The organism is Natrinema salsiterrestre, from assembly GCF_029502005.1.
GTDB classification, from domain to species: Archaea; Halobacteriota; Halobacteria; order Halobacteriales; family Natrialbaceae; genus Natrinema; species Natrinema salsiterrestre.
This window is the reverse complement of the sequence record NZ_JAMQOT010000004.1, coordinates 280,922-392,690: the sequence shown is the minus strand read 5'-3', so window position 1 is coordinate 392,690 and position 111,769 is coordinate 280,922. Positions and strand designations below refer to the sequence as shown.

Below are 111,769 nucleotides of genomic sequence, written 5' to 3'. Positions count from 1 at the left end.
TCCCAGTCGTGAACGGAGTACTCGAATCCGCCGTCGTCTTGCCCCGTTGTCGTCGCACGGGCTTCTTGACGGGTTTTCGTCCCGCCGCCCTCGGTCGTCTCGTCGGTGTCGAACGGCCAGTTCCCCGCCGCCCGTTGCTTCGCCCGTTTCTGACGCCGTTTGGATCGCTGCCGAGCGTGGTGGCTCCGCGTCCGACCGGTGTGGTCGGTCTCGGTCCGTGTCGACTCCTTACCTTCGTTTATCCACCACTCGGCCACCTCCTGCCACTTGGTGTTCTCCTCGGACGTGCTCGCCTCCGTCCCGCTTGTCGTGTTCTGTTCGGACGCGCTCGTGCCCGCGCCAGTGGCCGTCGTGTCCGTACCGGTGGTCGTCTCGTCCGTCCCAGTCGACTCCGTGTCCCCCGCCGATCGCCCCGTGTCCGTTCGGGCACCTGCGTTCGACTCCGACTGGTCGGCGGAATCGGAGCTTTTGCCCGAATCGGCACCGTCCTCACCGGACTCGTCATCGTCCTCGCTCGAGCCGGAACCGGCCGACGGTCCCTGAGCGAGGCCGACGTACGCATCGTGACCGAGTCGGTCGTAGCGCGCGCGTTCCGTCCCGTCGGTGAGCACTGACCTCGCGGTCGTGACCCGCTTGAACTGCTCGGCCGCGTCGGGAGCGTCGGAGTGGTCGGGGTGGGTATCGAGGACTCGTTCGCGATAGGCGGACTCGATCTCGTCGTGAGTCGCGTCCGGATCGACCTCGAGTACCTCGTAATACGTCTCCCCCATCACATTGGTGATTGAACGGACGAGTAAAAAACTGCTCGGGAGAACGGACAGTCGTCGACACCGACAATTGGTATGGGTTCCGGAAGGAGACGGCTGGCAGCCACCAAATAAACTCCAAAGCGCTATACAGAATCTTCCCCGGCGACGCGACTCCGATCGGCGACGCGAACCTATTTCACCTATCGACGACGAAATCCGAGCAAATGGTTTCGGAACTCTTCGATGCGGACCGGTGGGAGCCGGTCGACGCCCTCGATCGCGAGTTTCAGGACATCACCTATCACCGCGCGGTCGACTCCGGCACCGTTCGGATCGCGTTCGACCGGCCCGACGTTCGCAACGCCTTCCGGCCGGGAACCGTCGACGAGCTGTACGACGCGCTCGATCACGCCAAGCGACAGACCGACGTGGGCTGTATCCTGCTGACCGGAAACGGACCCTCGTCGAAGGACGGCGGCTGGGCGTTCTGTTCCGGCGGCGACCAGACGATCCGCGGCGAGGACGGCTACCAGTACGAGGGTGACGAGGAACGGGCGTCCGAACAGGGGCGGTTGCACATTCTCGAGGTCCAGCGCCTGATCCGCCATATCCCGAAGGTGGTCGTCGCCGTCGTGCCGGGCTGGGCCGTCGGCGGCGGCCACTCGCTGCACGTCGTCTGCGATCTCACGCTCGCGAGCGAGGAGCACGCGAAGTTCCTCCAGACCGATCCCGACGTGGCCAGCTACGACGCCGGCTTCGGCTCGGCGTATCTCGCCAAACAGATCGGCCAGAAGAAGGCCCGGGAGGTGTTCTTCCTCGGAAAGACCTACGACGCCGCGGAGGCCGCGGAGATGGGGATGGTCAACGAGGCGGTTCCCCACGCGGAACTCGAGGAAACGGCCCTCGAATGGGGTCGGCGCATCAACTCGAAGAGCCCGACGGCGATGCGGATGCTCAAGTACGCGTTCAACATGACCGACGACGGGATGGTCGGCCAGCAGGTCTTCGCCGGCGAGGCCACGCGGCTGGGCTACATGACCGACGAAGCGGCGGAAGGCCGGGACGCGTTCGTCGAGGGTCGCGATCCCGACTTCGACGACTTCCCGTGGCACTACTGACGAACGACTGACCGAGGGAAATCGAGGCGACAGGAGATATGGACCGACGAACCTTCCTCCGGCGGACGACTGCGGTTCCGGTCGGGCTCGCCGTCGCGGGCTGTGGAGCGCCCGGCGGCGAGTCCGGCGAGGCGACCGGCGATGCCGAGAGCGGGAGCGGAGCGGACACCGGCGACGAGACCGCCGGGGGAACCCCGCCGATTCCGCGGATCGAGGACCCACCGGCGGCGGTCTATCTCCCGGGACATCGGAAATCGATGCGGATCCTCGAGCCGATCGAGGCCGGTGACTACGCGCTGGCTCCGTTGCTCACGTACCCGCATCCGTTCTGGGTCGTCACCGGATCCTATCGACGAATCGTCGAACCCTCGGCCGGGCGCGGCGTTCATCTCATGCTCGTCTGCTGGGATCCGGAGACCGGAGTCGTCCTTCCCGGCGATGCCGAACCGAGAGCGACGGTCTCGCGGAACGGCGACGAGATCACGTCGCGGTCGCTGTGGCCCATGCTCTCACAGGAGATGGGCGTCCATTTCGGCGACAACGTCGCCCTGCCTGACGACGGCACGTACACCGTCAGAGTCGACCTGCCGCCGCTTCCGACGCGTCGAACCGGCTCCCTCGCGGGACGGTTCACCGAGGGCGGGACCGCGACGTTCGAACTCACCTACGATCGGGCGTTCCGCGAGGAAATCGTCGACGGCCTCGAGTTGCTGGAGCAGGAGCGCTGGGGAGAACGGGGCGCGCTCGAGCCGATGACTCGCCGTGACGACGGGGGTATGAACGGACGGAGTGCCGACGTTCCGTACTCCGCACTCCCACCGGCGGACGACTATCCGGGAACTCATCTCGTCGATCCGGACGCGGATACGGACGCGAACGCCGACGCTGGGCTTCCGAGAAGCGGTGACGCGGCGTTCGTCGTCACGCTCCTCGAGGCCGGCTCGCGCCTGGTCGACGGCGAGGATCGATACCTGCTCGTCTCCCCGCGGACGCCGTACAATCGAGTCCCGCTGGTGAATATGTCGCTGCGGGCCATCGTCGAACGCGACGGTTCGACGATCGCCGACCGGCGACTCGAGGGAACGCTCGACGCCGCGTTCGGCCTGTCGTACGGTCGATCGATCACGGACGTTCGGCCGGGCGATTCGGTGCGGATCGCGGTCGAATCACCACCGCAAGCCGCGCGCCACCAGGGGTACGAGACGGCGTTTTTCGAGATGGAGCCCCTCGAGCTGGCGATCCCGCCGGCGTAGTTGGATCCCCGGAACCGCGACCCGCAATGCCAACGTTGACACTCTCTCGAGTGGCACAGTCGAACAATGAGTTCGGCCGAGGTCGAAATCTCACGGACGAAGGCGTGGCTGATGGCCGCCCGCCCCCAGACCTTGCCCGCGGCTGCGGCCCCCATCATCGTGGGGACGGGACTCGCGGTCCGCGAGGGGGTGTTCGCGCCGATACCGGCACTGTTCGCCTTCGTCGGTGCGGCACTGATACAGATCGGGACGAATTTCGCGAACGACTACTACGACGCGATCAAGGGCGCCGATACCGAGGATCGAGAGGGATTCACCCGCGTCACCCAGTCGGGACTCATCTCGCCCGAACAGGTCAAATTCGCCACGTTCGTGACGTTCGGACTGGCGATCGTCACCGGCACCTATCTCGTTTACATCGGGGGGCTCCCGATCCTGATCGTCGGGCTCGTGAGCGTCTTCTGCGGGTGGGCGTACACGGGCGGCCCCTATCCGCTGGGGTACCACGGACTGGGCGACCTCTTCGTATTCGTCTTCTTCGGCCTCGTCGCCGTTACGGGGACGTACTACGTGCAAGCCGCAGCCGTTCTCGCGGAACCGCTGGCGACGACCATCCCCGCCGGAACGCTCACCCGAGACGCCGTCGCGGCGAGTCTGCCCGTCGCCGGCATCTCGACCGCCATCCTCGTGGTGAACAACATCCGCGACAGGGAGACCGACGCCGAGACCGGCAAGCGAACCCTCGCGGTTCGGCTCGGCTACCGGTGGAGCCGCCTCGAGTACGTGGCCCTGCTCGCGCTCGCCTACGTCGTGCCGCTCTGGTTCCGGGTCGCAGCAGATTTCGGTCCCGGCGTATTGCTCCCGCTCGTCACGCTGCCCTACGCCGCGATGATCGCGCGAACGGTCTGTACGCGAACGGACGGCGAGGCGCTCAACCCGGCGCTCGAGGGGACGGGCAAGCTGCTCGCGATATACGCGGTCTGTTTCGCCGGAGGGCTGGTGATCCTATGAACGCGACCGGCTCCCTTTCCCTCGAGTACCGGTCGTTCTCGCTCGAGCTCACCGAGGCGCTCGAGACGGCCGACGGGACGATCGACTCGCGCGACGGGTTTCTGGTTCGACTGGTCGACGGGGACGGCGACGGGACGGCCGACGCTCGCTCTCGATCGGCCGTCGGCTACGGCGAAGCGACGCCCCTCCCCGGCTGGACCGAGTCCCACGCCGACTGCGAACGGGCGCTCGAGCGGGCACAGGACGCGATCCGGACGGACGGCCCGAGCGGGGCGCTCGAGGCCGTCGACCGCCAGGTCGCGGCCCGGCACGCGCTCTCGCTGGCGCTGGCCGACCTGCAGGCGTCTCGCGAGCCGACGCCGCTGTACCGCTACCTCGGCCAGGGACCGATGGTCGGTCGGGTCCCCGTCAACGCGACCATCGGCGACGGGTCGCCGTCCGAAACCGCCACCGAGGCGCAGCGAGCCGTCGACCGCGGGTTCGATTGCTGCAAGCTGAAAGTCGGTCTCCGAAGCGTCGAGGAGGACATCGAACGCGTCCGCCGCGTGCGCGAGACCGTCGGATCGACCGTCGAACTGCGGGCCGACGCCAACGAGGCGTGGACCTACGAGGAAGCGGAATCGGCGCTCAAGGCGTTTTCGGACCTCGGGCTCTCGATCCTCGAGCAGCCGCTGCCAGCGGGGGCGCTTGAAGGGCACGCCGACCTCCGAGCCAGGAGCGGCGGCGTCTCGATCGCGCTCGACGAAGGGTTGCTCGAGCACGGCGTCGACGCGATCTGCGACGCCGAGGCCGCGGACGTCGCCGTCCTGAAACCGATGGCGCTCGGCGGGATCGACGTCGCCCGCAAGGTCGCGGCCTGGGTGACGGAAGTCGACATCACGCCGCTGGTGACGACCACCATCGACGGGGTCGTCGCGCGGACGGGTGCGGTCCACCTCGCGGCGGCGATCCCCGACGTTCCGGCCTGCGGGCTGGCGACCGGCGAACTGCTCGCGACCGATCTGGGTCGCGATCCCGTCCTGCTCGAGAAGGGGTCGGCGGTCGTGCCACAGGCCAAGGGACTCGGCGTTTCGGACGTGTGGGATCCATGATCGGCGAGCCGGTCGACTGGCCGACTCGAGACCTCGTCGCACACCGGGCGGCGGCGACGCCACAGCGGACGGCGCTGGTCGACACCGAGACGGGACTCGAGTGGAGCTTCCGCGAGTTCGACCGGCGAGTCGACCGCGTCGCGTCGGCCCTCGAGGCCGTGACGCTCGACGGATCCGACGGCGAGGGTGCCGATAGCCAGCGGATCGCGCTTCTCATGCCGACCAGACCCGCCTTCGCGACGGTCTTCTTCGCCGCGATGCGAACCGGCGCGACCGTGGTCCCGCTGAACGTCCGCGAGACGACCGGCGAACTCGCCGCGAAGGTCGAGCGAACTGAACCGACCACGCTCGTCTGCGACGGGAGTACCGAGGACGCCGCTCGAGAGATCGCGGTCAAAATAGAATCGATCGACTCGGCTGAACCCGAACCGATCGATCTCCGGTCGGTAGACGAACCCGGCTGTGACCGAGTGCGATCGCTGCTCCCGTCGGACTCGATCGCAGCGAGCGACGCCGATCGGGAGTGGTCTCGAGCGGTCGAGCCGGTCCCCCTCGAGCGGGGCGACACGCAACTGATCATGTTCACCTCGGGCACGTCCGGCGAGCCGAAGGCCGTCCGATTGACGGTCGGCAATCTCGTCGCGAGTGCCACTGCCTCGGCGTTCCGGCTCGGTGTGACGCCGACCGATCGGTGGCTGTGTTGCCTTCCGATGTACCACATGGGCGGACTGGCACCCGTGATCCGATCGGTGCTGTACGGCACGACCGTGGTGATTCAGCGCGAGTTCGGTGCCGAGTCGACCGCCCGGGTGCTCGCGGACGACGACGTGACCGGCGTCTCCCTCGTCCCGACGATGTGCAAGCGACTGCTGGATGCCGGCTGGGAGCCGACCGACGCGTTGCGATTCGTCCTCCTCGGCGGCGCACCGGCCTCGAGCGAGTTGCTCGAGCGGTGTCGAGACGCGGGGGTCCCGGTCCACCCGACCTACGGCATGACCGAGACCGCGTCCCAGATCGCGACGGCGACGCCGGCGGAGACCGGGACGCACGAGGGAACCGTCGGCCAGCCGTTGCTCTTCACCGACGTGTCCGTCGTCGACGAGACCGGTGCGACGGTCGAGCCCGGCCAGCAGGGGGAGCTCGTAGTGTCGGGGCCGACGGTGACGCCGGGCTATCTCGACGACGAGAAGACTGCGGCGGCGGTCGACGAGCGCGGCTTACACACCGGAGACGTCGGCTACGAGGACGACGACGGACGCCTGTGGGTTCTCAACCGTCGGAGCGACCGCATCGTGACCGGCGGCGAGAACGTCGATCCCGGCGAAGTCGTCGCGGCCCTCAGAACCCACCCCCGCGTCGAGGACGCGGCGGTCGTCGGGCTCGCGGACGAGGAGTGGGGCGAGCGGGTGGGTGCGCTCGTCGTTCCCGAGCAGCCGCCGGATTCTGACGGCGACGATCCGCTCGAGCCCCGGTCGGTCCGCGCCCACTGTAACGAACATCTCGCCGGATTCAAGCGACCGAAGACGATCGGGATCGCCGACGCGCTTCCCCGGACGACGTCGGGGACCGTCGACCGCGAGCGGGTTCGCGATCGACTGCTCGAGGCGGGGACGGACGTGACCGATTCGGCGTGACTCCCACCGATCGCCGGTGGTACCGATCGGACTGCCGCTGGAACCGAAGTTAAGACGCTGGCGTTCCTATTCCGTGCCGTGTGTACGCTCACGCTCGCCTGGCAGGTCTTCGACGAGGCACCGGTCGCAGTCGCCGCGAACCGTGACGAAGCGCTGGAACGGGAATCGATTCCGCCCGCCGTCTCCGACGAGGAGCCGCTGGTCGTCGCACCCCGAGACGCCGAGGCCGGGGGGACGTGGATCGGCTACAACGAGCACGGCGTCTTCGCGGGAATCACGAACAAATGGACCGACGCCGACCTCGCCGGCGACCGCTCGCGGGGACTGCTCGTCGCCGACGTGCTCGAGGCGCGATCCGCCCGGGAAGCGAAATCGATCGTCGAGGACGCGACCGACGAGGACGAGTACAGCGGCTTCTACCTCGTCGTCGCGGACGCGGCGGACGCGTTCTGTTTCCAGTGGGACGGGGCGCTCTCCCTGACGACGTTCGATCCCGGCGTTCACGTCGTCGTCAACGTCGCGGTCGACGGCGACGTCGACGTCCCCTCAGCTCGGTCCGACGTCGGGGAGGCACAGGCAGCGAACGCCCGAGCAGTGCGGGACGCGCTCGCAGCAGACCCGGACGAGACCGTAACGGACTGGCTCGAGCGAGCGGGCGACGTGCTCGGCGATCACGAGTACGGCGTCTGCATCCACCGGGACGGGTTCGGGACGAAATCGTCCTCGCTGATCGCACTCGGCCCCGAGACGGAGCAGTACGCCTTCGCTTCGGGCCCGCCCTGTCGGACGAGCTACGACGACGTCACCATCGCCGGCGACGCACTCGAGACGGGTCTCGAGGAGAGTACGCATGCCGAGTGAGGACCGCGATCGCGGCCGTCAAGCGGGGGTCGAGAACGAAGCGACCACCGGAGGCGGTGCCGATAATCGGTACTCGACGGGGAAGGGCACATTTAAGCGGCTCGCTCCATCTCGTATGGATATGGACGCACTCCTGCCTGTAGCCGCGCGCACGGCGAGGTGGTCACCGTGAGCGTTTCGGCGGCCGAATCCGAGCTCTCCGAGGACGAGCGGGCCGGCCTCGAGCTCGTTCGCGAGTCCGGGGGGATTCACCAGAGCGATTTCTGGAAGGAACTGGACGTCTCCTCGCGCAAGGGCAGCCGGATCGTCGAATCGCTCGTCGAGAAGGAACTCGTCGACCGCGAAGAGACCGTCTACGACGGGCACAACACCTACTACATCTCGCCGACCGCTCGAGACCTCGATTTCACCCTGTTGATGGCCGGCGACATGCTCTCGCCGTTCATCGGCGAGGAAGAGGTCGATCCCAACAGCGACGCCTTCTCGCAGTGGATCATGAACCTCGCGTACGAGGAGTAGCTGGGAGGGACGACCGGTTCCAAGGGCGCTTTTCGTCGAGAGGACGCCGCTGCGAGTTACTCGTAGGGATCGAATCGCTCGATGAGAACGAACGGATCCCGTTCGCGGTTGTAGTACGACACGTCGCCGTCGAGGGCCTCGATGAGCCGTCGGTGGACCTCCCGTGCGGCTCGTCCCTCGTTGGGTTCGAGGTGGTGTTGCCCGCGCATATCCGTCCAGAACCCGCCGTCGAGCCAGAGGAGGGTTTCGGTGTTCGACTGGTAGACGACCTCGCCCTGCCGGGTCAGCCCGTCGATCGTGAACTGGCGTCCCGAGAGCTGTGCGCGGGCGAGAACGGCGATGAGCTGTCGACGCGACACGGGAGCGTGCAACGCCACGTCGTCGATGGTGTCGCCGAAGTACGCCTCGACGAGGTCACACGCTCTCGAGAACTCGTCGAACTCGACCTCCTGGTTCTGTGCGATCTTCATGACATTCTACCCCGACCACTGGTTGATTGTGACTACTGTTAGCGAAATTAGTATAAAAACCTATGCCCCAACGAGTCGCGTTGCCGCCATCGGTATCGACCCCGTCTCCCGTCGGTCCGTCAGGCGAGCGCGCTCGCGGCGCGGATCAACCGTTCCTCGCCGAAGGCGGGGCCGACGAGCTGGAGGCCGACGGGGAGCCCGTCGGTCTCGCCCGCCGGGACCGAGATCGCCGGCAGATCCGCGAGGTTGACCGGCACCGTGTTCGCGTCGGCGAGGTACAACTTGAGCGGGTCGTCAAGACTCTCACCGAGTTCGAACGGCGGGACGGGCATGGTCGGCGACGCGAGCACGTCGGCCTCCGACAGCGCCTCGTCGAAGTCCTGCTTGACCCACGCTCGAGCGTCCTGAGCCTTCTTGTAGTACTTGTCGTGGTAGCCCGCCGAGAGCGCGTAGGTCCCGAGCAGGATCCGGCGCTTGACCTCGTCGCCGAAGCCCTCCTCGCGGGCTTTCGCGAAGGTCTCGTTCCAGTTGCCGTCGTAGCCCCCCGAGTGACCGTACCGGACCCCGTCGAACCGCGCGAGGTTCGAGGAAGCCTCCGACATCGCGATCACGTAATAGGCCTCGACCGCGTGCTCGACGGAGGGGAGGGAGACCTCGTGGTACTCGGCACCGCGGTCTTCGAGCTCGCCGATGGCGTCCCAGAACGTCTCGACGACGCCCTCGTCGGCCCCCTCGAGGAGCTCCGTGGGAACGCCGATCGAGAGTCCGTCGACGTCGCCCGTCGCGGCGGCGGCGTAGCTCGAGTCGTCGCCCTCACTACGAGTCTCGCGGGTGCTGCCCGCTCGACTATCCGAGGCGCGTGGCGCCTCGCGAGTCGTCGCATCCCGTTCGTCACTCCCGGCGATCACGTCGAGCAGCGCCGCGGCGTCCTCGACGGTCTCGCCGAAGGGGCCGATCTGCTCCAAGCTGTTGCCGTAGGCGACGAGGCCGTAGCGCGAGACCAGACCGTACGTGGGCTTGATGCCGACGACGCCGCAGAACGCGGCGGGACAGCGGACGGAGCCGCCGGTGTCGGATCCCAGCGCGAGATCGGCTTCGCCGGCGGCGACGGCGGCCGCGGACCCACCTGAGGACCCGCCCGGGACGTGACCCGGTGCGGCGGGGTTGTCCGTCTCGCCGAAGTACGACGTTTCGGTGGTCGTCCCCATCCCGAACTCGTCCATGTTGGCCTTGCCGACGATCGTCGCGCCGGCGTTTTTCAGCCGAGAGACGACCGTCGCGTCGTAGGGCGGGACGTAGTCCTCGAGCATCTTCGACCCGCAGGTCGTTCGAACGCCCTCGGTCGAGATGTTGTCCTTGACCGCGACGGTCCGCCCGGCGAGGGGGCCGTCGTCGGCTCCCTCAATCTGCTCTTCGGTGATGAAAATGTTGTCCGACATGGTTACGAGACGTTCGGTCCTTTGAAGTAGCCGTCCTCGGTCTCCGGCGCGTTCCGAAGGGCCTCCTCGCTCTCGAGGGAGGCGCGTTCCTCGTCCGGCCGCATTACGTTCGCGAGCTCGGCGTCGCGATCGACTTCCGGCACCTCGTCTAGGGTCTCGAAGTACTCGAGGATGGCCGCGAACTGCTCGGTGAACCGGTCGACCTCGTCGTCGTCGAGGTCGACGCGGGCCAGATCCGCGACGTGGCGGACCTCATCGGGACTGACGGCGTCGTCGCTCATACGTGTTCGCACCGGCCTCCGGAGAGTAAGGGTTTCGATACCGGTGGCGCATCGACGGGTCGGTCTTCCGCCCCGATCGGTCGTCCTCGTCTTCCGTTCGGTACTCCCAGTCGGGACCCCAGCGTTTAAGTGACAGCAATCCGTTACGATAGGATGAGCGACCGTTTTCCAGCGACAGGTTCCCGATCCGGCGACCATGACTGATACTCCCATACGAACGCAGACTGACGAGCGAGACCAGACCGAGCCCGAGGCGGAACGCGTAGCGTCGGCCGAAGCCACGCAGGAGCGAGAAGCGTGTCCCGAGTGCGGTGGTCGACTCGTCGCCGACGACGAACACGCCGAAACGGTCTGTACTGACTGCGGGCTGGTCGTCGACGAAGACGAGATCGATCGCGGCCCCGAGTGGCGCGCGTTCGACGCCGCCGAGAAGGACGAGAAGTCCCGCGTCGGCGCACCGACGACGAACATGATGCACGACCAGGGGCTGTCGACGAACATCGGCTGGCAGGACAAGGACGCCTACGGGAAGTCCCTGAGTTCCCGCCAGCGCGAGAAGATGCAGCGCCTGCGAACGTGGAACGAACGGTTCCGGACTCGCAACTCCAAAGAGCGCAACCTCAAGCAGGCGCTGGGCGAAATCGATCGGATGGCCTCCGCCCTCGGCCTCCCCGACACGGTCCGCGAAACCGCCAGCGTCGTGTACCGACGCGCGCTCGAGGAGGACTTGCTCCCGGGCCGCTCCATCGAAGGCGTCGCGACCGCCGCGTTGTACGCCGCCGCCCGTCAGGCCGGGACACCGCGGAGCCTGGACGAAATTTCGGCCGTCTCACGCGTCGGCAAGGACGAAGTCGCCCGCACGTACCGCTACGTCGTCCGCGAACTCGGCCTCGAGATCCAGCCGGCCGATCCGGAGAGCTACGTGCCCCGCTTCGCCAGCGAACTCGAGCTCTCCGACGAGACCGAACTGCGCGCTCGCGGGCTGCTATCGACGGCCAAAGAGAAGGGTATTCACAGCGGCAAGTCTCCCGTCGGCCTCGCCGCGGCCGCAGTGTACGCCGCGGCGCTCCTGACCAACGAACAGGTCACGCAAAACGCCGTCGGCGAGGTCGCCAACATCTCCGAGGTGACGATCCGGAACCGGTATCACGAACTGCTCGAGGCCGAGGACGGGGCGACGGTCTGACTCGCTCGTCGAACCGCCCGCCGGATCGCCCGTTCAATAGCCGATTACCGACTCGTAATTCAGTACTACCGGAACCGCCGTTCGCACGCGGTCGATTTAATCGATCTATACTCAAGGACGATTCCCTCGAGTCGTCTCGTATGCACTGCGATAACTGTGACGCCGATGAGGTCGCATACACGTTAACGACCTACGTCGAACCGGCGGGACAGGATCACGTCCGGCTTCACTTCTGTTCGACCGACTGTCTCCGCGTCTGGACGTGACGGCGCGCAGCGGTCGGTGGTGAATCAGTCGATCGACGAGCCGCGAACCGGTTCGCTCTGTAGTCGATGCCGTCAGCGAACGGGCCGTTCGGCTCTTGTCGAGCGGGTTCGTGTAGAACAAGTCGTACGCTACTTACCGCGGGGGATTTCGAACGAGAAAGCGAGTCCTCGGTCGGCCGATCCCGCTCACGGGTCCTCGTCGTAGAGGTCTTCGGTGGGTTCGCCCTCGACGTCGACGACGCCGAGTGCGCCCCGGCGGGCGGCGCGCGTCAGCGCGTGGTCGACGATCTTGACCGGGCCGGGGACGGGGAACTCCATCTCGCCGGCGGTGGTCGTCCCGGGGGCGACGGGTGCGGTCTCGATGTTCAGGTCGGGTTCGCTCAGGAGGTCGCCGTCGCGGTAGTAGCGGCTCCAGACGTTCCCGATGGGGTGGAGCGAGCTCAGCAGGTTCGGCCCGCCGTTGGCGAAGTACACCCGGGCGGTTTCGCCGGTCTCGGCTTCCATCGGCCCGACGCCGTCCTCGGTGAAGCCGTAGGCCTGGCCGTTGAACACGACGTACGTGGGCGACTCGTCGAGCATGGCGTCGAAGTCGAAGCTGTGGTGGCCCTTCTCGCCGACGTCGCCGTCGGTGTAGATCTCGTGCTGGCCGAGGTAGTACTCGTGGTCGACCTCGGGGAGGCCCTCTTCGGGCTCGACGAGGATCGAGCCGAACATGCCGCTGCTGATGTGCTGGTCCATGTTCGGAATCGCACAGTGGTAGATGAACACCCCCGCGTAATCAGCGGTGAAGCTGATCTCAGTGGGGTCGTCGCCGGGCGCGATCGTCGTCGCGTCGGCCCCGCCGCCGGGGCCGTAGACCGCGTGGAAGTCCATGTTGTGCGCGGCCGCGTTCAGGTCCTCGGGCACCTCGAACGTGAGGTTCACCCGGTCGCCCCGCCGCACGCGGATCATCGGCCCCGGCACCTGCCCCTCGAAGGTCATGTACTCGAACGTGACCCCCGGCTCGATCTCGGCCGTCTGCCGAACCGTCTCGATCGTGATGTCGTGTTCGCGGGGCTCGTTCCAGTCGACCGGCGCTGGAATATCGGTCGGGTCCCGCGCGATCCGGTCGACGTCGACCGCCTTCGCTTCCGGCAGTCCCTCCTCACCCGCCGGCTCCTCGGTTTCCGCGCTGTTCCCCTGCGTGTCGCCACCGAGACAGCCGGCCACCGCCACCGCGCCGGTCGCCCCGATCGCCTGCACCACCTGCCGCCGGTTGAATTGGGTTTCAGTCATGGTCCTATCTATAGATAACGGTGGACGTATGATCAAATATAGCGATGGTTCTCGGGAGATAGTAATCGGATCGGCCGATCCCGCTATATCGTGGGCAGTTAAGTACCCGCTCGCAGCTCATCGTGATCGAAGCGGGTTCTGATCACCGTCGCCAGCTCGTTGCCGACCGTAGCTCAGTTTCCTGCACGAGGTCGTTCACAATCGGTATGTCGTCTCGCGGTCCAATCCGAAATATGAGACCGGACCCGCGAGCGACGGACGCTGGTTCCGACCCCGGGGCGCCCCTTCCGTCGGTCGAGCTGGACTCATCCCGACGAACCGTCAACGATGTCGAGTTACACGTCGTCGCTGCCGGCGACGAAACCGACCCGCTGGTCGTCTTGCTCCACGGCTTCCCCGAGTTCTGGTACGCCTGGCGGGCCCAGATTCGGCCACTCGTCGAGGCCGGGTACCGCGTACTGGTCCCCGACCTGCGCGGCTACAACCTGAGCGAGAAACTCGAGGGGGTGAAATCGTACCGGGTCCGGGAATCCGCTCGGGACGTCGTCGACCTGCTCGCGACGGAGAACCGTGACGTCGCACACGTCGTCGGACACGACTGGGGTGGCATGGTCGCCTGGGACCTCGGGCTCCGACACCCGGAGGTGGTCGATCGCCTCGCCGTCGTCAACGCCCCGCACCCGACCGCCTATCTCCAGCAGGCCGCCGCGAATCCCGAGCAACTGTCCCGGAGCCTGTACGCCGTCTTCTTTCAGCTTCCGTGGCTACCCGAGCGCGTCTTGCAGTACGACGAGTACCGCATCCTCGAGCGAGGCCTCCGCGGAACGGCTGCACCGGGGACGTTTCCCGACGACGAGTTGGCTCGCTATCGTCGCGCCTGGAGTCGGGACGGGGCGCTCACCGGAATGCTCAACTGGTACCGGGCGGCAGTTCGGTATCCGCCGATCCCGCGATCCGAGCGGGTCGATGTCCCGACGCTCATCGTCTGGGGAGGAGACGACACCGCACTCGTCCCCGCGCTGGCCGTCGACAGCGCGGACCGGTGTGAGGAGAGTCGACTCGAGCTACTGCCGGAGACGAGCCACTGGGTGCCACGCGAAGCACCGACTCGGTTGACGTCGTCGCTCCTCGAGCACATCGACCGGGAGTGACGGCGTCGTATCCGAATCCTGAATCGAGGTGCGGGCCGCCGCTTGCGACCCGAAGTGATCGAGGACGTCACTGGCGATCGACCCGTCAGTGAATCCGGATTGACTCCGTCGACCGAGCATAGCACCCCGAACGGGTTCGGGGGTAGGGCTACCCGCCGCGTGGACGACTATCGATCGTGGAATGAGTTCCTGCTCGCTCTGTGGGCTCCCGATCCCCGACCGACCGGTGACGGCGGCGGACGTCGAGGGAACCTTCTGTTGTCGCGGCTGTCTCGAGGTGAGCGCGAGCCTCGCGGACGTCGACGACGTAGACCGGGAAGCGGTCGTCGACCGTGCGACGGAGCGGGGCGACCGCGAGGTGCCCGACGGGAGCGAGGAAACGTTTCTCGCGGTCGAGGGGATGCACTGTTCGACCTGCGAGGGATTCCTGTCACAGCTCGGCGAACGGGAGTCCGGAATCCGGACGGTCGAGGCGAGTTACGCGACCGACACTGCTCGCGTCGTCTACGACCCGAATCGGCTAGACGAGGCGGATCTCCCCGAGGTACTCTCCGGATACGGCTACGAGGCCCGGTTTCGCGACGGCGACGGGGGGACCGCCCGCGCCGACGAGGAACTGGTCCAGCGCCTGCTGGCCGGCGGGTTCCTGGCGATGCTCGTCATGCCCTGGTACCTGTTCTACCTCTACCCGAGCTACGTCGGGATCGAGACGGGAATTCTGACCGTCGACGCGACCTCACCCGTCGGCGTCTACTTGCCGATGGCGATGATCGGGGCGTTGACGAGCGGCGTGTTGTTCTACACCGGCTATCCGGTCCTGCGGGGGGCGTACGTCAGTCTGCGAGTCAGACGGCCGAACATGGACCTGCTGATCGCGATCGCGGCCGTCTCGGCGTACGCGTACAGCACCGTTGCGCTGGCGATGGGGAGTACGCACCTCTACTACGACGTGACCGTCGCCGTGATTCTGATCGTCTCGCTCGGAACATACTACGAGCGCCGGGTCAAGCGCCGGGCGACCGACCTGCTCGCCGACGTCACCGCCGCACGGGTTCGCGAGGCGACCCGCCGAACGTCGGCGGGGACCGAAACGGTTCCGGTCGATCGGCTGGCCGCGGGCGACGAAGTTCTCGTCCGACCCGGCGAACGCGTTCCGATCGACGGCGCGGTCCTCGAGGGGACGGCGGCCGTCGACGAATCCGTCCTCACCGGCGAGTCGCTGCCGGTCACGAAGCGACCGGGTGATCGGGTCGTCGGCGGGTCGATCGTGACCGACAGCGCGCTCGTCCTCGCGGTCGGCGAGGACGCCGAGAGCACGCTCGACCACATCGCGACGCTCATGTGGGAGATTCAGAGCGCGACGCCGGGCGTCCAGCGACTGGCGGACAGACTCGCGACGATCTTCGTTCCGTTCGTGCTGACGCTGGCGCTCGTCGTGACGGGCTGGCGTCTCGCCACGGGAACGGCCGTGGGAGACGCGGTACTCACGGGGCTGACGGTGCTCGTGGTCTCCTGTCCCTGTGCGATGGGGCTGGCGACGCCGCTGGCGGTCGCCTCGGGCCTTCGCGACGCCCTGGAGCGCGGGATCGTCATCGCGAACGCGACGGTGTTCGAGTCGGCGCCGACCGTCGAGACGATCGTTTTCGACAAGACGGGCACGCTGACGGCGGGCGAGATGACGGTCCTCGAGGTCCACGGGGACGAGGAGGCGCTCGATCTCGCCGCGGCCGTCGAGCGACGTTCGGAGCACCCCGTCGCCGATGCCATCGTCGCCCGCGCTGCGGCCGAGAGAGGGGACGAAGCAGCGACGAGTACTGATAGGCGCGTCGCGTCCGACGGCGGCCGCCTCGAGTCGGAGACGGACGACGGTCCGAACGCTGACATCGAGGTGCGCGACTTCGAACGCCATCCCGGCGAGGGCGTCAGCGCGACGGTCGAGCGCGAGGGGGCAGCGCCGTCCGCCGTCGGGTCGGATCACGGCGACGAGGCGCGAAGCGGTGATCGGGTCGTCGTCGGCACGCCGGGGCTCGTCGAGCGGCTGATCGGTCCGGTGCCGGCCGCGCTCGAGGCGGCCATCGACGACGCTCGAGACCGGGGTCGACTCCCCGCGGTCGTCGGTTACGACGGCCGGGCGAGGGCCGTCGTCGTCGTCGGCGATCGAACGCGGACCGAGTGGCGCGACGTCCTCGAGTCGTTCGCCGACCGCGAGGTCGTCGTGCTGACGGGCGACGACGCGGCCGGGACCGAGACGTTTCGCGACCATCCGGCGGTCGATCGCGTCTTCGCGGGCGTCCCGCCGGACGGCAAAGTCGAGACCGTCCGGCGACTCTCCGGCGAGGGCGTGACCGCGATGGTCGGCGACGGGACGAACGACGCGCCCGCGCTGGCCGCGGCGGACGTCGGGATCGCGCTCGGTGACGGGACCGCCCGCGCGACCGACGCCGCCGACGCGGTCGTCACCTCGAGCGATCTCCGCGCCGTCCGTTCGGTGTTCGATCTCGCGGACGGCACCCGGCGGCGCATCCGCGAGAACGTCTGCTGGGCGCTGCTGTACAACGCCGTCGCGATCCCGCTCGCCGCGGCGGGGTTGATCAATCCGCTCTTCGCAGCCGTTGCGATGGCAGTCAGTAGCGCCATCGTCGTCGTCAACTCCTCGCGGGCGGTACTCGACGACGACCGGTGAACCCGCGTGGGTGGCGATTCGTCTCATCGCCGCGGCCGGTGGGTTCGAATATCGCCTCGTGAGGGCGCAGTGGAGTCAATTCCGCGTCTGAGGTGTGCTTCATCCCATGTACTTATTGGTGGATAATGCTAACAACATGCATGGATCGGAGACGGTTCCTCGCGTCGTCTGCGGCCCTCACCTCGGTCGTACTCGCCGGCTGTGGCGGCCCGGAGGACGATCCCGACGATGGGGGCGGCGGTGGCGGATACGCGCTCGACGAGTCGGCGCAGTCGGAGCCTCGAGACGGCACGTGAATGCTGAGCCGACTGTGCCTCCCGCGGTTCCCTCGAAACCCGATGAGTGCTCGGAGAGGTCGCCGGAACCCGTTCGGTTCTCTCGATGCCCTGCGACTCGAATCTCGCTGTGCGGACTTCGTACCCGGCGACTTCGACCGTTCACTTGGATGTCCTGCGACTATGGGGCCGACAGCCACACAGTACCGTCGCTCGAGGGACGAACGATCGAAGGAAAGGTCGACCGAACGCGCCCGATACTCGAGCGGTGAGCACGCACCGGCTACCGGGATCGAGCTTACGCCTCCGGCACTGACGCCACGGACCGACGGTACCGTCGCAGGGTGTCGTCGTCCTCGTCGCGGAGTTCGACGACGAACTCCTTCTGGCCGACCACCTCCTCGAGTTCGTCCTCGCGGAACGTGAACTCGAACGGCGGCTCCTCGACGCGCGTGACCTGGCTGTTCCCGCTGAGTACGACGACGCTGTCGATCCCTTCGGACTCGGAGAGCTCACAGGAGACGACGCCGTCCGACCGGGTACAGGAGAGGTCTGGATTGACGTCCGGGCCCGAATCGCTCTCGAGTGACGACTGGAAATCGAGCAGCATGGGTGAGATGGGAGCCGTCCCGAGGATCAGAACGATGGCCAGAAAGACGGAGAGGTTGAGCTTCGAGCCGTTCCGGGCGATCGCCCGCACCACCGGGTGCTCGGCAGTCCGTCGGAGCCGGATCACGAGCGGGACGATCAGAGCGTGGGTCAACGGCCCCCAGAGGATGAGGACGAACCCGTAGGCCCTCGTGTACTCGAGGATCGTCCAGTCGATTCCGTAGGAGAGGACGAGACTCGAGGCGGACCAGCAGAAGAACCCGAAGAAGAGCAGTCCGGCGCTCTTGAACAGCCGCCAGATCGGCGTGTTCGCGTAGTAGACGCTCAGCAAGTCCCGCCATGCCCGCCTGATGACGCGCTTCACGGACTCGAGGGGCGATGCGGTCGTGTCGGCGTCGGAGTGTGATGGCATGGGTAGTGATCAGCGAAACGGAGGGTCGATCAGGCGCCGATCGACCAGAGCTGGGTCAGTAGATACCAGTTCAGCAGATAGGTGATCGCGAACGCGGCGAGGAAGACCAGACAGAGGACGAACGTGCCCCGCATTTCGTAGGCGTGGACGGGATCGTCGGGGTCCTGAGCCATCCCGAGGCCGCCGTCAGCGACGAGATCCGCGTTGTCCCCGTTTTCGACCCGGTCGCCGAAGACGAGCGAGCCGACCGCCACGAGGACGAAGAGGACCCCGCCCGCGATCGCGAGGAGGGCGAAGATCCCGAAGATCGCGAACAGCGGTGCCGCGGCCGAGAGGCTGAACTCGGTGCCGGGGATGTTCTCGACGACCTCGGCGGTTCGGCGCGGGACGCCGTAGAGAATGCCGACGTACATCATCATCAGGACGGCAATGCCCATCGCAGCCGAGTAGAAGAACGGCTGGATCGACGCGAGCCGTTCGGAGATGTACTGGCGCATGAACATCGTTCGGATCACGAAGAAGATCAGGCCCATGAACGCGACCGTCGTGCCGAGGACGACCGTGGCGTGGAAGTGGCCGACCGTGGCGAACGTGTTGTGCCAGGTCATATTGAGCTGGAGTTGTCCCATCATGACGCCCGTGATTCCGCCGAGGAATCCGAAGAGGATGATCGAGAAGATCGTCGACGAGAACACCGGGTTCGACCAGGGGGCGGACGTCAGCCAGCCGAAGAGGCCACCACCTTTCCCGCGCTTGCGACGCCCGGCCTCGATCCCCGCCGGGATGGCGAAGGCGTGGATCAGACTCGCGAACGTCGCCCCGTAGAACGCGTAGGACGTGTTCCAGAGCCGCCAGCCGGTCGACACCGCGGGATCGGACAGCAGGTGGTGTGCCGCCCCGAGGTTGATGAAGAACAGGTAGAGAATGAAGGCCGTCCGCGAGACTTTCTCGCTGACGACCTCCGCGCCGGCGACGACGTGGGTCAGGAAGTACCAGACCGCGATCATCGCCACGAGGTTGATCTGCTGAGTCCCGTGACCGATGATCCAGTACATCTGGCGGTACCAGGCCGCGTCCCACCACTCGATCAGCTCGAGTCGCCAGAACAGGGTGGGGACGAAGGCGAACAGGCCGCCGACCAGCGCCTCGACGGCGATGATCGACGTGACGAACGCGGCGAAGCTGACGAGCGGGAGCGTCTTCTTCGGATTCTCGCGCTTCTCGTACCACATCGTCGCGAAGAAGGGCAGCGCCGCGACGACGGTGCCCAAGATGAAGACGATCGCACCGGCGTAGAACAGCGGTGAGACGGGCATCGGCACGTAGGCGGTCAACAGCGGTGCCTCGTTAGGCGGTTCGGTGGTCCAGATGGCGTAGTTGACCAGCACGGCGCCCCCCACCATGACGGCCCATCCCGCCTTCGCGACCGTCGTGATCGGGAGCCGTCTGCCGAGCACCATCGGGCCGCCGACGTAGAGGATGGCGATCTCCATGAACACCATCCAGAAGATCAGCAGGTTCCACGCGTGCATGCTGAGGTGCGTGTAGAAGTCGGCGGGCTCGAGCAACCCGACCACTTCCCAGCGGGTCATCGCGACGGTAAAGGCGAAGATACCGCCGAACAGCAGGGCGACGACCGCCGTGAGGCCGAACAGTTTGACGTAGTTGTCGACGGAGCGGTGGACCTCGAGTCCAGTCACGGAACAGGTCCGGAAGCCGTCGTCGCGATACTCGTTGTCGAACAGGCCGAGGACGTCGAGCGCGTGTGCCATCGTTATCCCTCCTCCACGACGATCGTGCCGTGCATGCTCCTGTGGCCCTGCCCGCAGAACTCGTTACAGATGATGTGGTAGGTTCCGGGTTCGTCGAAGGTCATCGGGACGACCCACTCGTAGCCCGGCAGCACCTGCAGGTTGATCTGTTTGCTGAGGGCGTCCTCCGGTCGGAGGGAGAAGCCGTGCTGAACGTCGAAGGAGTTCAGGTGAATGTCGTACTCCGTCCCCGTCTCGAGCACGACCGGCGCGCCGTCCCACTGGAAGCGCATCGCCTGCAGGTACACGTCTCGGTCCGGCGGGACGAGCCCGTCGTCGGTCTCGGTCGCCCGGTCCTTGTAGTCGGTCAGCTTCTCGCGGTAGTCCTCGGCGTCGATCCGGAACGTCTCGCCGATGGGATTCTGGTCGCCCACGCGCGTCCAGGCGCTCATCCAGCCGAAGAGAATGAGCGACCAGCCGACCCCGAGGCCGAGCCAGATGGACTCGCGTCTGTTGACCGGCTGATCCCACCAGTTTCCGTCCGGGGGTTTGATCGGTGACGTCATGGAATCACCCCAGTGGAACCGAGAACACGTCTACCCAGCCCCACGCGACGTACGACAGGGCGAAGAACGCCAGCGCTGCCGCCGCGAGTACCCAGATGCGGTCGTACAATCGTTGCATCACCGGCGCCGATTCGCTCGAGGGTGGTTCGGCCATCGTTTCGTTCGGCCGGAACTCGTTTTGATATCTGCATATCCGTTGTCCCGCACATATTCCCCCGAGAACGTGGATCGCGTCGGCTCGAGTGGAACGTCGTGGTTCGCCGGCCGGGTCAGGCGGCGACGAGAAGCGTCTCGAGGACGATCGCGAGGAGGATCGCTCCGAGGTAGTAGTTCGAGACGTAGAACGAGCGGAGCGCGACCTCGTCGGTCGGCGTGCGGTACTGGCGGATCACCGACCGCAGGAAGACGCTACCCAGCGCGATGGATGTGACCGCGTAGACCCATCCCAGCCCGGCGATCCACCCGAGAACGCTCGCGGCCAGCAACGTCGCGCCCAGGTAGAACGCGACGTGTCGACGCGCCGCCGGGACGCCTTCGACGACGGGGTACATCGGAAAACCGCCGCGCGCGTAATCCTCCCGGAACGCGATCGCGAGGCTGTAGAAGTGCGCGGGCGTCCACAGGAAGATCACCGCTGCGAGGGCGAGCGCGGGCGCGCCGACGGTTCCGGTGACGGCGGCCCACCCGATAACTGCGGGGAGTGCCCCGGCGCCGCCGCCGAGAACCGTGTTCCAGGCGGTGTTGGGTTTCAACAGGACCGTGTAGAGGACGGCGTAGTAGACGATCGCCGCGAAGGTGAGCGCCGCCGCCAGCGCGTTCACCCACGTCACGAGCACGATCGTCGACGTCGCCGCGAGAGCGAGCCCGAATACGAGGGCGTTCCGAGCCGGGACGAGATCGTGGACCAGCGGCCGGTCGTTCGTTCGGTTCATCCGCCGATCGCGGTCGCGCTCGTAAACGTGATTGAACGTTCCGCTCGCGCCGATGGCGAGGACGCCGCCGGCGAGGGTCGCGATCGCGGTCGTCGGCTCGAGCGGCGCGCCGGTGAGCGTCGCCAGCCCCATCCCCGCGAGTGCGACGAGACAGAGCAGCCACATCAACCGCGGTTTGGTGAGCGTCAGGTACGCACCGGCCGTCCGCCGGAGACGGGAGACGGACCCGGTCGCTCGCTCGCTCGAGGTCGCCGTCTCCCCGATATCGTCGTCGCTGGCCGCCGAAACCCGTTCCGACTGTTCTCCCGAGCTCGAGGCCGGTCCGTTCACACTCGGAGCCGTCTCCTCGCGTGGGTGATCATCGAGCGTTCGAACGAGCGCGAGGAGCAGGCAGGCGAAGATGAGCATCGCGAGTGCGAGGTGAACCGTCCTCGCGATGGCAGGGCTCCCGACGACGATCGCGGCGCCGAGCGCGATCTGGACGGGAAAGAGGACGACGACACAGCCGACGAGCCGGGCCGCGCGGCGACCGACCGCGGCTTTCCTGACGGCGAGCCCCGACGCGGCGACGAGGACGCCGGTGACGAGGGCCGCGAGACGGTGGCCCCAGAAGAGCAGGACCTCGCCGGAGAGCGTGAGGTGTGCCGGATCGGACGAACACCCGAGGAACGTCGAACACGTCGGTGCGCTATCGGTCGTCGAGACCGCGGTCCCGAGTGCGACGAGGACGTATGCCGCGACGGTCGTCGTTGCAAGGAGGTCCGCGAACCGTCGTCGGTCTGTGATATCTATCATCTGTCGGAGATCGCTCCATTCGCGGCTACCCTGCGAACTGGCGGTTCGGGGCGACGAGCCGCTGATCGGATCGGCAGACTGGAATCGGCGCTAGTCACGCCAGATGACGGTCACGACGTCGTCGTCGCGTTCGATCGTCTCGTAGCGATAGCCCCGGTCGTCCAGCTTCGGGAACAGAAACTGGGGAACGCGATCGTTGCGCTGGACCAGCACCGTCTCGTCGGGCAGGTCGACGAGCAACTCGAGGGTCTGCTGGAGGGGGTTCGGCGGCCCGAGCGATCGCACGTCGAGGGTCTCCCGCGGCCGATCGCGCGGTGCATCGGTTCGGTCGACGACGGTGGTGAGTGATGACATACGTGCTGATTCGGCTCCGCGGTAGCTATCTCTCGCCCCGTACGTGTTCGGTCGAAGTCCGCCCGTGCGAGACGCGACAGGGCGTACTCATCCCTGACGCTACGCGTCTACTTTCGGGAACGTCGCGACGAACTCGTCGGGCGCGACCTGTTCGACTTCGTACCCGTCAGCGTCGAAGCTCTCCACCTCGGCCTCGAACTCGTAGAACAGCGGCTTGGGTTCGTGGTCGTTGACGATCGTCAGCGACTCGCCCGGCTCGAGGGCGTCGAACTCGTCGTGGATCTTCGGATGGCGGTTCACCGGCGGAATGTCCCTGACGTCGAGTCGTGTCATGCGATTCGTAGTCGGAGCGAGCCCCGCATCGGCTTTTGTGCGAACATGTTCGCAGATAGGATCCGGTCGTTACGCGTGTTCGATGAGCACGTGCCAGACACCGCCGTCGCGTTCCTCGCTCTCGTGGACGAACCCTCGGTCGTCGAGCACTTCGTAGAGGGGTTCCGGCTCGAACGGGGCGATCAATCGCAGTCGGTGATCCGGCTCGAGGTCCGCCAGTGCGGCCACGATGTCGTCGAACGGGGGACCGTCGATCTCTCTGACGTCCAGCGTTCGTTCGGTGGATTCGGTTGCCATCGAATCCGTCTTCGATTCACGATCGATTGGACGTTCGGGCGAACGTGTTCGCGACTCTCCGTCTTCCCATCGGTTGGGAAATTGCCGAACATATTCGTAACCACCCGTATATAGTTCCGACCGGAACACGTTCGTATGGCCCAAGCAACCCTGTCCCTCACGATGCCGGAAGAGGTCTGGATCCAACAGATATCGACGGACTACCCGGAGGCGACCTTTCGGGTCCTCGCGGCCGTCCCCGGGTCCGAGTCCGGCTTCGCCCTCGTTCGGATCGCCGGTCCGGTCGTCCCCGAAGTGGTGGACGCGATGAACGACCACCCCCAGCTCACCGAAATCACGCTCGCCCAGTGGAGCGACAACGAAGCGACGGTCCACTTCGAGACGACGGCACCGCTCCTGCTGTTCTCCTCCCGAGAGTCGGGGATGCCGATCGAACTCCCCGTCGAGATTCAGGACGGCGAGGCGTCGATCGAGGTCACGGGCTCCCGAGAGCGACTCGCCGAACTCGCCGAACAACTCGAGCACTTCGGCCTGCAGTACCGGATCGAACACGTCCGCGAGCGGCTCCACGAGAGCCAACTCCTCTCGGAGCGCCAGCTCGAGGTGGTCGCCGCGGCCGTCGACGAGGGGTACTACGATACCCCGCGACGGTCCTCGCTGACCGAACTGGCCGACCACCTGGATATCGCCAAGTCGACCTGTAGCGAGACGCTTCACCGCGCCGAGGAAGCGATCATCAAGCGATTCGTCGAGGATCTCCCGAGCCTCGACGGCGAAGAGGCCCTCGAGGAGGAGCTCGCGCACACTTAAATCAGGGCCGTCGAAACGGGACCGGCGACCGGACGGCATCGACCCGCAGCATCCTATTTGTACGTACGAACATATTCGTCTCGATTCTCACGAAGTGGAAATCGACTCAGTACTTCATCCGAGTACGGTTGTGAGACGGGGAATGAGGACACACAAATGAACGATTTCAAGTGCATGCCGTCCAGTACCTCCGGCATGACACCAGCGTCATATACAGAGGTGTTCTGATCTAATGAGCACGGACGATGAATCATTCCACCCGCTCGGGGACGAGTGGGAGGACGAACTCGAGACGATGCTCGACGATACCGAGTACGACAGCGATCTCGGTATGGAAATGGCCCAGGACGCGATGCGGGTCACGAAGGGCGAGCTCTCCGAAGCCGAATTCCACGAACGCCATCACGAGGCCGTGATGGAGGAGTTCGGCGAGGACGAGCGCCCGACGAAGGAGGCCTACGAGGCGGCACAGGAGGAGGCGAGCGGAACCGTCTCCAACATGCTCGGAGCCTTCGACGGCGACGGGGACGAGACCCGTCGCGAGACGATGAAGAAGATGGGCGTCGGCGCGGCGGCCGTCGGGCTCGGTGCCTTCGGGACCGCCAGCGACGGACCCGAAGAGAGCCTCGCAGCAGGAGACGGCCCCCGGCAGGAGACCACCGAAGAAAGCCCCACGGATACGCAGTGGGGGATGACGATCGACCTCGAGCGCTGTGACGGCTGTCTGACCTGCATGACGGCCTGTACCCAGGAGAACAGCCTCGACGACGGGGTCAACTGGATGTACGTCATGGCCTGGGAGGACGAAAACAACGACTCCCCCGAGGGCGGAAACGGGCTGAGCGAATCCGGCGCGTACACCGACTTCAACATGGGGAGCGAGTTCAACATGCTGGTGCGACCGTGTCAGCACTGTACGGACGCCCCCTGCGAAAAGGTCTGTCCGACGACGGCCCGTCACACCCGCGACAAGGACGGCCTCGTCCTGACCGACTACGACGTCTGTATCGGCTGTCGGTACTGTCAGGTCGCCTGTCCCTACGGCGTCAACTACTTCCAGTGGGACGAGCCCAGCACGGACTACAGCGACCTCGACGAGAGCCACACGATGGGCGACTACGAGTACGGCGAGCGCTGGGTCGACAGCCGCGCCCCTCGCGGCGTGATGAGCAAGTGTACGATGTGTCCGTCCCGGCAGGACGGGACGCAGGGCGAAGAGAAGGTCGGGACGTCGGCGTGTGAGGACGCTTGTCCCCCGGGTGCGATCCAGTTCGGAAACGTCAATGACGAGAAGAGCGATCCCTACCAGCACCGCGAACACCCGACCAAGAGCCGCGCAGTCGTTCATCTGACGAACAGCATCGAGAGCTCCAAGTCCGCACCGTCGCCGGACGACATCGACAGCGCCCTCAGCGAGGGCGACGACGTCGAGACCGCGATCGAGAAGATCGACGGCCTCAGCGATAACTCGTCGTTCACCGAGGACCAGCTGGCGATCATGAAGGCCATCGACATCCTCAGCGAGGGGCTCGAGCCCGGCGACGAGGAGAACAACAGCATTCTCAGGAACGAACAGAATATCCTCGCCTCCGTCGAGGCGATTCAGCAGTACGTCGACCTCGAGAGCGACGAGGCCCTCGAGGCGCTGCAACTCGGCGACGGGAGCGAACAGGAGGCGAAGTTCCGACTCCACCAGTACACGGGCAAACCGAGCTCGTTCCAGCTGCTCGAGGACATCGGAACGAACCCGAACGTCACCTACCTCGGCCAGGAGCCCGGACCGGAGGCCCAGCAGGTCGACGGACCGACCTCCCCCGAGGACGTGGGTCTCGTCGACGAGCGACAGGAGGTCCTCGATAACGAGACCGTCGGCGGCGTCGACGGGGTGTCGCTATGAGCACGAAGGAGCCGACCGAGGCGGACATCCTCCGCCCGATCAACACGCTCACGACGAAGTACTTCGCCCTGTACGGGGCAGCGGCACTGGGACTCGTCGCGTTCCTCATCGCCTGGGCCTACCAGCTTCAGCAAGGGCTGATCGTGACGGGCCTCGGCGACTGGGGGAGCGGCGGCGGCTCGACGTGGGGACTGTACATCGGCGCGTTCATCTGGTGGGTCGGCGTCGCACACGGCGGCATCATCCTCTCGGCCGCCGTCCGCCTGCTCGGCATGGACCGGTACATGCCGGTCGCCCGGCTCGCGGAGATGACCACGATCGGTGGCCTCTCCGCCGCCGGTTTCTACATCCTGGTCCACATGGGTCGTCCGGACCGGATGGTCACGAGCGTCATCGGCCACTACCACATCACGGTCAACAACTCGCCGCTGGTGTGGGACGTCACCGTCATCACGGCCTACTTCGTGCTGTCGGCGACCTATCTCGGCCTGACGCTGCGCTACGACGTCAACCGGCTGCGCGACGATCTGCCGGACATGTTCGAGCCGGTCTACAAGATCATGACGATCGGCTACACGGAGAAGGAAGATCAGGTCATCCAGCGGATGGTCTGGTGGCTCGCCGCTGCGGTCATCATCATGGCCCCGCTCTTGCTCCACGGTGGCGTCATCCCGTGGCTGTTCGCGCTCCTGCCGGCGATGCCCGGCTGGACCGGCGCGATTCAGGGGCCGATGTTCCTGAGCATCGCGCTGATGTCGGCGATCAGCGGCATCATGATCATCTCCTACGCGTTCCGTCGCGCCTACGACTGGGACCACATCATCACCGACGACATCTTCCGCGGGCTGTTGCTGTGGCTCGGGTTCTTCACCCTGCTGTTCCTCTGGTTCCAGCTCCAGACGATCATCAACGGCGTCTTCCTCGGCCCGACCAACAAGGCGATCGCGATCGAGGCGAAGATCGGCCACCCGGTCTACCAGGTTGCGATGACGATGATCTTCGGCACGCTCGTGTACATCTTCCTACAGGGGATCCGTCCGGCCCTGTTCAACAAGAAGCGAGCGCTCATCGCCAGCGGCATCATCCTCACCGGGACCCTGACCGAGAAGATCCTGTTCGTCGTCGAAGGCTTCCTGCACCCGACGTTCGACATCTACGCCAACACGCCCGGGACGTACTTCCCGAGCGCGATCGAGTGGCTCTCGCTCGTCGGGACGGTCGGCCTGGTTGCACTTTTATTCCTCAACCTCTCGAAGCTCGTCCCGGTGGTCGAACTCCACGCGATCGAACACCTGCGCGGCGACCACGAGCACAGTGAGGAAGCGACCGAACCGGAGGTGGAAGCATGAGTACATCACTGACAACCGTTCCGCTGGAACTGCTCTATCACGGGTACGACGGTACCGGCGGCTTCACCGGCTTCCCCAACGAGGGGACCTGGATCATCTTCGCGGTCATCCTGGTTCCGGTCTACATCATGCTCGCGGCGTGGTTCCTCGGTGAACCCCGCGACACGAAGTCCGGACTGCTCGGCGTGGGCTACCTCGTCGGTCTGACGACGTCGATGTGGGTCGGGATGTTCATCCTGACCGTCCTGATCGGCATCGTCTTCTACGGCGGCCCACCGGAGCCGTTCAGCGCCGTCGGCCCGCCGTAACCGAATCCGTATCGTTTCCGACCACCGCTTCATTTTTCGCGACGACGACCGCTGTGTTCCAGTCTGCGGTCTCTCCTCTGCTCGCGTATCGAACCATCACACGTATGCCGTTCCGCCCCCTTCATTCGGCTACGTAGATCGACACTATGAGCATCACAGAACACGAGCTCGAAATCAAACTCGAGGGGGTCGAGGACCCGGAGCTCGGCGACGACATCATCTCGCTGGGACTGGTCAACGACGTCACGATCGACGACGAAACGGCCCGGATCTCGCTCGCGTTTAACGCGCCGTACGCGCCCTCGGAGCTGGAACTGGGGAACCGCATTCGCGAGGTCATTCAGGACGCCGGTCTCGAGGCCGACCTGCGGGCACACGTCGGCGAGGACCACGGCTTCGACGACGAGGTCCTCCCGCGCGTTCGCAACGTCATCGCCGTCTCCTCCGGGAAGGGTGGCGTCGGGAAAACGACCGTCGCGGCGAATCTCGCCGCCGGGCTCGACAAGCGGGGCGCGAACGTCGGGTTGCTCGACGCCGACATTCACGGCCCCAACGTTCCGCAGATCCTCCCTCCCGAGAGCGATCCCGGCGTGACGCCGAACGAGGAGATCGTGCCGCCCCGCTCGGACGGCGTCCGCATCATCAGCATGGGCATGATGATGGAAGACGACGACGACCCCGCGATCCTCCGCGGGCCGATGGTCAACAAGTTCATGATGAAGTTCCTCGAGGGCGTCGAGTGGGGTCGACTCGACTATCTCATCGTGGACCTGCCGCCGGGGACCGGCGACGCGACGCTGAACCTGCTGCAGTCGATGCCGGTGACCGGATCGGTCGTCGTCACGACGCCACAGGAGATGGCGCTGGACGACACCCGAAAGGGGATCCAGATGTTCAACAAACACGACACGCCGGTGTTGGGCGTCGTCGAGAACATGAGCTCGTTCATCTGCCCGTCCTGTGGCGACCAGCACGGGCTGTTCGGGACCGGCGGTGCGGACACCATCGTCGACAAGTACGACGTGCCGCTGCTGGGTCGCATTCCGATCCACCCGGACTTCGGAGCCGACGGCAGCGAGGGCGCACTCGTCAAGGACGACGACAGCGAGGTCCAGAGTCACCTCGAGGACGTCGTCGGCGAGGTCGCCGATCGGATCGGCGAACAGAACCGCCGAACGGTCGCCGAAAACGTCACGTACGAACCCACGAACAAGCTGCCGACCGAGACCGAAGACTGAGCGGGTACCGACTCGAGACGCGCTAGTTGGGTGTACCCACGTTTTCACGCCAGTCCCGATCGGAGAGCGACGCGTCCCCCTCGTCGAGCCGCCTCTCCGGTACCCCTGCCGTTAAATCGCGCCCGAGCGAATCGAGCCGTATGCTCGATACGTACGCCGAGTCGATCGCCGACCTCGAGCCGACCGACGGCGAGGTCGAGACCGCGGAACTGGTCGTCACCGACGACGTGCTCGTCAAGGCGTTCGCGCTCGGGCCGGGCGCGGAACTCGAGGCACACGACCACGCCGACAGTACGAACGTCTTCCACGTTCTCGAGGGGACGGTGACGGTGGTACAGGGGGACGAAAGCGAACGGATCGACGCGCCCGGCGTCGTCCACCACGAACGCGGCGTCGACCACGGCGCGAGAAACGAGACCGACGAGACCGTGATTTTCACCGCGAGCCTCTGTCCGCTCCCGTCCTGAGACGGAAACGGTCGCGGGTCACTCGCGTCGGGTCGGGCCGTCCTCGAGCAGCGCGGCGACGTACTTCGTGACGTGATCGTCGATTCGGCGCTTGTAGCCGGCCTGTCGAGCCAGCCGGTCGAGTTCGCGCGCCACGAGGCTGCCGTACTGGACCGCTTTCTTGTCCCGGGCAGCGACCTCGTCGGGCAGATACTCGGCGGCCACTCGCCGGAACCCCCGCTTTCGCTCGTCGTCGTCGGCCAGCAACTCGTCGGGCAGTCGGAGCGCCGCGTCGACGACGGCGTCGTGGAGGAAGGGGGCGACCGGCTCGAGGCCCGTCGCTTCGATCGTCAGGACGTCCCGCGGGAGCTGGGCGGGCAGACTGCGGATCCCCTCGCGGACCGCACCGCGGGTCGTCTCGGCGTCGACCCGGTGGTCGAGCCGGACGACCTTCTCGTAGCCCCCGAACAGTTCGTCGGCACCCTGACCGACGGCGAGGGCGTCGAACCCGTCCGCTGCGACGCGTTCGCCCACCAAGTAGAGGGGTAACGCGATCTGAACGTCCATCGCGTTCGTGCGACCGGTCGCACGAGCGACCTCGGGCGCGGCGCGCTCGAGGTCGGCCGGCTCGAGTTCGACGACCGCGAGGTCGCGTCCCATCGCGTCGGCGGCCGTGCGCGCGGCCGCGACGTCGTGACTGTCCGGGAAGCCGACGACGTACAGCGGCGCGTCGAGCAGTGCTGCGACCAGCGCCGAGTCGACGCCGCCCGAAAAGGCGACGGCGATATCGCGGTCGTCTCGGCGGACGGCGTTCGTCGCCGTTTCGATCGCGTTCTCGAGGCCCTCGAGTGCGGACTCGGGGCCGAGCGGGTCGGGATCGGGCAGCGGCCAGCGGGATTCGCGCTCGGGGACGGGGCCGTCGACGGGCGCGGCCGCGCCGGCCGGAAAGAGCGTCGGCGACTCGAGCGTCGTCGGCTCGAACGCCCACCTCGGGCCAGCCTCGTCCGTGCCGGGTTCGGTTTCGACGAACAGTGGCACCCGCCCGAGCACGTCGCGAACGAGTCGGCCGTCGATCGCTCCGGCGAATCCCGCCGTTCCCGGCAGGGGGTCGTTGCACTCGAGTGCGTCCCGAACGGTCGGTGGCTCGGCACCGCGAAGCGTCGCGTCGGTCATCGTGACTGAATCCCCGTCATCTGAGTAGTTTCAACACGTGGCTCACCCGTCGCGTGACGCCGCCGGCGAACTGCTGGACGCTGATCCGCCACGGCGTTCGCTTCCCTTCGACGGTCGTCCGGCCGTCGGCGATCGCCTCGAGGATGGCGTCGGCGGAGCGCTCGTCGGCGTCGACCCGGGTGACCGCCTGCCCGACCATCTCGCTGATGTGGGCGTCGCTGCCCGCGGTCATCGGCAGGTCGCGGGATTCGGCGTACCGCTCGGCCTGCCGGTTCGCCCGGCCGGTGAACAGGCGAGAGTTGTAGACCTCGATCGCGTCGCCAAGCGCGAGCTGGTCGCGGGTGATGCGGGCCATCACGCCGTGGCGGGCCTCCTGAAAGGGGTGTGGGACCACGGCCAGCCCCCCCTGGTCGTGGATCGCCTCGAGCGTCGATTCGAAGGAAAGGCCCGGCGGGACGGCCTCCTCGAGCCCGAGCCCGAGCACGTGCCCCGCCTTGCTCGAGATCTCCATCCCGGGAATCCCGACCAGTCCGTAGTCGGGGGCGCGCTCGACCGCCTCGAGGCTCGCGTCGATCTCGTCGTGGTCCGTCACCGCGATCGCGTCGAGGCCGACGGCCTCGGCCTGCTCGAGGATGAGCTCGATCGGATCGCGGCCGTCGTAGGACAGCGACGAATGCGTGTGAAGTTCGACCGACAGCACGAGCGCACGTTTAGGCGGCCTGATCAAAAACGACTCGGTCCGCCCGTTCGGTCGGAGCACCGTCGTCCCGGCTCGAGCCCGACCGGATTCGATCGGACAGTGCGTTACTGCTGCTCGTTCCAGGGATCGGACGTGTGAGCGTCGATTTCGTACGCCGACGACGCGCGTTCCTGCTGGATCCGTTCGTCGACCAGCTCCGGTATCGCCCCCGCGCGGTCGGGTCCGTTCCCGGTTTGCCAGCCGACGACGAGGACGATGCCGGCGCCGACCGCGCCGAGAAGCGCGTTTCCGGACGCGACGCCGTAGCCCACCCCGATCGCTGCGAAGGCCCCGAGCACGAGGCGGCGGACCCACAGTCGGTTTCGCACTTCATTTTCGTGGACCGCGACGATTCGTTCCCCCTCCCCCGCCGGAACCGATCGATAGCTGGGACCGTCCGCGGTCTCGTATCGAAGCACGTCGACCAGTTCCGGGTATTCGACGCTGTCGTCGACCATACGTCCCCCGGGTCACACTGCCCGATAGTAAACGTTTCCGACAGGAGAACCGGTCCGTCTCGCGACGGCGAGCACCGCCGATCAATGCACGACCGTGGATATGGAAACCCCTTTACTGTCCGACTTCCACCACCGACATGAATGAGTCTTGCCGATTCGGACCGCGAACTCGTCGTCTCCGAGCTGGACCGGGAGCCGACTCGAGCGGAGGCGGCGCTGTTCGAGAACCTCTGGAGCGAACACTGCGCGTACCGCTCCTCGCGACCGCTGCTATCGGCCTTCGACAGCGAGGGCGAGCAGGTCGTCGTCGGGCCGGGCGACGACGCGGCGGTCGTCGGGTTGGACGACGAGACGTACATCACGATGGGAATCGAGAGCCACAACCACCCCTCCTACGTGGACCCGTTCGACGGCGCGGCGACGGGCGTCGGCGGCATCGTCCGGGACACACTCTCGATGGGCGCCTACCCGATCGCGCTCGCGGACTCGCTGTACTTCGGCGAGTTCGAGGACGAGCACTCGAAGTACCTCTTCGAGGGCGTCGTCGAGGGAATCAGTCACTACGGCAACTGCATCGGCGTCCCCACGGTCGCGGGGAGCGTTGACTTCCACCCCGATTACGAGGGGAACCCGCTGGTCAACGTCGCCTGCGTCGGCCTCACGAACGAGGACCGCCTCGTCACCGCCGAGGCCCAGGATCCCGGCAACAAACTCGTGCTGGTCGGGAACGGCACGGGTCGAGACGGGCTCGGCGGCGCGAGCTTCGCCAGCGAAGACCTCGCGGAGGACGCCGAGACCGAGGATCGGCCGGCGGTCCAGGTGGGCGACCCCTACGCCGAGAAGCTCCTCATCGAGGCCAACGAGCAACTCGTCGACGAGGACCTGATCGAATCGGCTCGGGACCTCGGCGCCGCCGGCCTCGGCGGTGCCTCGAGCGAGATGGTCGCCAAGGCCGACCTCGGCGCACACATCGAACTCGAGCGGGTCCACCAGCGCGAGCCGAACATGAACGCGCTCGAGATCCTCCTCGCGGAGTCCCAGGAACGGATGTGTTACGAGGTCGAGCCGGAGAACGTCGACCGCGTGCGCGAAATCGTCGAGCGGTTCGATCTGGGCTGTTCAGTTATCGGCGAGGTCACCGACGGAAACTACGTCTGCACCTTTGACGGTGAATCCGTCGTCGACGTCGACGCGTACTTCCTCGGCGAGGGCGCGCCGATGAACGATCTCGCGTCCGAGGAGCCCGCCCAGCCCGAAACCGACCTCCCCGGAGTCGATCTCGAGGAGGCGTTCGATACGATCGTCTCGAGTCCGAACACCGCCTCGAAGCGGTGGGTCTACCGGCAGTACGACCACGAAGTCGGCGTGCGCACGAGCGTCGGGCCGGGCGACGACGCGGCCATTATCGCGGTCCGGGAGGCCGAACAGGGCCTCGCCCTCTCCTCCGGGGCCGCGCCGAACTGGACCGACGTCGCACCGCGCGAGGGCGCTCGCGCGATCGCGCTCGAGAACGCGACGAACATCGCAGCTAAGGGCGCGACGCCGCTCGCCGCGGTCGACTGCCTCAACGGCGGCAACCCGGAGAAGCCGGACGTGTACGGCGGGTTCAGGGGGATCGTGGACGGGCTCGCCGAGATGTGCGAAACCCTCTCGACGCCGGTCGTCGGCGGGAACGTCTCGCTGTACAACGACTCCGTCGCGGGCCCGATCCCGCCGACGCCGACGCTGGCGATGGTCGGCTCGAAGGACGGCTACGACGCCCCGCCGCTGTCGGTCGAGCCCGACGGCGACCTCCTTCTCGTCGGCGATCTCGGTCTCGAGACCGGCGAGCCGCGACTGGGCGGCTCCGAGTACCTCGCCCGGTTCGACGGCAGCGACGCCTTCCCCGAACTTCCATCGGATCCGGCGGCCGTCGTCGAGACCCTCGCTGCGGTCGCGAACGACGACGCGACGCTCGCGGTTCACGACGTCAGCCACGGCGGGCTCGCCGTCTCGCTCGCCGAAATGGTCACGGAGGACGCCGGTCTCGAGGTGGCGATTCCGAGCGACGATCCGGCGGGCGCGTTGTTCCACGAACAGCCGGGACGCGCACTCGTCCAGACGGAGTCGCCCGCGGCGGTCCGCGAGGCGTTCGACGGCGTCGCGCCGGTCGTCGAACTCGGCTCGGCGACCGACGACGGCCGGCTCGAGATCGACGCCGGTCGGACGCTGACGGCCGACGCGGCCGAGATCCGCGAGCGCCGCGGGACGATCGAACGGGAACTCGAGTGACAGCGCGAGTCGTTCGGAACGGTGTCGTCCGGACCGCAGTCGGGGTCGACCGACCCAGTGCTTCATCAGTGTGTCTCGAACCGGACCGGTCCCGGCACGCGGTTCTCGACGGACTGTCCGGTATATTGATATACGATCGGGCTAATTCGTCCAACGAACAGACGCTCCCGGAGGAAGTTCGATGACTACCGACACCCCGTCCGTCCTGATCGTCGAAGACGAGCCAGACCTCGCGAACCTGTACGCCGCCTGGCTCGATGACGAATGCGACGTCGAGACGGCCTACGACGGCAACGAAGCGCTGGACGCTATCGACGAAACGATCGACGTCGTCCTCCTCGACCGGCGGATGCCGGGTCTCTCGGGGGATACCGTTCTCGACACGATTCGAGACCGTGCGCTCGACTGTCGGGTTGCGATGGTGACGGCCGTCGAACCCGACTTCGACATCATCGAGATGGGATTCGACGATTACCTCGTCAAACCGGTCTCGAACGACGAACTGGTCGAAATCATCGACCAACTGCTCCTGCGAGGGACGTACGACGAACAGTTACAGGAGTTTTTCGCACTCGCGTCGAAGAAGGCGCTGCTGGATGATCAGAAAACCGAACCCGAGCGCAAGTCGAGCCAGGAGTACGCCGAACTCAAGGATCGGCTTGCCGTCCTCCGCGTCCAGGTCAACGACACGATCCAGGAGCTCCTGGAGCAGGACGGCTATCGACAACTGTGTCGGGATATTACGAGCGAGTCGGTCCTCCAGGAGTGACTGCCTCGGTGGACGCTGTGACCGTCACGTAGCGAACGCCCGCAGCCGACGCCGTCGGAGGAAACCGGACCCCGAAATCGGTGTCGCGTGATCACCCGACAGGACGCCGTGTTGCAGTTTCGAAGCCGTTCTCGAGGCGATCCGACCGGAACGCGACGCGTTTCGAGACCGGCAGCAGCGGCGGACCGTCTCCACCGTTCCGTGAGCGATCGAACCGCCACGGAGGACGATCGGATCGAAACGCGATGTAGTTATAAATTATACTTTTACATAAGTACCAGATCTCATACGTTCTCCATACTGTGTATACGGATCTAGTAACTGACTGAATAGGGCCGATAAGGCTGATTCCTTTCGAATGACTGCATCCGTTGCCAGAACGATTATGTCGATCGGGGCGATATATAAAGTAATGGAAGATCCCGTTCGGGTCCTTTTCGTCGCTCCCGAAGGGACTCTCGCTGAGGAAGCCGCGGCCGTTCTCGAGCGTGACGGCGACGGATTAGTCGTCGAAACGGCGGCCACCGCGCGTGACGGTCTCGAGTATCTCGCGGATCACGAGGTCGACTGCATCCTCTCGGGCTACCACCTGTCCGACCGAACCGGTGTCGAATTTCTCGAGGCCGTCCGCGCGAACGATCCCGATCTCCCGTTTGTCCTGTGGCCGAACGACGGCTCCGAAGAGATAGCCAGCGACGCGATATCGGCGGGCGTCACCGACTATCTCGGGCCGGAATGCGATACCGAGCAGTACGAGTTCGTGGGGGACCGAATCCGAGCGGCGGTCGATCGATCGCGGACGCGAACGGAGTCGAACCCGCGTGCCGAAGCGAGCGTGTCCTCGATCGACGGTGTCGCGATTCCCGACGGAGACCACCGGTACCGGTCGCTCGCTGAGCTCGATGCCCTGTTCGAACACTCGCCGGACATGATCGACGTCCACGACGCGGATGGGAGAATTCTCGACGTCAACGAGCGACTCTGCGAGGTCGTGGGTCAGTCCCCGGACGACCTCATCGGAAAGCGCGTCTGGGACATCGACGAGACGCTCGAGTCGGCGGACCTCCGCGATATCTGGGACCGGACCGAGGTCGGGGAACGACTGCGATTCGAAACCGAATACCGTCGAACCGATGGTTCGACCGTCCCCGTAGAAGTCCACGTCGTCCGCCTCGATATCGACCACGCGGATCGCTTCGTCGCGATCTCGCGAGACATCTCCGATCGCAAGGACCGCGAGGCCGAGTTCCGACGCAACACGCGAGCGATGGACGAAGCGCCCATCGGGATTACGATCAGCGAGCCTGCCCAGAAGGACAACGAGATGATATACATCAACGAGAAGTTCGAGGAGATGACGGGGTACGCCGAAGCGGAGGCGATCGGTGAAAACTGTCGGTTCCTCCAGGGGGAGGAAACGCGCGAGGAGCCGGTGGCCGAGATGCGAGCGGCCATCGACGAGCAGGAGCCGGTCTCCGTCGAACTCAGGAACTACCGAAGGGACGGGACGATGTTCTGGAATCGCGTCACGATCGCCCCCGTCGAAGACGAGAGCGGCACGATCACCAACTGGGTCGGCTTTCAGGAAGACATCACCGACCGGAAGGAAGGGGAACGGAAACTCCAGCGGCAGAACGACCAACTCGAGGAGTTCGCGTCCGTCGTCAGTCACGATCTCCGGAATCCACTCAACGTCGCGGCGGGGAGACTCGAACTCCTTCGCGAGGAGTGTGAGAGCGAGTACCTCGACGACATCGCGTGGGCCCATCGGCGTATGAACGATCTGATCGACGATCTCCTGACGCTGGCACGGGAGGGGGAACGGATTCGTCACCCCGAACGGGTCGATCTCGCGGCGCTCGCGCGGGACTGCTGGCGGAACGTCGAGACGACTCGCGCGACGATCAGTACCGATATCGCTCGACCGATCCGGGCCGATCGGGGGCGGCTCCAGCAACTACTGGAGAACCTCATGCGGAACGCCGTGGAGCACGGCGGTGAGGACGTGAGCGTCACTATCGGTGAGCTGGCCGACGGCTTCTACGTGGCGGACGACGGCCCGGGAATCCCGGAACGCGAGCGCGAGGAGGTGTTCGATATGGGCTACTCCACCTCGACGGACGGAACCGGCTTCGGGCTCTCGATCGTCGAACAGATCGCCGACGCCCACGACTGGGGGGTTCGAGTGACCGACGGCGATCGCGGCGGCGCTCGGTTCGAAATCCGGAACGTCACGTTCGCGGACGACTGAAACTGAGCGGCCGCGAGCCATCGGCCGCCGGGACCGTCGCCGGCTCGACCGATCGATCATCCCTCGAGCCGGCGCTCGAGCGTCGTGACGTCTCGGATTTCGATGCGCGTGCCGCCGTTCGCGCCGTTCGTGACGGTACAGTCCCAGTCGTGGGCCTCGGCGATCGCTCGAACGAGCGCGAGTCCGAGGCCGTCGATCGCGGTGTCGTCGTCGGCGGTCGGGTCGAGCACGCGCTCGTGTGCGTTCGGGGGAATCTCTTCGGCGTCGTCGAGCACGAAGAAGCCCCGATCCCCGTCGTCGTCGAACCCGACCAGACCGATCCGGATCGTGACGTCGGTGTCTCCCCGGGCGACGGCGCTGTCGAAGGCCGTCTGGAGGAGGTGGGCGAACCGATCGGGATCGGCGCGGAGCGCGGCCGCCCCCTCGACGACGACGGCGTCCTCCGCGAGCCGGGAGTGGCTAGCGGCGCCGGTAACGGCCTCTTCGAGGCGGAGCCGACTCCGGGTACCGACGGCCGTCGCGTTGCGGGCGAACTCGCGGACGTCGTCGACGAGCCGCTCGGCCCGGTCGAGGGTCGTTTCGACCGTATCCTCCGCGAGCGGGAACTCCCACTCCTCGGCCGCGTCCTCCTCGAGGGCGTCGGCGACGCTCTCCAGTTGCTGTTTCAAGTCGTTCGAGAGGACTTCGGCGACGGCCTCGAGGCGTTCGGTCTGGCGCTCGAGTTCGTCCGTCCGGTCCCGGAGGACCCGCTCCCGGTCGGCTCGATCGAGGGCGGCCCGCGTGTTCTCGACGAGCGTCGAGATGAGGTCGACGTCCGTCTCGTCGAATCGATGGGGGTCGAGCGCTCCCGTCATGAGGACTCCGCGTGTGCCGATCGGTGCGATGATCTCCGATCGGAGCGGCGTGTCCGGGTTGTAGAGTTCGTCGACCGTCTCGAGGTCGTCGAACAGCTCTACGTCGCCGCCTTCGAAGACGTCCCAGACGAGCCCTTCGCCGGGGTTGAACCGCGGGAGACCGCCGAACTCGTCGTGGGCACCGGCGGTGCCGGCGACCGGTTCGAGATACCCCTGTTCCTCCTCGAGCAACCAGATCCCGCTGATGGGGAGCTCGAGCAGGTCGCTGCCCGCGTGGACGGCGATCGCACAGATCTCCTCGGGATCGTCGGACTCGAGGAGCCACCGCGTGATCTCGTGGAGGGATTCGACGACGCGGTCGTACTCGTACTGATCGGTGACGTCCCTGACGACGGTCGCGACGGTCGCGGTGTCGTCCTCGATCGGGACGAAGCGGAACTCCCCCATCCGGTCGTCCCCGTTCGGACCGACGTAGGGAACCTCGAGTTGGCGGCGATCCGCGTTGCCGATGTCGACGTCCGTGATCGCCTGCCCGATATCGACGGCGCGTCTGTCGTCGATCCCCGCCAGGGTGGTCAGCGTCTCGACGTGTTCGCCGACGAGTGCCGACCGATCAGTGTCGAGAATCTCCTCGGTCGCACCGTTTACCGTGACGATCTCGCGGTTCCGATCGAGCGTGACGACGGCGTCGTGAACCGCTTCGACGACCGCGGCGTGCTGAGCCAGCGTCCGCTCCTGCGCTTTGCGCTCGGTCACGTCACGCATGTACACGGACAGACCTGTTTCGGAGGGATACGCGCGGGCTTCGAACCACGTCTCGAGTTCCGTGTGGTAGATTTCGAAGGAGACCGGGACCTGTTCGTCCATCGCCCGGTGGAACCCGTCGGGGAACTGCGTCTCGACGGTCTGGGGGAACTCGTCCCACATGACCCGACCGATCAGCTCGCTGCGGGTGCGCTCGAGCAACGTTTCGGCCCGTTCGTTGAGGTAGGTGAAGCGAAACCCCGTATCGAGTGCGAAGAAGGGGTCGGTAACGCGGTCGACGGTCGGAATGGATCGCATCGTCACGACGCTCCACCCCGTCCCCCGCCGGACGACGGATCCGATCCCCCCTTCCGCCCGAGGCTATCGCCTCTCACAGCCGTTGTGGTCATCGACAGACAGTCAGGGTACTGTTAGGGAAACCCCTATTTCAGTGTCGTGGCCGAGCGATCGATTGTGACTCGGTCGCACAGTAGTCAGAGGGTGACCGCCGTTCCCGATCCGCTCTCTCGAGCGCGTTCGAAGACGAATTCTGCGGCGGCAGCGTCTAGTACGGCCGTTCCGACGCTTTTGCAAACGATGATCTCCGACGCCGCTTCGCGTCCTCGACGACCGGCGACCACGTCACCGAACGGCTGAACCGCGAGTGCAGCGCGTTCGCGGAGATCGCCGGTCTCGCGCGCTTCGTTCGGTACGTCCGCGAAGACGCGGTCCGCCCGGTCTATCGTCGCGTCGTCCAGTTCGCGCATCGCCGGCGTGTAGGCACCGACGGCGATCACGAGCGTCCCATCGGCCAGCGCGTTCCCCGGGAACACCGGCGCCGTGCTCGTGGTCGCCGTGACGACGACGGACGCACCGTCCACGGCGTCGCGGGGACTCGAGACCGGCGTCGCGGGCACGCCGAGTTCGGCTTCGAGGTCGTCGGCACAGGCCGTCCGGGAGTCGCTGGGCGAGTAGACGCGGATCGACTCGAGCCGGTCGGTCGCGGCGGCGATGGCCCGCGCCTGCCAGCGAGCCTGCGTGCCCGCACCGATCACGGCCAGGTCGATCGGTTCGTCGGTCGCGAGTTCCCTGGCCGCGAGGCCCCCGATACACCCGGTTCGAGCGCTGGTGACGCGGTTCCCCGCGAGGTAGCCGACCGGCTGGCCGGTTTCCGCGTCGGCGAGCGCGATCTGTGCGGTGACGGTCGGGAGCCCGCGCTCGGGGTTGCCCTCGACGACCGTCACGAGCTTCGTCGCCGCGTACGCCGCGCCGTGAACGTACGCCGGCATGCAGAGGCCGGTTCCCGTCGGCTCCCCGGGTGCGTCCGGATCGGTTCCCGTTCCGATCGGGTAGTGGGGCCGCTCCGGTCGTTCGACCGCGCCCGCTCGCTGCTTTTCGAACGCGTCGGCGACGACCGGCAGGAGCGCCTCGAGCTCGAGTACCGACGCGACGTCGTCGTCGGAGAGCACGCGAACCATACGGACACGTCGGCAGATGGCCACTTCAGTCGTACTGCTAGCTCGCGGGACCGAGGCCCGTCGCTCGAGTGGACGGGTAGTTGTTTGATGCCCGGTGTGGTACCAACGATCATGGACATCGTCATCGTCGGCGGCGGGATCATCGGGACGGCGATCGCGGCTCGCCTCGGCGACGCCGATCACGACGTCACGCTCCTCGAGCGCTCGCGGATCGGCGGCGAAACGACGGCGGCGTCCGCGGGCATCCTGATGGAAACCATCGTCGCACCGACGCCGTTCGACCTGCGATTCCGTGCGCGCTCCCGTTCAGTCTACCGACGACTGTTCGACCGCGAGCCGCTCGAGTCGGAGCGGATCGGGACGGTTTACGTCGCCGAAACGGCGGCGTTCGCGGAGCGGCTCGAAGAATCCGCGGAGACCCTTCGCGAACACGGCGTCGAGGCCTCGTTTCTGGCGGCGGCGGCGGTCGAGCGGCTCGGTATCGACTCCGACGGATTCGTCGGGGGACTCCACACGCCGAACGACCGCGTCTGTGACGCGACCGCCCTCGCGACCCGGTTCGCGGCGTGCGCTCGCCGGAACGGTGCCGAGGTTCGAATCGGCGTGACCGTGACTGACGTGATCGCGCGCGACCGCGACGGCTCCGTCTCGGGCATCGAAACAGACGGGGGTCGACTGCAGGCCGACTGCGTCATCAATGCGACCGGTCCGTGGGCTCCGAAACTGAACGACACGGTCGGCGTCTCGCTCCCGCTCGGGCACACGCTGGGACCGATGGTCGAACTCGAGGCGACCGAACCGATCGACGGCCCGGTGACGATCCTCGAGTCCAAGCGGTACGTTCGACCCACCGGCGGTACCGACGGGGACGGTGCGTGGGTCGGCGAGTACCGAACGGAGTACATCGACGGGCAATGTTACGATCCACACCGGTGTAGCGTTTCGGACGACTTTCGCGAGACCGCGACCGACGTTGCGGGCGTCGTCCCAGCACTCGAGGGCACGACGGTCGTCGACGAGTGGATCGGCCTCCGAACCGTCACCCCGGACGGTCGGCCCATCGTCGGCGAGACGAGCGTCGACGGGTTCGTCGTCGCCTGCGGGATGTCGGGTCAGGGAGTGACGCTCGCGCCCGCCGTCGCGGACGTCGTCTACGACGTGCTCGAGGGGAACGTGGACGAGGACCATCGGCTGTACCTCTCGCCCGACCGCTTCTGACGGCGGCCCACCGCTACGGTCGTCGCTCCGGCCGGACGAATCGCCTCCGTTCCGGCTCTCGTTCTCGAGCGAACCCTTTTCGATCGGGTTGTCGTTAGGGACCACATGACGGTACTCGTGATCGGCGGCATCGTCGGCCTCTCGAGCGCGTACGAACTCGCTACCCGCGGCGTCGACGCGCTGATCGGCGGGCACTTCGGCGAGTCCGATTCGGTCGCCGAGCCCGACGCCTGGGATCGGTCGATCGACTTCTCGTGGGCCGCCGGCGCCCTCGAGACCGTCTCCGAGTGGACCTCCTACTTCGGCCCCGAGTCGGCGCTCAAGCGCGGCTGAGCGGGGCTCTACGCGGTGACGCCCGACGATACCGCAATCGTCGAAGAGACGGGTCCCGGCTTCGTCACCGCGGCCGGCTTCTCCGGCCACGGGTTCCAGCACGCGCCCGCGACCGAACGGCTCGTCGCCGAACTCGTCACCGAGGGGCCGCCTCGCTCGTCGACGTCGAACCGCTCTCGAGCGATCGGTTCGAAACCGGGACGACGCGCGCGGAGACGAACGTCGTTTAATACATCAAAAGAACTCGCCGAGATAGACGTCGGTTTCCGGGAAGAGTTCCGCGAGCGTCGCCACCGCGTTCTGTCCCTTCGCCTCAATGCGTCCGGTCCGCTCGAGGGCGGTCGCAGACCGAGCGCCGACGGCGAGTTGCGAGAGCGCGGCGATATCGAGGGTAACGTCGGCATCGCTCGAGCCCGCCGCGTCGGTCAGGCGCTCGCACGCTCCGTTTCCGTCCGACACCTCGAGCGCGAACGGTCCCTCGTTCCAGTCGACCAGCGGGTCCTCGACGGCGATCGTGAGGGCGACATCGCGGTTCGGATACGAGAGCGCGGAGAGGGTTTCCGCCACGTCAACGAGGCGAACCATCGGGCCGTCCGAGACGGCAGTGTCGATCTCGTCGGGGTCTCGAGCGATGTCCCGAATCGGAACGTCGACGGGGAGACGGAGCCGCACCCGCTCGACCTGCGACTCGTGATCGTAACAGAACGAGAGCAGCGCCAGAAGGGCGTCGCGGTCGACGAACGCCAGTTCGGAGACGGCCATCGTCGGGCCGTCCGAATCGGCGTCGATCGTGTAGACGAGGTACCCCCGTACCCGACCGTCGCGCTCGTAGGCGTAGACGAACGGATCTCGGTCGTACCCGCCCAGCGCGCGGTACCGCCACCAGTCCTCGTCGCGCTCGAGCGCGAGCCCGTACCGGTCGGCGTGGACGTCGTATGCGGGCTCGAGGGCCTCGTACTCGTCGGGTTCCAGTCGGCGGAACGAGCCCGCGTCCCGATCGATCGCGTCGGAGGCGAACGATAGCACCGCCGGCTCGCACTCGTGCGTGACGATCCGGTTTGCCGTGTCCCAGCCGTACCGGCGGTAGAACCGGTAGCGGAACGGCCACAGCACCGAGAACCGGACGTCGTGGTCGCGATACTCCGCGAGCGAACGAGCGAGCAACCGTCTGACGTACCCCCGACGGCGGTACTCGGGCGGGGTCGCGACCGACGCCAGCCCCGCGGTCCGATGGACGTCGCCGCGGACGCGGGACTCGAGCCAGTAGTGGCGGCAGACGCACCGCGGCTGGGCGTCGTCGGTCGCGTCGGTTTCGTACAGCCCGCGACGGGAACCGAGCGTCGACCGCGGCGTCTCGTGTTCGTCGGGATCGTACGCCGGCACCCCCTCCGCCGCCCTGAACGCGTAGCTGCTGTACTCGTGAAAGACGTCCCGCTCGTCCGGGATGGGACGGTAGTCGACCATGCAAGCGAGAGTGCGGCCAATCGGCAAAACTGTTCGTGATCGCGATACGCAGCACGGTTGAGCTACCCACCGCTAGAGCGGTGGGATTCAGGTGGACTCCCGTTCCGGCCCCGGATGGGGCGGGAGAATAATCGGTCCGAAGGAGGGTCGAGAGACCCCGTCGTTAGGCGTGTTCCTCGACGAACGCCTCGATCCGGTTGAGCGCTTGCCGGAGGTCGCCGAGTCCGGTCGCGTAGGAGACCCGCAGGTGACCTTCACCGACGTCGCCGAAGACGTCTCCGGGGACGACGGCGACGCCCTGTTCACGGAGGACCTCCTCCGCGAACTCCTCCGCGGTGAACCCGTCCGGCACCTCGGGGAAGCAGTAGAAGGCCCCCTTGGCCTCGAAGACGTCCATCCCGATCTCGCGGAACCGCGAGAGGACGAACTGCCGTCGGCGGTCGTACTCCTCGACCATCTCCCGGACGTCGTTGTCGCAGGTATCGAGCGCCTCGAGCGCGGCGTACTGCGGCGTGGTCGGCGCCGAGAGCATCGTGTACTGGTGGATCTTGTTCATCGCCCCGATAGCGTCGGCCGGTCCGAGCGCGTACCCCAGCCGGAGACCGGTCATCGCGTAGGCCTTCGAGAACCCGTTGAAGACGATGGTCCGCTCGCGCATCCCCTCGAAGCTCGCGATCGAGGTGTGCTCGCCGTCGTAGGTCAACTCGGCGTAGATCTCGTCCGAGAGGACCGTCAGGTCGTGCTCGCGGGCGAACTCCGCGATCGGCTCGAGGTCCTCGGCCGGCATGATCGCCCCGGTCGGATTGTTGGGATAGCAGATGACCAGCATGTCCGCGTCGGCCGCGCCGGCCCGCTCGAGCCCCTCCACGGTGAGCCGGAAGTCGTCTTCCTCGGTCGTCGGGACGGGCAACACCTCGCCGCCGGCGAAGGTGACGCCGGGTTCGTAGGAGATGTAACAGGGCTGGGCGACCGCGACCGTGTCGCCGGGGTCGACGAACGCCCGGAAGGCGAGATCGACAGCCTCGCTCGCGCCAGTAGTTACGATAATCTCCTCGTCGGGGTCGTACCCCAGGTCGAACCGGTCGGCGACGTAGTCGGCGATCGACTCGCGGAGTTCGCGCTTGCCCCGGTTTGCCGTGTAAGAAGTCTTTCCCTGCTCGAGGGAGGCGATCGCGGCGTCGCGGGCGGCCCACGGCGTCGCGAAGTCGGGTTCGCCCACGCCCAGCGAGATGACCTCGTCGCGTTCCTCGGCGATCTCGAAGAAGCGCCTGATTCCCGACGGCGGGACCGCCTGCACGCGGTCTGACAGTTCGAACGTCATGGTCAGGGTGAGTACGAGAGGCGGTCGTCGTCCTCGCCGTCGCCGAGTTCGATCCCGTTCTCCTTGTAGGATGTCATCACGTAGTGGGTGACCGTCTGCGTGATCTCGGGGACCGGCGCGACCTTTTCGCTGATGAACTGGGAGACCTCGCGAATGGAGTCGCCCTCGACCTCCATGTCGAAGTCGTAGTCGCCGCTGATCAGTCGGAGGGCTTTGACCTGCGGGAACCGTGCGAGGCGCTCCGCGATGTCGTCGTAGCCGGTCTCGCGGTCGAGCGTGACGTTCAACTCGACCTCGGCTCGGACGCGCTCGTCTTCCAGTTTGTCCCAGTCGACGACCGCCTGGTACCCCCGGACGACGCCCGCCGCCTCGAGTTCCTCGATGGTCGCCTCGACCTCGCTCTCCTCGAGGTCGGTCATTCGCGCGATATCCGCCGTGGAGTAGCGCGCGTTCTCACGGAGCAACTCGAGCACCTCGCGTTCGCTCATACCGCTTGCAAACGCGAGCGCGAGTAAAGGTCTAACGTTGTTGGGTTGGCCCGACGGCGACGGCCGGGACGGTCGGACCTCGTTCTCCGGGACGGCCTCGAGAGATCTCTCCACTGCTCGCCGACGAGTTCGGGGCGGGGCTGCCGTCAGTGATCGATATTCGACGAGCCGTCCCGAACGATTTCCGGCGTGCCGCTCAGAATCCCGCGGAGCTGGGTCAGCGGCTCGCCGACCTTGATCCCGTGTTCCGTGATCTCGTACTGTCGAAGCGTCCGCTCGTAGTCGCTCGTTCGCTTTTTCAGGACGCCGATCGCCTTCTGGAGTCTACCCTGTAACTCGAGATGGCGGAGGAACACGATGTTGTCCGCGAGATAGCTGACGTTCTCCTGGGTCGCGTGGAAGTCGCCGGTCACGTCCGAGGTCTCGTCGATGAAAATCGTGGTCACGTTGTTGGCCTTGAGATAGCGCCCCAGCGAGTGGAGCCGTTCGATCGTCCGCGTCGTCTCGCCGCGAAGCGACAGTCGGTAGCCGGCGACCCCGTCGATCATGACGAGATCGGCTCCCTCGGTTTCCACCTGGTGTGTCACTTTGGCCGCGAACTCCTGTGGGGAGAGGTTGAGCGCCTCTATCTCTTCGATATGTAACGTTCCGCGGTCGATCATCCGCTCGACCGGGAGATTCACCGCCTCCGACCGCGTCAGGAACGTCTGCTCGCTCTCCTCGAAGAGGTAGATGACCGACCGCTCTCCGCGCCCCGCCGCTTCCTTCATGAACTGGGTCCCGAGCGTCGTCTTCCCGACACCGGTCGGTCCGCTGACGACGCTCACCGTCCCGGCGTTCAGTCCGCCGTCGAGGAGTTCATCGATTTCGGGAACCCCGGACGAGAGCGCCTCGAGCGACGATTTATCCCGTTCGTTGCCGATCGCCAGCTCCGGATAGACCGTCATCCCGTCGTCGGTGATGCGGTAGGCGTGGGTCCCGCTCGCAGTTCCCGAACCGCGAAACTTGGGGACGGTCAGCCGCCGCCCGTCCCGGCTCACGGCCAGCTGGATCGTGCCGTCGCTGATGTACTGGAGGTCCTCCGTCGGCAGCCGACCGGTTTCCTGGGCCGTGAACAGGACCGTCGCTCCGTGCCGTTTCAGAAACCGCATGAATCCGATCGCCTGTTTCCGGAACTGGTACTCTCCGCTGGTCAGATAGTAGAGCTGCGTGAGCGGATCGACGACGACGCGGTCCGGCTCGACGGCGTCGACGCGCTCGACGATCGTTTCCGTGAGGGGTTCCTGCTCGACGTCGGCGGCGTCGAAGACGTCGTACGACTGGTCCTCGGTGAAAACGTCGGCACTCGGACTGAGATCGAGGAACGCCATCTCGTCGACGTCGAACCCGAGGGTGGCGGCGTTGCTGCGGAGGTCGTCGAGGTCCTCCTCGAGGTTGATGAACAGAACGGTCTCGTCGGCCGCGAGGCCGGCCTGCAAGAAGTGAAAGCCGAGGATGGTCTTGCCGGCGCCGGCCGGCCCGTTGAGCATGTAGCTCCGGCCTCGAATCGCGCCGCCGCGGAGGATAGTATTCAACCCAGAAATTCCGGTCGAGAGTCGATTAGGCCCAACATCTGCCATACGTCTCTATGGCAGAGTGCCATCTCAAAAGCTTTTATCTTTTAGCTGTCAATATTCCGGTGTGCATCGTGACAATTCCAACGGCGAGTGGCACCGATATTGGCTAAGGCTTCGAAAACACCGGTGGAAATAGCGAACGAGCTTCTACCAGAGCCACAATAGTTTTCACATCGTCCTTCAGAAAGAACAGTAGATCGATCTGATCGCGATCACACCGTGAATATTCTTCTCTCTATCGACGACCGGACGAACCGAGATCACCTGCGAACTCAGCTCTCCGAGTCGGGAACGTACGATTTCAGCGTCGGAGACGCTCCGGAGGACAGCGGCGACGACATCGATCTCTGGATCGTCGACGGCACCACCCTCGAGCGGGACCCCGAGGCGATTCTGGCTGCGAAAGAAGGCAAGGAGCCCCAGTACTTTCCGGTTCTGTTGATCTGTCCCGAGGAGCGGCTCTCGTCCCTCCAATCGACCGTCTGGGACTACGTCGACGACGTCGTCGGAGTGCCAGTCACGCCGGCGGTGCTGGACGTCCGTCTCACGAACCTCTTGCGAACGCGCGCGTTGTCGCTGCAAGCCCTCTCGTCCCAGCAGCGGTTCGATTCGCTCGTCCGCACCACCTCGAGTGGCATTCTGTTCCTCGATACCGACGGCACGATCGAGTTCGCGAACGAAGCCGTCGAGACGCTGTTCGGCTACGAACCGTGCGAACTGATCGGCAGCCCGATTACGCGGCTGATTCCACCGCGACTCCAATCACAGGCGAAATCCGGAATCGAAGCGTACCGGAACCGAATCTCGGCGGGGGTCGACGGCGCAGTCCTCGAGTCCGTGGGGAAACATCAGAGCGGTCACGAAATACCGATTCGGATCTCCTACGGCTGGTTCGAACTCGATGGGGACACGTACCTCACCGGAATCGTTCAGGAGATGACGGCGATCAAGAAGCGCGAAACCAGACTACAGGTGCTCAATCGCGTGCTTCGCCACGATATCCGGAACGACATGAACGTCATTCAGGGATACGCGAACCTCCTGACGGGACACTCACCGGAGGCCGATCGACACGTCGAGACGATTCTCTCGGTCGTCGACGACGTGATCCAGCTCAGCGAACAGGCCCGAGATCTGGATCGATTGTTCCATTCCGATCAGGAGGCCGGCAAGCCGATCGATGTCTGCGCACTGGTGGCAGCCAAATCGGCGGAGTTCAGGGACACCTATCCGTCGGCCACCGTCGAAACCGTCTTTCCGGACGGGACGGGGTTCACCGTCGACGCGATCGACCTCCTCGGGTCGGTCGTCGACAATCTGATCGAGAACGCGATCAAGCACAACGATACGGACGCCCCCGCTGTGACGATCACCGTGTCCCGCGAGCCCGAACGCGGAACGGTTTCGATCGAGTTCGCCGACAACGGACCGGGACTGCCCCAAAACGATATCGAGGTGATCGAGACGGAAACGGAAACACCCCTCGAGCACGCGAGCGGACTCGGACTGTGGTTGGTCAACTGGATCGTCACGGAGTCGGGCGGCGTCATCGAGTTCTCGGAGAACGAACCGCGAGGGAGCCGTCTCAGAATCTCGCTCCCGGTCGCGTAACGGAGCTACCGGTAGTTTTTGAACAGCAGCGCTCGCACGTCGTCTTTCGTCTGGACCTGCTCGGTCGAGCCGTCGGGGAGATCCACTGTGTACCGATAATCCGCGGAGTCCGACTCCGACCACTTGTCGTCGTGAGTCTCGAGTAGACTCATCATTTCGTCTAGCATGTCGTCGTCATCGGCGGAGCCGTCCCCGTCGTCGTCGGCGGAGCCGTCCCCGTCGTCGCCGTCGCCCAGGTCTCCGGCGGGTCCGTCGTCAGCGGCCACTTCGCTCGAGCCGTCGGGAGTCGATTCGTCCGGTTTCGCTCGTTCGTCGTAGCTGACTTCCTCGAGTTCACTGGGGTCTGCCTCTCCGTCGATGGCCGCCCCGACGGACGCGGCGACGTCGTCGGCCGCGGTCGAGCCGAACTCGCCGCTGGTCTCGAGTTCGACGTCCTCGTCGAAATTGTCGATCAGGAACTGGACGGCGTCCTGTTCGCGGACGAAGCCGTACTTGCCGACGACCGATTCGGCGACCTCCTCGCGGAGGTGCTGGATGAACGCGTACTGCTCGTCGGTGACCTCGAGCGTCTTCATACCCTGTGGATGTAGGCCGGGGTACTAATATGTAAGTCGTCGCGACCCTCGGACGAGCGAACCGACTGTCGAGAACGTGACGATTAAGGACGAACGAACCGAATCGTTCGACATGGTTCTCACAGAGTCCGAGTCGGAACTCGAGGCGGGCGACGTCGCACCGGCGTTCGAACTCGAGGGCGTCGACGGCGAGACGTACACTCTCGAGTCCTTCGCGGACGACGAGGCGCTGTTGGTGGTCTTCACGTGTAACCACTGTCCGTACGCGCAGGCGAAGTTCGAGTTGCTGAACGAACTCGCGGACGAGTACGACGACGTCTCGGTTGTCGGGATCAACCCGAACGACGCCGAAGCGTATCCTGACGATTCGTTCGAGCGGATGCGGGAGTTCGTCGACGCGGGAAAAATAGCGTACGACGCCTATCTCCGGGACGAGAGTCAGGAGGTCGCCCGGGAATACGGCGCGGTTTGCACACCCGATCCGTTCCTCTTCGAAAACGACAACGGCGAGTTCCGGCTGGCCTACCACGGCCGGCTCGACGACGCACCCAATCCCGACGACGAGCCGAGCCGGTTCGAGAGCCGCGAGGCGATCGAGGCCGTCCTGGCCGACGAGCCCGTCGACCTCGAGTGGCGGCCCTCTCGGGGCTGTTCGATCAAGTGGAAAGACGATTGAGTCCGAAACGACCGTTTCCGACCCATCGCCGCACCGTTTGGCCCCAGACTTTTCTCGTCAGCCGGCGTGGCTATCGGCCGTATGAGCCAGCACCCACGCGGGAACGCGCTCCGCGAGACGCTCGAGGCCGGCGAGGTCGCGCTCGGCGTCCTCGAGAACACGTACAGTCCGACGGTCGTCGAACTCTACGCGGCGCTGGGCGCGGACTTCGTCTGGATCGATCTCGAGCACGGCGGCCCGAGCCCGCGGGACGCGGGCCGGCTGGAGGAACTGCTGCGCGCAGTGGACGGCACCGACGCGGAGCTGCTGGTGCGGCTTCCCGACACCGATCCGTCGCTGGTTCGGAAGGCCCTCGACGCCGGCGTTCGAAACGTCTTCCTCCCGCGAGTCGGGAGCGCCGACGAACTCAGGGCGGCGGTTCGGGCCGGCCGGTTCGAGTACGACGGCGAGCCGGGCCGGCGCGGCATGGCCAGCCCTCGAGCGGCCCGCTGGGGGTTGACCGACGACTACGCGGGTACCGAAGACGAGTCCGTCGTCGTCGGCGTCACGGTCGAAACCCAGTCGGCGCTTGACGACCTCGACGAGATACTCGCGGTCCCCGAACTCGGGTTCGTCTTCATCGGCCCGCTCGATCTCTCGGTCTCGCTGGGCCATCCGGGCGAGTTCGATCATCCGAACGTGGAGGAGGCCGTCGAGACGATCCGATCGGCCGCCGTCGAGGCGGACGTTCCGGTCGGCGGGCTCGGATTCGGCATGGACGACGTCAACGAAAAGGCGCGGAACGGCTATCAACTCCTGAATATCGGCACGACGACGGGCGCGTTGCGGTCGTCCGTCACGGGCTGGCTCGAGGCCTACGACGGCGAGTAACCACGGCGCCGACGCGCGGCGGAACTGGCCGCGCTACCGCTGAACCGCTCGCCGGTACTGGACCGGCCACTGCTTCGCGACTTCGTCCGGATCGCGCTCGAGGTCGCCGGTCGCCCGGAGGCCGAAGTACGGATCGCGCAGGAACTCCCGGCCGACGAGGACGAGGTCGGCGCGGCCGTTGCGGATCAGCGCGTCGGCCTGCTCGGGTTCGGTGACGCCGCCGACCGTACCGACGGCGACGTCGGCGCCCTCGCGAACCTTCTCGGCCAGCGGGACCTGGAAATTCGGTCCGCCGGGAACGGCCTGCTCGGGGTGGAGCCCGCCCGAACTGACGTCGATCAGATCGACGCCGAGATCGGCGAGGTCATCGGCCAGTCGCACTGACTGTTCGATATCCCACGACTCGCGGTCGTCGAGCCAGTCGGTTCCGGAGATGCGAACGAAGAGCGGCTTGTCGTCCGGCCAGACCTCGCGGACGGCACTGACGATCTCCCGGGTCAGGCGCGTTCGGTTCTCGAAGCTCCCGCCGTAGTCGTCCTCGCGGTGGTTCGTCGCCGGGGAGAGGAACTCGTGGAGCAGGTAGCCGTGGGCCGCGTGGACCTCGGCGATCTCGAACCCGGCCTCGAGCGAGCGCTCGGCCGCCGCGCGGTAGGCATCGATGACGCCCTCGATATCGTCCTGATCGGCCTTCTTCATCGCCGGGCGATCGCCGTCGAACGGCGGGTACGCCTCGGGAGACGGCGTGAGAACCTCCCACCCGGATGCCCCGCTGGGATCGGTCCCGTCGGGCTGGATCGGGACGTGGCCCTCCCACGGGCGCTCCTTGCTCGCTTTGTGGCCCGCGTGGGCGAGCTGGATCCCGGGCACCCCGCCCTGATCGCGGATGAACTCCGTGGTCGGCTCGAGCGCGGCCGCGTGCTCGTCGCTCCAGATCCCGAGGTCGTGGGGCGTGATCCGGCCGGCCGGACTGACCGCCGTCGCCTCGGTCATCACGATCCCCGCGCCGCCGACGGCCCGGCTCCCGAGGTGAACGCGGTGCCACTCGGTCGCGAGCCCGTCCGGCTCACAGGAGTACTGACACATCGGCGAGACGGCGATTCGGTTCTCGGTCTCGAGATCGCGCAACGGTAGCGGAGAGAGTAAGTCAGTCATCGCAGAGACGTTACGACGGCGGCGAGAAAACAGCCGTGGAGGGAGAGGGGATTGCCGGATCGCGGACGAGCGACATGAACGCCGACGCCGTTGGCAAGGACCGCCCACACGAACTTATCCCGCTCGCGGACCCAGCACCGATATGACAGCAGGCAGCGCCCTCGGAGACCGGTTCGACGTCGAACGGCCGATCGTCGGCATGGTTCACCTCCCGCCGCTCCCCGGCGCACCGGATTTCGACGGTGACCGCGAGGCCGTCCGCACCCGCGCCCTCGAGGACGCGCGCCGTCTCGAGGCCGGCGGCGTCGACGGGATCGTCCTCGAGAACTTCGGCGACGCGCCGTTCTACCCCGACGACGTGCCGACCCACGTCGTCGCGGAGATGACCGCTATCGCGACGGCCCTGACCGACGCCGTCGACCTGCCGGTCGGCGTCAACGTCCTCCGCAACGACGCGGCGGCAGCGCTGTCGATCGCCGCGGCCGCCGACGCCGAGTTCGTCCGCGTCAACGTCCACGTCGGCACCGCCGCGACGGATCAGGGTATCCTCGAGGGCCGCGCCCACGAGACGCTTCGGCTCCGCGATCGGCTCGAGGCCGACGTGTCGATCCTGGCGGACGTCCACGTCAAACACGCCGCGCCGATCGGTGCGCGGGATATCGAACGCGCGGCGCGCGAAACGGTCGGACGCGGCGGGGCCGACGGGTTGATCGTCTCCGGCCCCGGGACGGGTGTCGAGACGGCGCTGGCGGATATCGAGCGCGTCGCCGACGCGGCGGCGGACGAGAGTACGAACGCTGACCGCGCGCCGGTGTTCGTCGGGAGCGGCGTGACGAGCGACACCGTCTCCGACTGTTTCGCAGCGGGCGCGGACGGCGTCATCGTCGGCACGGCACTCAAAACGGACGGCGTGACGACGAACCCGGTCTCGAAAGAGCGGGTCGACGAACTCGTGACCGCGGCTCGAGCGGCGGGCTCGAGCGACTGACGACAGGACCGTCCTCTCAGAGCCCCAACATCAGCGGCCCGATCAGAACGCCCATCAGGTGGACGCGGCGACACCGCAATCGAACCGGGACCGTGCCGATCGCGGTCGCGACGACGAAAATCCCGATGCCGAGGCCACCGGTAAACAGATACGAGAGCCCGAGCAGGACCGCGAGGATCGCGGCCGAGAGTTTCCAGTACGTGACTCGACCGACGAGTTCGAGGTAGGCGTCTCCGACGACGATCACGAAGACGAACCCGACTACTCCGGCGAGAACGACGGCCCCGAGCAGGATCGGGAGCTCGAGGGGCGCGGCCGTGCCGTCGAACGCGACCAGTACGCCGGTCCGAGGGTGACCGATCGCGACCAGCGCGAAGAGCGCGAAGACCGTGTTCGCCGTGTCGACGCCGCTGGTCGCGACGATGTAACCGCGGTCGCTGGCCCCGTTAGGGACGACCGCCAACACCGCGACGGCGGCGATGGCCGCCGAAATGCCCGGAATGTAGCCGACGATCGCACCGGCCAGCGTGCCCGCGATCGCCGTGGTGCCGACGAACCGACGCGACGTCTCGATCCCGGTCCCCGACTGCCGGGGAATTCCGCTCCCTCGAATCGCGTCGATCAACACCGGCGCACCGAAGAGGCCGGCGAAGAGGGGCGCGAGCGTGCCACCCGCCTCGAGGGGCGCGTCGGTCGAGAGATCGAGCGTGAGCGCACCGAGGCCAGTCGCGAGGGCGAACGACAGAACGCCACCGAGCCGGCCCCGCCACGTGCGTTCGGATGCGATCAACGCGACCGCGACCATCGCGAGGACGAGCGGAAGATGTGCCCGGATCGTCGGATAGGCCGCCGTCACTGCCCACGTGATGGGGACGGCGAGCGGGACCGCCGCGAGCACGGCGAGGATACTGCCGAGCGCGGACAGCCGAATCGCTTCGTACCCCCGGCCCTCGAGCACCATTCGATGCCCCGGCAGCGCGGTGACGGCCATCTCGGCGTCGGGAACGCCGAGCGCCATCGCGGGAACGGCGTTGCAGAACGTGTGGACCACACCGGCCGCGAGCATCGAACAGCCGACGAACAGCGGCGGGCCGGGTACTATCGGCACGACACCCGCCAATAGAAAGGCGAAGTTGTTCGCGTGCACTCCCGGGACGAGCCCGCTACAGCAGCCGAGCAGCGAGCCGGCGAGGGTCCACGCGAGCACCTGGAACGCCACCGTCGGCTCGAGACCGAGTTCGACTGGTGCGGGCATCGCTGATGCTGGCCGCGGCTTCCGATATATATCCACGGCTCACAGTCGCGTCGCTGGAGACGATCGTCGAAAGAAAATCGGGATTGCAACTCGTCGGAACCGAACCGACGTGGACGTTATCCGAAGAGTTCGCCGAGACCCTCGCCGTCGGCCTCGTCGTCGTCATCGTCGTCCTCGTCCGTCGTGTCCGGCACGTCGCTGGTCTCTTCGACCTCTTCGTCCTCGTCGCCCTCGTCGGCAGCGGGCTCGGCAGCCGCGCCGCCTGCAGCGCCACCGGCAGCGGGGACGGCGGCGGCCTCGGAGACTGCCTCGTCGATGTCGACGTCCTCGAGTGCGGCAACGAGTGCCTTCACGCGGGACTCTTCGACGTCGACGCCGGCAGCGTCGAGGACGTTCGTCAGGTTGTCTTCGTTGATCTCTTCGCCCGATTCGTTCAGGATGAGTGCAGCGTATACGTATTCCATTGTTGGATCCTCCGTTAATTAACCGAACATCTCGCCGAGACCGGCCGCGCCGTCGCCGTCGTCTTCGTCGTCGTCATCATCGGCGTCGGCGTCTTCGGTCTCGGCCTCGTCTTCAGTCTGGTCGTCCGCCGATTCGTCTTCGTCGTCGGCTGCCGCCGGTTCGGCGGGAGCCTCGACGTCCTGGAGTTCGTCAGGAAGTGCCTCCTCGTCGTCGACCTGTGCTGCGAGCGAACGCAGCTGCGCGTCGGCCTTGCTGACGAGATCGGGCATCAGGTCCTCGTCCTCGATCGCGGCCTGCAGGCCGAGGCTCTTGGCCTCGCCCGTGGCCTTCGCGATGAGCGTCGGGGCCGTCGTCGCGGTCGGGAAGCTCGCGTTGAGCGCGAGGTTCCGAGCACGGGCGGCGGCCGTCGACACGTCGCTCTCGTAGGCTTCGACGTCGATGTCGAGGTCTTCGGGGCTGAAGAGCACGCCCTCGGCGATAACGGCTCGGAGGTCGAGACCGACCTCCTTGGGCTCGATGCCGAGCTCGTTCAGGACGTTCGCCAGATCGACGGAAACCTCCTCGCCGGCCTCGAGGACCGTCGAGTCTTCCATGACCTGGATCGACCCTTCTTCGATGCGCGCGTTCGCGCCGATCCCCTGGAGTTCGCCGACGAACGGCCCGGGATCGACACCGGTGTCCCCTTCGGGGATGACGATGTCGTTCGGGGCGACTTCGCCCTCGTTGATCGGAGCGGGCGTCTTCGACGCCTCGAGCTCCTTGTACAGCGAGAACGGGTTCTCGTCGGTCGCGATGATCCCGACCTGTCCCCCGATGTGCTCGACGAGGTCGCCGAGGCCGGCGTCCTCGAGGGCGCGCGTCTGTAGGGTGTTGCGGCTGACGCGAAGCACGGCGGTGCCGTGCAGGTCGCGACGCATGTCCTGGAGCTGCTTCGAGGGAATGCCGGCGATACCGACGACGCCGACGCTGTCGTATTCGTCGATGATCTCGGCGAGGTCGGCGACTTCCTCTTTCTTCCACTGCGGAAGGTTCTCGGTTTTGCGTTCAGCCTGTGCGCTCATGTTAGGCCACCTCCACGGACGGGCCCATCGTCGTCTTTACGTAGACGGCGTCGATGTTCTGGGGCCCCTTCTCGAGGTCGGCGTGCAGGCGACGCAGGATGACGTCGATGTTGTCGCCGATGTCCTCGGCGTCCATGTCTTCGGCGCCGACGAGCGTGTGGAACGTTCGTCGGTCGCCGGAGCGAAGCTGCACGGTGTTTTTGAGCCGGTTGACGGTTTCGACGACGTCGTCGTCGGGCGAGAGCGGGTCCGGCATCTTCCCTCGGGGACCGAGAATGGTACCCAGGTGCCGGGCGATGTCTTGCATCATCGCCTCTTCGGCGATGAAGAAGTCCGTCTCGTCGGCCATGTCTTTGGCGTCGTCGTCGTCCAGATCCGCCACGTCGTCCACCGAAAGGACCTCGTCCGCGGCCTCCTCGGCGCGGACTGCGGTCTCTCCTTCGGCGATGACGACGATGCGGGTCTCCTGGCCGGTTCCGGCCGGCAGGACGATCGACTCGTCAACGCGGTTCGACGGTTCGTTCAGGTCTAAGTCGCGCAGATTAATCGCGAGGTCTACCGTCTCGGTAAAGTTCCGGTCCGGCGAGTCCTCGAGTGCGCGGGCTACTGCTGTTTCAATATCCGAATCTGCCATCGTTCACCTCCGTAGTACGCAGGGTGTGCTCCTACGGGTCAGTGAAACAGGCGATGCCTGTCTCCCTTGAACCAAGTGTCATCCCGAACTTAAACCCGTCGAACTGCCTGTACGGTCGTCTCGCAGTCGCACGCGGTTCTCGCAGGGGAAATGGTATCGTGGGATCAGCGGACGTATCGATCGGTGACTGTTCTCGATCACTGTGAGCCGGGTCCTCTCGACCGATACGTGGAAGCGGGGTTTCGTTCCATCGAGTTTCCCGATATATGTTCGCTGAACTGACGTTCACTAATCGAAAGCTCTATAATACGTGATAGTGTAGCACGGATATATGGGGCCAGTAGATTTTTACGTGATGGCCGGGGGACTGCCGCTCGACTCGGTCGCCGCGCTGGCGGGACACGGCGAGGGTCTCGAGCTGTATCGGTCGCTCGAGCCGATCGCTCGGGCCGGTATCCAGTTCGTCGGGACCGGCCTCGTCGCGATGATCGTGCTCGGATTACTCCAGCAATACGGAACGACGGCGGTGGCGAAATCCCGCGGCAGTCCGATTATTTCGCTCTGTATCGGCGTGCCCAGCCTCCTCGTCGTCGCCGGGGTCACGAGTACGGGGATCATTATCGTGGATTCGAGTATCGGGGCGTTCTTCGGGATTCCGATGGTCGTCATCGGTGCGGCGATCCTGCCGGTCGCGACGGCGGTCGGTTTCGTCGCAATCGGGCGCACTGTCGCCGCTCGGTTCGGTAGCGACCGGCTCAGTACCGGCCTCTTCGTCGGCGCACTCCTCAGCGGCGTGTCCGGGCTCGCGTTTCCGGCCACCGTGGTGCTCGTCGGGGTCGCCGCGGCACTCGGTCTAGGCGCGAGCACCCGCGTTCTGTTCGGTGCGACCGGGACCGGGAACCCCAACGAACGAACCGTTCCACCCGCAAACAAGATCTAAGTCGGCGGTCGTCCGACCGACTCCCCCTCTCACGACGGCGTTCGGACCCGACGAATGCGATCCCGTCACTCCGTTCCTCGAGTCCCAACGAAATCTGGATCAGTGACCCGGAACGAACCAGCCGATTCCGATCGGGTCACGGCCGAGAAGTAACGCTGTGCCGGTTTTCCTCGAGCGAGCGGCGCACACACTGCTCGGCGGCGGAGAGAACGAAGAAACACTCGTTCTGTTCGCGCTTCGAGCGTCCGGACTACGCTGCCGCTTCGTCCGCAAGCACGAAGAAGGACTCGCTACGCTCGCACTTCAGGCGCTCGCCTCAGCGGCGAGCACAACGAAACACTTCGCTCCGCTCGTGTTTCGAGCGCGTCCGGACTACGCTGCCGCTTCGTCCGCAAGCACGTCGTCGTACTCGCCGTCGTCGACTCGCTGCTTGAACTCGCGGGCGTCGTTGCCCTCGATGGTGACGCCCATCGAGGCGCAGGTGCCGACGACTTCCTTCGCGGCGTTGATCGTATCGTAAGCGAGCAGGTCAGGATGTTTCTGCTCGGCGATTTTCTTGACCTGCTCGACGGAGAGGTCCGCGACGAAATCCTTCTGGGGTTCGCCGCTGCCGGTTTCGAAATCGGCTTCGTCTTTGATCAGCGCCGCCGTCGGTGGGACACCGACGTCGATCTCGAAGGAGCCGTCATCTTCGTAGTCGACCGTGACGGGGACTTCGGTGCCGTCGAACGCTTCGGTCTGATCGTTGATTTCCTGTACGACAGCCTGCACGTCGACGGGGGTCGGTCCGAGCTCGGGACCGAGCGGCGGGCCAGGGTTGGCCTGGCCACCCGGAACGAGCACTTCGATGGTTCCAGCCATACCCGTCACAACCCGTGCGCGAGTTTTAAGGGTTGCTAATTCGGGCAGTCATCGCCTGTGACCGTCTGACGTGGATCGCCCGGATCGAGCTACCGATTCGCGACGCTCTCCGCACGCCACTCCGCGAACGGCTCGAAGACGTCGTCCTCGTCGAATCGCTCGATACAGGGGACGTCGTAGGGATGTTCCTCCCGAACCCGTGTCACGAGGTCATCGTAGACCTCTGCCGTCGTTTTCGCGAGCAACACTGCCTCCTCGTCTCGCTGAATCTCGCCGTCCCAGCGATAGGTCGACGTCGTCGACAACCGATTGACGCAGGCGGCGAGTCGGTCCTCGACCAGCGTTTCGGCGAGTTCGTCGGCTGCGGCCGTTGGTGCCGTAATGTAGACGGTCGGCATCGGAGATACTACGCTCGAGTCCGGGAAAAGGGTACGCACACCGAGGGATGCGAGATGCGGAGAGGAAACGTCTATCAATTATCGGCTTCGTCGACCGGTCTGAACGTCCCGGTGATGTCCCACTCGTGAATGCAGTGTGGGCTGCCGACCTGTTTCTCGCCGTCGTCGCGGGCGATCTGCCAAGCCTCGAGATCCTCGTCCCACCGTTCGCCTCGACCGCACGCTTCGCAGATTCTCGCGGTCGGTTTTCGTACCCGTGCGCTCATTATCGAACCGTGAGAACTCGACACATATAACGGTGTGTGTGTGCGGCAATTGCTGCCAGACCGTGTGAAGAGCGTGATTTGTCTGAAAACCGGAACTGTCGCTCCCCGTGCAATCGGCGTCAGTAGACGGCGTCCGTGATCTCCTCGCGAAGTTCGTCGAACTCCGCGAGGTAGTCGCGACGTTCCGCACGGAGTTCCGCGAGCGCGTCGTCGTAGTCGTCGACGTGGTCGGGGACGTAATAGTCCTCGATATCGAGTCCGGGGACGGAGTCGGGGATCGTCAGCTCCGTCCGCTCGTCGCGGGTCCACTCGATGGTGCCGCGAGCGGCCTCGGTGAGAATCGTGACGGACTCGGTAACGCCGATGTCCTTCGACTTCTGGCCGAGATAGCCCGTGTTGATGACGTAACAGTCGATATCGAGAATGTTGATGAGTTCGTGGAAGATGTTCCCCTCCTCTCCCTCGGAGCCGATGATGAAGGGGTTCGTTCCGACGACGCGGATCGACTCGCCCGCTCGAGACGGGTCACCCGCGCTGGTCTCGATCGACTCGCCGAGCATGAAGGCGACGGCGGCCTGCTCCTCGTCGAGTTTGGCGACCGGCGGCATCAGCGGGTTTCGGGTGATGAAAAAGACCTGATCCATCCGGTCGAGGTCGATCTCCTCGTCCGCGCTCTCGAGTTCGTCGCGCTGGATGATCGCCCTGGAATTGGCGGTGTATCGGTCCTCCTCGAAGTGAACGGTACCGTCGTCGTCGACCGCGACGTTCTCGAGGATCGCCGAGTCGGCGGTCGCGGCCTCGTAGAGCTCCGGTTGTTCCTCCTCGTCGAGTCCGATGGTCTTGATGTACAGTCCCTCGCCCTCGCTCCCGGCGACGGAGCCGTCCGAGAGGAGGCCGCAGACATCGTCCTGCAGCATGGAGGCGTCTTCGGGGTCCTCGAGCCAGCAGCCGTGGGACGTCAGGGTCGATTTCCCGGTGGCGGAGAGGCCCATGAACACCTGGCCGACGGTTCGGAGCTCGCCGTCGTCGTCGCGGACGCGGACGCGTTTGCTGCCCGCGTGGAGTCCGAGGCCGCCCTGTTGCTTGATCCGATACATGAACAGTCGGAGGAACGACTTTTTGGCCTCGCCGGTGTAGTCGCTGCCGAGGACGGCGGTGAAACCGGTGTCGGGACGGATGCGGATCGCAGTCTCGTCGTGGTCGGGGAGCTGGACGGTGTAGAGATCGGGGTCCTGCCCGTCGGCCGGCTCGAACAGGTTCGCCCACGCGTAGGCGATTCGAGCGTGTTCGACGGGAACGAAGAGTCGACAGCAGAAGGTCGCCTCCGGGTGGCGGCCCATCAGGCGGTCGACACAGAGCAACTCGGTGTCGTCCGTGGCGTCGACGGCGGTGTCGATCAGGTCGTGATCGCGGTCGTCGAACTCGTGGTCGACGGCGTTTTTCGTCCGGTCCGAACTCCGCGAGCGGAACTCGCTGACGTAGGACGGCGACCCGAATTCGGTCGTCGTCTCGTCGGGTCCGGCGAGTTCGCGCAGTTCCTCGAGCGACGGGTTGTACCGGACGTTCGACGCTGTCGTTGGATCCGGAAGCTGACGGACCAGTGGACGGGACTCCGTCCCGGTTTCAGACATACACGTAACCCACCACTGTCCTGATGCATAAACATGAAGGATTTTGATCTTCGTATGCCATGATTTACCAATAACGTAGTTACGTGCGGTATATTCCAAATCTGTAATGGGGTAATTAACGAGTCCGTGTTCTCCCAGATAAATATACGATATCAGAGGGGTATGGATAAGAACTCGAGTGAGAAATAATTCTACTCGAACGGGACCGCCGGTCGGGAAGGACGCTCCGGATCGACCCAAGAGGATCGACTCCGGATCGGGAGTCGATCGAAACGGGTGAATGTATTCGAATTACTGAGACCCTGATTTTCACATCTGGTACTGTGGGGGGAACAGCCAATAGGGTCGTTCGAATTTCCGAGGACATGGATTACGGTCTCGATATCGGACCGGAAGCGATCAGGGCCGTCACTGACGCGGGCGACGGCCCGGCGATCGAGTCGGTCCCGCCGGTCGTGCTACCGGTCGACGACGACGCGCTCGATGCAGCCGGACTCTCAGGGGAGGGACGGACGATCAAGGCGGACGGAACCACGTACGCAGTCGGCGGGGACGCCCGAGCGGTTGCGACGGAAACGAACGAAGAGCCGGAACCGCTGTTCGCTGACGGCGTTCTCGCGACTGACGGGGCGGCGTACGCGAAAGCCGCGCTGGATCTGCTCGTCGGAGACGTGATCGAGGACGCGACGGACGGCCGGCTCTGTTATACGACGCCGGGAACGCTCGTGGATACGGCAGCGCCGACCGACAGACACCGCGACACCGTCGAGTCGGTACTGACGACGCGCGGACTCGACGCGACGCCGATCAGCACCGGATTCGCGGTCATTTACGACCTGCTCGAGGCCGACAACTACACCGGTCTCGGGGTCTCCATCGGTTCGCAGACGACGAGTGCCACGCTCGCGTACTACGGCGTGCCGGCACTGACGGTCTCCCTCGCCAAGGGACGAGAGTGGATCGTGGAGCGTGCGGCCGGCGAAACCGGTCACGCGCCGGCACAGGTCGCCGGCGTGCTCGAGGAGTTCGCGCTCGACCCTGACGCTGCGGCGGGCGGGATCGAGAGCGCGCTCGCACAGGCCTACGACGCCCTGATCGGTGAGCTGATCGACGCGATCCGAGCGGAGGCCGACGAGAGCGACGTCCAGCAGGGGCTGTCGGTTCCGATCGCGATCGCCGGCGAGGGCGCGATCGAGGGCGTCGAGTTCCTGATCGGCGGGCGGTTCGACGCGGCACCCCTCCCGTTCTCGGTCCGCGGCGTACGACTGGCCGACGACCCCGCGACGAGCGCTGCCACCGGCGCGCTCGCGGCAGCTCGAGACGACGTCGACGCCTACGACGCGGTCACTTGGTCCGAATCCGACTCCGGCACCGAAATCGACGCTACGCGCGACTCCTCGAGCGCGGACGACACGGTCGACGCGAACGGAGCGACCGAACTCGCGTTCGACGGATCGCCGGCACGCGAGGCGACGACCGACCGCAGCGACGACGCCATCGACCAGTTGTTCGACCGGCTCGCGGACCGCGACGACGAGATCGAGTCCCTCCGGGAGGAGCTCGAGACGCTGATCGAGGAGCTCAAATACGTCGAGGACCGAACGGCTGCGTCCGATGCCGTCGACGAACTCGACGTCCGTCTCGAATCGGTCGCGGACGACCTCGCGAGCCTCGAGAACAAAGCCGAGACGCACGCGAGCGACGACGACGTCGCCAGCCTCGAGAGTGACATCGAGCGCGTCGACGACGAGCTCGACGAGCTGTCGGCGGCGCTCGCGGACCGCGCGGACGATCTCGGGGAGCTCGGCGACGATCTCGCGGCCGTGGAAACCGCCGCAGCCGAGGACCGGGAGCGTTTCGAGGCCGAACTCACCACACTCGACGACGATCTCGAGGCCATCGAGACGACTGCGGCCGACGAGCGGGCAGGTCTCGAGGAGCGACTCGCCGAACTGACGACCGATCTCGAAACCGTTACCGACCGCACCGAAACCGTCGATGCGAATCTCGAGACTCTTCGGGCCGACGTCAACGATCTCGAGACGACCGCGGCAACCGAAGCGGGACTCGAGGCCGTAGACGACCGCGTCTCGCAGCTGGTCGACGATTTCGAGGCCCTCGAGGACGATATCGATCGAACTGGGACGCGTATCGACAGTGTCTCCGAACGGGCCGAAGAGGTGACCACTCGAATCGACGGCGTTTCGGGCCGGCTCGAGGAGCACTCCGAGCGGACCGACGCCCGTTTCGAGACCGTCGAGGCGACGATCGACGAGGAGATTACGGCCGTCGAGGACGAGGTGATTGCCGTTCGAGAGACGGTCGACGACCGGATCGCGACGCTCGAAACCGATGTCGAGACCGTTCGGGAGACGATCGACGACCTCGAGGCGACCGCCGCGGACGTGGAACGGGTCGATGCCGTTCAGGACGACCTGGAAACCCTCGAGAACGCGGTTGCAGATCTCGAAGAGACGGTGTCGGGCGCGTCGGACGCGCTGGAGGACCTCGAAGAGCGGGCCGCCAGTACGGACGCGGTCGACGGACTCGCGGACGACCTCGAGACGGTCGACGAGGACGTCCGGGCGCTCGAATCGGAGCTGGAATCGACCGCGGACGCGCTCGAAACGCAGCTCGAAGAGACGGCCTCGGACGTCGAGGCACGGGTCGCGACGGCGACCGAGGAGCTCGAGGACGATCTCGCGGGGCTCGAGGCGCTGGAGGGAAGCGTCGACGAACTGAACGGCGAACTCGACGTCCGAGTCTCCGACGTTCGAACGACGCTCGACAGCCGGGTAGACGAGGTCCGAACGACGCTCGACGATCGAGTGGACGACACTCGGACGGCTCTCGAGGCGGACATCACCGAACTCGAAGCAGATTTCGAAGACGAAACCGAGTCCCTCGCCGAAACCCTCTCCGAGACCGCGGGGCAAGCCGAGGGTAACGAACAGCGGCTGGCCGACCACGAGGAGCGCTTGGAGGCTATCGAATCGACGGTCGAGCGGCTCGAGGCCGATATCGATAGCGTCAGCGCCGAGCTCGAGTCCGTCACCGATCAGCCCGACGGGACGGCCGACTCGGCCCTGAGCGATGAGGATTTCGCGACGATCCGGGACGAGGTTTCGGCTCTCGAGGAGCGCCTCGACTCGCTGCGATCGGACCACGACGGCTTCGCCAGGAGCATCGGCTCAGTTGCGGACAAATCCGCAGTACAGACGCTCGATCGCGATGTCGATTCGCTGGACGACCGGCTGGGAACGGTCACGGAGCGGCTTTCCGGCCTCGAGCAACGCATCGACGCGGTCGATGCACGGGTCGCCGAGCGCGAGCATACGGAGGGCCAGCGCGACGAGATCGAGGCGATCCGGGCCGACCTCGAGAGTATGGAGGGCGGAACGGCCGCCGAGCCGACGCTTTCGGCCTCGGTCGTCGCCGGTGGCGGAGGTGCGGGCGTCGTCGCCGGAAGTATCGCCGCGCTCACCGGAAACGCCGTGATCGGCGGCGGCGCGGCCGTGGTCGGACTCGTCCTGATCGGTCTGGTAGTCGGACTCGCCCGCTGAGGAGGGGTCGCCGCGAGGAGGAGAGCGAGAAACCCGAGTCGCGGTGCCGGCAATCGGCGGCACCGCTCGAGGGGGTGCGTCTGCTCCGAGGATCGGCGCTGCTTCCGACTAGTCAGCGATCAGCTCGACGTTTCGCATTTCGCCCCCGCACTGCTGACAGGTACTGAGGAGCGCGTCGCCGACCGTTTCCCGCCGGCCACACTGGACGCAAACGTACTCGCGGTGCTCCTCGAGTGGCATGCTATGACATACACAGCATACTGTGTTAACTCTTTCCACGGATACGACCGCGAGGGTCGCGGCGAATCGACGACAAACTCGAGCGGCCCAGCATCGGATTATAAATCGATCTCATTTCTGGTCCCTCCGGGATGAGACAGTGCTTCCGAATTCGTTTCCGATCGAGGAACGGACCATCGGACTCGTCCCGATCCGTCCACCGGTTCGAACGAGCGGTATCGAACCGCCCAGCGTCTCTAATTGGCATTATATGACATACAAATTGTAATAGATCCTAACGGACGAGACTTATATGATAGTTCGTGATAGATTTTGATACCGATGACAGCGAACACGACGAGAGACTGGGTCAACCCGGTCACGTGTCCCTTCTGCGGAGACGAACTCGCATCGCCTGGTGCCGGCTTCGTGGATCACATTCACGACAACGACGACTGTCAGGACGGCTTCGATCACTGGCGGGAGAACATCGCCGGCGACCTCGCCGGCGAATGGGCAGGATAACGGTTCGAGAGAATCGCCGCTCGAGCGGGGGGTTTCGGGTTTTCCCAGCCGATCGACACCGATCGATCGAGTGGCGACCGCGTGTTCGACGGATGCGTCCCGTCGATCACCCTCGGATCATTCGGCGAACACAACGCGGAAGGTGAGAGACCGCCCACTACCGGTATGGGATTTCATACCTATCCGGTCGACCGGGCGGATGCACTCGAGGACCCCGGACGCTACCGGTACTGTTCCCGCGAGGAACTGCTCGCGATGCTCGAGCCGACGGCTGACAGTATCGTGGCGGATCTCGGCTCCGGAACGGGGTTCTACGCGGACGACGTCGCGCCGTTCGTCGACGCGCTGTACGCCGTCGACGTACAGACGGCGATGCACGACCGGTATCGGGAGAAGGGCGTCCCCGACGCCGTCGAGTTCGTCACGGCCGGGATCTCGTCCCTCCCGTTCGACGACGATCAGCTCGACGGCGCGTACTCGACGATGACACACCACGAGTACGCGTCGACCGGAACGGACGACACGGACTCGGAAACGGAGAGCGACGGGGCGCTCGCCGAGCTCGCTCGAGTACTCCGTCCCGGCGGCCGACTGGTGACGGTCGACTGGTCGGCCGACGGCAGCGGGGACGCCGGACCGCCGCTCGAGGAGCGGTTCAGTCTCGCAGACGCGACGAGCCAACTCGAAGACGCGGGGCTCGATATCGAATCGGCCGTCGATCGGCCGGAGACGATCGCGATCGTCGCGACGCGATAACCGCAGAACTGGTGGACGAACGTTCAGAAATTATACGCATTTAGCCGATTAGTATTGTGCAAACGGCCATATAATAGACCCAACACAATACTTTTCCGTGGTATAGTGTATCGCACATCATGGTCTACACCGACCCCTACACGCCCGACCGATCGTACTACGAGTGCCGAGACTGTGGGTACCGGGAAGCGACCGACACCCTCGGGAGCTGTCCGGAGTGTGGCGGCCGTCCCCGGAACCTCGCGGTTCCGCGGGACTGACCGGGAGCGGACGTCGGTAACTGCGCGGGCTCCACTTTCGGGAGAGTCGGCTGATTCCAGCGGCCTGGAGGTACGGAGAGATCGAAACCGAGCGAGACGGAGGTTTAACCCGTCGGTCAGTCGAAATCCGGCAGGTCCTCCGGCGGTTCGTACTGGGCCTCCCAGTCGACGTACTCCTCTTTGAGCGTGACCGAGACGATCTGCCCGAACTCGGTGAGTTCGGCGTTGATCGAGGAGACCGTCCCCCAGGTGTCGAGTTCGGGGTGGTACTCCCGCGCCTGCCAATCCTCCGGGATTCCGGGCGCGTGGTATCCGACGCGGTCGGCGAAATCGTCCCAGAAGAAATCGAAGCCCGCGAAGAGATCGAGATCGCGGGCGATCTCGTACTCGCGCTCCTCGAGATCGGTGTCGGCCCGCCACTCGTCGAACGCTTCCTCCCAGGCGCCTTCTTCGAGGAACCCCTGAAGCTCTTCGCGGCGGTAATCGATCTCCTCGGCACTGTCGGCGCTGATAGTGGCGTCGTCGTACTCGTTCGGATCGACGAACTCCAGTTCCGGCGGCTCGGGGGGGTCGACTGCGAGTGTCATAGCCGGTCGTAGGTCGGGTTCCCGGATAAGAATTCCCACCACGGGGTGATCGTCACCGGGTGCGCCCGGCTGACGGTGAGCGCGTTCACTCGAGCGAGCGCTCGGTACCCCGCTCGTGGCGTCACTCCCACGTGTACCCGAACTCCTCTCCGTCGCGGTGGATGTAGTCGGTTTCGAGCACTTCGCTCACGATCAATCCGAGCGAGTCGAGTTCCTCCGCGATGTCCTCGACGTCGTGCTCGTCGAGGTCGTCTCGAGCGGCGACGGAATCCGCGGGAACCGTCGGCGCACGATAGCCGACGTCCTCGGCGGATTGATTCCAGTAGAAGTCGAACTCGTCGATCAGGCCGAGTTCGACGACGACCCGGAACTCCCCTTCGGTCATGTACGTCTCTTTGGCCCACTCGTCGAAGGCGTCCTCCCAGGCACCCGCCTCGAGAAAGTCGGCCAGCGCTTCGCGCCGAACGGTGTCTCCCGTCCGCTCGTCGGGTTCGTCCACGGCATCGAAGTCGCCGACGTTCCGTGATCCGTGAAGCGTCGGCGGGTCCGGAATCTCGACATCGAGGGTCATGGTCACCCGTTCGGTCGGCAGCGGTATGGTGTTTTCCCAGCGACGGGTTTTCCGCGATCTGACCGCACCGGTTTCGTCGATACTCCGCGACGGAGCACTGCCAGTCGTCTCGGTTCCGCGGTCCCCCACAGTTATTTCAGCCGGCCCACAACTAGCGCACATGGCCACCGGGAACACCGGCGGACGGGAGTACTCCCTCGTCGAGCTGTTCGCGATCAAGTTCGTCCTGGCCGACGTGCTGATCATCGCGTTGCTGCTGTTAGCCGGTCCGGTGTACGCGATCGCAGCCACTGCCCTGATCGTGATCGGCGGACTCGGGCTGTGGTATCTCGCCGGACGGACTGGCGGCGACGAGTCGCCCGATCCCGGCCCGGATCGCGCGCTCGAGGATCCCGAGACGACCGCCAGCGAGACCGATCCCGTGACGACGTTACAGGAGCGATACGCCGCCGGCGAACTGTCGGAAGCGGAGTTCGAGGCGAAGCTGGATCGACTGATCGAGTCGAACGAGCGGGCCGATTCCGCGGGCGTCGAAACCGACGACCTCTCCCTCGAGCGCCGAGGGTAACCCGGACCCGCCGCTCTCACCGACTCCGAGCCGCTCCGCGGGTCGATGGCGCATCCAAACACTCAATCGCCGGCCGGCCGTACCGTCGGGCGATGACCCACTACGAGGCGGTGATCCTCGACGTCGACGGCACGATCGTCCGGGGAGAGGAGCTACTGCCGGGCGCGACCGACGGCCTGCGCGCGCTCGAGGCGGCGGGCTGTTCGCGGCTGCTCTTCTCGAACAACCCCACGCGCGGGGCCGATCACTACGGCGAGAAGCTCGCGCCCCACGGAATCGACGTCGACCCCGGCACCGTCCTCACCTCGGCGACCGTCTCGGCGGAGTACCTCGCGGCGACCCATCCCGGCGAGGCGGTCTACCTCGTCGGCGGCGAGCGACTCGAGGCGATCCTCGAGGACGCGGCCGTCGAGTTGACGAGCGATCCCGACGCGGCAGCGGTCGTCCTCGGCTCGTTCGACAGCGACTTCTCCTTTGGCACGCTCTGGGAGTCGCTACGGGCGCTCGAGGGCGACGTGCCCTTCTACGGCACCGACCCGGACGCGACGATCCCGATCGACGACGGCGAGATTCCCGGCACGGGGGCGATCCTCGCCGCGATGGAGACCGTCGCGGGCCGCGAGGCGGACGCGATCCTCGGCAAACCGTCCTCGATCGCTGCGGCGGCGGCGATGGGGCGGTTGAACGTCGACCCGCGGAACGTCCTGGTCGTCGGCGACCGACTCAACACCGACATCGAACTCGGCAATCGAGCGGGCATGGAAACCGCGCTCGTCCTCACCGGCGTCACCGATCGCGCGGATCTCGCGGCCGTCGATCCCGACAGCGAGCCCGACCACGTCCTCGAGTCGCTCGCCGCCGTCGAGACGCTGCTGTGAGGAGTCGACTGCGATCGGACGGACGATACGGCAGGGCGGTCGCCGAGCGATTTGCCGCGGACTCGAGAGGTATACTTATCCGTCACAGTCACCAAGGACGATACATGAGAGAACGTATCTCAGCAGTGCTCCTCCGAGCACGATACGCGGCGCTCGGCGCGGGAATCGGCGCGGCGATCGGCGGACTGTTCAGCCGCAACGCGGCCAGTACCGGCGGCGCGATCGGCGGACTCGTCGGCGCGACCGTCGCCGACACCCGCGGCACCGTCGACGCTCTGCTCGAGGACGTCAAAGAGCGCGATCCGCGCTCCGAGACGAGCGACGCGGAATAACAGCGGAATACTCCCCGTCTCACGGCGAGCTCGTCGCCGGATCACTTCCGTACCCGGACGCGGGACCGTCGGCAAATCGGAGCAGCCGCTCCTGCGGCGACACCTCTTTCGAGCCGGTCAGTCGGCTCTCCCCATGTCGTCCTCGAGGGCCTCCCGTCGAAGCCGCTCGCCCTCGTCGGTGCTGACCGTCAACTCGGGGACCGTCGTCGGCGTATTGTTTTCGTCGATGGCGACGTAGACGAAGTACGACTCCGTCGTCCGTTCGCGCTCGCGAGTCCGGAGGTTCTCGCGCTCGGTGATCAGCCTGACCTTCACGCTCGAGGTACCGGCGTCGTAGACGTAGGCGGTGATGTAGGCCGTGTCACCGACGGGAATCGGCCGCTCGAAGTTCATCTGGTTGACTCTGGCGGTGACGCACATCTCGCCGGAGAACCGCATGGCGCTCATCGCCCCCACCTCGTCCATCCACTTCATTACGTTTCCGCCGTGAGCGACGTCGAGGGTGTTGGCGTGGTTCGGCTGAACCATCTCCCGGTTCTCGACTACCGTCTCGCGAAGGTCCGTCATTGATCCGTGTTTTTCGACGGCGGGGATTAGTCTTGCTTTCACCGCACTGTCGGAATCGGCTCGGTCCGCGTGACGGTTCGATCGGTTCGACGGGACGACCGTGCGGATATTTTGCACTCCTTCGCGGTCCGATACTGGTAAAAGTCGCCGCCGAGTTGAGCCAGTAATGAGCGATGCAGGCGAGGCAGACGTGCCGGAGCCGCCAGCACCACCCGACCGCGAGCGCGGGTCCGTGGAGGTTCTCGGGACGGCACACGTCTCGCAAGCGAGCGTCGACGAAGTTCGTGAAACGATCGACCGAGAGGATCCCGACGTCGTCGCCGTCGAACTCGACGAAGGGCGGTACCGCCAGATGCAGGGCGGCACGCCCGACGACATCGAAGCGGAGGACCTCCTCTCGGGCAACACCGTCTTCCAGTTTCTGGCCTACTGGATGCTGTCGTACGTCCAGTCCCGGCTCGGCGAACAGTTCGACATCGAACCCGGTGCCGACATGCGAGCCGCAATCGAGGCCGCCGAAGCGAACGGGAACGGCGTCGCCCTCGTCGACCGCGACATTCAGGTGACGATCCAGCGGTTCTGGAGCCGCCTCTCGTTCACCGAGAAGCTGAAGATGGTCGGCGGCCTCGCGCTCGGGATCACGGACCCGCGAACGATCGGACTGACGTTCGGCGCCATCGGCGGTGCGTTCCTCGGATTCATCGTCGCCGCGTTTCTGGCCCCACTCTTCGGGTTCGGAGACGTGTTGCTGGTCGGCATCACCGACCCGACGACGTTACAGTACATCGGCGGCGGCGCGCTCGGAGCGCTCGTCGGTGCGTTCGTCGGACTCCTCTTTCTCCCGCCGCTCGACTCGGCCGGAGAATACACCGGTGACTATCTCTCCGGGTTCTCCGTGCGGGTTCTCGCGGGGGTCGTTCTGGGAACCGCGGGCTGTCTCGCACTGGTGGCGACCGGAACGTTCGTCGGCCCGTTCTCGACCGGGACCGTCGAGAGCGCCGGGGTCTACGCGGTTCGCGGGACGGCCGGGATACTGGCCGGCCTCGGCGTCGGCGTCACCCTCGGTGCCGTCCTCGGACTCGGGCTCGACGCCCTCAGCGCCGACGTCGACGAGATCGACGAGATCGACATCGAGGAGATGACCGACGGCAACGTCGTCGACGCCATGATGGAGGAGTTCCGGCAGTTCAGCCCCCGCGGCGCGAACGCGCTGATCGACGAACGCGACGCCTACATCGCGAACAACCTCCACGACCTCCGCGAGCAGGGGTACGACGTTCTCGCCGTCGTCGGTGCCGGCCACAAAACCGGCATCGAACGCCACCTGCAGAACCCCGAGGGGATTCCCACGCTCGAGTCGCTGTCCGGAACCGCCTCGAGTCGCCGGTTCTCGCCGATGAAGATCGTCGGCTACCTGATCATGGTCGGGTTCCTCGGATTTTTCTTCCTGTTGATCATGGCCGGAGTCAGGAACACGTTCCTGCTGAAGCTGTTCGCGGCCTGGTTCCTGTTCAACGGGATCTTCGCGTTCACGCTGGCGCGGCTGGCCGGCGCGCGCTGGACCAGCGCGGGCGTCGGCGGCGCGGTCGCCTGGCTGACGAGCATCAATCCGCTGCTCGCGCCGGGCTGGTTCGCCGGCTACGTCGAGCTCAAGCACCGCCCGGTCAACGTCCGGGACATCCAGACGCTCAACGAGATCGTCGGCGACACGGAGCGGCCGCTGGGTGAGGCCGTCGAAGACATGTTCAACGTCCCGCTGTTCCGACTCATCATGATCGTCGCGCTCACGAACATCGGAAGCATGATCGCAACGGGCCTGTTCCCGTTCGTCGTGCTGCCGTGGCTCGCACCCGACGTCGGCGGCGTCGACGCACTCATGGGGCTGTTGCTGGAAGGTGCACGGAACAGCCTCGAGCTGATTCGGGGGTTCCTATGAGCTATCGCACGGAGCGGAACTCCGATCGGAATCTGACGTTCAGCAACACGGAACTGCGCGATCTCGCCATCGCGTGGATCACGCTCAGCGTCGCGTTCGCCCTGTTGTTCGAGCCGGTTCACCGCGGTGGTGACGTCGGCACGTTCGTCACGATGGTCGGGTTGAGTTTCGTGACCGTCGGCGTCGGCTTCCTCCTCCACGAGATCGCACACAAGGTGGTCGCGATCGAACACGGGCAGATCGCCGAGTTCCGAGCCGACTATCAGATGCTCTTCCTGGCGATCATGGGCGCGCTCGTCGGCTTCCTCTTCGCCGCACCGGGTGCCGTCTACCACCGCGGACGGGTGAGTCCGCGCGAAAACGGGCTGATAGCACTTGCTGGACCGGTCACGAACCTCTTGCTCGCCCTGCTCTTCCTCCCGTTGATGATCGCACCCGGACTCCTCGGCGAGATCGGCCAGATGGGCATCTGGATTAACCTCTTCCTGGCCGCGTTCAACATGATTCCCTTCGGCCCGCTGGACGGGAAATCCGTCCTCGAGTGGCACAAGGGGATCTTCGCGCTCGTCTTCGTTCCGAGCGTCCTGCTCGCTGGATTCGTTATCTTCCGCGTCGGACTGTTCTGACGCACCGACAAAGCTGTCTTTCGATGGCATCGCCCTTCGACGGACCGGTGACCTTTTGCTCGCGCCGGGAGGTCGTTCGAGTATGACCGATAGCGATGACGAGGGAAGCGATGCGGAGTCGGATGGACTCACCTACGCCGACACCGGCGTCGATATCGACGCCAGCGAGGATGCGACGGCGGCGCTGCTCGAGGCCTTCGGCAGCGACCTGACGACCGAGTACGCCGGCCTGCTCGACATCGGCGACCGGTATCTCGCGCTGGCGACCGACGGCGTCGGGACGAAACTGCTCGTCGCCGAAGCGATCGGCGACTTCTCGACGATCGGGATCGACTGCATCGCGATGAACGTCAACGACCTCGTCGCGGCGGGCGTCGAGCCGGTCGCGTTCGTCGACTACCTCGCGATCGACGAGCCCGACGAGGAGCTGACGAACCAGATCGGCGAAGGGCTCGCGGTGGGGCTCGAGCGGGCCGATCTGACCATGCTCGGCGGCGAGACGGCGGTCATGCCCGAGGTCGTGAAAGGGTTCGATCTCGCGGGGACGTGTGCCGGCCTCGCCGGAAAAGACGAGATATTCGATGGCGAAGCGCAGGTCGGCGACGCGCTCGTCGGCTTCCCCTCCAATGGCATCCACTCGAACGGGCTGACGCTCGCCCGCGAAGCCGTCACCCGCGAACACGACTACACCGACGCGTTCCCGCCGAACCCGGAGCGAACGATCGGGGAGGAGTTACTGCGGCCCACGCGGATCTATACGGACCTGCTCGAGCCGATGCGCGACCACGAGGTCCACGCGGCGGCCCACGTTACCGGTGGCGGCTGGACGAACCTGCTTCGAATGGGCGACCACGAGTACGTCGTCGACGATCCGTGTCCGGCCCAGCCGGTCTTCGAGTTCGTCCAGACCGAAGGAAACGTGACCGACGACGAGATGCACCGAACGTTCAACGTGGGAACCGGGTTCGTCGTCGCGCTCCCCGACGATCGTGCCGAAGAACTGGCTGGAAAAACGGACGGGCAAGTTATCGGCCACGTTGCCGACGGTGATTCTGTCGAGATTCGCGGTCTGTCGCTGTCCTGACACCGTTCGATACCCGTCCGCCTCACTCTAGAAGTTGCGGCTGACTGCGTAGGGGCCGTTCGATCCGTCCCGAGCCATCCACGGACCGATAGTGTAACGATGTGTATTAACGAAAGTAGTATGTTAGCATATGCCATATTAGTTCGATAGCGGCGATGCATCGAACGAAAGAGCCAGAACGGGTTGTCGAAGGGGACCCATGAGAGGGGTTCGCTGTCCGAACTGTACGGGAAGTGCCGGAACCGAAGTCGGTGGTGAACTGCTGGGACCGGAGGTGAAGCGAACGTTCGAATGTGAGAGTTGCGGCCATACGTGGGAGACGGTAGTCTGAACGGACCGTGACGAACGGCTTCGACCTCACGGACCGGTCACGAGGAGAGGCGCTTGACGGTACCTGTCGCCCTACCACGACACGTGCCACCAGTTATGAGGCGTCGGACCGACCGAAATCGACCACGTAGCCGGGCTGATCCGACAGTTTTTCTCCCGCCCGGTTCCGATCACTCGGTTTTGCCGGTCGCCGCTCGAATCACGTCGTACTCGTCGCCGCTGTAGGCGATGAACCGGACGTCCTCGAGCGACTCCGATTCATAGTCCTCGAGTTCCGACCCGATGAGCTCGGCACCGGTCGCGAGGTCGAACCCGGCGACGCCACACCCCAGCGCCGGAATCACGAGCGACCGGCAGCCGAGCTCGTCGGCCCGCTCGAGGGCGTTTCGGGTCGCATTGTTGATGCTTTCGGCGGTGGCTTCGCCGTCGCCGTAATGGGGCATCGCGGCCGCGTGAATGACGTACTGGGCGTCCAGATCGTAGGCGCCGGTGACGGCGACCTCGCCGAGGTCAACCGGCCCCTTCTCCATCGCCTCCTCGTTGATTTCTTCGCCCGCACTCCGGCGGAGCGCACCGGCCACACCGGATCCCATCCGGAGGCTCGTCCCGGCAGCGTTGACGAGCGCGTCGGCCGACTGTGCGGCGATGTCCCCCCGAACGACGTCGTACTCCATACGCGGGGGTTCCGGACGGAGCTCAATGAAACTGGTCCCAGTGACCTGACTCGCTCCGCACGAGTGGTGCCTAGTCCGTTCGAACCCAGTCGTCTCGCGTCGGCTCGGCGCCGATATCGGCAGTCGCGAGGCCGTAAAACTTCTCGCGGCCGACCGGCGTCCGCAGTCGCAGAACACGGGTGTAGTCGGTTACCTCGAACGCTGTCACCGTTCGGGTGGACCGTCGATGAGCGAACCGAAAGAGACGGCGCGCGTCAGCTTCGACGGTGACGCGATTGCCGAGCGGCCAGCTCAGCGACTCGACGCGCCCGAGGTCGACGTCGAACAGGTGAGCGATCAGATTCCGTCCGCGCCGACCCGGTGTTCCGTGTGACCGGTTCTCGTATGAACGCATGTCCGGATCGTTTCGCCGAGCCCCGAAAAAAGATACTATCTCCGCGTGGGACTCTCTCGCAGAGCGACCGGCGTATTCGAACGAGGATTGAGACGAGATACCGTCTCCGCCGTTGTGGCGCGCAGTTAGCCGGAATCGGTGTCGACAGTGGTTCGCGAACGCCGTCGATTCCGGTCGTTCGGTAACCCGTGCCGATCCCAGGATCTTAGGCCGACCAAAACCTTTTTAGATTTAGGCCCGCCTAACTCAGCGTGATGGACGTACCCGCCCGAAGGGAGGACCCCGAACTCGACGAGGAACGCGAGGAGCCGGCGGCGGTCGTGACGAGTCACGAAACCCGCCCCGGAAAGATCGTCTTTACCGAACGGAACAACTGCGACGGTTGGATTGCAACGGATCTCGCCGTCGATCTCGAGCCCTGACCTCGTCGTCGCTCGGGACGAGCGGTTCTTGATCTCGTATCGACTTCGAACGACGACTGACCGCGGCATCGAAAAAGCGGTCCTCGCTGCTCGGCCCTCTGTCTCCGGTTCTCGTCGACGGACTACCGGCGCGTTCGACTTCCCGCGCCAGTTGCTCCGGGAGCGCTTAGTGAGTCGCGTCCTCGAGCACCAGCGTGTCGTCCTCGAGGTAGTGCTCGAAGTGGTGCCCGTCTTCCTCGAGCGTCACGAGGATTTCGCGCAGGATCTCGGCGGTCGCGTGGTCGCCGAGGTTTTCGGCGAGTTCGATGCTGTCGCGCATCGACTCGATGATGTCTCCGTAGATCTCGAGGTCGTTTTCGAACATCGTACGGACGTCGTAGACGTCCTCACCCTCGAACTCGACGGTCGCGCGTTCTTCCTGGTTCGACGGTCCCGACACCGGGACGCCGCCCAGTGCCTGCGCGCGCTCGGCGATGACGTCTGCACCCTCCTCGACGTGTTCGTACGCCTCCTCGAGGAACTCGTGGAGCGGCAGGAACTCGGCCCCTTCGACGACCCAGTGGTGTTTCTTCAGCTGGTGGTAGAGCACGTACGAGTTCGCGAGCTCCGTGTTCAGCGCGTCGACGACCTGCTCGGCCTTGTCCTGCTCGAGGCGAAGCGCGTTCTCCTCGACGCTGTCTGCCGATTGCCGGATTGTCTTTTGAGCGCTCATCGTAGTAGATACGTACGCGCGCTCAACACTTAAAGATTGCCCATGAAAAAACATTTTTTCTGTAGTAGCAAACCTTTGTTTCGCTTCGTCCACATCTATTTGGCATCGAATCGCACTGAAGGTGTTGCTGAACGGCATTATCAATCGTGTGTTTTGTTTTTTCAGCCCTGAGTAAACATTTTCAGTGTGGGGATTCAACGGGCACGTATGGCAACCAGAGTCGCACAACGACGGGAGCGAATATACGTCGACGGCGAGTGGCTCGAGACCGAGGGCGTGATCTCGGTATCCGACCTCGCCGAGGGGGGGACCTTCGCAACAGTCGCCGCCGCGAGCCCGGCGGAGGCTCGAAGCGCATTGAGCGCGGCCCACGAGATCAAACCCGAGCTACGGGAGACGACGGTCGTCGAGCGCGCACAGTGGTGTGAGACGATCGCCGATGACCTCCGCGAGCGCGAGGAGGAACTCGCGGAGGTCATCGTCCGCGAAGCGGGCAAACCGATCTCGTCGGCCCGCGGGGAAGTCGATCAGGCGGCCGAGCGATTCGATCGGGCGGCGGAGGAAGCGCGCAACATCGTCAGCAAGGGCGAGTACCGCGAGGGATCCACGGCGGGCCACGAGGGCTGGCAGGCGATCGTCAAGCACGAACCCATCGGTGCCGTCCTCTGTATCACGCCCTACAATTACCCGCTCGCGACGACGGCCCTGCAGGTCGCACCCGCGCTCGCGGCCGGCAACAGCGTCCTGCTGAAGCCGGCGAGCAAGACGCCCATCTCGGCGGCGATCCTCGCCGACGTCATCGCCGACGTCGACGGGATTCCGGACGGCGCGTTCAACTTCGTTCCCGGCGAGGCGAGCGAGATCGGCGACGTCCTCTCCGGCGACGACCGAATCAACGCGATCGCCATGACCGGCTCCTCGGGCGCTGGGAAGCACGTCGCCAGCGAAAGCGGCATGGTCAACCTGCACATGGAACTCGGCGGCAACGCGCCGGCGGTCGTCTTCGACGACGCCGACATCACCGACGTCGCGGAGAACTGCGTCAAGGGCTCGTTCAAGTACGCCGGCCAGCGCTGCTCGGCCGTCTCCCGCGTCCTCGCTCAGGAGTCGGTCCACGACGAGGTCGTCGACACGATCGAGGGCCAGATGGACGCCTGGAACGCCGGCGACCTCTTCGACGAGGACACCGCCTTCGGCCCGCTCATCAGCGAGGATCAGGCCGACTGGGTCGAGGAACTCGTCGACGACGCCGTCGAGAAGGGCGCGGAGATCGTCCGCGGCGGAAAACGGCGCGCACCGGAAGGCGTCCCCGACGAACTCGCCGACCAGTTCTTCGAACCGACGCTGCTCGCGAACGTCCCGCAGGACGCCCGCATCGTCGACGAGGAACAGTTCGGCCCCATCGCCGCCGTCACCACCTTCGAGGACGAGGCCGAAGCGCTCGAGATCGCGAACGGCTCCGACCTCGCGCTCGACGCGGCCGTCTTTACCGCGGACTACAAGCGCGCGATGCGGATGGCCGAGCGCATCGACGCCGGTGCGGTCCGGATCAACGGCGCACCGAGCCACGGGATGGGCGACATCCCCTTCGGCGGAAACAAGGATTCGGGGATCGGCCGCGAAGGGCTCGACGCCTCGATCCACGCGATGATGCGCAAGAAGAGCATCGTTCTGTAGGACAGCAACTCGACGTCGGAGCTTCCGACGGTTTTCTCTCCCCTCCCAGTGTTCGGTTCCGGAGATCCGTTTTCGAAACGAGACTGATCTTCTAGCAACGACCGCCTCGGTTCCGTCAACCGAACCGGGATGGAACGGCCCGGTGACGGTCTGCCGTCGACAGAACTACTGGCATCGACGGGGGAGGATTCGGTATGCCCCACGACGTACTCGTCGCCGGCGAAACGCTGATCGACTGCATTCCCGAGCGACCGGGGCCGCTCGAGGACGTTGCGGGCTTCGAGCGCCGACCCGGCGGTGCGCCGGCGAACGTCGCCGTCGCGCTCGCGCGACTCGACGAGCCGCCGCTGTTCTGGACCCGCGTCGGCGAGGACCCGTTCGGTCGATACCTCGAGCGGACGCTCGCCGATCGCGGGCTTTCCGAGGAGTTCGTCGAACGTGACCCCGATGCGAAGACCTCGCTCGCCTTCGTCACGCACGACGAGACCGGCGACCGCGAGTTCACCTTCTATCGCGACGGCACCGCCGATACGCGCCTCGAGCCCGGCCGAATCGATGACGAGACGCTTTCCGACTGCGAGTGGGTCCATACCGGCGGCGTGACGCTCGCGAGCGGGTCGTCACGCGACGCGACGCTGGATCTGCTCGAGCGAGCAGCGGCCGCCGACTGCACGGCGTCCTTCGATCCGAACCTGCGGCCCGAGCTGTGGCCGGACACGGAGACGTTCGCGAGCGTCGTTCGCGACGCGCTCGCGCACGCGGACGTCTGTGTCGCGACGGTCGAGGAACTCGAGGTCCTCGGGTTCGCGGGCGAAACGCCGACCGCGGTCGCAAACGCGGCAGTCGAGCGCGGGCCGATCCACACCGTCCTCGTGACGCGGGGAGAGGAGGGTGCCATCGCAGTTGCAGACGACGGCGCGTCGTGGGGCGGGGCGACGGTCGACCATCCCGGATTCGCCGTCGATACGGTCGATACGACGGGGGCCGGCGACGCTTTCGTCGGCGGCGCGATTTCCGCCCTGCGCGCCGGCCGATCGCTCGAGGGAGCAGTTGCCTTCGCGAACGCGGTCGCCGCGACGGCGACCACCGCACCGGGGGCGATGACGGCGCTGCCGACTCGCGACGCGGTGGCCCCGTTGCTCGAGGAGTAACGGTCGACGGCCGACTCACCGGACCGAAATCGGGGACGCGGCGATACGCGCCACGTGGTTGCAAGCCGGGGCGCTATCCGGGATTGTGACGGACGGGACGGTATGGGTACCACCGTTCGCGGCGCGCTCCCGTTCGCGAAGTCGGTCGTGACGGGTATTCAGGAGAAGAACGTGACGTTCATGGCGGCGAGCATCGCGTATCAGGCCTTCATTTCGTTGATTCCGCTGCTCGTGCTCGTCTTCTTTCTCGTCTCGTTCCTCGGGAACGAGGGGCTCGCCACGCAGGTGTCGGCGGCGACCGAGGGGTTCCTCCCCGAGAGCGGGCAGATCATCCTCGAGGACGGGATCGAGGGTTCGACCGGGAGCGCGGGAACGTCGGTCATCGGGCTCCTCGTCCTCCTGTGGGGGTCGCTGAAGATCTTCCGGGGGCTGGACACCGCGTTCTCCGAGATCTACGCGTCGACCGAGGACAACTCGCTGGTCGACCAGTTGCGCGACGGGATCGTCGTCTTCGGGACCATCGGCGTCGCGCTCGTGGCGGCCGGGGCGACCAGTATCGTCTTCGCGTTCTTCCCGAACAGTCTCCTCATCGGCCTGTTGAACCCGATACTGCTCGTGGTCGGGTTGACGATCGCCTTCCTGCCGATGTACTATTACTTCCCCGACGTCGACGTCTCGGTCCGGGAGGTGCTGCCGGGCGTCGTCGTCGCCGCCGTCGGCTGGGCGGCCCTCCAGTCGCTCTTTCAGGTCTACGTCGCCATCTCGAGCAGTTCCGAGTCGGCGGGGCCGATCGGCGCGATCCTCCTCCTGTTGACCTGGCTGTACTTCGGCGGGCTGATCCTGCTCGTCGGCGGCGTCGTCAACGCCACCCGCTCGGGCCACATCGATATCGAGCCCGATGCGGAGGGCGACGAAAGCGAGTCGCTCGAGGGCATTCACGAGGACCCGGAACGCGTCCCCTTCGTCGATTCCGGGCAGCGTGAACGCGAACGCCTCGAGGAGCGACTCGTGAGGCTCCGGCGGGAGCGCGATCAACTGCGAAACGACCGCGAGGCCCAACGATCGCGGCGCTACCGGCTCGAGGACCGCGTCGACGACCTCGCGGAGCGAGTCGATCGACTCGAGACGGAAAATCGCGAGCTCGAGGACGAAAACGAGCGACTCCGTCGTCGAATCGATTCACAGCGGGGATCGTCGTGGCGACGGCGGGCGCGCGGCGTACTGGCGCGGCTTCGGACGCTGAACGTTTTCGTCGTCGATAATCGGCGCGAGTGACGGCCGGAGGCGACACCGCGGCCCGTCGACCGACGGGAGAGCCGTTCGAGATCGAAGTCGAGGTTTCTTAGTGCGTTCCCGTCCCACTGGAGTCCGTGTCCCATCCAGCCCGGGCCGCCCGGCGTCGAATTCAGTCGGAACACGTGTCGATCGTCGACGGGATCGGCGCCTGTGCCGACGCGGTCGCCGATCCCTGGGATACCTCCCGAACGACCGATCGCGAGGTCGTCGTCGACGGTCTCGATCGAATCCTCGGCGAGACCGGGATCCTCGAGGCGCTCCCGGCGGTGCTCGCCGATGCGATCGACGCGACGGGGTACGATCTTCAGGCACCCCCCGTCCCGCGGCCGCCCTACGTCGTCGTGACGAGTCGCGGTCCGGTTCTCCGTGCGACGATCGATCCCGGTCGACTCGTGATCCGATTCGATGCGTTCGACGTCGTTCGCAATTCCGTCCCCGATCGTCGGCCCGCTTACCGCCGACGCGACGGAATCGGAGTCGCGGTTTCGCTCGAGTGACCAGTCCGCGTGCGATCGGAAAAACGGTCGGTCACGGCCGAACCGACGGGGAGCGTCGATTCCGATAATAACTCGTCTCGCTATATCGACGAATGTTATTAACAAAGAGGAACCTCAACGACCGTAGTTAATAAAATGCTCCCATAGGATAACAACTCTTATACTGCGATAGGGCTAGTGTCGAATATGGACTTCACACGACGCGCGCTGGTGAAAACGGGTGCCGGCGCGGTCGCGACTGGCGCCCTCGCCGGTTGCCTCGACGACGTCGGCGGGGCCAGCGCGGGATTCGAGGACGGGTACGCCGCCTTCTTTACCCTGTGGGACTGGGCCGAGCAGGTCAGCGGCGACGCGGTCGACTTCGAAAACCCCGTGGGAACTGGTGAAGCAGGACACGGCTGGTCGCCCGGCGGTGACCTCACCCGAGAGATCGCCAGTTCCGGGGCGTTCGTCTACCTCGATACGGCCGAGTTTTCCTGGGCCCAGGATATCGCGGCGACGCTCGAGGCGGACTACGACTCCGTCACCGTGATCGACGGTCTCGCGGGTCTCGAGGACGAGCTGCTCGGCTGGGATCACGAGGTCGATGCCGGCGGCCACGACGATCACAACGAGTCGCACGACGACCACGGAGACGACAACGAATCGCACGACGAATCAGACGAGGGCGGTCACGACCACGACGAAACCTCGATCGATCCCCACGTCTGGCTCGACCCCGTGCTCGCTCAGGACGTCGTCACCACTATCGCGACCGGCCTCGCCGACGCCGATCCGGACAACGCCGAAACCTACGAGGACAACGCCGCGGAGTACGTCGCCGGACTCGAGGACCTCGACCGGCAGTTCGAAGACCTGATCGACGCGGCCGACCGGCGAGTCGCCGTCTTCGCCGGCCACGATTCGTTCACCTACCTGCAGGATCGATACGGGTTCGATCTGCACACGCCCGTCGGCGTCTCCGCGCAGGATCAGGCCACCACCGAGGACATGGCCGCAACGATCGACCTCATCGACGAGGAGGGAATCGAGACCGTCCTCTACAACCCGTTCAAGGCGACCGACGGATCGTATCAGATGGTGGAGAACATCCTCGAGGGGAGCAACGCCACCGACGCGATGCCGATCACGCACCTGTCCGGGACGCTCGGGCAGTGGCAGGAGAAGGGATGGGGGTACCGCGACCAAATGGAAGAAATAAACCTGCCCGCGTTCAGAGAGGTACTAGACGCACAGTGACCGTCGTCGAACTCGAGAACGTTTCGTTCGCCTACGGCGAGCAGCCGGCCGTCCGCGACGTCTCGCTGACGGTCGAGGAGGGCGACTTCCTCGGCTTGATCGGCCCGAACGGCTCGGGGAAGACGACCCTCTTGCATCTCATGCTCGGACTTCGCAGTCCCGACAGCGGTTCGATCGAGCTCTTCGGCGAGCCCGTCGCCGCGTTCGACGACGGCGAGCGGATCGGCTACGTCTCTCAACAGGCGACGAGCGGCGGCGGCTCGATGCCGGTTACCGTCCGCGAGGCCGTCACCATGGGCCGATTCGCCCACGCGGGCCACGGACGACTCTCCGACGCGGACCGCGGGGCCGTCGACGACGCCCTCGAGACGGTCGGTATCACAGAACTGGCCGACCGACAGGTCAACGAGCTCTCGGGCGGCCAGCGCCAGCGGGCCTACATCGCACGTGCGCTCGCCTCCGAGGCCGATCTGCTGGCCCTCGACGAGCCGACCGTCGGCGTCGACGCCGAGTCCCGCGACGCGTTCTACCAGTTGCTCGAGTCGCTCAACGACTCGGGAATCACGATCATCCTGATCGAACACGACATCGGCGTCGTCACGGACCGTGCGAACCGAATCGCCTGTATCAACACGGAACTCTACCATCACGGCGACACGGAATCGTTCGTCGAAAGCGATGCCCTGACCGAGGCCTACGGCGCGACGGGCCAGGTCGTCCATCACCACCACTGATGAGCGGGTCCAGATCACTCCGACGACGGCTCGAGCTGGCCGGTATCGGTCTGACCGCGATCCTCGCGATCGCGATGGTCGGCTTACTGGTAGTCGACGCGCTGCGGTCCTCCCCCGTCGTCGGAGGTATGTACGACCAGGCTCGGATCGCGGGTCGGTTGCTGGACGTGGCCCTCGGGACGAACGTGTTCTCCCATCCGTTCATCTGGCGGTCGGTCGCGACGGGAATTCTCATCGGGATCGTCGCACCGCTGGTCGGGACATACCTCGTCCACCGCGAGATGGCCCTGATCGGTGAAACGCTGGCGCACACGGCGTTCGCCGGGGTCGCGATCGGCCTCCTCGTGAACGCGATAACCGGCTGGGACGGGCCGCTGATGGTCGTCGCACTGGTCGTGGGCGTCCTCGGTGCTCTCGGCGTTCAGTGGCTGATCGAGCGGACCGACACGTACGGCGACGTGCCGATCGCGATCATGCTAACCGGCAGTTTCGCGATCGGGACGCTCATCATCAGTCTGGACCGAACGACCGGAATCGACGTCAGGGACTACCTCTTCGGGAACATCTCCGTCGTCACCCCCTCGGGGGCGCAGCTGATGGCCGTCATCAGCGTCCTCGTCGTCGTCACCGTCGTCGCGACCTACAAGCAACTGCTCTTCATCACGTTCGACGAGCAAGCGGCCCGCGTCGCGCGGCTCAACGTCACCTGGTACAACACGCTGTTGATCGTGATGACCGCCGTCGTCGTCGTCGGCGCGATCCAGATCCTCGGCGTGATCCTCGTCGCCGCGATGCTCGTCGTCCCGGTCGCGACGGCCACGCAGCTCGCCCACAGCTTCCGGGAAACGCTGTACCTGTCGATCCTGTTCGGACAGATCGCAGTCATCGGCGGCTTCGCCTTCTCGATCTCGCAGGGCCTCCCCACCGGCGGCTCGATCGTCGTCGTCGCCATCGCCTGTTACCTGCTCGCGGTGCTGGCCTCGAGCCGATCGACGGCGGCGATCTCGACGCACTGATCGCGGTCACTGAGGACGCGCGAGCCAGTCACCGCTGGGCCGACGAAACGCCACCGATCTCCGGTTACAGACTGTCGTCTTCGGGGATCAACGCGAATGCGAGCGTCCGGAAGTCGCTGTCGAACGCGAACACGTGGTCGACGTCGCGCTCCGCGGCGAGGACGGCGGTCGTATGGTCGACGAAGGAGATCTGCTGGTCGTCGTACTCGACGAACTGGTCGGCGGTCACCGCGAACGCGGATTCATCGACGGAGAGAACGACGAAGCTCTCGGACTCGCGGATCGACGTCAACGTCCGGGCGGCGACGTCGTGGCCGCACTTGTACAGCAACAGCGTGGCCAGTTCCGAGAGGACGAACTGCGAGGTGTACAGCGGACGGTACGGTAGCTTCCCCGAGCGGATCGCTTCGAAGGTCTCTACGGCTGTCTCGTGGTGCTTGTCGTCGCGGTCGGCTCGAGCGTAGAACGCGCCGGTGTCGACGAACAACGGTGTCGCACCTGCGCCGCTCATTGTCCGTAGAGGATCTCGTCGACGCTCTCGGAGACGTCGCGCTCGCCGGACGCGCCGGGTTGCAGGTCCCAGAACGGGTCGTCGGGATCGACCGGGGCGCCGTTATCCGGGTCATGGTCTACTATCCACCACACGACTCGTCCGGCTGTCTTCCGGCTTGCGACTCGGCCCTCGTCCTCGAGTGCGCGCAGTTTCCGCCGCGCCGTCTCGCGGGAACACTCGCAGGCCTCGGCGACGTCACCGGAGGTGACGACCGGTCCGTCGACCAACTCGAACACACCGAGGACGTCCGCCGCCGTAACGGTCTCGGTGTATCGACCGCTCTCCTCGCGTTTCCGAGACATACGTTTGTATTCGGACCGGGGCAACATATTCGTGTTGGTGTACGCCACGAGGTATAGCACAATTCCCGGAAAACGCCCTCGGAACGCCGAGCCACAGGCACTGTTCGCTCCCGATTCGCTGGAACATGCCACACCCTTAACACCCTACTCCGCCAACCCTCGAGCGATGGGACGGTTATCCGCACTCTTCGACCCCGAGAGCGTCGCCGTGGTCGGCGCGACCGACCGCGAGGGCGCCGTCGGACGGGCGATTCTCGAGAACCTGCGGGACGGGTTCGCCGGCGAGATCGTCCCGATCAACCCCTCGCGCGAGGAGGTGCTCGGGCTCGAGTGTTATTCGGACGCGAAGAGCGCACCGCCGATCGATCTGGCGGTGGTCGTCGTACCGCCCGATATCGTCATCGAATCGATCCGAGACCTCGCCGAGGCGGGAACTGAGGACGTCGTCGTCATCACCGCCGGGTTCTCCGAGACGGGGAGCGAGGGGGCCGAGCGCGAAGGGCAGCTCCGCGAGCTCGCGGCGGAGCACGGCCTCAACGTGGTCGGCCCGAACAGCCTCGGTATCATGGCCACGGCCGTCGGCATGAATGCCACGTTCGGCCCCGAGGACGCCCTCGAGGGGTCGATCTCCTTCATGAGCCAGTCGGGGGCGTTCATCACGGCCGTCCTCGACTGGGCCAACGAGCAGGGGATCGGCTTCCGGGACGTCGTCTCGCTGGGGAACAAGACGGTGCTGGACGAGACGGACTTCGTCCGCGAGTGGGGCGACGACCCGGACACCGACGTCGTCATCGGCTACCTCGAGGACATCGACGACGGGCGGGGATTCATCGAGGCCGCCCGCGAGGTCACGGACGATACCCCGATCGTGCTCGTCAAGTCCGGTCGGACGGACGCCGGCGCGCAGGCGGCCTCGTCGCATACCGGCGCGATCGCGGGCAGTGAACGGGCCTACGAGGCCGGGCTCGAACAGGCCGGCGTCATCCGCGCCCGCTCGGTACAGGAACTGTTCGACTACGCGCGGGCGCTCGCGGGCCTGCCGGAACCCGAATCGGACGGGGTCGCCGTCGTCACCAACGCGGGCGGTCCCGGCGTCCTCACGACCGATGCCGTCGGCGATTCGACCCTCGAGATGGCCGGCTTCACCGATGAGACGATCGCGGCGCTGGGCGACGCGATGCCCGACGAGGCCAACGTCTACAATCCGATCGACGCGATCGGCGACGCCGACGTCGAGCGCTTCGGCGAGGCCCTCGAGATCGCACTCGCGGATCCGAACGTCGGGAGCGCGGTCGTCGTCGCCGCGCCGACCGCGGTGCTGTCCTACGACGACCTCGCCGAGACGGTGATCGAGGAGCTCGAGGCACACGAGACGCCGGTCGTCACCTGCTTCATGGGCGGCAAACGGGCTCGCGAGGCCGAGGAGACGCTGCGCGAGTCGGGGGTCCCGAACTACTTCGACCCCTCGCGAGCGGTCTCCGGACTCGACGCGCTCGCACGCTTCCGAGACGTTCGCGAACGGTCGGTCGACGAGCCCGAACGGTTCGACGTCGACCGAGAGCGTGCACGCGAGGTCCTCGAGCGCGCTCGCGGACGGACCGACAACCGCCTCGGCGTCGAGTCGATGGAGCTTCTCGATGCCTACGGAATCCCGACGCCGCAGGGCGAGATCGTCGACGATCCCGACCGCGCTCGCGAGGTCGCCGAGGAAATCGAGGGCGACGTCGTCATGAAGATCGTCAGTCCCGACATCTCCCACAAGTCCGACATCGGTGGCGTCAAAGTCGGTGTGCCCGACGAGGACGTTTACGACGCCTACGAAGACGTCGTCTCTCGGGCGCGTAACTACCAGCCCGACGCGACCATCATCGGCGTCCAGATCCAGGAGCTGCTCGATCTCGAGGCGTCGACCGAGACCATCGTCGGGATGAACCGCGACCCGCAGTTCGGGCCGCTGTTGCTGTTCGGACTCGGCGGGATCTTCGTCGAAATTCTCGAGGACACGTCCGTTCGAGTGGCCCCGATCGGGGACGACGAGGCCCGCGAGATGGTCGACGAAATCAAGGCCGCGCCGCTGTTGCGCGGTGCCCGCGGTCGCGAGCCCGCGGACGTCGAGGGGGTCGTCGAGACGATCCAGCGGCTCTCGCAGCTGGCGACTGATTTCCCGTCGATCCTCGAACTCGATATCAACCCGCTCGTGGCGGGCCCGGACGGCGTACAGGCGATCGATCTGCGACTCACCGTCGATGCGGACGAACTCGATACGAAGGACCAATGACCGACCCAGAACCCGACTCCACCGACACTGGTACCGACACTGACAGCGACGTCACGTCCGGCGACACCGCCGTCGAGACGCTCCTCGTCAGTTCGCTCGAGGAGAGCACCGGCAAAACCGCGATCACGCTGGCGCTGGCCCGGCTCGCGGCGGCCGAGGGCGACAGCGTCGGCTACATGAAACCGAAGGGGACCCGTCTGCAGAGCAACGTCGGAAAGACCCTCGACGAGGATCCGCTGCTCGCCCGCGACCTGCTCGATCTCGAGGCCGAGATGCACGACTTAGAGCCCGTCGTCTACTCGCCGACGTTCATCGAGCAGGCGATTCGGGGCCGCGAGGATCCCGCGGAGCTCCGCGAGCGCGTCGCGGAGGCGTTCGATACGCTCGCGGCCGGTCACGACCGGATGTTCGTCGAGGGCGGCGGGAGATACGACGTCGGTGGCATCGTCGACCTCGCGGACGCCGACATCGCGGAGTTGCTTGACGCCCGCGTCTTACTGGTCGCACCGTACGAGATCCCGGCGGACGTCGACGACGTGCTCGCCGCAGCGGACGCGTTCGGCGACCGACTCGCCGGCGTCGTCTTCAACGACGTCCCCGACGCGGCCTACGATCAGCTCGAGACGGACGTCGTCCCGTTCCTCGAGGGGCACGGCATTCCGGTCCACGGCGTCCTCCCGAGCGAACGGGACCTCTCCGGCGTCACCGTCGCCGAACTCGCGGACGAACTCGGGGCGGCGACGCTCGTCGAGGAGGGGCAGGACGGCTACGTCGAGCGCTTTACCGTCGGTGCGATGGGGCCCGACAGCGCCCTGCGACACTTCCGGCGCACGAAAGACGCCGCCGTCATCACGGGCGGCGACCGGGCCGAGATCCACACCGCTGCGCTCGAGGCACCCGGCGTCCGCTGTCTCATCCTCACCGGCGGTCACCGGCCCTCCGGTGCGATCGTGGGGCAGGCGAGCGAAAAGGGCGTCCCGATCCTGTCGGTTCAGACGGACACGCTCACCACCGTCGAGCGCGCGGAGGATATCGTCCGCAGCGGGCGCACTCGAGACGCCGATACCGTCGACCGGATGGAACGGCTGTTGGCCGATCACGCGGCCGTCGACGCGATTCTGGGATAGGCCTCGAGTGGGAGGTATTCGCGTCGAGTTTGCACCGGTGACTGTCACGTCTGACCAAGAATTAAGAGTCCACCACGCGTGAGGCAACGTATGGACGATATTCCCCAGGAAATCACGTCTCTCGTCGGCCGCGAGGTGTACTCGAACAACGGCATCTTCGTCGGCGAAGTCGAGGATCTGCGACTGAACGTCGACAACGAAGCCGTCACCGGATTAGCGCTCTCGAATCTGAACGCCGAACTCTTCGCGGAAGAAGCCCGCAGCGGACAGGGGGTCATCGTCCCCTACCGCTGGGTCCGCTCCGTCGGGGATATCATTCTCATCAACGACGTGGTCGAACGCGTTCGCGATCCCGACGAAGAAGAAGACGAACTCCTCGCGTAACGCTAGTTCCCGTTCGATCCTTCGCTGCTTCCACCTTCGACGCCCATCGCGTCGAACAGCGTTCGCTTGACGGCCTCTTCGGTCAAATCGAGCAAGGTATCGCGCGTATCCTCCGAGATTTCGATGCCCGTGAAGATCCCCAGCGGAATCTCCGCGCTGGCTTGCGTCGAGTGACCCGCCGTCTCGCCGATTTCACCGTAGGCGTCGTCGAGCACCTTGCCGATGTTGATCCTGATGTCCTTCGAGCGCCCGGCGAGGAAGATCATCTCGTCGGCGATGCCGAAGACAGCGGTCGTTGTCACGCCCTCGAGGTTCAGGAGATGGCTGGCCGCCTGCGTGAGGGCCTCGCGGTCGCGGACGAAGCCGGCGTTGGAGACGAGGTGACTCCCCTGAACGTCGCGGTTGGTGATGGCTTCCGCGAGGACGTCCAGTGTTTCCGGGGACATCGACGGCGACTCCACCTGCTCTAACGTGTCGTGGTTCGCGAAGGGATAGAGGTAGGCGGCGGCGGTGAGATCGGCGGGGGTCGTGTCGCGTTTGAAATCCAGGGTCTCCGCGCGGATGCCATAGAGCAGGGCCGTCGCGACCTCCTCGGAGACGTTCATGTCGAACTCCTGGATGTACTTCGTCATGATCGTCGACGTCGAGGACATGTTCGGCCGAATGTCGACGAACTCGGGTTCGTACTCCGACTCCGTCTCGCTGTGATCGATGACGATGTCGACGGGGAGCTCCATGTCGCTCGAGGTCGCGTGGTCGACCAGGGCGACGGTATCGTAGACGGAGTGGTCCTCGATCTCGTCCCACTGGACGAGGTCGATCCCGAGCAGGTTGACGAACGCGCGGTTCTCCTGGTGACCGACGTCACCCAGGTAGATGATGTCGGATTCGATGCCGAGGTGCGTCGCGATCGCCTGGAGGGCCGCTGCGCTGGCGATCGAGTCCGGGTCCGGACTGTCCTGCGTGATGATCGCCAGCCGCGTCGACGTCCGCTCGACCAGTTCGGCAAGCTTCCCGGCGTTGTATTCGAGCTCTCCGGACTCGAGGGCGCGCAGGGCGGATTCGGCGATGACCGAGGAGGGATTGATGACGATGTCGGCCCCCAGATCCGAGAGTTCGTCGCCGGAGACGGGATCGCTCGCGCGGGCGACGATGAACTGATCCGTGCCGCTATTGCGAATGTGCTCGACGGCGCGTTTGTTCGATTCGACGTCCGAGGCGAGAATGAGGACGACGTCGCGGTCGGCCACCAGCTCGGCGATCTCCGAGTCGCGAATGTCGGCCGTCTGGGCGTCCAGATCCTGATCCCGGAGCGATTCGACGCGGCTCTCGTCGCGGTCGATGATGGAGACGTCCTTCCCCTGTTCGACGAGTTCCTCCGCGACGGCGTAGCCCACGCTGCCACAGCCCAAGATAGCGTAGTCAGAAATCGACGAAATCGTAACCCCCGTACTCATATGCCCGAGTGGTCGGACCGGTCGCACTTAACGTTCCCGAAGAGTGGTACGTCCTGAAAGTTCGTACTCGAGGCCTCGCGACCGATACGTGCCGCGCGTGTATCACTGCCACGCCGCCTGCCAAGGGAAACGTATTTGAACGACCGAGGGAAAGTCGGAGGTACAGGGCCGGTAGCTCAGTTCGGCAGAGCGTCTGACTCTTAATCAGACGGTCGCGTGTTCAAATCGCGCCCGGCCCGCTTTCCTGTCGTGAACAAATTCGTGACAAGTAACGCGGCTACCGCGATTCGAGCGAGCCACGTCCGCGACTCGAGGCGCCGAACCAGAACCCGACGGACGATATCGACGTCTCGAAAGTAGATGACCGACCCCTCTCGCACACCGACCGAACCGACCTATAAGACGACTCGTACCGTACCCTCGAGCCACAATGCCCGTCGATTACGAAGGGATCACGTTCGAACGGCTCGGCCACGCAAGCATCCGTCTCGAGACGGCCGACGGAACCGTCATCTACGTCGATCCGTGGGGGGACGTACTCGAGGGCGAACCGAACGACGGCGATGTCGTGTTCGTCACGCACGACGATATGGACCACTACGACGCGGACGCGATCGAGGCCGTCGCGGGGTCGGACGCGACCGTCGCCGTCTACGAGGCCGTCGACACCAGTGACCTCGCGTTCGACGTGATCGACCTGCCCCACGATGGCGAGGCGACCGTCGAGGGGATCGACGTCCGGACGGTGCCCGCCTCCAACGATCCCGACGGCGATCACGTCGATGAGGACGGAGAGCCGTTCCACGCCGAGGGCGAGGTGATCGGGCTGGTGCTGACTATCGACGGAACGACGATCTATTTCCCGTCGGATACGGACTTCCTCGACCACCACGAGTCGCTCTCGGCGGACGTGTTCGTCCCGCCGATCGGCGGTCACTTCACGATGGACCGTCGCGAGGCGGCGGACTTCGCGCGGAGCGTCGACCCCGAACTGGTGCTGCCCGAGCACTACGACACCTTCGAGCCGATCGAGACCGATGCCGAGACGTTCGCCGACGACCTCGAGAGCGACGGGATCCGCGTCGAGCTGTTCTGACCGACGTCGCAGCGGATGCCACACCGCACTCCTCAGTCGGCGAGCAACGCGCGCGTTCGACGGTGTCGGTACCACAACATACCCGCGAGAAACGCCGTGGCCACCGGACGCTCGCCGCCACCGGGCACCCGGTAATCGATCCGGTCGTGGATCAGCGTCTCGTCACCGAGATCCACGAATCGATGGGCGTGTCGCCACGCGTCGAACGGGCCGCGATCGCCGACCTGTTCGTCGACGAACGATGCGCGATCATCGCTTACCTCGCGGTCGACGATCTCGACAACCCACTCGGTCGCGGTGACCAGATCGAGCGGCCGCGTCTCGAGGTGAATCTCCGTGCCGACCAGATAGCCGTCGGGATCCGGCCGGCCGTCGGGTCCGATCACTCGTGGGAGGCGGAGTCCCATCCAGTCGGGTGTCAGTACGGCGAGTTCGTCGACGGTGTCGTAGAACTTCCAGACGGTCTCGAAGTCAGCGTCGACCACTGATTCCCGTTGACATGTTGGCATATCGAACCGAAGGTCGGCAGATGACAAATTTCGGGTTCCGATTCCAGAATACTGGGACGCATCTCGGATCGACTAACGGGCAGGGTTGCAGCCGAAATATCTGTCCGGACTTAAATACCCACTATTCGGAGGATTCTGGCGGTAGCGTCCCCAATGCATGGGAACGGGCGGTTTCGGTTAAAGAATAGAGTGGCAACCCCGTCGTGTATGCTACCGAAACGCTCCGCCACACGAGGTGGTCGGCGATGAGTCTCTCGCGACGCGATTTCCTGGCGGCAGCCGGGACGGGGGCTGTCGGGTCCCTCATCGGCTCCGCGTGGGGAGCGACGCAAACCGTCGACTCGATCACGCAGGTCGACAACCCGCTCAAATCCTATCCGAACCGGGACTGGGAACAGGTCTATCACGACATCTACTCGTACGACAGGGTGGACTGGACCGTTTGTCACCCCAACTGTACGCAGTCGTGTGCGCTGAACTTCTACATGAAAAACGGCGTACCGATCCGCGCCGAACAGATCTACCACGAAGAGGAGGGGAGTCCCGGTCCGGGGAGCCCCGGCGGATACGAGGAAGCGGGCGTTACCCGCCACTGGAATCCCCGGGGCTGCATGAAGGGACTGACCCTCCACCGCCGAACGTTCGAGCCGAGCCGGATCAAGTATCCCATGGTCCGCAAGGGGTGGAGTCCCGACGACCCGAACCCCGAGGGCCGCGGCGAGGACGAGTTCGAGCGCGTCTCGTGGGACGAGGCCATCGACCTGATCGCCGAGAAGATGGCGAGCCTGGAAGACGAGAAGCGGTTCCACATTTTCAACGCCATCAAGTCGGACGGACTGATCACCCGGCACGGGGCCGGACGACGACTGGCCTCGATTTTCGGCGGCTGCGAGTGGACCGAGTACGACTGGTACGCCGATCTGCCGCCGGGCCACGTCATCACGACGGGCTATCAGACCAGCGACGCCGACGCGTCGGCCTGGCGGGCCGCCGACTACACGATCATCCAGGGGAAGAACCTGATTCACAACAAGCTCGCGGACAACCACTTCCTCCAGGAGACCCGCGAGCGCGGCGGGAAGATGGTCGGCGTCTACCCCGATTACTCGCCGACGGTCCAGAAGTGCGACCGCTGGCTTCCGGTCCGCCCCGGGAGCGACCCCGCGTTCGCGCTGGGCATCGCCAACGTCATCATCGACGAGGAACTCTACGACGCGGCGTTCATGCGGAAGTTCACGACCCTGCCGCTGTTGATCCGGCAGGATAACGGGAAGTACCTCCGCGCCCACGAGGTGTTCCCGGACCACGAACCGCCCGCGGAAGACAGCAAAGAACGGCACGAAGAAAACGACTGGGGCGATTTCGTCGCCCTCGACGAGAACGGCGATCCCGTCCCAGTCACCCGCGAAGAAGTGGGCGACGAGATGGCCGTCACGCCCCGACTCGAGGTCGATTCCGAGATCGAACTGGCCGACGGCGAGTCGGTCGGCGTTCATACCGACTTCACCCGGCAGAAGGCGAACATCACGGAAAACTACGATCCGGAGACGGTCGAGGAGATCACGACGATCCCGGCCGACGCGCTCCGGACGACCGCCCGGGAGTTCGCCGCGGCCGACAAGGGCCAGTGGTTCACGGGCGAGGGGATCAACCACTGGTTCCACTCCAACGACTCGCTCCAGCGGACGATCTTCTTCGTCCAGTCGATGCTCGGCAACATCGGCGAGCGAGGGGCCGGCTACTACAACTACTCCGGCCAGTACAAGATCGAGTTGCTCGACGGCTACCCCGAATACGTCAACCCCGACGGGAACTCCGCCCACGGGATGTATCCGGGCTACGCGTTCGCGTTCTTCGGGGGCGAGCAGCTCGACGCCCACGAGATCCGCGGCGACTTCGACCGCGATCTCGACCTCGTCCCACAGGGCGACGCCGAGGAGCCGGTGGTGCCGACGAACGCCGAGTCGTACACGATGTCCAAGCCGACGATCCTGTGGACGATGAACTGCAACCTCCTGAACCAGACCAAACATCAGGAGCACGTCATCGAGAACTTCGTCAAACACCCCGACACGAGCAACGAGCTCTCGATCGTCTCGGACATGCACATGACCTACTCCGCGCGCCACGCGGACATCGTGCTCCCGGTCCCCTCCTGGCTCGAGTGTGACTACCCCGACATCACCGTCGGGCCGGAGAACCCGTTCATCCACATGGATCACGGGGTCATGGACTCGCTCTACGACACGAAACAGGACGGGGAGGCGGTCGCGCTCGTCGCCGAGAAACTCGACGAGAAGATTCCGCCCGAAGAGCGCAACGTCGACTCCTACCGGGCGTACTTCGACAAGTTCCTCGACGACGACAAGGACGTCCGCGACTACATCCAGCAGACGCTGGACGCGGGGATGACGACCCGCGACATCGACGTCGAGGACATCGAGGACGGCCCGGAACGCCTCCAGCTGAAGACGTATCCGCGGATTCCCTTCTACTCCCAGATCAACGAGGACCGGCCGTTCTACACCAAGACCGGCCGCATGGAGTTCCACAAGGAGGAAGACCGCTTCCTCGAGCTCGGCCGGGCCGATCTGGACCACATCGAGAGCCCGGAGGGGACGCCCTACGGGGTGAACAAGAAGTGGGACGAGGCGAAAGACGAGGAGAACCCGCTGTATCACGACGAGGAGTATCAGTTCTACTTCAACACGCCCCACCCGAAGTACCGCACGCACTCCTCGTGGGGGATGACGGACTGGAACCTGATCTGGGCGTCGCGGGACTTCGGGTCGACGAACGCGGATCCCGAGGGGACCGAGCGGCTGGTCGACGACTTCTCGTTCCCGCAAGGGGAGGGCGAGACGGAGGAGACGCCGCCGCTGGGCGAGGCCTTCGTCGAGATGCACCCCGAAGACGCCGCGGACATCGACGTCGAGAACGGCGACTACGTCCGGATCAGCGGCAAGCGCGGCGACCTCGTCGTGCGCGTGATGATCAGCGAACGCCAGCGGCCGCGCTCGGCGGGCGATATGGGCCAGCTGACCATCTGGCACGGCTGGTGGCCCCAGCACTTCCCGGACGACGAGGAGAACGAGGACAGCGTCAAGGGGTACAACGTCACGACGAACATCTGGCTCGACCCCGCACAGGAGACCGACGACCTCGTCCACAAGGCCGTCTTCGGCGATCCGAACATCTCCGAGGAGGTCGAGGACGATATCGTCTGGAAAGGGGCCGAACTCGAGCACGGCTACGAGGAGACCGTCTGGGCGCCGACCGGCACGAACCGGGACGACCTCGTGGAAGTCGAGAAGTACGAGGAGGCGGACTGGTGGCCCGGCGACGCGCGGAAGGACGAGCTATTCCAGGACTACGTGAGCGGTTCGCTGCAGGGAGGTGACAGCTGATGCCGGAAACCTACAATCCACAACTCGGGCGCGAGCACAGCTACCCCTACGAACACCGCGAGGAGGAGCGCGACTGGCACTGGGGGATGATCATCAACATCAACCGATGTATCAACTGCAATACCTGTTCGTTCGCCTGCAAGTCCACCTGGACGAGCGGGAAGGGCGAGGAGTACATGTGGTGGATGAACGTCGAGACCGAGCCCTACGGCGGCTATCCGATGGGCTGGGACATGCGGCTGCTCGACGATCTCGAGGACGACGAGACCATCTTCGAGGCCGCCGACGACGGGGAGACAGTCAAGGGCTACGTCGCACAGAAAGAGGAGTGGGAGTATCCCGCGCTGGGCGACGACCAGGTCCACGGCGAGTACCCCACCGGCGACGTCGTCGAGAGCGACCTCGAGAACGACGAGTACCACGACATGTGGCAGTTCTACCTGCCGCGGCTCTGTAACCACTGCAAGAACCCCGCCTGCCTCGCGGCGTGCCCGCGGAAGGCGATCTACAAGCGCGAGGAGGACGGCATCGTCCTGCTCGATCAGGAGCGGTGCCGGGGCTACCGGAAGTGTGTGAAGTCCTGTCCGTACCACAAGCCGATGTACAACCCCGAGACGGGCGTCTCGGAGAAGCCGGTCGGCTGCTTCCCGCGCATCGAGGAGGGCAACGTCCCGCGGTGCGTCTCCTCGTGTATCGGGAAGACGCGTCTGCACGGCAACATCAATCGCGGTCCCGACGCCGGCCACCCGGGCGGGAACAAGTCGGCGGCGGCCGGTCGGAGTCCGGTGAACTACCTCGCCAAGAGCGACGAGAAGATCGCGCTGCCGCTGTACCCGCAGTTCGGGACGCGGCCGCAGGTCTTCTATATGCCGCCCTACCACGTGCCGCCGGAGTTCCTCACCCAGATGTTCACGCCGAACACCGAGGACAAACGAAACGAGTGGCCCGGCAGCACCTTCGAGGAATCGATCAAGATCGTCCAGGACCGCGTCCGAAACCCGAGCCACCACACCCTCGGGATCCTCCAGCTGTTCGGCGCGACCACCCGCCTCATCGAGACCTACACCGTCAAAGAGAACCGCGTGAAGGGGTGGGACCGCAAGGGGAACAAGGTCGTCGACATCCCCTTCGAGGAAGAGATGGAGGTCCGGGAGGGCGAGATGTGGACCAATCAGCCCTAATAGACCGATGACACCGACACACACCACTCCCGATCCCGAGTACCACGCCGCGCGGGCCACGCTGTACTGCGCCGCCGCCGCGGCGTTTACCTACCCGACCGAGGACACCGTTCGCGAACTGCTCGATCCCGAGGCCCGCGAGGGGATCGAACGGGCCGCCGAGCAACTCACCGTCTCCGAGGAGGCGACCGCGCTGCTCGAGGCCCTCGAGGAAACGCCGCTCGAGGAGCTCCAGACGGCTTACAACGAGCTGTTCGGCCTCCCCAGCGACGACGGGACCTACGCCGTGATCCCCTACGAGGCCCACTACACGACCCGCGACGAGATCAGCAGCGAGCAGCGCCGGATCGCGACCGTCGTCGGCCTGATGGAGGAGTTCGGCCTCGAGCCCAGCGACGACTTCGCGGAACGGCAGGACCACGTCGCCGCCGAACTCGAGCTGGCGCAGGTGCTGGCCGGCCAGCGGGCCGTCGCGCTCGAGTCGGGCGAGCCGGCGGCCGCAGAGCGCGTCGGGCAGGCCGAGGCGACGGTGCTCGCCGATCACCTCGTCGAGTTCGTGCCGGCGCTAGCACACGACCTTCGCCGGGCAACGGACGAACCGGCCTACGAGGCCGCGGCGGATCTCGTCGAGGAGCTGGTGACCTACGACAACGGAAAGCACCCGGACCCCAGCGTCTCGGCGGACGCGGCGAACGGGGGTGAGACGCCGTGAGTTCGGAGCCGATCGAGATCGGGCCGCTCTCGATCGACCGGGCCGCCGCGGGCACGGCCACGAAGCTGGCCGCAATCGTCTTGTGTCTCGTGATGGTCGTGCAGGTGCTGGCGGTCGCCGTCCTCACGGGCGGTCCGCTGCCGCTCCTGTCGGTCAACGAAGTGCCGACGGAGCCGGACGCCGAGGCGTGGGAGGACGCGCCGACCGAGACCGTTTCGCTCCAGAATCAGCAGATGATTCCACCCTATGGCGGCGGCAGCGTCGATAACGTGACGGTTCAGTCGGTGACGAACGACACGCACGTCGCCTTCCGCATGGAGTGGGAGGACCCGACGATGGACACGGAGATCAACGAGCCGACCGCCTACAGCGACGCCGCGGCGGTCATGCTCCGGAGCGGGGACGAGCCGCCGATCACCATGGGTGCGAACGGAAATCCGGTCAACATCTGGTACTGGCGCTCGAGCTGGCAGTTCTCGGAGTCGGACCCGGGTGGCGACATGTACACCTATCCGCATCCGGACAACCGGACGAAGCCGGGACAGGCGGCGGGGAACCCGCTCTCCCAGTCCTCGTATACTCGGTACGGGCAGAACTACTACGCGATGGGCTACGGCTCGCTGACGAACGCCGAGACCCAGCCCGTCGCGGCGAACGGCGAGCGGACCGACGACGGCTGGGCCGTGGTGTTCCAGCGCGAGCACGACGCGAGCGGCGAGTACGATGCGTCGTTCGAGGACGGCGAGCGGATGTACCTCACGTACGCGATCTGGAACGGAAGCGCCGACGAGGCGAACGGACAGAAGTCGCTGTCCTACGAGTTCCTCACGCTCGATACGGAGGACGGAACGCTCGCGAAGGCCGACGCCGGCGGGAACGGCGACGGCAGCGAGGCCGAAAGCGCCGACAGCGGTATCGTGGCCAGCGCAACCGACTCCGCGAGCTGGCTCGTCGATGCCGCGACGAACTGGCCCGCGGCGATCGTCCTCGCGACGGTCGCCGCGTGGCTCGTCAGCTACTGGAGGAAACTCGAATGACCGACTACGCGAACCGAAGTGCCCGCGGTCGGGCACCCGACGACGACGAGGCAACGCTCCGCGCGCGGCTCGAAGCCGATCTCGAACGCGATCGGCGCCGCGCCGCGCTCGGACTGATCGATCTGGCGGACGACGGCGGGTTGACACCGGCGACGATCGGGGGGCTGGTCGAGCTCGTGCTCGCGGATGATTCCCCGGACGTGCGGCAGTTCGCAGTCGAGGCGCTCGGCCTCGCCGCGGATGCTGACGGCGGAGACGCGGCCGGCGACGCGATTCGGGCGGCGCTGAACGACGACCACGAGTGGGTCCGCGCCGAGGCGGTCGTCGCCCAGTCGCGGGCCGAACCCGGAAACGAAACGCCGCTGAGGGACGCGCTCGAGGACGACAGCGGCTGGGTGCGGCGCAACGCCGTCATCGCGCTGTCGAAGACGGGCGCGGCGTCACAGGAGTTGCTGATCGAACAGCTCAAGACCGATCCCCACTCCGGCGTTCGGGAGTACGCGGCCGACTACCTGCGGGAGTACGCCGACGACGTTGGCGAGACGGTTCGGATCCTCGCCGCAGTGTTGGCCCGCGATCCGGAGGCGTTCGTCCGGGCGAAGGCAGCGACCAGCCTCGGCGACCTCGGGACGGACCGCGCCGAGGAGGTCCTCGAGCGACACGGCCTGAACGATCGCAGCGACGACGTGCGGCGGTCGGCGAAGCGAGCGCTCGCGACGGCACGCGGCGTCGACCCGGAGCAGATCGACGCCGGACTGGACGACGACGCGGCACCCGGCGGCGGGCCGGGATCACGGCGGGAACAGGAGCGGCAGGGGCCCGGTCCGGGGCAGGGACCGGCCGGTTCGATCGACGGACTGACTCAGGGACAGCGTGATCGACGATGACCTACGAACTCGACAGCACACCCACGGACGAGCCACGGAGCGCGAACGGCGAATCGAACGCAAACCGTGACCGCGACGAGCACGACGCGGACTGTACGACCGATAGCAGCGCTTCGGGGTCGACTCTCGAGGAATCGCTCGGCGTGACGATCCCCGACGACCACGTGGGGGCGTTCGTCGCGCAGGCGTTCGAGGACGTCGAGCGCTCGACGGAGTGGACCGAAGCCGTCGACGCCGTCGTCGCCGAAGACGCCCGTGCTGCCTGGCAGTCGCTCACCTCGAAAAGACAGGTCGTCGAGCTGCTCACGATGGCCGATGGGTTCGACGAGCGGGCGACCGAGTTGCTCGAGGGGATTCCCCTCGATCGGGGCGGGCTCGACGACGACATGCGCGAGCAGTTCGACGAGGCGACGCGGCTGCGCCGGAACGCCGACGTCCTCCGCGACGGCATCGCGGCGGGCTACGCCGAGGGACGAGTGACCGACGAAGAGTTGGTCGCGGCCGTCGAGGCCTTCGAGTTCGATACCGGAACGATCGCCGAGCGGGAGGACGCGCTGGATACGGTCGCGAACACCTACGACCTCGACTACCGTCCCTACGGCGGGACGCTGATGACCGAGCGCGAACCCGACGAAGACGCCGACGAATTCGAGGCCTGGTAACATGGCGAAACACGATATCGTTCCCGAGGACGTCCCGACCGACGACCTCGCCGACCGCGTCCGGAACGGCCTGCGCGACGTCGAAGACCCGGATCTGGGCGGCGACGTGCTCGAGTCCGGGCTGGTCACTGACGTCTCGGCCGACGAGGGGGCCGTTCGGATCGCCGCGGATCTCGCCGGATTCGACGACCCGACCGCGGAGGACGTCACCGAGGCGATCCGGCGGCGGGTCCTGAAGACGCCCGGCGTCGAGCGTGCGACGGTCGAAGGCGACGCGCCCGATGCGGCCGCGGACGACGAAATCGACGGTCCGGCGGGCGTCGACACCGTGATCGCCGTCGCCAGCGCCAAGGGCGGCGTCGGCAAGACGACCGTCTCGACGCAGTTCGCCAGGGCGCTGGCGGCCGATTCCGATCGGGACGTCGGCATCTTCGACGCCGACCTCTACGGGCCGAACGTGCCGGAACTGCTGGACCTCGAGGGGCCGGTGTCTGCCGACGCGGAGGGACGCGCCGAGCCGATCGAGACCGACGATCTCACGGCGATGAGCGTCGGCCTCATCGCGAACGACGAACCGTTGGCCTGGCGCGGCGCGATGGCTCACGAGGCCGTCAGCGAGCTGTTCGAGGACACCGCGTGGGGCGAGCTCGACACTCTCGTCGTCGACCTGCCGCCGGGGACCGGCGATATCGTCCTGACGGCGCTGCAGACGCTGCCGATCGACGGCGCAGTGCTGGTCAGTACGCCCCACCCGACCAGCGTGGACGACACCTCGCGCAGCGCCACGCTGTTCGAGGAAAACGGCGTCCCGCTGCTCGGGACGGTCGTCAACATGCGCGGGTTCACCTGCGAGTGCGGTCGCGAACACGACCTCTTCCCCGACACGGACGTCGAGCGGGAACTCGACCAGCCGGTGCTGTGCGAACTGCCCTTCGACGAGCGCGTTCGGGACTTCGACGACGACGTGCCAGCCGAGGCGACCGATCTCGCCGACGCCGTCCGCGAGCGCCTCGAGGACGTCGGCGACTTCTCGGTTCCCGATCACGCGCTCGACCTGCGCGGGCTGCCGAAGCCGATCCGCCACGAGCAAGCCACCGAGGAGTTCCGCGCGACCGAGCCCGGCGAGCCGTTCTACCTGATCAACGATCACGATCCGTCGCCGCTCGCGACGGAGCTCGTCGCAGCGGTCGGCCGCGACGGACCGACCGGTGACGCCTTCGAAGTGTACGACGTGCGCCGGCGAGGGCCGGACGAGTGGGTGATGGCCGTCTCGCGGTAGTCCCGAACCGTCGACGCAGCCGCGATCCGCCCCTTCCCCTCGTTCGCCGACCGTTCGAACGGGTCTTGTGACCGGATACCGAGATGAGATCTATGTGTCAGGATTCGACTCTCCGCGCCGTCTGTGTGGCCGGACCGAGCGATTCGGGCAAAACGTCGCTCGTAGAGGAACTGGTGTCCCGACTGGGCGCGGACGGCCGCGTCGCGACCGTCAAGTCGATCCACCACGAGGTCGAGATCGATACCCCCGGGACCGACACGCACCGCCACCGGACCGCCGGTGCCGAAACCGTCGTCGGAATCACGCCGGAACTGACCTTCGACATCGCGACGCGGGGGAAGCGAAATCCACACGAGCCCGACGGGGACGCCCTTCTCGAGTCGGACGACCGCGAAATTCGGGCGCTCTCGAGGGGCCTCGAGCGACTCGCACGCCGGGGGTACGACACCGTGCTCGTGGAGGGGTTCGCCCAGTCTCCCCTTCCGACGATCCTCGTCGGGGAGCGAGATCCGTCCGCCGTCGGCGGCCCCGTCATCGGACGCGGCGACGATTCGATCGACGACCTCGTCGGGACGATCCGTTCGCTCGAGGGGCTCGAGTTCTCTCACGCTGGCACGCCGACCGACGAAACGGACTGTTGAACCGACCTGGCGGTCAGGAACGAACCGATTCGGTCCGTCACCGCGACCGGAGCCGGTCAGTTGACGTAACCATATTCGGTTGTGTTCCCACAATATAGGAACCGAAACCAGTTGTATTTGTGCCGTAGATCCAACGGGACGTATGCACAGTCGCGACGGCTGCGCCGGATCGGCTCCGAGGGGCCGTCGAAGCGTCCTCGCCGCGGCCGGCGGGCTCACGGCGGGGCTGGTCGGAACCGCGGGCTGTCTCGGTGAGACGGACAGCGTTCGCGTGCTCGCGGCGGGCAGTCTGGCCGTCGCCCTCGAGAACGGCGTCGGTCCGGCCTTCGAGGCCGACTCGGGATTGGGATACGAGGGCGAATACTACGGAACCAACGCCCTGTTGCGGCTGGTCGAGGACGGGACGAAGTATCCGGACGTCGTGATCGGTGCCGACGTCGACCTCCTGCGGGAGCGGCTCTACCCCGACTGCGCCGGGTGGGACGTCGAGTTCGCGGCCAACGAGGTCGTGATCGGCTACGCCGCGGAGACCGAACCGGGACGACGGCTCGCGGACGGCGAGCCGTGGTACGAGGTCTTCGCCGATGCCGACGACGGCGCGATCGCGATCAGCGATCCCGACCTCGATCCGCTGGGGTATCGCGCCCTCCTCCTCTTCGAACTCGCCGAACGCGAGCACGGACTCGAGGGGTTCCGCGACGCGATGGCCGACGAGGTCCACCGCGTTCCCGACGAACCGCGGTTGCTCGCCGGCGTCGAAAGCGGAAACAGCGCCTGTGCGGTCGCCTACGCCAACATGGCTACCGAGCGCGACGTCGCCGTCCGCACACTCGACGACGCCTACAACTTCGGTGATCCCGGATCCGCAGACCGGTACGCGCGGGCGAGCTACACCACCGAGAGCGGTCACACGGTCGAGGGATCGCCGGTGATCTACACCGCCACGGTTCGACGCGGCACGGACGATCCGGACGCGGGACGGGCGTTCGTCGACTACCTCCTCGAGAACGACGACCTGTTGGTCGAACACGGCCTGCGCGTCGACGATTCCCTCCCCCGATTCCACGGCGAGCCGCCGGAGGCGATCGAACCGTGAGTCGCGCCGAACGGAACCGGAACGGCGAGCCGTCGGAGACGAACGCGGGCGCGTCCCGGTTCGACGCGGGGCTCGAGTGGCTCCCGACCGGGCTCGCCGTCCCGGCACTGCTGGGCTCGGTGTTGCTCGCGTACTTCGTCGTCCCGTTCGCGATCTTTCTGTCCCGAACCCGAGATGTCGACGTCCTCGCAGCACTCGCGGATCCGACGGTTCGGGACGCGATCGGGACGTCGCTGGTGACGGCACCGATCTCGACGGCGATCGCGACCGTCTTCGGCGTCCCGCTCGCGTACGTCCTCTCTCGGGCCTCGTTTCGCGGCAAGCGGCTGGTCGAAGCCCTCGTCTTGCTCCCGCTGGTCGTCCCGCCGATCGTGGGCGGGGTCATGCTGTTGACCGTCGTCGGCCGGTACACGCCGATCGGTGCGGCCGCCGCCGCGCTCGGGATGCCACTGACGGGCAGTCGCGCCGGCATCGTCCTCGCACAGACGTTCGTGGCGGCACCGTTTCTCGTCGTCACCGCCCGCGCCGGCTTCGACGGCGTCGATCCGCGCCTCGAGGAGGCGGCCAGAACGCTGGGGTACGGGCGGCTCCGGACCGTGCGATCGGTCTCGTTACCGCTCGCACGCAACGCCATCGCCGCCGGCATCGTGCTCACGTTCGTGCGGGCGATCGGCGAATTCGGCGCGACGATGATGGTCGCGTACTCGCCGCGAACCATGCCGACCCAGATCCGCGTCTCGTTTATCGCAAGCGGCATCGATGCGATCGTCCCGATCGCACTCGCCTTGCTCGCGATCGCAGTGGTCGTCGTCCTCGCGGTGCAGTTACTGATCGGAACGCCCCGCCGACACTGACCTGCCGCCTCCGCGATGCCATCGATCCTCCCCCTCTCGACCGATCAGAACGAGTGAAAGTCCCGCTACCCGGTTCTAAGTGCTTTGGAAGTGGGATTATGGAGATCGTCGTTCTATCCACGGGTGAGACTCATGACATCCATCGCAGACATCGAGATCCCGGCCGACGGAACCGGAACCGGCGAGCTGTTCGAGGCGGTCCCCTCGCTTACGTGCGAGATGGAACGGGTCATCGCCTCGAGCGGCCACGGACTCTGGCTGTCGGGACCCTCGCAGTCGGAGATCGAGGCGGCCCTCGACGAGACCGACTCGATCGGTGCCTACTCCCAGATCAGCAGCGACGAGGACCGCTGGCTGTACGACATCCAGTTCGAACCCGACACCGTCGACCCCTTCGAAATCGTCCTCGAGGAAGGGGGCACCGTACTGAGCGCCTCGGCCTCGAACGGCAAGTGGTTGCTCAGCGTCCGCGTCGTGGACCGCGACAGCGTCAGCTCGCTGTACGATCGCCTCGACGACAACGACGCCACGCCGACGATCGTCCGGCTGTTCGATCTGGCCGAGGAGACCCATTCCCAGTGTGGCCTCACGACGCGCCAGTACGAGACGCTGGTGGCGGCGATCGATCACGGCTACTTCGAGATTCCCCGCGAGGTCTCGATGCAGGAGCTGTCCGAGGAGCTCGGCATCTCTCATCAGGCGCTCTCCGAGCGACTGCGCCGGGCCTACCGCGCGCTCGTCACGTCAGAACTCAACGTGACGGAAGAGGAGACCGCTGCCCCGCAGATCCCGTCGAACTGATCCTCCCGGAGTGACGCCGAGTCCGTCGCACCCGCCTCGATGCTTTTCGCGGCTGCCCCGCTGCCCGCAACGGTGACAGCTGCGCGAGTCGCGGATCGCCTATCGTTAAGATCATGGCGCCGAGCCGAGAGGTATGGAGATCGACAGCGACGACGACGTCTTACGGCTGACCTTCGACCGACCCGACGCGCTCAACGCGATGACGATGGAAACGGCCGACGAACTCGCCGACGCGATCGAAGGCGCCACGCCCGCGGAGTACGGTGCGATCGTCATCACCGGAGCGGGCGACGCGTTCAGCGCCGGCGGCGATCTCGAGTCGATGGCGGAAACGCCCGGCTCGTCCCAGGAGGCCTACGAGCGGGTCACCGAAACCTTCGGCCGCGTCGTGGAAGCGATGCTCGAGTGTCCGGTGCCCATCGTCGCGAAGGTAAACGGTGACGCCATCGGTGCGGGCCTCTCGATCGTCGCGCTCGCGGATATCGCCTACGCCGCCGCAGACGCGACGTTTTCCTGTGCGTTCGTCAGAGTCGGCCTGATCCCCGACACCGGCGGCACCGTGATGCTCCCGCACATCGTCGGGCTGCGGGCCGCGAAACAGCTGGCCTTTACCGGCGAGTTCTTCGACGCCGAGCGCGCGGCCGAGCTCGAGCTCGTCAACGAGACGGTCCCCGCCGAGGAACTCGACGACCGCGTCGCCGACGCCGTCGACGGGCTCGTCGACGGTCCGACGGCCACGATCGGGATGATGAAACGGGCGATGCACGAGAACATGGGCCGGTCCTGGGGCGAGGCGCTGGACTACGAGAACCTGCTCCAGGCGCAGGCCCGCACCTCGGACGCGCACGTGGAGGGCGTCACCGCGTTCCTCGAGGATCGGGAGCCGGAGTTCGAGTAACCGGAGACGTCTCCGAGCCGACGCGGAGCCGCGTCCGTACGACCGGTCGCAAGCGTCCGCAAGCACCACGACCTTGCGCGAATCGACCTTCAATAGGGGTGCAATGTCTCCACGAATTACCGACGACGACATCGGCAAGCGCGTCGTCAACGCCAACGGTGACGAGGTCGGGATGGTCGCGGACGTCGAACACGGGACCGCCCACGTCGAACCGGACCCCGGAATCACGGACTCGATCAAGGCGACGCTCGGCTGGAGCGACAGCGGCGAGGACACGTACCCGCTTCAGGACGAGGCTGTCGATCACGTGACCGACGACGAGATCCACCTCGAGAGCGAGATTTCCGGTCGCGAGACCGGGACGACCGGCACAGGAACGGGAAGTCGTGGTATCGATCGGGACGAAGACGACATCAGTGGCCGCGACGACGAGGGCGTGATCCGCGACGATGACGACGACCGACTTATCGGCGACGACGATGACGACGAGGGACTGATGGGCGACGATGACGACGACCGTATCGCCGACGATCGCGGGCGGTAATACGGTTTCTCACGGTCCACGAACCGAACAACGGGGCCTCGGTTTCGAATTCGATTTTCCGTTCGACGCTACGGAGGTCGGTGCGTTCCCCGTCGACCGTCGAGAACGCCCGCGAGCGACTGGGAAGCGCGTGTTCCGGTAGGGACGACCGGGTTACTCCTCCTCGGACTCGTGGTCCTCCTCGCCGGCGTCCTCCGAGGAGACGTTCATCTCGCCGGTCTCACTCCCTCTCTCCGTCTCACCGCGGTCGCGTCCCCCATCGTCGGTCAGGTCCGTTTCGGGGCCGCGCGGCGACGACCGTTCGCGCTGGTGTTGCTGCTCCCGCTGCCCTCGCTCCTGCCGGTCGGTATCGGTTCGCTGTGAATACTGGTCCCGCAACCGACCCTGATCGGTCCGCATCGCCGACTGCTGGCGTTGAGTCGGCTGTCCGTGTTCTCGGCCGCGCCGTCCCTGCTCGTGCGGTCCCCCGTGCTGGCCGTATCCCTCCTGCCGTGATTCGGTCTGCGGCTGTGACTCCCGTCGCGGATGCTCTTGCTGGTAGCCCTGCTCGAACTGACCCGGCGAACCCGATCGCTCGGATCCCGACTGTCGCCGGGTGCCGGAGGCACCGGCCGATTCGCCGGCGTACTCCTGTGGCGTGACCCACTCGCCGGTTTGTGACGGGTAGCTGGGCTGCTGAGAGTGCGACTGGGGCTGTCCGCGCGACCGGCCGCTCGCTTCCTGCTGCCCGCCCATCTGCGGCTGGGTTCCCATCTGCTGGCCGCCCGCATCCTGGGGTCGCATCTGCTGGCCCTCCATTCGGCCGCTCGTTCCCCGCTGGCTCGGTCCCCGTTGCTGGCCCTGTCCGTGCATCCCTCTCCCGCCACCCATCCGGCCGCCCATCCCCTCCATTCGCCCGCCCATCTGTTGCATCCCCTCCATTTGCGGCCGTGCGGCGGCCCGCATACCCCGTTCCATCGCCTGCTCCATCTCCGGCATGATCGCCTCCATGCCTTGCAGATAGCTCTCCATCATCGACTCGGTAAACTGCGGCGCGGGAGCGCTCTCGAACATCGACTTCGTCATCTCGAGGCTCTGCTTCTGGACGCTTTCCTGCCACTTGAGCGCGCTCAGCGTCATGCGAGCCATGTCGCGCTGGAGCTCGATCAGCTGCTCCATCGTCCGTTGCCCCTGATGCATCGTCGATTCGGCCATCTGCTCCGTGTCCATGCCCGTCGACTGCTGTGTCTGGTGATCTCTCATAGGTCTCACCTGAGGATCCGCGGCCGCCGTCGATCCTCGGTCACGATTGCGGGCAATCGAGACGCAAATAAAGGCAGTCGTCGGTTCCAATCGGACCGGTGGCTCAATCACTCGTAACCGGCCCGTCGCGGTCGTGCTCGGGGGACGGCGAGTACTCTCTCGCGCTGGGATAATTCGATGAAAGTCACGCTGAACGGTTCCCTAATCACATCTTAGGAGCGACGAAACAGACGCGTCGCGGTAGAGCCGTCGTCAGGTATCGGCGTCGGTACCCGGTTCGCCGTGCGTTACTCCCTCTCGTTCGTCGGCCCGCATCCGGCGCAGCGCTGCACGCCCTTTGCTCGCCTCGTATCCGAAGAAGACGCCGTCGGCGTACTCCTGAGCGACCTCCGTCGCGTGAATCAGATTGTCGACGTCGACGTTCACCCCGTACAATTCGACATTAAACGGCGTCTCGAGCGCGCTCTCGAACCCTTTCGCGATCGTCTCGAGCCAGTACGTCGTGCCGTAGGCGGTGTCGTACAGCGGGACGACGAACTCGTCGACGTGTTCCTCGACGGCCTCGAGGTCGATGCCGGCGCGCTCGTAGAGGTGGCCGGGGTAGGGGTCCGGGTACAGCGTCATGTAGACCGTTCCCGGGATCCGCTCGGTCGCCGCGTCGACGAACTCGGTGATAACGCTGGCCCGCCACTCCATGCGGTCCTCGTACTCGCTCTCTTCGAACGCCTGTTCGCAGACGCCACAGCGACAGTACTCCGCGCGCGGGAAGCCGATATCGTCGAGGCGAACGTCCTCGTTTTCGGCGACGCAGTCGTCGATGATCTCGAACAGTCCCTGTCGGTAGTCCTCCCGAGAGGGGCAGATGTACGCCCAGTCGAAGTAGGACCGTTCCCGGTCGGCCGGCCGTCCCATATCGTCCACGGGAACCAGCGACGGATCGGCGTCGGCGGCCGCGTTGTCGCCGAAACAGGAGACCATGTTCACTCCGTCGGCGATCGGTTCGGCGGACCGGCCGGTCACGTCTTTGACTTCGTAGAAGCCGCGGTCGAACTCCGGCCACCGTACTTCTTCGGCGTTCCGAGTGACGACGCCGTACATACGAGAGGGTACGACGCCGTCACCGTAAGCCGTTCGGAATCGGGTGCTATTCTTCGGTCGGTTCGTAGTCGACTTCGACGTCCGACGAGCCGCCGACGGCGGCCTTGTAGAGGACGGCGATGACGAACAGGGCGAGCACGATTTTGACGGTACGTGACATGTACGTGTAGAGAATCGGCCGGGAATCACTTAGCTATTCTGGATGGTCGTCCGTCAGTGAAAGAAGCGCCCCTGTCGGTCGTCGCCCTCAGGTGTCGATCAGATCAGCGATCTCGTCGCGGACGATCGTCTCGCAGTACGAACAGCGAACGCCGTCCTCGAGGACCGAGAACCGCGACGTGACCGGCTCGTCGCCGGTCGTGATACAGCCGGCGTTGGGACAGGAGAGCACGCCCTCGACGACGTCGGGGCGTTCGACGCGGTGCTTCTCGACGACGTCGTAGTCCCGGACGATGTTGATCGTGGCGTCCGGCGCGATCAGCGAGAGGACGTCGACCTCGTCCTGACTCAGTTCGCGCCCTTCGACCTTCACGATATCCTTCCGGGCGAGCCGATCGGACGGGACGTTCATCCCGACCGAGACCTCCTCGCCGTTGCTCCCGTCGATGCCCAAGATGGCGAGGACGTTCAGCGCCTGCCCGCCGTGGACGTGATCGATGACGGTCCCGTCGCGGATCTTGCTCACCCGCAGCTCGTGGTCGTCGTCGCCGTCGTGGTGATCGTGATCGTCACTCATCGCTTCCACCTCCGAGCCCTCTGTCGTCGCTCAAGAGGAGATCCAGCAGCGCCATCCGGACCGGAACGCCGTTGTGCGCCTGCTCGAAGTACGCCGCGTGGTCCGTCTCGTCGATCTCGGGCGCGATCTCGTCGACCCGCGGTAGCGGATGCATCACGGTCAGGTCGTCGCTCGCTGCCTCGAGCGTCGCGGCGTCGATCTGGTACTCGCCGGCGACCTTCTGGTACTCGTTCTCGTCGGGGAACCGCTCGCGCTGGATCCGCGTGACGTAGAGCACGTCCAGCGAGGGGAGCACGTCCTCGAGGGAGTCGTGTTCTTTGATTCCCGTGCCGTCCTGTCGCTGGTGGAGGTCGTAGACGACCTCGCGGGGCAACTGCAGGCTCTCCGGGCTGATGAAGTGCTGGCGCGTGTCGAAGTTCGTCAGGGCGTAGGCCAGCGAGTGGACGGTCCGACCGTACTTCAGATCGCCCATGATCCCGATGGTCAGGTCGTCCAGGCCGGCGTTCTCCCGGATCGTGTAGAGGTCGAGCATCGTCTGCGTCGGATGGTGACCCGCGCCGTCTCCCGCGTTCACCAGCGGCACGTCGACGAACTCGCTCGCCATCGTCGCCGCGCCCTGTTTCGGATGGCGCAGGACGAGCGCGTCGGTGTAGCCTTCGATGACCCGAACCGTGTCGGCGAGCGTCTCGCCTTTGGTCACGCTCGAGGACTCGACCGATCCCATGTCGACGACGTCGCCGCCGAGGCGTTTCATGGCGGTTTCGAAGCTCATCTTCGTCCGCGTGCTCGGCTCGAAGAAGAGCAGCCCGAGCAGCGTCCCCGCGTGACGGTCGGCGACGGTCGACGGATCGGCGTCGATCTCGGCCGCGTAGTCGAGGACGGTCTCGATGTCTCCCCGAGAGAGTTGTTTGCTCGTGATGAGGTGATCGTGGCGCATTCGTTCGTGTAGGCTGTGGCGTGCCCCTTGAATCTCTCCATTCGACTCGCGAACGGGAGTCGCATCCCTTCGATTCAGGAGACAGTGTACCAAGGCAAAGAGTTATACACGCACTGTAGTAATTGGTTAACCTGTATGGTCGGTCGGCTGGACACTGGAATCGACGTACTCGACCGAAAGCTCGACGGTGGACTCCCGCCGGGATGCATCGTCGCGTACACCGCCGAGCCGGCTAGCCAGTCCGAACTCTTGCTCTACGAACTCACGGCCGCCCGCGGCACGCTCTACCTGACGACCGAGCGCTCCGACGACGCCGTTCGTCACGCGATCGAGGCCTCGCCGTCGTCCGTCGGAAGCCCGACGGTCAGACACGTTACCAGCGACACGCCCCTCGAGGAGGCGACCCGGCTCATCGGCGCCCTCCCGGACGGCGCCAACCTCATCATCGACACGATGGACGTCCTCGAGCGGTGCGACACCGACGAGTACGTCACCTTTCTCAACGACCTCAAAGCCAAGATGCTCGAGACGGGGAGCATCGCCGTCCTCCACTGCCTGAAGGGGGACGCGGTTCCGGCGAACCGATCCCGGACCTACCACGCCGCCGACGCCGTCTTCGATCTCCGGACCGAGATCGCCGGGACGGAACTCGAGAACCACCTGACGATCCCCAAGTTCCGGGGCGGCAGTCAGCCGACCGACGCGATCAAGCTCGAGCTCACGGAGGAAGTGGCGATCGACACGAGCCGCGACATCGCGTGATCGGCACCCACCCACGTTCAGTCCTCCTGTTCCGGCGTCGTAAACGGCGTGATCGCGGCGGTCCGCTCGGTGACCGTCATCAACCGTAGGATGTACGAAAAGAGCAACGAGAGCGGGAGCGTTCCGACCGTGACGACGATCGGAAAGAGGACGACGCGGACCGATTGACCGAATCGAGTCGGGTCTGAGACACTCAAGACGAACAGTGTGGCGATCACGACGCCGACGGCGGGGAGCCCCGCGTAGAACAGGTACCTAGAGAGCCGCGAGAGTTCGACCTGCAAGTACACCGATTTGAAATACTGCCGGGCGATATCGAGTTCGCGCAACCGGTCGAGGATGTCGTCGATCGCTGCGTTGGTCTCCTCGGTCAGCGACGCGTCGTGGGCCTGGCGAACTTCCTCGAGGCGGCGGATTTCGTAGGCGAAATTGGTGCCGAGCATCGTCGAGAGCGTGTTGAAAATACCGGTGTCGGACTCCTGAATGAGTTCGTCGATCCGATCGAACTCGTCGGTGAGTTCGGCGACGATGTCCTCGACCTCGTCGTAGACCTCCGCCGGCAGCGTCCCCGCGGCGGTGCCGCCGAGCCGCTGGGCGTCTTGGCGCGCGCTTTCGACGACGAGCCGGAGGAAGCCGGACGGTTCGGCCGGCGCAGCCCGGTTCGTGACCGCTTCGACATCGCGGCGGAACTCGACGGTCGCCTCGATCTCCGACTGGAGTTCCCCCGGTGACTGTAACTCCCGCGAGAGCAGGAGCTGATTGATCGAGGCGACGACGGTGATTAGCGTCAGGTTTCCCGAAATCAGGGCGCTAAATGCGTAAAACAGCGGCTGTGGATCTGTGAGCGGTGCGACGTTGGCCATCGTCAGTGCCAGAAAGAAAGTCCCGAACGCGGCCGCGACGGCGGCTGCGATTGCGAACCGATTGCCCTCCAGAAAGAGCCATCGTTCACCCGCTCCGGTCGTTATTCGCGACCGCTCGGCGATACCGCTCGACGAATCATCCATCGTGGCCGCTCGGCCTACGTTCTCGCGTTCGAAAAAGTCGACCCGCGCAGATTCGTGGTCGTCACCGGTCCGCGAAACGGGCGGTAGTCGACGTTTGGCGTTATTCCTCGGCGCCTTCGAGCTCGTCGACGATCTCGTCGGCGTCGACGTCGGCGTCCTCGAGGGCCTCCTCGATGTCGCCGCCGCCCATACCGCCCATGCCGCCCATCATACCGCCCATGCCCATGCCGCCCATGCCGTCGATGACTTCCTGGACGATGACGCGGTCGACACCGATCTTGTCGATGATGTCCTGACCGATCTGCTGTTTGCCCATCATCCACTGCTGGTTCATGGTCATCTGGGGCGTGGCCTCGAGGTAGAGCGTCTCCTTCTCGACGGTCTCGGTCTCGAATTCGGGCTCGGCGTCCTCGTCGTCATCCTCGTCGGGTTCGACGGGGACCTCTTCCTCGACCTCGTCCGTCTCGATCCAGAGCTCGGGCTCCATGCCGAGGTACATCTCGAACAGGCCGGCGGCCTGCTGTTCGCGGTCGTCGACCTCGTCGGCGATCGTGTACTCGTACTCGACGTCCTCACCGGCCAGCGGGTGGTTGAAGTCGACGCGAGCGCGGCCGCCGATGATCGTGCTGATGTAGCCCTGTTCGCCCTCGATCTGGACGTTCGCACCGGGGTAGCGGTCGTCCTCGTCGATCTTCTCCGCGCTGACGGTCTGGACGTCGTCCGGGTCGTACTCGCCGAAGGCGTCCTCGGCGGGGACGGTCACGGTGCCGGAGTCGCCGGGTTCGGAGCCGACGATCGCGTCCTCGACGGCCTCGAAGATGTGGCCCTCGCCGACGACGATCGTTCGCGGCTTGAACTCCTGACCCTGATCGTCGACGCCCTCTTCCTCGGCGACCTCGGGGTCGGTCGTGTCGACCAGCTGGTCGTCCTCGACGGTGTACGCGGTGTACTCGAGTTCGACGAAGTCGCCGTCCTGCAGCCCCTCGGCTTCCTCGGTGTCTTCGTCGGCTACTTCTTCATCGACGTCATCGGCCTGCTCGTCTAGCTCGGCCTCTTGTTCCTCGGTCATACGTTGTACGTCCGGCCGTCTACATTTAAGTACGACGCTTTGCGCCGAGAGCGACCGATACTTACGACCGCTGTGCGTTCTCTCGGGCATGTACGAGGTCGAAGTGAAGGTGCCCGCCGCTCTCGAGGCCGTCCGCGACCGCCTCGAGGACCGCGGGGCGACGCCGCTGGGGAACGTCGTCCAGGTCGATACGTACTACGACGCGCCCCACCGCGAGTTCGCCGAAACCGACGAGGCTCTGCGGATCCGATCGGAATCTCCCGAAGACGACTCCGACGAAACCCGCGTCACCTACAAGGGGCCGCTCCTCGACGACGAGTCCAAGAGCCGCGAGGAGGTCGAGACCGCCGTGGCGGACCGCGAGAAATTCGCCGCGATCCTCGCGAATCTCGGCTTCGATCCCGCCGCGACCGTCCGAAAGGAACGCGACCGGTTCGCGCTGGAGGGGTACACGATCACGCTCGACTCGGTCGACGACGTCGGCGAGTACGTCGAGGTCGAGACCGAAGTCGAGACAGAGTCCGAACTCGAGGCGGCTCGCGAGGGAGCCTACGACGTGCTCGAGCGACTCGGACTCGATCCCGACGATCAGATTCGGACCTCGTATCTCGGGTTGTTGCTCGAGTCCGAATCGACTGCCAGTTGACAACTACATAACCTGCGAGCATTTTCTGGGCGGT

At 65.9% G+C, this 111,769-nt stretch carries 113 protein-coding genes, 1 tRNA gene and 1 pseudogene (1 of these 115 only partly in view); 66 read left to right on the top strand and 49 right to left on the bottom strand.

Features of this window, described 5'->3' with window-relative positions:
• Positions 1 to 770 carry the 5' portion of a J domain-containing protein gene (locus NDI89_RS13875; protein WP_277522199.1) on the bottom strand. It extends 352 nt beyond the left edge of the window, so only the first 770 of its 1,122 coding nucleotides appear in the window; it begins with the start codon at positions 768 to 770; the stop codon falls past the left edge of the window.
• A gap of 203 nt (positions 771 to 973) precedes the next feature.
• Between NDI89_RS13875 and NDI89_RS13870 the strand changes: the two genes are divergently transcribed.
• From NDI89_RS13870 to NDI89_RS13840, 7 genes are all read left to right on the top strand, one after another.
• Positions 974 to 1,867 carry a 1,4-dihydroxy-2-naphthoyl-CoA synthase gene (locus NDI89_RS13870; RefSeq protein WP_277522198.1) on the top strand — a complete coding sequence of 298 codons (894 nt, stop codon included), beginning with the start codon at positions 974 to 976 and terminating at the stop codon, positions 1,865 to 1,867.
• 38 nt (positions 1,868 to 1,905) lie between these two features.
• A complete protein-coding gene (locus NDI89_RS13865; protein WP_277522197.1) occupies positions 1,906 to 3,120 on the top strand; it encodes a DUF7350 domain-containing protein in 1,215 nt (404 codons plus the stop codon).
• A gap of 66 nt (positions 3,121 to 3,186) precedes the next feature.
• On the top strand, positions 3,187 to 4,131 hold the full coding sequence (locus NDI89_RS13860; protein WP_277522196.1) for a 1,4-dihydroxy-2-naphthoate polyprenyltransferase: 945 nt from the start codon (positions 3,187 to 3,189) through the stop codon (positions 4,129 to 4,131).
• Entirely contained in the window at positions 4,128 to 5,222 is a 1,095-nt protein-coding gene (locus NDI89_RS13855) for a mandelate racemase/muconate lactonizing enzyme family protein (RefSeq protein WP_277522195.1), read from the top strand. The genes NDI89_RS13860 and NDI89_RS13855 overlap by 4 nt, the downstream gene beginning before the upstream one ends.
• A complete protein-coding gene (locus tag NDI89_RS13850; RefSeq protein ID WP_277522194.1) occupies positions 5,219 to 6,856 on the top strand; it encodes a class I adenylate-forming enzyme family protein in 1,638 nt (545 codons plus the stop codon). The genes NDI89_RS13855 and NDI89_RS13850 overlap by 4 nt, the downstream gene beginning before the upstream one ends.
• A 78-nt stretch (positions 6,857 to 6,934) precedes the next feature.
• Positions 6,935 to 7,717: an NRDE family protein gene (locus tag NDI89_RS13845; RefSeq protein WP_277522193.1), complete on the top strand. Its 783-nt coding sequence runs from the start codon at positions 6,935 to 6,937 to the stop codon at positions 7,715 to 7,717.
• Positions 7,718 to 7,885: 168 nt separating this feature from the next.
• The gene (locus tag NDI89_RS13840) at positions 7,886 to 8,236 is read left to right on the top strand and encodes a helix-turn-helix transcriptional regulator (RefSeq protein WP_277522192.1); all 351 of its coding nucleotides are present in this window, start codon (positions 7,886 to 7,888) and stop codon (positions 8,234 to 8,236) included.
• A gap of 56 nt (positions 8,237 to 8,292) precedes the next feature.
• On the opposite strand, the gene NDI89_RS13835 is transcribed toward NDI89_RS13840, so the two are convergent.
• The 3 genes from NDI89_RS13835 to gatC all read right to left on the bottom strand — a co-directional run bounded on the left by NDI89_RS13835 (position 8,293) and on the right by gatC (position 10,426).
• Positions 8,293 to 8,706, bottom strand: a complete 414-nt coding sequence (locus tag NDI89_RS13835) for a DUF8048 family protein (RefSeq protein ID WP_226006449.1) — start codon at positions 8,704 to 8,706, stop codon at positions 8,293 to 8,295.
• A gap of 119 nt (positions 8,707 to 8,825) precedes the next feature.
• Positions 8,826 to 10,145, bottom strand: a complete 1,320-nt coding sequence (gene gatA, locus NDI89_RS13830) for an Asp-tRNA(Asn)/Glu-tRNA(Gln) amidotransferase subunit GatA (protein ID WP_277522191.1) — start codon at positions 10,143 to 10,145, stop codon at positions 8,826 to 8,828.
• A gap of 2 nt (positions 10,146 to 10,147) precedes the next feature.
• Positions 10,148 to 10,426 (bottom strand): Asp-tRNA(Asn)/Glu-tRNA(Gln) amidotransferase subunit GatC, encoded by a 279-nt coding sequence (gatC, locus tag NDI89_RS13825; RefSeq protein WP_277522190.1) that lies wholly within the window; start codon positions 10,424 to 10,426, stop codon positions 10,148 to 10,150.
• A 196-nt stretch (positions 10,427 to 10,622) separates the two neighbouring features.
• Between gatC and NDI89_RS13820 the strand changes: the two genes are divergently transcribed.
• A complete protein-coding gene (locus NDI89_RS13820) occupies positions 10,623 to 11,612 on the top strand; it encodes a transcription initiation factor IIB (RefSeq protein WP_277522189.1) in 990 nt (329 codons plus the stop codon).
• Between the two features lie 140 nt (positions 11,613 to 11,752).
• Positions 11,753 to 11,878: a hypothetical protein gene (locus NDI89_RS13815; protein WP_277522188.1), complete on the top strand. Its 126-nt coding sequence runs from the start codon at positions 11,753 to 11,755 to the stop codon at positions 11,876 to 11,878.
• 186 nt (positions 11,879 to 12,064) lie between these two features.
• On the opposite strand, the gene nirK is transcribed toward NDI89_RS13815, so the two are convergent.
• Entirely contained in the window at positions 12,065 to 13,153 is a 1,089-nt protein-coding gene (nirK, locus tag NDI89_RS13810) for a copper-containing nitrite reductase (protein WP_277522187.1), read from the bottom strand.
• Between the two features lie 233 nt (positions 13,154 to 13,386).
• On the opposite strand from nirK, the gene NDI89_RS13805 reads away from it, so the two are divergent.
• From NDI89_RS13805 to NDI89_RS13795, 3 genes are all read left to right on the top strand, one after another.
• Positions 13,387 to 14,304 (top strand): alpha/beta fold hydrolase, encoded by a 918-nt coding sequence (locus NDI89_RS13805; RefSeq protein WP_277522186.1) that lies wholly within the window; start codon positions 13,387 to 13,389, stop codon positions 14,302 to 14,304.
• Positions 14,305 to 14,485: 181 nt separating this feature from the next.
• Entirely contained in the window at positions 14,486 to 16,987 is a 2,502-nt protein-coding gene (locus tag NDI89_RS13800; RefSeq protein WP_277522185.1) for a heavy metal translocating P-type ATPase, read from the top strand.
• Positions 16,988 to 17,127: 140 nt separating this feature from the next.
• Positions 17,128 to 17,283, top strand: coding sequence for a hypothetical protein (locus NDI89_RS13795; RefSeq protein ID WP_277522184.1), 156 nt, complete (start codon positions 17,128 to 17,130; stop codon positions 17,281 to 17,283).
• Between the two features lie 277 nt (positions 17,284 to 17,560).
• On the opposite strand, the gene NDI89_RS13790 is transcribed toward NDI89_RS13795, so the two are convergent.
• From NDI89_RS13790 to NDI89_RS13755, 8 genes are all read right to left on the bottom strand, one after another.
• Entirely contained in the window at positions 17,561 to 18,283 is a 723-nt protein-coding gene (locus NDI89_RS13790; RefSeq protein WP_277522183.1) for an aldo-keto reductase family protein, read from the bottom strand.
• Positions 18,284 to 18,312: 29 nt separating this feature from the next.
• Complete coding sequence (locus NDI89_RS13785) at positions 18,313 to 20,055, bottom strand: cytochrome c oxidase subunit I (RefSeq protein WP_277522182.1); 1,743 nt, start codon at positions 20,053 to 20,055, stop codon at positions 18,313 to 18,315.
• Between the two features lie 2 nt (positions 20,056 to 20,057).
• A complete protein-coding gene (locus NDI89_RS13780) occupies positions 20,058 to 20,600 on the bottom strand; it encodes a cupredoxin domain-containing protein (protein ID WP_277522181.1) in 543 nt (180 codons plus the stop codon).
• A 4-nt stretch (positions 20,601 to 20,604) separates the two neighbouring features.
• Positions 20,605 to 20,754: a hypothetical protein gene (locus NDI89_RS13775; protein ID WP_277522180.1), complete on the bottom strand. Its 150-nt coding sequence runs from the start codon at positions 20,752 to 20,754 to the stop codon at positions 20,605 to 20,607.
• Between the two features lie 115 nt (positions 20,755 to 20,869).
• Entirely contained in the window at positions 20,870 to 22,327 is a 1,458-nt protein-coding gene (gene cyoE / locus NDI89_RS13770; RefSeq protein WP_277522179.1) for a heme o synthase, read from the bottom strand.
• 90 nt (positions 22,328 to 22,417) lie between these two features.
• On the bottom strand, positions 22,418 to 22,681 hold the full coding sequence (locus NDI89_RS13765; RefSeq protein ID WP_277522178.1) for a DUF2249 domain-containing protein: 264 nt from the start codon (positions 22,679 to 22,681) through the stop codon (positions 22,418 to 22,420).
• 99 nt (positions 22,682 to 22,780) lie between these two features.
• Positions 22,781 to 23,014: a DUF2249 domain-containing protein gene (locus NDI89_RS13760; RefSeq protein ID WP_226006435.1), complete on the bottom strand. Its 234-nt coding sequence runs from the start codon at positions 23,012 to 23,014 to the stop codon at positions 22,781 to 22,783.
• Positions 23,015 to 23,083: 69 nt separating this feature from the next.
• Positions 23,084 to 23,311, bottom strand: a complete 228-nt coding sequence (locus tag NDI89_RS13755) for a DUF2249 domain-containing protein (protein ID WP_277522177.1) — start codon at positions 23,309 to 23,311, stop codon at positions 23,084 to 23,086.
• A 135-nt stretch (positions 23,312 to 23,446) separates the two neighbouring features.
• Between NDI89_RS13755 and NDI89_RS13750 the strand changes: the two genes are divergently transcribed.
• From NDI89_RS13750 to NDI89_RS13725, 6 genes are all read left to right on the top strand, one after another.
• Entirely contained in the window at positions 23,447 to 24,121 is a 675-nt protein-coding gene (locus NDI89_RS13750) for a helix-turn-helix domain-containing protein (RefSeq protein WP_277522176.1), read from the top strand.
• A 232-nt stretch (positions 24,122 to 24,353) separates the two neighbouring features.
• On the top strand, positions 24,354 to 26,018 hold the full coding sequence (locus tag NDI89_RS13745) for a 4Fe-4S ferredoxin N-terminal domain-containing protein (protein WP_277522175.1): 1,665 nt from the start codon (positions 24,354 to 24,356) through the stop codon (positions 26,016 to 26,018).
• Entirely contained in the window at positions 26,015 to 27,367 is a 1,353-nt protein-coding gene (nrfD, locus tag NDI89_RS13740) for an NrfD/PsrC family molybdoenzyme membrane anchor subunit (RefSeq protein ID WP_277522174.1), read from the top strand. Before NDI89_RS13745 ends, nrfD begins: the two co-directional genes overlap by 4 nt.
• Positions 27,364 to 27,675 (top strand): hypothetical protein, encoded by a 312-nt coding sequence (locus NDI89_RS13735; protein WP_277522173.1) that lies wholly within the window; start codon positions 27,364 to 27,366, stop codon positions 27,673 to 27,675. Before nrfD ends, NDI89_RS13735 begins: the two co-directional genes overlap by 4 nt.
• 146 nt (positions 27,676 to 27,821) lie before the next feature.
• The gene (locus tag NDI89_RS13730; RefSeq protein ID WP_277522172.1) at positions 27,822 to 28,913 is read left to right on the top strand and encodes an Mrp/NBP35 family ATP-binding protein; all 1,092 of its coding nucleotides are present in this window, start codon (positions 27,822 to 27,824) and stop codon (positions 28,911 to 28,913) included.
• Between the two features lie 140 nt (positions 28,914 to 29,053).
• Positions 29,054 to 29,380, top strand: a complete 327-nt coding sequence (locus tag NDI89_RS13725) for a cupin domain-containing protein (protein WP_277522171.1) — start codon at positions 29,054 to 29,056, stop codon at positions 29,378 to 29,380.
• Positions 29,381 to 29,398: 18 nt separating this feature from the next.
• Here the strand turns inward: NDI89_RS13725 and NDI89_RS13720 are convergent, their stop codons facing one another.
• From NDI89_RS13720 to NDI89_RS13710, 3 genes are all read right to left on the bottom strand, one after another.
• A complete protein-coding gene (locus tag NDI89_RS13720) occupies positions 29,399 to 30,532 on the bottom strand; it encodes an asparagine synthase C-terminal domain-containing protein (protein ID WP_277522170.1) in 1,134 nt (377 codons plus the stop codon).
• 16 nt (positions 30,533 to 30,548) lie between these two features.
• Entirely contained in the window at positions 30,549 to 31,232 is a 684-nt protein-coding gene (locus NDI89_RS13715) for a PHP domain-containing protein (RefSeq protein WP_277522169.1), read from the bottom strand.
• A 104-nt stretch (positions 31,233 to 31,336) separates the two neighbouring features.
• On the bottom strand, positions 31,337 to 31,729 hold the full coding sequence (locus NDI89_RS13710) for a hypothetical protein (protein WP_277522168.1): 393 nt from the start codon (positions 31,727 to 31,729) through the stop codon (positions 31,337 to 31,339).
• Positions 31,730 to 31,870: 141 nt separating this feature from the next.
• Here NDI89_RS13710 and purL point away from each other — a divergent pair, with 141 nt between their 5' ends.
• From purL to NDI89_RS13695, 3 genes are all read left to right on the top strand, one after another.
• Entirely contained in the window at positions 31,871 to 34,000 is a 2,130-nt protein-coding gene (purL, locus tag NDI89_RS13705; protein WP_277522167.1) for a phosphoribosylformylglycinamidine synthase subunit PurL, read from the top strand.
• Between the two features lie 181 nt (positions 34,001 to 34,181).
• A complete protein-coding gene (locus NDI89_RS13700; protein ID WP_226006423.1) occupies positions 34,182 to 34,769 on the top strand; it encodes a HalX domain-containing protein in 588 nt (195 codons plus the stop codon).
• Positions 34,770 to 35,181: 412 nt separating this feature from the next.
• Entirely contained in the window at positions 35,182 to 37,020 is a 1,839-nt protein-coding gene (locus NDI89_RS13695) for a PAS domain S-box protein (RefSeq protein WP_277522166.1), read from the top strand.
• 56 nt (positions 37,021 to 37,076) lie between these two features.
• Here the strand turns inward: NDI89_RS13695 and NDI89_RS13690 are convergent, their stop codons facing one another.
• On the bottom strand, positions 37,077 to 38,936 hold the full coding sequence (locus NDI89_RS13690; protein WP_277522165.1) for a PAS domain-containing sensor histidine kinase: 1,860 nt from the start codon (positions 38,934 to 38,936) through the stop codon (positions 37,077 to 37,079).
• Positions 38,937 to 39,112: 176 nt separating this feature from the next.
• Positions 39,113 to 40,096, bottom strand: coding sequence for an ornithine cyclodeaminase family protein (locus NDI89_RS13685; protein WP_277522164.1), 984 nt, complete (start codon positions 40,094 to 40,096; stop codon positions 39,113 to 39,115).
• 111 nt (positions 40,097 to 40,207) lie between these two features.
• On the opposite strand from NDI89_RS13685, the gene NDI89_RS13680 reads away from it, so the two are divergent.
• Complete coding sequence (locus NDI89_RS13680; RefSeq protein WP_277522163.1) at positions 40,208 to 41,314, top strand: NAD(P)/FAD-dependent oxidoreductase; 1,107 nt, start codon at positions 40,208 to 40,210, stop codon at positions 41,312 to 41,314.
• A 147-nt stretch (positions 41,315 to 41,461) separates the two neighbouring features.
• A pseudogene (locus tag NDI89_RS13675) lies at positions 41,462 to 41,877 on the top strand (FAD-dependent oxidoreductase); the annotation flags it as partial.
• Between the two features lie 4 nt (positions 41,878 to 41,881).
• On the opposite strand, the gene NDI89_RS13670 reads toward NDI89_RS13675, so the two are convergent.
• The 4 genes from NDI89_RS13670 to NDI89_RS13655 form a co-directional block, all read right to left on the bottom strand.
• Positions 41,882 to 43,111 carry a GNAT family N-acetyltransferase gene (locus tag NDI89_RS13670; RefSeq protein WP_277522162.1) on the bottom strand — a complete coding sequence of 410 codons (1,230 nt, stop codon included), beginning with the start codon at positions 43,109 to 43,111 and terminating at the stop codon, positions 41,882 to 41,884.
• A 163-nt stretch (positions 43,112 to 43,274) separates the two neighbouring features.
• The gene (locus tag NDI89_RS13665; protein WP_277522161.1) at positions 43,275 to 44,432 is read right to left on the bottom strand and encodes a pyridoxal phosphate-dependent aminotransferase; all 1,158 of its coding nucleotides are present in this window, start codon (positions 44,430 to 44,432) and stop codon (positions 43,275 to 43,277) included.
• Positions 44,433 to 44,434: 2 nt separating this feature from the next.
• Entirely contained in the window at positions 44,435 to 44,920 is a 486-nt protein-coding gene (locus tag NDI89_RS13660; protein ID WP_277522160.1) for an Lrp/AsnC family transcriptional regulator, read from the bottom strand.
• Between the two features lie 146 nt (positions 44,921 to 45,066).
• Positions 45,067 to 46,539: an ATPase domain-containing protein gene (locus NDI89_RS13655; protein WP_277522159.1), complete on the bottom strand. Its 1,473-nt coding sequence runs from the start codon at positions 46,537 to 46,539 to the stop codon at positions 45,067 to 45,069.
• Positions 46,540 to 46,755: 216 nt separating this feature from the next.
• Between NDI89_RS13655 and NDI89_RS13650 the strand changes: the two genes are divergently transcribed.
• Positions 46,756 to 48,147, top strand: a complete 1,392-nt coding sequence (locus NDI89_RS13650; RefSeq protein ID WP_277522158.1) for a sensor histidine kinase — start codon at positions 46,756 to 46,758, stop codon at positions 48,145 to 48,147.
• Positions 48,148 to 48,152: 5 nt separating this feature from the next.
• Here NDI89_RS13650 and NDI89_RS13645 read toward each other — a convergent pair whose 3' ends face one another.
• Positions 48,153 to 48,722, bottom strand: coding sequence for a hypothetical protein (locus NDI89_RS13645; RefSeq protein WP_277522157.1), 570 nt, complete (start codon positions 48,720 to 48,722; stop codon positions 48,153 to 48,155).
• A 112-nt stretch (positions 48,723 to 48,834) separates the two neighbouring features.
• On the opposite strand from NDI89_RS13645, the gene NDI89_RS13640 reads away from it, so the two are divergent.
• Both NDI89_RS13640 and NDI89_RS13635 read left to right on the top strand, forming a co-directional pair.
• Entirely contained in the window at positions 48,835 to 49,398 is a 564-nt protein-coding gene (locus NDI89_RS13640) for a thioredoxin family protein (RefSeq protein ID WP_277522156.1), read from the top strand.
• Positions 49,399 to 49,479: 81 nt separating this feature from the next.
• A complete protein-coding gene (locus tag NDI89_RS13635) occupies positions 49,480 to 50,268 on the top strand; it encodes an HpcH/HpaI aldolase family protein (RefSeq protein ID WP_277522155.1) in 789 nt (262 codons plus the stop codon).
• 33 nt (positions 50,269 to 50,301) lie between these two features.
• Here the strand turns inward: NDI89_RS13635 and NDI89_RS13630 are convergent, their stop codons facing one another.
• Positions 50,302 to 51,420 (bottom strand): NADH:flavin oxidoreductase/NADH oxidase, encoded by a 1,119-nt coding sequence (locus NDI89_RS13630; RefSeq protein WP_277522154.1) that lies wholly within the window; start codon positions 51,418 to 51,420, stop codon positions 50,302 to 50,304.
• Between the two features lie 142 nt (positions 51,421 to 51,562).
• Here NDI89_RS13630 and NDI89_RS13625 point away from each other — a divergent pair, with 142 nt between their 5' ends.
• The gene (locus NDI89_RS13625) at positions 51,563 to 52,408 is read left to right on the top strand and encodes a BtpA/SgcQ family protein (protein WP_277522153.1); all 846 of its coding nucleotides are present in this window, start codon (positions 51,563 to 51,565) and stop codon (positions 52,406 to 52,408) included.
• A 16-nt stretch (positions 52,409 to 52,424) separates the two neighbouring features.
• Here the strand turns inward: NDI89_RS13625 and NDI89_RS13620 are convergent, their stop codons facing one another.
• From NDI89_RS13620 to NDI89_RS13605, 4 genes are all read right to left on the bottom strand, one after another.
• A complete protein-coding gene (locus tag NDI89_RS13620) occupies positions 52,425 to 53,663 on the bottom strand; it encodes a tripartite tricarboxylate transporter permease (RefSeq protein ID WP_277522152.1) in 1,239 nt (412 codons plus the stop codon).
• Positions 53,664 to 53,779: 116 nt separating this feature from the next.
• Positions 53,780 to 54,127 (bottom strand): 50S ribosomal protein P1, encoded by a 348-nt coding sequence (gene rpl12p / locus NDI89_RS13615; protein ID WP_277522151.1) that lies wholly within the window; start codon positions 54,125 to 54,127, stop codon positions 53,780 to 53,782.
• Positions 54,128 to 54,145: 18 nt separating this feature from the next.
• Positions 54,146 to 55,189: a 50S ribosomal protein L10 gene (locus NDI89_RS13610; protein WP_277522150.1), complete on the bottom strand. Its 1,044-nt coding sequence runs from the start codon at positions 55,187 to 55,189 to the stop codon at positions 54,146 to 54,148.
• A gap of 1 nt (position 55,190) precedes the next feature.
• Positions 55,191 to 55,823 carry a 50S ribosomal protein L1 gene (locus NDI89_RS13605; RefSeq protein WP_277522149.1) on the bottom strand — a complete coding sequence of 211 codons (633 nt, stop codon included), beginning with the start codon at positions 55,821 to 55,823 and terminating at the stop codon, positions 55,191 to 55,193.
• A 331-nt stretch (positions 55,824 to 56,154) separates the two neighbouring features.
• On the opposite strand from NDI89_RS13605, the gene NDI89_RS13600 reads away from it, so the two are divergent.
• Positions 56,155 to 56,763 carry a hypothetical protein gene (locus tag NDI89_RS13600; protein ID WP_277522148.1) on the top strand — a complete coding sequence of 203 codons (609 nt, stop codon included), beginning with the start codon at positions 56,155 to 56,157 and terminating at the stop codon, positions 56,761 to 56,763.
• A gap of 372 nt (positions 56,764 to 57,135) precedes the next feature.
• Here NDI89_RS13600 and NDI89_RS13595 read toward each other — a convergent pair whose 3' ends face one another.
• The 4 genes from NDI89_RS13595 to NDI89_RS13580 form a co-directional block, all read right to left on the bottom strand.
• Positions 57,136 to 57,624: a 50S ribosomal protein L11 gene (locus tag NDI89_RS13595; RefSeq protein ID WP_277522147.1), complete on the bottom strand. Its 489-nt coding sequence runs from the start codon at positions 57,622 to 57,624 to the stop codon at positions 57,136 to 57,138.
• An 89-nt stretch (positions 57,625 to 57,713) separates the two neighbouring features.
• A complete protein-coding gene (gene cutA / locus NDI89_RS13590; protein WP_277522146.1) occupies positions 57,714 to 58,022 on the bottom strand; it encodes a divalent-cation tolerance protein CutA in 309 nt (102 codons plus the stop codon).
• A gap of 74 nt (positions 58,023 to 58,096) precedes the next feature.
• On the bottom strand, positions 58,097 to 58,288 hold the full coding sequence (locus tag NDI89_RS13585; protein WP_226006403.1) for an HEWD family protein: 192 nt from the start codon (positions 58,286 to 58,288) through the stop codon (positions 58,097 to 58,099).
• A 119-nt stretch (positions 58,289 to 58,407) separates the two neighbouring features.
• On the bottom strand, positions 58,408 to 59,919 hold the full coding sequence (locus NDI89_RS13580) for a phosphoenolpyruvate carboxykinase (ATP) (RefSeq protein WP_277522145.1): 1,512 nt from the start codon (positions 59,917 to 59,919) through the stop codon (positions 58,408 to 58,410).
• 365 nt (positions 59,920 to 60,284) lie between these two features.
• On the opposite strand from NDI89_RS13580, the gene NDI89_RS13575 reads away from it, so the two are divergent.
• Positions 60,285 to 63,482, top strand: a complete 3,198-nt coding sequence (locus NDI89_RS13575; protein ID WP_277522144.1) for a disk-shape morphogenesis protein volactin — start codon at positions 60,285 to 60,287, stop codon at positions 63,480 to 63,482.
• Between the two features lie 108 nt (positions 63,483 to 63,590).
• On the opposite strand, the gene NDI89_RS13570 is transcribed toward NDI89_RS13575, so the two are convergent.
• Positions 63,591 to 63,722 carry a rubrerythrin-like domain-containing protein gene (locus NDI89_RS13570; protein ID WP_277522143.1) on the bottom strand — a complete coding sequence of 44 codons (132 nt, stop codon included), beginning with the start codon at positions 63,720 to 63,722 and terminating at the stop codon, positions 63,591 to 63,593.
• A 321-nt stretch (positions 63,723 to 64,043) separates the two neighbouring features.
• On the opposite strand from NDI89_RS13570, the gene NDI89_RS13565 reads away from it, so the two are divergent.
• The 3 genes from NDI89_RS13565 (at position 64,044) to NDI89_RS13555 (ending at position 65,242) form a co-directional block, all read left to right on the top strand.
• Entirely contained in the window at positions 64,044 to 64,226 is a 183-nt protein-coding gene (locus NDI89_RS13565) for a DUF7501 family protein (RefSeq protein ID WP_226006398.1), read from the top strand.
• A gap of 165 nt (positions 64,227 to 64,391) precedes the next feature.
• Positions 64,392 to 64,982: a class I SAM-dependent methyltransferase gene (locus NDI89_RS13560; protein WP_277522142.1), complete on the top strand. Its 591-nt coding sequence runs from the start codon at positions 64,392 to 64,394 to the stop codon at positions 64,980 to 64,982.
• A gap of 119 nt (positions 64,983 to 65,101) precedes the next feature.
• Positions 65,102 to 65,242: a rubrerythrin-like domain-containing protein gene (locus NDI89_RS13555; RefSeq protein WP_277522141.1), complete on the top strand. Its 141-nt coding sequence runs from the start codon at positions 65,102 to 65,104 to the stop codon at positions 65,240 to 65,242.
• Between the two features lie 116 nt (positions 65,243 to 65,358).
• On the opposite strand, the gene NDI89_RS13550 is transcribed toward NDI89_RS13555, so the two are convergent.
• Both NDI89_RS13550 and NDI89_RS13545 read right to left on the bottom strand, forming a co-directional pair.
• Positions 65,359 to 65,829 carry a DUF7992 family protein gene (locus NDI89_RS13550; RefSeq protein WP_226006395.1) on the bottom strand — a complete coding sequence of 157 codons (471 nt, stop codon included), beginning with the start codon at positions 65,827 to 65,829 and terminating at the stop codon, positions 65,359 to 65,361.
• Positions 65,830 to 65,950: 121 nt separating this feature from the next.
• The gene (locus NDI89_RS13545; protein ID WP_277522140.1) at positions 65,951 to 66,400 is read right to left on the bottom strand and encodes a DUF7992 family protein; all 450 of its coding nucleotides are present in this window, start codon (positions 66,398 to 66,400) and stop codon (positions 65,951 to 65,953) included.
• Positions 66,401 to 66,560: 160 nt separating this feature from the next.
• Between NDI89_RS13545 and NDI89_RS13540 the strand changes: the two genes are divergently transcribed.
• From NDI89_RS13540 to NDI89_RS13530, 3 genes are all read left to right on the top strand, one after another.
• Positions 66,561 to 66,968 carry an SHOCT domain-containing protein gene (locus NDI89_RS13540; protein ID WP_277522139.1) on the top strand — a complete coding sequence of 136 codons (408 nt, stop codon included), beginning with the start codon at positions 66,561 to 66,563 and terminating at the stop codon, positions 66,966 to 66,968.
• Positions 66,969 to 67,060: 92 nt separating this feature from the next.
• Positions 67,061 to 67,846 carry an HAD-IIA family hydrolase gene (locus NDI89_RS13535; protein ID WP_277522138.1) on the top strand — a complete coding sequence of 262 codons (786 nt, stop codon included), beginning with the start codon at positions 67,061 to 67,063 and terminating at the stop codon, positions 67,844 to 67,846.
• A gap of 104 nt (positions 67,847 to 67,950) precedes the next feature.
• Positions 67,951 to 68,178, top strand: a complete 228-nt coding sequence (locus NDI89_RS13530; protein ID WP_226006391.1) for a hypothetical protein — start codon at positions 67,951 to 67,953, stop codon at positions 68,176 to 68,178.
• Between the two features lie 117 nt (positions 68,179 to 68,295).
• On the opposite strand, the gene NDI89_RS13525 is transcribed toward NDI89_RS13530, so the two are convergent.
• Positions 68,296 to 68,745 carry an acyl-CoA thioesterase gene (locus tag NDI89_RS13525; RefSeq protein WP_277522137.1) on the bottom strand — a complete coding sequence of 150 codons (450 nt, stop codon included), beginning with the start codon at positions 68,743 to 68,745 and terminating at the stop codon, positions 68,296 to 68,298.
• 166 nt (positions 68,746 to 68,911) lie between these two features.
• Here NDI89_RS13525 and NDI89_RS13520 point away from each other — a divergent pair, with 166 nt between their 5' ends.
• The 3 genes from NDI89_RS13520 (at position 68,912) to purM (ending at position 72,391) form a co-directional block, all read left to right on the top strand.
• Complete coding sequence (locus NDI89_RS13520; protein ID WP_277522136.1) at positions 68,912 to 70,681, top strand: TraB/GumN family protein; 1,770 nt, start codon at positions 68,912 to 68,914, stop codon at positions 70,679 to 70,681.
• On the top strand, positions 70,678 to 71,307 hold the full coding sequence (locus NDI89_RS13515; protein WP_277522135.1) for a zinc metalloprotease: 630 nt from the start codon (positions 70,678 to 70,680) through the stop codon (positions 71,305 to 71,307). Before NDI89_RS13520 ends, NDI89_RS13515 begins: the two co-directional genes overlap by 4 nt.
• 82 nt (positions 71,308 to 71,389) lie before the next feature.
• Entirely contained in the window at positions 71,390 to 72,391 is a 1,002-nt protein-coding gene (gene purM, locus NDI89_RS13510) for a phosphoribosylformylglycinamidine cyclo-ligase (RefSeq protein ID WP_277522134.1), read from the top strand.
• Between the two features lie 500 nt (positions 72,392 to 72,891).
• Here purM and NDI89_RS13505 read toward each other — a convergent pair whose 3' ends face one another.
• A complete protein-coding gene (locus tag NDI89_RS13505; RefSeq protein WP_277522133.1) occupies positions 72,892 to 73,395 on the bottom strand; it encodes a macro domain-containing protein in 504 nt (167 codons plus the stop codon).
• A gap of 70 nt (positions 73,396 to 73,465) precedes the next feature.
• The gene (locus NDI89_RS13500) at positions 73,466 to 73,789 is read right to left on the bottom strand and encodes a hypothetical protein (protein ID WP_277522132.1); all 324 of its coding nucleotides are present in this window, start codon (positions 73,787 to 73,789) and stop codon (positions 73,466 to 73,468) included.
• A 254-nt stretch (positions 73,790 to 74,043) separates the two neighbouring features.
• Here NDI89_RS13500 and NDI89_RS13495 point away from each other — a divergent pair, with 254 nt between their 5' ends.
• Positions 74,044 to 74,211, top strand: a complete 168-nt coding sequence (locus NDI89_RS13495; protein ID WP_277522131.1) for a hypothetical protein — start codon at positions 74,044 to 74,046, stop codon at positions 74,209 to 74,211.
• Positions 74,212 to 74,377: 166 nt separating this feature from the next.
• Here NDI89_RS13495 and dpsA read toward each other — a convergent pair whose 3' ends face one another.
• The gene (dpsA, locus tag NDI89_RS13490; protein ID WP_277522130.1) at positions 74,378 to 74,923 is read right to left on the bottom strand and encodes a DNA starvation/stationary phase protection protein DpsA; all 546 of its coding nucleotides are present in this window, start codon (positions 74,921 to 74,923) and stop codon (positions 74,378 to 74,380) included.
• A gap of 207 nt (positions 74,924 to 75,130) precedes the next feature.
• Here dpsA and NDI89_RS13485 point away from each other — a divergent pair, with 207 nt between their 5' ends.
• The 7 genes from NDI89_RS13485 (at position 75,131) to NDI89_RS13455 (ending at position 82,533) form a co-directional block, all read left to right on the top strand.
• Entirely contained in the window at positions 75,131 to 76,600 is a 1,470-nt protein-coding gene (locus tag NDI89_RS13485) for an aldehyde dehydrogenase family protein (protein ID WP_277522129.1), read from the top strand.
• Positions 76,601 to 76,794: 194 nt separating this feature from the next.
• Complete coding sequence (locus tag NDI89_RS13480; RefSeq protein ID WP_277522128.1) at positions 76,795 to 77,751, top strand: carbohydrate kinase family protein; 957 nt, start codon at positions 76,795 to 76,797, stop codon at positions 77,749 to 77,751.
• Positions 77,752 to 77,853: 102 nt separating this feature from the next.
• Entirely contained in the window at positions 77,854 to 79,026 is a 1,173-nt protein-coding gene (locus tag NDI89_RS13475; protein ID WP_277522127.1) for a YhjD/YihY/BrkB family envelope integrity protein, read from the top strand.
• Positions 79,027 to 79,121: 95 nt separating this feature from the next.
• Positions 79,122 to 79,544 (top strand): DUF7988 family protein, encoded by a 423-nt coding sequence (locus NDI89_RS13470; RefSeq protein ID WP_277522126.1) that lies wholly within the window; start codon positions 79,122 to 79,124, stop codon positions 79,542 to 79,544.
• A 186-nt stretch (positions 79,545 to 79,730) separates the two neighbouring features.
• Entirely contained in the window at positions 79,731 to 80,783 is a 1,053-nt protein-coding gene (locus NDI89_RS13465) for a metal ABC transporter substrate-binding protein (protein ID WP_277522125.1), read from the top strand.
• Entirely contained in the window at positions 80,780 to 81,517 is a 738-nt protein-coding gene (locus NDI89_RS13460) for a metal ABC transporter ATP-binding protein (protein WP_277522124.1), read from the top strand. The genes NDI89_RS13465 and NDI89_RS13460 overlap by 4 nt, the downstream gene beginning before the upstream one ends.
• Positions 81,517 to 82,533: a metal ABC transporter permease gene (locus NDI89_RS13455; RefSeq protein WP_277522123.1), complete on the top strand. Its 1,017-nt coding sequence runs from the start codon at positions 81,517 to 81,519 to the stop codon at positions 82,531 to 82,533. Before NDI89_RS13460 ends, NDI89_RS13455 begins: the two co-directional genes overlap by 1 nt.
• A 64-nt stretch (positions 82,534 to 82,597) precedes the next feature.
• On the opposite strand, the gene NDI89_RS13450 is transcribed toward NDI89_RS13455, so the two are convergent.
• Complete coding sequence (locus NDI89_RS13450; RefSeq protein WP_277522122.1) at positions 82,598 to 83,044, bottom strand: type II toxin-antitoxin system VapC family toxin; 447 nt, start codon at positions 83,042 to 83,044, stop codon at positions 82,598 to 82,600.
• Positions 83,041 to 83,388 (bottom strand): helix-turn-helix domain-containing protein, encoded by a 348-nt coding sequence (locus NDI89_RS13445; protein WP_277522121.1) that lies wholly within the window; start codon positions 83,386 to 83,388, stop codon positions 83,041 to 83,043. Before NDI89_RS13445 ends, NDI89_RS13450 begins: the two co-directional genes overlap by 4 nt.
• Positions 83,389 to 83,554: 166 nt before the next feature.
• On the opposite strand from NDI89_RS13445, the gene NDI89_RS13440 reads away from it, so the two are divergent.
• The 3 genes from NDI89_RS13440 (at position 83,555) to NDI89_RS13430 (ending at position 87,177) form a co-directional block, all read left to right on the top strand.
• Positions 83,555 to 85,666, top strand: coding sequence for an acetate--CoA ligase family protein (locus tag NDI89_RS13440; RefSeq protein WP_277522120.1), 2,112 nt, complete (start codon positions 83,555 to 83,557; stop codon positions 85,664 to 85,666).
• Positions 85,663 to 86,793 (top strand): phosphotransacetylase family protein, encoded by a 1,131-nt coding sequence (locus NDI89_RS13435; protein WP_277522119.1) that lies wholly within the window; start codon positions 85,663 to 85,665, stop codon positions 86,791 to 86,793. The genes NDI89_RS13440 and NDI89_RS13435 overlap by 4 nt, the downstream gene beginning before the upstream one ends.
• 90 nt (positions 86,794 to 86,883) lie before the next feature.
• Positions 86,884 to 87,177, top strand: a complete 294-nt coding sequence (locus NDI89_RS13430; protein ID WP_277522118.1) for a PRC-barrel domain-containing protein — start codon at positions 86,884 to 86,886, stop codon at positions 87,175 to 87,177.
• A gap of 2 nt (positions 87,178 to 87,179) precedes the next feature.
• Here the strand turns inward: NDI89_RS13430 and NDI89_RS13425 are convergent, their stop codons facing one another.
• Positions 87,180 to 88,634, bottom strand: a complete 1,455-nt coding sequence (locus tag NDI89_RS13425) for a DHH family phosphoesterase (RefSeq protein WP_277522117.1) — start codon at positions 88,632 to 88,634, stop codon at positions 87,180 to 87,182.
• A gap of 165 nt (positions 88,635 to 88,799) precedes the next feature.
• Here NDI89_RS13425 and NDI89_RS13420 point away from each other — a divergent pair.
• Together NDI89_RS13420 and NDI89_RS13415 are read left to right on the top strand one after the other, a co-directional pair.
• Positions 88,800 to 88,873 (top strand) — tRNA-Lys (locus tag NDI89_RS13420).
• Positions 88,874 to 89,064: 191 nt separating this feature from the next.
• Positions 89,065 to 89,730: an MBL fold metallo-hydrolase gene (locus NDI89_RS13415; RefSeq protein WP_277522116.1), complete on the top strand. Its 666-nt coding sequence runs from the start codon at positions 89,065 to 89,067 to the stop codon at positions 89,728 to 89,730.
• A 32-nt stretch (positions 89,731 to 89,762) separates the two neighbouring features.
• On the opposite strand, the gene NDI89_RS13410 is transcribed toward NDI89_RS13415, so the two are convergent.
• Positions 89,763 to 90,239 carry an SRPBCC family protein gene (locus NDI89_RS13410; RefSeq protein ID WP_277522115.1) on the bottom strand — a complete coding sequence of 159 codons (477 nt, stop codon included), beginning with the start codon at positions 90,237 to 90,239 and terminating at the stop codon, positions 89,763 to 89,765.
• 245 nt (positions 90,240 to 90,484) lie between these two features.
• Here NDI89_RS13410 and NDI89_RS13405 point away from each other — a divergent pair, with 245 nt between their 5' ends.
• The 13 genes from NDI89_RS13405 to NDI89_RS13345 all read left to right on the top strand — a co-directional run bounded on the left by NDI89_RS13405 (position 90,485) and on the right by NDI89_RS13345 (position 104,238).
• Complete coding sequence (locus NDI89_RS13405; RefSeq protein WP_277522114.1) at positions 90,485 to 93,646, top strand: molybdopterin-containing oxidoreductase family protein; 3,162 nt, start codon at positions 90,485 to 90,487, stop codon at positions 93,644 to 93,646.
• Positions 93,646 to 94,827, top strand: a complete 1,182-nt coding sequence (locus NDI89_RS13400; RefSeq protein WP_277522113.1) for a 4Fe-4S dicluster domain-containing protein — start codon at positions 93,646 to 93,648, stop codon at positions 94,825 to 94,827. Before NDI89_RS13405 ends, NDI89_RS13400 begins: the two co-directional genes overlap by 1 nt.
• A 7-nt stretch (positions 94,828 to 94,834) precedes the next feature.
• A complete protein-coding gene (locus NDI89_RS13395; RefSeq protein WP_277522112.1) occupies positions 94,835 to 95,539 on the top strand; it encodes a TorD/DmsD family molecular chaperone in 705 nt (234 codons plus the stop codon).
• A complete protein-coding gene (locus NDI89_RS13390; protein WP_277522111.1) occupies positions 95,536 to 96,576 on the top strand; it encodes an ethylbenzene dehydrogenase-related protein in 1,041 nt (346 codons plus the stop codon). The genes NDI89_RS13395 and NDI89_RS13390 overlap by 4 nt, the downstream gene beginning before the upstream one ends.
• Positions 96,573 to 97,463 carry a HEAT repeat domain-containing protein gene (locus NDI89_RS13385; protein ID WP_277522110.1) on the top strand — a complete coding sequence of 297 codons (891 nt, stop codon included), beginning with the start codon at positions 96,573 to 96,575 and terminating at the stop codon, positions 97,461 to 97,463. The genes NDI89_RS13390 and NDI89_RS13385 overlap by 4 nt, the downstream gene beginning before the upstream one ends.
• Positions 97,460 to 98,125: a hypothetical protein gene (locus tag NDI89_RS13380; RefSeq protein WP_277522109.1), complete on the top strand. Its 666-nt coding sequence runs from the start codon at positions 97,460 to 97,462 to the stop codon at positions 98,123 to 98,125. Before NDI89_RS13385 ends, NDI89_RS13380 begins: the two co-directional genes overlap by 4 nt.
• Position 98,126: 1 nt before the next feature.
• On the top strand, positions 98,127 to 99,404 hold the full coding sequence (locus NDI89_RS13375) for a P-loop NTPase (protein ID WP_277522108.1): 1,278 nt from the start codon (positions 98,127 to 98,129) through the stop codon (positions 99,402 to 99,404).
• A gap of 92 nt (positions 99,405 to 99,496) precedes the next feature.
• A complete protein-coding gene (gene mobB, locus NDI89_RS13370) occupies positions 99,497 to 100,045 on the top strand; it encodes a molybdopterin-guanine dinucleotide biosynthesis protein B (RefSeq protein ID WP_277522107.1) in 549 nt (182 codons plus the stop codon).
• Positions 100,046 to 100,187: 142 nt separating this feature from the next.
• Positions 100,188 to 101,141: an extracellular solute-binding protein gene (locus NDI89_RS13365; protein WP_277522106.1), complete on the top strand. Its 954-nt coding sequence runs from the start codon at positions 100,188 to 100,190 to the stop codon at positions 101,139 to 101,141.
• Positions 101,138 to 101,995: an ABC transporter permease gene (locus tag NDI89_RS13360; protein ID WP_277522105.1), complete on the top strand. Its 858-nt coding sequence runs from the start codon at positions 101,138 to 101,140 to the stop codon at positions 101,993 to 101,995. The genes NDI89_RS13365 and NDI89_RS13360 overlap by 4 nt, the downstream gene beginning before the upstream one ends.
• A 132-nt stretch (positions 101,996 to 102,127) precedes the next feature.
• Positions 102,128 to 102,796 carry a helix-turn-helix domain-containing protein gene (locus NDI89_RS13355; protein ID WP_277522104.1) on the top strand — a complete coding sequence of 223 codons (669 nt, stop codon included), beginning with the start codon at positions 102,128 to 102,130 and terminating at the stop codon, positions 102,794 to 102,796.
• Positions 102,797 to 102,929: 133 nt separating this feature from the next.
• Complete coding sequence (locus tag NDI89_RS13350; RefSeq protein WP_277522103.1) at positions 102,930 to 103,694, top strand: enoyl-CoA hydratase/isomerase family protein; 765 nt, start codon at positions 102,930 to 102,932, stop codon at positions 103,692 to 103,694.
• Positions 103,695 to 103,797: 103 nt separating this feature from the next.
• Positions 103,798 to 104,238 (top strand): hypothetical protein, encoded by a 441-nt coding sequence (locus tag NDI89_RS13345; protein WP_277522102.1) that lies wholly within the window; start codon positions 103,798 to 103,800, stop codon positions 104,236 to 104,238.
• A 153-nt stretch (positions 104,239 to 104,391) separates the two neighbouring features.
• On the opposite strand, the gene NDI89_RS13340 is transcribed toward NDI89_RS13345, so the two are convergent.
• From NDI89_RS13340 to pyrB, 4 genes are all read right to left on the bottom strand, one after another.
• Positions 104,392 to 105,480 (bottom strand): hypothetical protein, encoded by a 1,089-nt coding sequence (locus NDI89_RS13340; RefSeq protein WP_277522101.1) that lies wholly within the window; start codon positions 105,478 to 105,480, stop codon positions 104,392 to 104,394.
• A gap of 252 nt (positions 105,481 to 105,732) precedes the next feature.
• A complete protein-coding gene (locus NDI89_RS13335) occupies positions 105,733 to 106,578 on the bottom strand; it encodes a hypothetical protein (protein WP_277522100.1) in 846 nt (281 codons plus the stop codon).
• Between the two features lie 247 nt (positions 106,579 to 106,825).
• The gene (pyrI, locus tag NDI89_RS13330) at positions 106,826 to 107,314 is read right to left on the bottom strand and encodes an aspartate carbamoyltransferase regulatory subunit (protein WP_277522099.1); all 489 of its coding nucleotides are present in this window, start codon (positions 107,312 to 107,314) and stop codon (positions 106,826 to 106,828) included.
• Positions 107,307 to 108,251 carry an aspartate carbamoyltransferase gene (pyrB, locus tag NDI89_RS13325; RefSeq protein WP_277522098.1) on the bottom strand — a complete coding sequence of 315 codons (945 nt, stop codon included), beginning with the start codon at positions 108,249 to 108,251 and terminating at the stop codon, positions 107,307 to 107,309. The genes pyrI and pyrB overlap by 8 nt, the downstream gene beginning before the upstream one ends.
• Positions 108,252 to 108,386: 135 nt before the next feature.
• Between pyrB and NDI89_RS13320 the strand changes: the two genes are divergently transcribed.
• Positions 108,387 to 109,013, top strand: a complete 627-nt coding sequence (locus tag NDI89_RS13320; protein ID WP_277522097.1) for an RAD55 family ATPase — start codon at positions 108,387 to 108,389, stop codon at positions 109,011 to 109,013.
• A gap of 17 nt (positions 109,014 to 109,030) precedes the next feature.
• Here NDI89_RS13320 and NDI89_RS13315 read toward each other — a convergent pair whose 3' ends face one another.
• Both NDI89_RS13315 and NDI89_RS13310 read right to left on the bottom strand, forming a co-directional pair.
• A complete protein-coding gene (locus tag NDI89_RS13315; protein ID WP_277522096.1) occupies positions 109,031 to 110,020 on the bottom strand; it encodes a DUF7972 family membrane protein in 990 nt (329 codons plus the stop codon).
• Positions 110,021 to 110,120: 100 nt separating this feature from the next.
• A complete protein-coding gene (locus NDI89_RS13310) occupies positions 110,121 to 111,089 on the bottom strand; it encodes an FKBP-type peptidyl-prolyl cis-trans isomerase (RefSeq protein WP_277522095.1) in 969 nt (322 codons plus the stop codon).
• An 88-nt stretch (positions 111,090 to 111,177) separates the two neighbouring features.
• Between NDI89_RS13310 and cyaB the strand changes: the two genes are divergently transcribed.
• On the top strand, positions 111,178 to 111,735 hold the full coding sequence (cyaB, locus tag NDI89_RS13305) for a class IV adenylate cyclase (RefSeq protein WP_277522094.1): 558 nt from the start codon (positions 111,178 to 111,180) through the stop codon (positions 111,733 to 111,735).
• The last annotated feature ends 34 nt before the right edge of the window (positions 111,736 to 111,769 follow it).

Coding starts and splice junctions, on each gene's coding strand:
- NDI89_RS13545 (WP_277522140.1), bottom strand. CDS start 66,400: ATGACCCTCGATGTCGAGATTCCGGACCCGCCGACGCTTCACGGATCA.
- pyrB (WP_277522098.1), bottom strand. CDS start 108,251: ATGCGCCACGATCACCTCATCACGAGCAAACAACTCTCTCGGGGAGAC.
- NDI89_RS13860 (WP_277522196.1), top strand. CDS start 3,187: ATGAGTTCGGCCGAGGTCGAAATCTCACGGACGAAGGCGTGGCTGATG.
- NDI89_RS13410 (WP_277522115.1), bottom strand. CDS start 90,239: ATGCCAACATGTCAACGGGAATCAGTGGTCGACGCTGACTTCGAGACC.
- NDI89_RS13785 (WP_277522182.1), bottom strand. CDS start 20,055: ATGGCACACGCGCTCGACGTCCTCGGCCTGTTCGACAACGAGTATCGC.
- NDI89_RS13630 (WP_277522154.1), bottom strand. CDS start 51,420: ATGACTGACTTACTCTCTCCGCTACCGTTGCGCGATCTCGAGACCGAG.
- NDI89_RS13445 (WP_277522121.1), bottom strand. CDS start 83,388: ATGTCTCGGAAACGCGAGGAGAGCGGTCGATACACCGAGACCGTTACG.
- NDI89_RS13800 (WP_277522185.1), top strand. CDS start 14,486: ATGAGTTCCTGCTCGCTCTGTGGGCTCCCGATCCCCGACCGACCGGTG.
- pyrI (WP_277522099.1), bottom strand. CDS start 107,314: ATGAGTGACGATCACGATCACCACGACGGCGACGACGACCACGAGCTG.
- NDI89_RS13700 (WP_226006423.1), top strand. CDS start 34,182: ATGACTACCGACACCCCGTCCGTCCTGATCGTCGAAGACGAGCCAGAC.
- NDI89_RS13435 (WP_277522119.1), top strand. CDS start 85,663: ATGACCGACCCAGAACCCGACTCCACCGACACTGGTACCGACACTGAC.
- NDI89_RS13665 (WP_277522161.1), bottom strand. CDS start 44,432: ATGACGTTCGAACTGTCAGACCGCGTGCAGGCGGTCCCGCCGTCGGGA.
- NDI89_RS13765 (WP_277522178.1), bottom strand. CDS start 22,681: ATGTCATCACTCACCACCGTCGTCGACCGAACCGATGCACCGCGCGAT.
- NDI89_RS13350 (WP_277522103.1), top strand. CDS start 102,930: ATGGAGATCGACAGCGACGACGACGTCTTACGGCTGACCTTCGACCGA.
- NDI89_RS13560 (WP_277522142.1), top strand. CDS start 64,392: ATGGGATTTCATACCTATCCGGTCGACCGGGCGGATGCACTCGAGGAC.
- NDI89_RS13835 (WP_226006449.1), bottom strand. CDS start 8,706: ATGAAGATCGCACAGAACCAGGAGGTCGAGTTCGACGAGTTCTCGAGA.
- NDI89_RS13315 (WP_277522096.1), bottom strand. CDS start 110,020: ATGGATGATTCGTCGAGCGGTATCGCCGAGCGGTCGCGAATAACGACC.
- NDI89_RS13525 (WP_277522137.1), bottom strand. CDS start 68,745: ATGACGGACCTTCGCGAGACGGTAGTCGAGAACCGGGAGATGGTTCAG.
- NDI89_RS13855 (WP_277522195.1), top strand. CDS start 4,128: ATGAACGCGACCGGCTCCCTTTCCCTCGAGTACCGGTCGTTCTCGCTC.
- NDI89_RS13530 (WP_226006391.1), top strand. CDS start 67,951: ATGAGAGAACGTATCTCAGCAGTGCTCCTCCGAGCACGATACGCGGCG.
- NDI89_RS13605 (WP_277522149.1), bottom strand. CDS start 55,823: ATGGCAGATTCGGATATTGAAACAGCAGTAGCCCGCGCACTCGAGGAC.
- NDI89_RS13585 (WP_226006403.1), bottom strand. CDS start 58,288: ATGAGCGCACGGGTACGAAAACCGACCGCGAGAATCTGCGAAGCGTGC.
- NDI89_RS13720 (WP_277522170.1), bottom strand. CDS start 30,532: ATGACCGACGCGACGCTTCGCGGTGCCGAGCCACCGACCGTTCGGGAC.
- NDI89_RS13620 (WP_277522152.1), bottom strand. CDS start 53,663: ATGCCCGCACCAGTCGAACTCGGTCTCGAGCCGACGGTGGCGTTCCAG.
- NDI89_RS13695 (WP_277522166.1), top strand. CDS start 35,182: ATGGAAGATCCCGTTCGGGTCCTTTTCGTCGCTCCCGAAGGGACTCTC.
- NDI89_RS13570 (WP_277522143.1), bottom strand. CDS start 63,722: ATGCCACTCGAGGAGCACCGCGAGTACGTTTGCGTCCAGTGTGGCCGG.
- NDI89_RS13655 (WP_277522159.1), bottom strand. CDS start 46,539: ATGGCAGATGTTGGGCCTAATCGACTCTCGACCGGAATTTCTGGGTTG.
- NDI89_RS13550 (WP_226006395.1), bottom strand. CDS start 65,829: ATGACACTCGCAGTCGACCCCCCCGAGCCGCCGGAACTGGAGTTCGTC.
- NDI89_RS13580 (WP_277522145.1), bottom strand. CDS start 59,919: ATGTCTGAAACCGGGACGGAGTCCCGTCCACTGGTCCGTCAGCTTCCG.
- NDI89_RS13595 (WP_277522147.1), bottom strand. CDS start 57,624: ATGGCTGGAACCATCGAAGTGCTCGTTCCGGGTGGCCAGGCCAACCCT.
- NDI89_RS13475 (WP_277522127.1), top strand. CDS start 77,854: ATGGGTACCACCGTTCGCGGCGCGCTCCCGTTCGCGAAGTCGGTCGTG.
- NDI89_RS13565 (WP_226006398.1), top strand. CDS start 64,044: ATGACAGCGAACACGACGAGAGACTGGGTCAACCCGGTCACGTGTCCC.
- NDI89_RS13660 (WP_277522160.1), bottom strand. CDS start 44,920: ATGAGCGAACGCGAGGTGCTCGAGTTGCTCCGTGAGAACGCGCGCTAC.
- nirK (WP_277522187.1), bottom strand. CDS start 13,153: ATGACTGAAACCCAATTCAACCGGCGGCAGGTGGTGCAGGCGATCGGG.
- NDI89_RS13440 (WP_277522120.1), top strand. CDS start 83,555: ATGGGACGGTTATCCGCACTCTTCGACCCCGAGAGCGTCGCCGTGGTC.
- NDI89_RS13735 (WP_277522173.1), top strand. CDS start 27,364: ATGAGTACATCACTGACAACCGTTCCGCTGGAACTGCTCTATCACGGG.
- NDI89_RS13610 (WP_277522150.1), bottom strand. CDS start 55,189: ATGAGCGCACAGGCTGAACGCAAAACCGAGAACCTTCCGCAGTGGAAG.
- NDI89_RS13375 (WP_277522108.1), top strand. CDS start 98,127: ATGGCGAAACACGATATCGTTCCCGAGGACGTCCCGACCGACGACCTC.
- NDI89_RS13485 (WP_277522129.1), top strand. CDS start 75,131: ATGGCAACCAGAGTCGCACAACGACGGGAGCGAATATACGTCGACGGC.
- cyaB (WP_277522094.1), top strand. CDS start 111,178: ATGTACGAGGTCGAAGTGAAGGTGCCCGCCGCTCTCGAGGCCGTCCGC.
- NDI89_RS13645 (WP_277522157.1), bottom strand. CDS start 48,722: ATGAAGACGCTCGAGGTCACCGACGAGCAGTACGCGTTCATCCAGCAC.
- NDI89_RS13385 (WP_277522110.1), top strand. CDS start 96,573: ATGACCGACTACGCGAACCGAAGTGCCCGCGGTCGGGCACCCGACGAC.
- NDI89_RS13725 (WP_277522171.1), top strand. CDS start 29,054: ATGCTCGATACGTACGCCGAGTCGATCGCCGACCTCGAGCCGACCGAC.
- NDI89_RS13750 (WP_277522176.1), top strand. CDS start 23,447: ATGGCCCAAGCAACCCTGTCCCTCACGATGCCGGAAGAGGTCTGGATC.
- NDI89_RS13515 (WP_277522135.1), top strand. CDS start 70,678: ATGAGCTATCGCACGGAGCGGAACTCCGATCGGAATCTGACGTTCAGC.
- mobB (WP_277522107.1), top strand. CDS start 99,497: ATGTGTCAGGATTCGACTCTCCGCGCCGTCTGTGTGGCCGGACCGAGC.
- NDI89_RS13480 (WP_277522128.1), top strand. CDS start 76,795: ATGCCCCACGACGTACTCGTCGCCGGCGAAACGCTGATCGACTGCATT.
- NDI89_RS13415 (WP_277522116.1), top strand. CDS start 89,065: ATGCCCGTCGATTACGAAGGGATCACGTTCGAACGGCTCGGCCACGCA.
- NDI89_RS13870 (WP_277522198.1), top strand. CDS start 974: ATGGTTTCGGAACTCTTCGATGCGGACCGGTGGGAGCCGGTCGACGCC.
- purL (WP_277522167.1), top strand. CDS start 31,871: ATGAGTCTTGCCGATTCGGACCGCGAACTCGTCGTCTCCGAGCTGGAC.
- NDI89_RS13820 (WP_277522189.1), top strand. CDS start 10,623: ATGACTGATACTCCCATACGAACGCAGACTGACGAGCGAGACCAGACC.
- purM (WP_277522134.1), top strand. CDS start 71,390: ATGACCGATAGCGATGACGAGGGAAGCGATGCGGAGTCGGATGGACTC.
- NDI89_RS13775 (WP_277522180.1), bottom strand. CDS start 20,754: ATGGCCGAACCACCCTCGAGCGAATCGGCGCCGGTGATGCAACGATTG.
- NDI89_RS13640 (WP_277522156.1), top strand. CDS start 48,835: ATGGTTCTCACAGAGTCCGAGTCGGAACTCGAGGCGGGCGACGTCGCA.
- NDI89_RS13535 (WP_277522138.1), top strand. CDS start 67,061: ATGACCCACTACGAGGCGGTGATCCTCGACGTCGACGGCACGATCGTC.
- NDI89_RS13520 (WP_277522136.1), top strand. CDS start 68,912: ATGAGCGATGCAGGCGAGGCAGACGTGCCGGAGCCGCCAGCACCACCC.
- NDI89_RS13345 (WP_277522102.1), top strand. CDS start 103,798: ATGTCTCCACGAATTACCGACGACGACATCGGCAAGCGCGTCGTCAAC.
- NDI89_RS13310 (WP_277522095.1), bottom strand. CDS start 111,089: ATGACCGAGGAACAAGAGGCCGAGCTAGACGAGCAGGCCGATGACGTC.
- NDI89_RS13555 (WP_277522141.1), top strand. CDS start 65,102: ATGGTCTACACCGACCCCTACACGCCCGACCGATCGTACTACGAGTGC.
- NDI89_RS13865 (WP_277522197.1), top strand. CDS start 1,906: ATGGACCGACGAACCTTCCTCCGGCGGACGACTGCGGTTCCGGTCGGG.
- NDI89_RS13600 (WP_277522148.1), top strand. CDS start 56,155: ATGGGGCCAGTAGATTTTTACGTGATGGCCGGGGGACTGCCGCTCGAC.
- NDI89_RS13405 (WP_277522114.1), top strand. CDS start 90,485: ATGAGTCTCTCGCGACGCGATTTCCTGGCGGCAGCCGGGACGGGGGCT.
- NDI89_RS13540 (WP_277522139.1), top strand. CDS start 66,561: ATGGCCACCGGGAACACCGGCGGACGGGAGTACTCCCTCGTCGAGCTG.
- NDI89_RS13465 (WP_277522125.1), top strand. CDS start 79,731: ATGGACTTCACACGACGCGCGCTGGTGAAAACGGGTGCCGGCGCGGTC.
- NDI89_RS13795 (WP_277522184.1), top strand. CDS start 17,128: ATGGATCGGAGACGGTTCCTCGCGTCGTCTGCGGCCCTCACCTCGGTC.
- cyoE (WP_277522179.1), bottom strand. CDS start 22,327: ATGATAGATATCACAGACCGACGACGGTTCGCGGACCTCCTTGCAACG.
- NDI89_RS13755 (WP_277522177.1), bottom strand. CDS start 23,311: ATGGCAACCGAATCCACCGAACGAACGCTGGACGTCAGAGAGATCGAC.
- NDI89_RS13320 (WP_277522097.1), top strand. CDS start 108,387: ATGGTCGGTCGGCTGGACACTGGAATCGACGTACTCGACCGAAAGCTC.
- NDI89_RS13455 (WP_277522123.1), top strand. CDS start 81,517: ATGAGCGGGTCCAGATCACTCCGACGACGGCTCGAGCTGGCCGGTATC.
- NDI89_RS13400 (WP_277522113.1), top strand. CDS start 93,646: ATGCCGGAAACCTACAATCCACAACTCGGGCGCGAGCACAGCTACCCC.
- NDI89_RS13575 (WP_277522144.1), top strand. CDS start 60,285: ATGGATTACGGTCTCGATATCGGACCGGAAGCGATCAGGGCCGTCACT.
- NDI89_RS13355 (WP_277522104.1), top strand. CDS start 102,128: ATGACATCCATCGCAGACATCGAGATCCCGGCCGACGGAACCGGAACC.
- NDI89_RS13500 (WP_277522132.1), bottom strand. CDS start 73,789: ATGCGTTCATACGAGAACCGGTCACACGGAACACCGGGTCGGCGCGGA.
- gatA (WP_277522191.1), bottom strand. CDS start 10,145: ATGTCGGACAACATTTTCATCACCGAAGAGCAGATTGAGGGAGCCGAC.
- NDI89_RS13680 (WP_277522163.1), top strand. CDS start 40,208: ATGGACATCGTCATCGTCGGCGGCGGGATCATCGGGACGGCGATCGCG.
- rpl12p (WP_277522151.1), bottom strand. CDS start 54,127: ATGGAATACGTATACGCTGCACTCATCCTGAACGAATCGGGCGAAGAG.
- NDI89_RS13710 (WP_277522168.1), bottom strand. CDS start 31,729: ATGGTCGACGACAGCGTCGAATACCCGGAACTGGTCGACGTGCTTCGA.
- NDI89_RS13495 (WP_277522131.1), top strand. CDS start 74,044: ATGGACGTACCCGCCCGAAGGGAGGACCCCGAACTCGACGAGGAACGC.
- NDI89_RS13685 (WP_277522164.1), bottom strand. CDS start 40,096: ATGGTTCGCGTGCTCTCCGACGACGACGTCGCGTCGGTACTCGAGCTC.
- NDI89_RS13430 (WP_277522118.1), top strand. CDS start 86,884: ATGGACGATATTCCCCAGGAAATCACGTCTCTCGTCGGCCGCGAGGTG.
- NDI89_RS13730 (WP_277522172.1), top strand. CDS start 27,822: ATGAGCATCACAGAACACGAGCTCGAAATCAAACTCGAGGGGGTCGAG.
- NDI89_RS13340 (WP_277522101.1), bottom strand. CDS start 105,480: ATGAGAGATCACCAGACACAGCAGTCGACGGGCATGGACACGGAGCAG.
- NDI89_RS13805 (WP_277522186.1), top strand. CDS start 13,387: ATGAGACCGGACCCGCGAGCGACGGACGCTGGTTCCGACCCCGGGGCG.
- dpsA (WP_277522130.1), bottom strand. CDS start 74,923: ATGAGCGCTCAAAAGACAATCCGGCAATCGGCAGACAGCGTCGAGGAG.
- NDI89_RS13745 (WP_277522175.1), top strand. CDS start 24,354: ATGAGCACGGACGATGAATCATTCCACCCGCTCGGGGACGAGTGGGAG.
- NDI89_RS13690 (WP_277522165.1), bottom strand. CDS start 38,936: ATGCGATCCATTCCGACCGTCGACCGCGTTACCGACCCCTTCTTCGCA.
- NDI89_RS13850 (WP_277522194.1), top strand. CDS start 5,219: ATGATCGGCGAGCCGGTCGACTGGCCGACTCGAGACCTCGTCGCACAC.
- NDI89_RS13815 (WP_277522188.1), top strand. CDS start 11,753: ATGCACTGCGATAACTGTGACGCCGATGAGGTCGCATACACGTTAACG.
- NDI89_RS13635 (WP_277522155.1), top strand. CDS start 49,480: ATGAGCCAGCACCCACGCGGGAACGCGCTCCGCGAGACGCTCGAGGCC.
- NDI89_RS13450 (WP_277522122.1), bottom strand. CDS start 83,044: ATGAGCGGCGCAGGTGCGACACCGTTGTTCGTCGACACCGGCGCGTTC.
- NDI89_RS13670 (WP_277522162.1), bottom strand. CDS start 43,111: ATGGTCGACTACCGTCCCATCCCGGACGAGCGGGACGTCTTTCACGAG.
- NDI89_RS13425 (WP_277522117.1), bottom strand. CDS start 88,634: ATGAGTACGGGGGTTACGATTTCGTCGATTTCTGACTACGCTATCTTG.
- NDI89_RS13760 (WP_226006435.1), bottom strand. CDS start 23,014: ATGACACGACTCGACGTCAGGGACATTCCGCCGGTGAACCGCCATCCG.
- gatC (WP_277522190.1), bottom strand. CDS start 10,426: ATGAGCGACGACGCCGTCAGTCCCGATGAGGTCCGCCACGTCGCGGAT.
- NDI89_RS13365 (WP_277522106.1), top strand. CDS start 100,188: ATGCACAGTCGCGACGGCTGCGCCGGATCGGCTCCGAGGGGCCGTCGA.
- NDI89_RS13395 (WP_277522112.1), top strand. CDS start 94,835: ATGACACCGACACACACCACTCCCGATCCCGAGTACCACGCCGCGCGG.
- nrfD (WP_277522174.1), top strand. CDS start 26,015: ATGAGCACGAAGGAGCCGACCGAGGCGGACATCCTCCGCCCGATCAAC.
- NDI89_RS13335 (WP_277522100.1), bottom strand. CDS start 106,578: ATGTACGGCGTCGTCACTCGGAACGCCGAAGAAGTACGGTGGCCGGAG.
- NDI89_RS13780 (WP_277522181.1), bottom strand. CDS start 20,600: ATGACGTCACCGATCAAACCCCCGGACGGAAACTGGTGGGATCAGCCG.
- NDI89_RS13380 (WP_277522109.1), top strand. CDS start 97,460: ATGACCTACGAACTCGACAGCACACCCACGGACGAGCCACGGAGCGCG.
- NDI89_RS13790 (WP_277522183.1), bottom strand. CDS start 18,283: ATGCCATCACACTCCGACGCCGACACGACCGCATCGCCCCTCGAGTCC.
- NDI89_RS13505 (WP_277522133.1), bottom strand. CDS start 73,395: ATGGAGTACGACGTCGTTCGGGGGGACATCGCCGCACAGTCGGCCGAC.
- cutA (WP_277522146.1), bottom strand. CDS start 58,022: ATGCCGACCGTCTACATTACGGCACCAACGGCCGCAGCCGACGAACTC.
- NDI89_RS13625 (WP_277522153.1), top strand. CDS start 51,563: ATGACAGCAGGCAGCGCCCTCGGAGACCGGTTCGACGTCGAACGGCCG.